The sequence below is a fragment of the Limnohabitans sp. WS1 genome (assembly GCF_003063265.1).
Lineage (GTDB): Bacteria > Pseudomonadota > Gammaproteobacteria > Burkholderiales > Burkholderiaceae_C > Limnohabitans_A.
In genome coordinates this window covers 169,087-278,525 of record NZ_NERU01000004.1, presented here as the reverse complement: position 1 = coordinate 278,525, position 109,439 = coordinate 169,087, and the positions used below count along the sequence as shown (strand labels likewise).

112 protein-coding genes, 2 tRNA genes and 1 pseudogene (1 of these 115 running past the window's edge) are annotated in these 109,439 nt (G+C 58.6%); 42 read left to right on the top strand and 73 right to left on the bottom strand.

All coding sequences use genetic code 11. From position 1 onward, the window contains the following. Positions 1-153: 153 nt before the first annotated feature. From fliD to B9Z48_RS08385, 13 genes are all read right to left on the bottom strand, one after another. Positions 154-1,551, bottom strand: a complete 1,398-nt coding sequence (gene fliD / locus B9Z48_RS08445; RefSeq protein ID WP_108377792.1) for a flagellar filament capping protein FliD — start codon at positions 1,549-1,551, stop codon at positions 154-156. Positions 1,552-1,628: 77 nt separating this feature from the next. Beyond that, positions 1,629-2,543, bottom strand: coding sequence for a flagellar hook-associated protein FlgL (gene flgL, locus B9Z48_RS08440; RefSeq protein WP_089960328.1), 915 nt, complete (start codon positions 2,541-2,543; stop codon positions 1,629-1,631). 13 nt (positions 2,544-2,556) lie between these two features. Beyond that, positions 2,557-5,046, bottom strand: coding sequence for a flagellar hook-associated protein FlgK (gene flgK, locus B9Z48_RS08435; protein WP_108377791.1), 2,490 nt, complete (start codon positions 5,044-5,046; stop codon positions 2,557-2,559). Then, on the bottom strand, positions 5,043-5,516 hold the full coding sequence (locus B9Z48_RS08430) for a rod-binding protein (RefSeq protein ID WP_089960322.1): 474 nt from the start codon (positions 5,514-5,516) through the stop codon (positions 5,043-5,045). The genes flgK and B9Z48_RS08430 overlap by 4 nt, the downstream gene beginning before the upstream one ends. Positions 5,517-5,542: 26 nt before the next feature. Beyond that, on the bottom strand, positions 5,543-6,667 hold the full coding sequence (locus tag B9Z48_RS08425) for a flagellar basal body P-ring protein FlgI (RefSeq protein WP_108377790.1): 1,125 nt from the start codon (positions 6,665-6,667) through the stop codon (positions 5,543-5,545). A gap of 26 nt (positions 6,668-6,693) precedes the next feature. After that, complete coding sequence (locus B9Z48_RS08420) at positions 6,694-7,422, bottom strand: flagellar basal body L-ring protein FlgH (protein WP_228769295.1); 729 nt, start codon at positions 7,420-7,422, stop codon at positions 6,694-6,696. Positions 7,423-7,429: 7 nt separating this feature from the next. Continuing rightward, complete coding sequence (flgG, locus tag B9Z48_RS08415) at positions 7,430-8,218, bottom strand: flagellar basal-body rod protein FlgG (protein WP_194944804.1); 789 nt, start codon at positions 8,216-8,218, stop codon at positions 7,430-7,432. Positions 8,219-8,236: 18 nt separating this feature from the next. Beyond that, on the bottom strand, positions 8,237-8,998 hold the full coding sequence (locus B9Z48_RS08410; protein ID WP_089960308.1) for a flagellar basal body rod protein FlgF: 762 nt from the start codon (positions 8,996-8,998) through the stop codon (positions 8,237-8,239). A gap of 41 nt (positions 8,999-9,039) precedes the next feature. Beyond that, complete coding sequence (locus tag B9Z48_RS08405) at positions 9,040-11,376, bottom strand: flagellar hook-basal body complex protein (RefSeq protein WP_108377789.1); 2,337 nt, start codon at positions 11,374-11,376, stop codon at positions 9,040-9,042. 57 nt (positions 11,377-11,433) lie between these two features. Further along, complete coding sequence (locus B9Z48_RS08400; protein ID WP_089960303.1) at positions 11,434-12,123, bottom strand: flagellar hook assembly protein FlgD; 690 nt, start codon at positions 12,121-12,123, stop codon at positions 11,434-11,436. 14 nt (positions 12,124-12,137) lie between these two features. Continuing rightward, positions 12,138-12,563 (bottom strand): flagellar basal body rod protein FlgC, encoded by a 426-nt coding sequence (gene flgC, locus B9Z48_RS08395; protein ID WP_108377788.1) that lies wholly within the window; start codon positions 12,561-12,563, stop codon positions 12,138-12,140. A gap of 2 nt (positions 12,564-12,565) precedes the next feature. Further along, positions 12,566-12,955: a flagellar basal body rod protein FlgB gene (flgB, locus tag B9Z48_RS08390; protein WP_089960292.1), complete on the bottom strand. Its 390-nt coding sequence runs from the start codon at positions 12,953-12,955 to the stop codon at positions 12,566-12,568. A gap of 206 nt (positions 12,956-13,161) precedes the next feature. Further along, entirely contained in the window at positions 13,162-14,304 is a 1,143-nt protein-coding gene (locus B9Z48_RS08385) for a hypothetical protein (RefSeq protein ID WP_108377787.1), read from the bottom strand. Positions 14,305-14,369: 65 nt separating this feature from the next. Here B9Z48_RS08385 and flgA point away from each other — a divergent pair, with 65 nt between their 5' ends. The 3 genes from flgA to B9Z48_RS08370 all read left to right on the top strand — a co-directional run bounded on the left by flgA (position 14,370) and on the right by B9Z48_RS08370 (position 16,039). Further along, a complete protein-coding gene (gene flgA / locus B9Z48_RS08380) occupies positions 14,370-15,176 on the top strand; it encodes a flagellar basal body P-ring formation chaperone FlgA (RefSeq protein ID WP_233261060.1) in 807 nt (268 codons plus the stop codon). A gap of 121 nt (positions 15,177-15,297) precedes the next feature. Beyond that, the gene (gene flgM, locus B9Z48_RS08375; protein WP_089960282.1) at positions 15,298-15,600 is read left to right on the top strand and encodes a flagellar biosynthesis anti-sigma factor FlgM; all 303 of its coding nucleotides are present in this window, start codon (positions 15,298-15,300) and stop codon (positions 15,598-15,600) included. A 7-nt stretch (positions 15,601-15,607) separates the two neighbouring features. Continuing rightward, positions 15,608-16,039: a flagellar protein FlgN gene (locus B9Z48_RS08370; RefSeq protein ID WP_158273236.1), complete on the top strand. Its 432-nt coding sequence runs from the start codon at positions 15,608-15,610 to the stop codon at positions 16,037-16,039. Between the two features lie 1,257 nt (positions 16,040-17,296). Here the strand turns inward: B9Z48_RS08370 and B9Z48_RS08365 are convergent. From B9Z48_RS08365 to B9Z48_RS08345, 5 genes are read right to left on the bottom strand one after another with little or no spacing between them, the layout of a single operon-like run. Next, entirely contained in the window at positions 17,297-17,590 is a 294-nt protein-coding gene (locus tag B9Z48_RS08365) for an EscU/YscU/HrcU family type III secretion system export apparatus switch protein (RefSeq protein ID WP_108377785.1), read from the bottom strand. Next, positions 17,587-18,720: a hypothetical protein gene (locus B9Z48_RS08360; protein WP_108377784.1), complete on the bottom strand. Its 1,134-nt coding sequence runs from the start codon at positions 18,718-18,720 to the stop codon at positions 17,587-17,589. The genes B9Z48_RS08365 and B9Z48_RS08360 overlap by 4 nt, the downstream gene beginning before the upstream one ends. Before the next feature lie 19 nt (positions 18,721-18,739). After that, complete coding sequence (locus tag B9Z48_RS08355; RefSeq protein WP_108377783.1) at positions 18,740-19,306, bottom strand: hypothetical protein; 567 nt, start codon at positions 19,304-19,306, stop codon at positions 18,740-18,742. A 30-nt stretch (positions 19,307-19,336) separates the two neighbouring features. Further along, positions 19,337-20,626, bottom strand: coding sequence for a hypothetical protein (locus tag B9Z48_RS08350; RefSeq protein ID WP_146186251.1), 1,290 nt, complete (start codon positions 20,624-20,626; stop codon positions 19,337-19,339). 45 nt (positions 20,627-20,671) lie between these two features. Beyond that, positions 20,672-21,085: an LPP20 family lipoprotein gene (locus B9Z48_RS08345; protein ID WP_228769293.1), complete on the bottom strand. Its 414-nt coding sequence runs from the start codon at positions 21,083-21,085 to the stop codon at positions 20,672-20,674. A 410-nt stretch (positions 21,086-21,495) separates the two neighbouring features. On the opposite strand from B9Z48_RS08345, the gene B9Z48_RS08340 reads away from it, so the two are divergent. Then, positions 21,496-22,770 (top strand): sigma-54-dependent Fis family transcriptional regulator, encoded by a 1,275-nt coding sequence (locus B9Z48_RS08340; protein WP_108377781.1) that lies wholly within the window; start codon positions 21,496-21,498, stop codon positions 22,768-22,770. A gap of 11 nt (positions 22,771-22,781) precedes the next feature. On the opposite strand, the gene B9Z48_RS08335 is transcribed toward B9Z48_RS08340, so the two are convergent. The 4 genes from B9Z48_RS08335 to B9Z48_RS08320 all read right to left on the bottom strand — a co-directional run bounded on the left by B9Z48_RS08335 (position 22,782) and on the right by B9Z48_RS08320 (position 25,398). Further along, a complete protein-coding gene (locus B9Z48_RS08335) occupies positions 22,782-23,279 on the bottom strand; it encodes a hypothetical protein (RefSeq protein WP_108377780.1) in 498 nt (165 codons plus the stop codon). 77 nt (positions 23,280-23,356) lie between these two features. After that, positions 23,357-24,322, bottom strand: coding sequence for a flagellar motor protein MotB (locus tag B9Z48_RS08330; RefSeq protein WP_108377779.1), 966 nt, complete (start codon positions 24,320-24,322; stop codon positions 23,357-23,359). Then, positions 24,322-25,185: a flagellar motor stator protein MotA gene (motA, locus tag B9Z48_RS08325; RefSeq protein ID WP_089960250.1), complete on the bottom strand. Its 864-nt coding sequence runs from the start codon at positions 25,183-25,185 to the stop codon at positions 24,322-24,324. Before motA ends, B9Z48_RS08330 begins: the two co-directional genes overlap by 1 nt. A 15-nt stretch (positions 25,186-25,200) precedes the next feature. Next, positions 25,201-25,398 carry a hypothetical protein gene (locus B9Z48_RS08320; protein WP_108377778.1) on the bottom strand — a complete coding sequence of 66 codons (198 nt, stop codon included), beginning with the start codon at positions 25,396-25,398 and terminating at the stop codon, positions 25,201-25,203. A 72-nt stretch (positions 25,399-25,470) separates the two neighbouring features. Between B9Z48_RS08320 and B9Z48_RS08315 the strand changes: the two genes are divergently transcribed. Next, positions 25,471-26,397, top strand: coding sequence for a GNAT family N-acetyltransferase (locus tag B9Z48_RS08315; RefSeq protein ID WP_108377777.1), 927 nt, complete (start codon positions 25,471-25,473; stop codon positions 26,395-26,397). Between the two features lie 8 nt (positions 26,398-26,405). Next, positions 26,406-26,816, top strand: coding sequence for a surface-adhesin E family protein (locus B9Z48_RS08310; protein ID WP_233261059.1), 411 nt, complete (start codon positions 26,406-26,408; stop codon positions 26,814-26,816). 251 nt (positions 26,817-27,067) lie between these two features. Here the strand turns inward: B9Z48_RS08310 and B9Z48_RS08305 are convergent, their stop codons facing one another. From B9Z48_RS08305 to B9Z48_RS08250, 12 genes are read right to left on the bottom strand one after another with little or no spacing between them, the layout of a single operon-like run. Then, the gene (locus tag B9Z48_RS08305; RefSeq protein ID WP_108377775.1) at positions 27,068-27,997 is read right to left on the bottom strand and encodes a hypothetical protein; all 930 of its coding nucleotides are present in this window, start codon (positions 27,995-27,997) and stop codon (positions 27,068-27,070) included. Between the two features lie 11 nt (positions 27,998-28,008). After that, a complete protein-coding gene (locus tag B9Z48_RS08300; RefSeq protein WP_146186250.1) occupies positions 28,009-28,431 on the bottom strand; it encodes a hypothetical protein in 423 nt (140 codons plus the stop codon). An 18-nt stretch (positions 28,432-28,449) separates the two neighbouring features. Continuing rightward, positions 28,450-29,445, bottom strand: coding sequence for a hypothetical protein (locus B9Z48_RS08295; protein ID WP_108377774.1), 996 nt, complete (start codon positions 29,443-29,445; stop codon positions 28,450-28,452). After that, complete coding sequence (flhB, locus tag B9Z48_RS08290; RefSeq protein WP_108377773.1) at positions 29,442-30,602, bottom strand: flagellar biosynthesis protein FlhB; 1,161 nt, start codon at positions 30,600-30,602, stop codon at positions 29,442-29,444. Before flhB ends, B9Z48_RS08295 begins: the two co-directional genes overlap by 4 nt. Further along, complete coding sequence (fliR, locus tag B9Z48_RS08285; protein WP_089960221.1) at positions 30,595-31,371, bottom strand: flagellar biosynthetic protein FliR; 777 nt, start codon at positions 31,369-31,371, stop codon at positions 30,595-30,597. The genes flhB and fliR overlap by 8 nt, the downstream gene beginning before the upstream one ends. Positions 31,372-31,390: 19 nt before the next feature. Continuing rightward, the gene (gene fliQ, locus B9Z48_RS08280) at positions 31,391-31,660 is read right to left on the bottom strand and encodes a flagellar biosynthesis protein FliQ (RefSeq protein WP_089960215.1); all 270 of its coding nucleotides are present in this window, start codon (positions 31,658-31,660) and stop codon (positions 31,391-31,393) included. A gap of 12 nt (positions 31,661-31,672) precedes the next feature. Further along, complete coding sequence (fliP, locus tag B9Z48_RS08275) at positions 31,673-32,425, bottom strand: flagellar type III secretion system pore protein FliP (protein WP_089960211.1); 753 nt, start codon at positions 32,423-32,425, stop codon at positions 31,673-31,675. Then, positions 32,422-32,733: a flagellar biosynthetic protein FliO gene (gene fliO / locus B9Z48_RS08270; RefSeq protein ID WP_089960209.1), complete on the bottom strand. Its 312-nt coding sequence runs from the start codon at positions 32,731-32,733 to the stop codon at positions 32,422-32,424. Before fliO ends, fliP begins: the two co-directional genes overlap by 4 nt. A gap of 9 nt (positions 32,734-32,742) precedes the next feature. Then, entirely contained in the window at positions 32,743-33,054 is a 312-nt protein-coding gene (fliN, locus tag B9Z48_RS08265) for a flagellar motor switch protein FliN (protein ID WP_089960206.1), read from the bottom strand. A 21-nt stretch (positions 33,055-33,075) separates the two neighbouring features. Further along, positions 33,076-34,074 carry a flagellar motor switch protein FliM gene (gene fliM / locus B9Z48_RS08260; RefSeq protein WP_233261058.1) on the bottom strand — a complete coding sequence of 333 codons (999 nt, stop codon included), beginning with the start codon at positions 34,072-34,074 and terminating at the stop codon, positions 33,076-33,078. 21 nt (positions 34,075-34,095) lie between these two features. Further along, positions 34,096-34,674 carry a flagellar basal body-associated protein FliL gene (gene fliL / locus B9Z48_RS08255; protein WP_089960202.1) on the bottom strand — a complete coding sequence of 193 codons (579 nt, stop codon included), beginning with the start codon at positions 34,672-34,674 and terminating at the stop codon, positions 34,096-34,098. A gap of 23 nt (positions 34,675-34,697) precedes the next feature. Further along, positions 34,698-36,410 carry a flagellar hook-length control protein FliK gene (locus B9Z48_RS08250; RefSeq protein WP_108377772.1) on the bottom strand — a complete coding sequence of 571 codons (1,713 nt, stop codon included), beginning with the start codon at positions 36,408-36,410 and terminating at the stop codon, positions 34,698-34,700. Between the two features lie 229 nt (positions 36,411-36,639). On the opposite strand from B9Z48_RS08250, the gene flhA reads away from it, so the two are divergent. The 7 genes from flhA (at position 36,640) to fliS (ending at position 43,521) form a co-directional block, all read left to right on the top strand. Further along, the gene (gene flhA, locus B9Z48_RS08245) at positions 36,640-38,760 is read left to right on the top strand and encodes a flagellar biosynthesis protein FlhA (RefSeq protein WP_108377811.1); all 2,121 of its coding nucleotides are present in this window, start codon (positions 36,640-36,642) and stop codon (positions 38,758-38,760) included. A gap of 6 nt (positions 38,761-38,766) precedes the next feature. After that, positions 38,767-40,308: a hypothetical protein gene (locus tag B9Z48_RS08240; RefSeq protein ID WP_108377771.1), complete on the top strand. Its 1,542-nt coding sequence runs from the start codon at positions 38,767-38,769 to the stop codon at positions 40,306-40,308. Then, positions 40,301-41,125 carry a MinD/ParA family protein gene (locus B9Z48_RS08235; RefSeq protein WP_089960189.1) on the top strand — a complete coding sequence of 275 codons (825 nt, stop codon included), beginning with the start codon at positions 40,301-40,303 and terminating at the stop codon, positions 41,123-41,125. Before B9Z48_RS08240 ends, B9Z48_RS08235 begins: the two co-directional genes overlap by 8 nt. Before the next feature lie 5 nt (positions 41,126-41,130). Beyond that, positions 41,131-41,844, top strand: a complete 714-nt coding sequence (gene fliA / locus B9Z48_RS08230; protein ID WP_233261057.1) for an RNA polymerase sigma factor FliA — start codon at positions 41,131-41,133, stop codon at positions 41,842-41,844. 20 nt (positions 41,845-41,864) lie between these two features. Beyond that, positions 41,865-42,377, top strand: a complete 513-nt coding sequence (locus B9Z48_RS08225; protein ID WP_146186249.1) for a hypothetical protein — start codon at positions 41,865-41,867, stop codon at positions 42,375-42,377. 32 nt (positions 42,378-42,409) lie between these two features. Next, on the top strand, positions 42,410-43,012 hold the full coding sequence (locus B9Z48_RS08220) for a hypothetical protein (RefSeq protein WP_089960177.1): 603 nt from the start codon (positions 42,410-42,412) through the stop codon (positions 43,010-43,012). Between the two features lie 86 nt (positions 43,013-43,098). After that, positions 43,099-43,521: a flagellar export chaperone FliS gene (gene fliS, locus B9Z48_RS08215; RefSeq protein ID WP_089960173.1), complete on the top strand. Its 423-nt coding sequence runs from the start codon at positions 43,099-43,101 to the stop codon at positions 43,519-43,521. A gap of 499 nt (positions 43,522-44,020) precedes the next feature. Here the strand turns inward: fliS and B9Z48_RS08210 are convergent, their stop codons facing one another. The 16 genes from B9Z48_RS08210 to B9Z48_RS08130 form a co-directional block, all read right to left on the bottom strand. After that, positions 44,021-45,214 carry an ABC transporter substrate-binding protein gene (locus B9Z48_RS08210; RefSeq protein ID WP_108377768.1) on the bottom strand — a complete coding sequence of 398 codons (1,194 nt, stop codon included), beginning with the start codon at positions 45,212-45,214 and terminating at the stop codon, positions 44,021-44,023. 262 nt (positions 45,215-45,476) lie between these two features. After that, positions 45,477-45,553, bottom strand: a tRNA-Arg gene (locus B9Z48_RS08205). Between the two features lie 107 nt (positions 45,554-45,660). After that, a tRNA-Pro gene (locus B9Z48_RS08200) sits at positions 45,661-45,737 on the bottom strand. 181 nt (positions 45,738-45,918) lie between these two features. Continuing rightward, positions 45,919-47,178, bottom strand: a complete 1,260-nt coding sequence (locus B9Z48_RS08195) for an acyl-CoA dehydrogenase family protein (protein WP_108377767.1) — start codon at positions 47,176-47,178, stop codon at positions 45,919-45,921. Positions 47,179-47,217: 39 nt separating this feature from the next. Beyond that, entirely contained in the window at positions 47,218-48,303 is a 1,086-nt protein-coding gene (locus tag B9Z48_RS08190; RefSeq protein WP_108377766.1) for a phosphotransferase, read from the bottom strand. Positions 48,304-48,367: 64 nt separating this feature from the next. Next, positions 48,368-49,087 carry a Crp/Fnr family transcriptional regulator gene (locus B9Z48_RS08185; RefSeq protein WP_089961128.1) on the bottom strand — a complete coding sequence of 240 codons (720 nt, stop codon included), beginning with the start codon at positions 49,085-49,087 and terminating at the stop codon, positions 48,368-48,370. Between the two features lie 57 nt (positions 49,088-49,144). Then, positions 49,145-49,924, bottom strand: a complete 780-nt coding sequence (locus B9Z48_RS08180; RefSeq protein ID WP_108377765.1) for an oxepin-CoA hydrolase, alternative type — start codon at positions 49,922-49,924, stop codon at positions 49,145-49,147. Between the two features lie 2 nt (positions 49,925-49,926). Further along, positions 49,927-51,447 carry a 3-hydroxyacyl-CoA dehydrogenase gene (locus B9Z48_RS08175; protein WP_108377764.1) on the bottom strand — a complete coding sequence of 507 codons (1,521 nt, stop codon included), beginning with the start codon at positions 51,445-51,447 and terminating at the stop codon, positions 49,927-49,929. Between the two features lie 190 nt (positions 51,448-51,637). Next, positions 51,638-52,645 (bottom strand): D-2-hydroxyacid dehydrogenase family protein, encoded by a 1,008-nt coding sequence (locus B9Z48_RS08170; protein WP_089961116.1) that lies wholly within the window; start codon positions 52,643-52,645, stop codon positions 51,638-51,640. Positions 52,646-53,208: 563 nt separating this feature from the next. Beyond that, positions 53,209-53,880 carry a transcriptional repressor LexA gene (gene lexA / locus B9Z48_RS08160; RefSeq protein ID WP_089961111.1) on the bottom strand — a complete coding sequence of 224 codons (672 nt, stop codon included), beginning with the start codon at positions 53,878-53,880 and terminating at the stop codon, positions 53,209-53,211. A 232-nt stretch (positions 53,881-54,112) separates the two neighbouring features. After that, positions 54,113-54,766: an adenylate kinase gene (gene adk, locus B9Z48_RS08155; protein WP_089961108.1), complete on the bottom strand. Its 654-nt coding sequence runs from the start codon at positions 54,764-54,766 to the stop codon at positions 54,113-54,115. 106 nt (positions 54,767-54,872) lie between these two features. Continuing rightward, complete coding sequence (gene kdsB, locus B9Z48_RS08150; RefSeq protein WP_194944822.1) at positions 54,873-55,652, bottom strand: 3-deoxy-manno-octulosonate cytidylyltransferase; 780 nt, start codon at positions 55,650-55,652, stop codon at positions 54,873-54,875. 10 nt (positions 55,653-55,662) lie between these two features. Beyond that, positions 55,663-55,869: a Trm112 family protein gene (locus B9Z48_RS08145; RefSeq protein ID WP_089961104.1), complete on the bottom strand. Its 207-nt coding sequence runs from the start codon at positions 55,867-55,869 to the stop codon at positions 55,663-55,665. A gap of 84 nt (positions 55,870-55,953) precedes the next feature. Next, positions 55,954-56,949: a tetraacyldisaccharide 4'-kinase gene (lpxK, locus tag B9Z48_RS08140; RefSeq protein WP_108377762.1), complete on the bottom strand. Its 996-nt coding sequence runs from the start codon at positions 56,947-56,949 to the stop codon at positions 55,954-55,956. 6 nt (positions 56,950-56,955) lie between these two features. Continuing rightward, complete coding sequence (locus tag B9Z48_RS08135; RefSeq protein WP_089961184.1) at positions 56,956-57,378, bottom strand: biopolymer transporter ExbD; 423 nt, start codon at positions 57,376-57,378, stop codon at positions 56,956-56,958. A gap of 13 nt (positions 57,379-57,391) precedes the next feature. Continuing rightward, the gene (locus tag B9Z48_RS08130) at positions 57,392-58,009 is read right to left on the bottom strand and encodes a MotA/TolQ/ExbB proton channel family protein (RefSeq protein WP_089961094.1); all 618 of its coding nucleotides are present in this window, start codon (positions 58,007-58,009) and stop codon (positions 57,392-57,394) included. Positions 58,010-58,374: 365 nt separating this feature from the next. Here B9Z48_RS08130 and xseA point away from each other — a divergent pair, with 365 nt between their 5' ends. Both xseA and B9Z48_RS08120 read left to right on the top strand, forming a co-directional pair. After that, on the top strand, positions 58,375-59,730 hold the full coding sequence (gene xseA / locus B9Z48_RS08125) for an exodeoxyribonuclease VII large subunit (protein WP_089961091.1): 1,356 nt from the start codon (positions 58,375-58,377) through the stop codon (positions 59,728-59,730). A gap of 160 nt (positions 59,731-59,890) precedes the next feature. Beyond that, the gene (locus B9Z48_RS08120) at positions 59,891-60,472 is read left to right on the top strand and encodes a superoxide dismutase (protein ID WP_089961087.1); all 582 of its coding nucleotides are present in this window, start codon (positions 59,891-59,893) and stop codon (positions 60,470-60,472) included. A 228-nt stretch (positions 60,473-60,700) separates the two neighbouring features. Here B9Z48_RS08120 and B9Z48_RS08115 read toward each other — a convergent pair whose 3' ends face one another. Continuing rightward, the gene (locus B9Z48_RS08115; protein ID WP_089961083.1) at positions 60,701-61,462 is read right to left on the bottom strand and encodes an SDR family NAD(P)-dependent oxidoreductase; all 762 of its coding nucleotides are present in this window, start codon (positions 61,460-61,462) and stop codon (positions 60,701-60,703) included. Positions 61,463-61,885: 423 nt separating this feature from the next. Between B9Z48_RS08115 and B9Z48_RS08110 the strand changes: the two genes are divergently transcribed. Further along, a complete protein-coding gene (locus B9Z48_RS08110; protein ID WP_089961181.1) occupies positions 61,886-62,992 on the top strand; it encodes an NAD(P)/FAD-dependent oxidoreductase in 1,107 nt (368 codons plus the stop codon). A 59-nt stretch (positions 62,993-63,051) separates the two neighbouring features. Here B9Z48_RS08110 and aqpZ read toward each other — a convergent pair whose 3' ends face one another. Then, complete coding sequence (aqpZ, locus tag B9Z48_RS08105) at positions 63,052-63,741, bottom strand: aquaporin Z (protein WP_089961078.1); 690 nt, start codon at positions 63,739-63,741, stop codon at positions 63,052-63,054. Between the two features lie 163 nt (positions 63,742-63,904). Between aqpZ and B9Z48_RS08100 the strand changes: the two genes are divergently transcribed. From B9Z48_RS08100 to B9Z48_RS08090, 3 genes are all read left to right on the top strand, one after another. Then, complete coding sequence (locus B9Z48_RS08100; RefSeq protein WP_089961178.1) at positions 63,905-64,747, top strand: acyl-CoA thioesterase II; 843 nt, start codon at positions 63,905-63,907, stop codon at positions 64,745-64,747. An 83-nt stretch (positions 64,748-64,830) separates the two neighbouring features. Further along, a complete protein-coding gene (locus B9Z48_RS08095; RefSeq protein ID WP_089961075.1) occupies positions 64,831-65,130 on the top strand; it encodes a BrnT family toxin in 300 nt (99 codons plus the stop codon). Continuing rightward, complete coding sequence (locus B9Z48_RS08090) at positions 65,120-65,410, top strand: BrnA antitoxin family protein (protein WP_089961071.1); 291 nt, start codon at positions 65,120-65,122, stop codon at positions 65,408-65,410. Before B9Z48_RS08095 ends, B9Z48_RS08090 begins: the two co-directional genes overlap by 11 nt. A 25-nt stretch (positions 65,411-65,435) precedes the next feature. Here B9Z48_RS08090 and B9Z48_RS08085 read toward each other — a convergent pair whose 3' ends face one another. Next, positions 65,436-66,479: a quinone-dependent dihydroorotate dehydrogenase gene (locus B9Z48_RS08085; protein ID WP_108377761.1), complete on the bottom strand. Its 1,044-nt coding sequence runs from the start codon at positions 66,477-66,479 to the stop codon at positions 65,436-65,438. A 102-nt stretch (positions 66,480-66,581) separates the two neighbouring features. Between B9Z48_RS08085 and rpiA the strand changes: the two genes are divergently transcribed. Then, complete coding sequence (gene rpiA, locus B9Z48_RS08080) at positions 66,582-67,253, top strand: ribose-5-phosphate isomerase RpiA (RefSeq protein ID WP_108377760.1); 672 nt, start codon at positions 66,582-66,584, stop codon at positions 67,251-67,253. 77 nt (positions 67,254-67,330) lie between these two features. Here the strand turns inward: rpiA and B9Z48_RS08075 are convergent, their stop codons facing one another. Next, positions 67,331-68,107, bottom strand: a complete 777-nt coding sequence (locus B9Z48_RS08075) for a ferritin-like domain-containing protein (RefSeq protein ID WP_108377810.1) — start codon at positions 68,105-68,107, stop codon at positions 67,331-67,333. An 86-nt stretch (positions 68,108-68,193) separates the two neighbouring features. On the opposite strand from B9Z48_RS08075, the gene B9Z48_RS08070 reads away from it, so the two are divergent. Further along, positions 68,194-68,718 carry a gamma carbonic anhydrase family protein gene (locus B9Z48_RS08070; protein ID WP_089961063.1) on the top strand — a complete coding sequence of 175 codons (525 nt, stop codon included), beginning with the start codon at positions 68,194-68,196 and terminating at the stop codon, positions 68,716-68,718. A 78-nt stretch (positions 68,719-68,796) separates the two neighbouring features. After that, the gene (locus B9Z48_RS08065; protein ID WP_089961060.1) at positions 68,797-69,783 is read left to right on the top strand and encodes an Hsp33 family molecular chaperone HslO; all 987 of its coding nucleotides are present in this window, start codon (positions 68,797-68,799) and stop codon (positions 69,781-69,783) included. Positions 69,784-69,994: 211 nt separating this feature from the next. Here the strand turns inward: B9Z48_RS08065 and B9Z48_RS08060 are convergent, their stop codons facing one another. Genes B9Z48_RS08060 through B9Z48_RS08030 form a run of 7 tightly spaced genes read right to left on the bottom strand, consistent with a single transcriptional unit; the run spans position 69,995 to position 75,657 of the window. Then, on the bottom strand, positions 69,995-70,660 hold the full coding sequence (locus B9Z48_RS08060) for an AAA family ATPase (RefSeq protein WP_089961057.1): 666 nt from the start codon (positions 70,658-70,660) through the stop codon (positions 69,995-69,997). Continuing rightward, entirely contained in the window at positions 70,657-71,229 is a 573-nt protein-coding gene (gene pnuC / locus B9Z48_RS08055; RefSeq protein ID WP_089961054.1) for a nicotinamide riboside transporter PnuC, read from the bottom strand. The genes B9Z48_RS08060 and pnuC overlap by 4 nt, the downstream gene beginning before the upstream one ends. Beyond that, positions 71,226-71,501, bottom strand: coding sequence for a cell division protein FtsB (ftsB, locus tag B9Z48_RS08050; RefSeq protein ID WP_089961051.1), 276 nt, complete (start codon positions 71,499-71,501; stop codon positions 71,226-71,228). The genes pnuC and ftsB overlap by 4 nt, the downstream gene beginning before the upstream one ends. Positions 71,502-71,511: 10 nt before the next feature. Continuing rightward, entirely contained in the window at positions 71,512-72,798 is a 1,287-nt protein-coding gene (eno, locus tag B9Z48_RS08045; RefSeq protein ID WP_089961048.1) for a phosphopyruvate hydratase, read from the bottom strand. A gap of 51 nt (positions 72,799-72,849) precedes the next feature. Continuing rightward, positions 72,850-73,137: a DUF1330 domain-containing protein gene (locus B9Z48_RS08040; RefSeq protein WP_089961045.1), complete on the bottom strand. Its 288-nt coding sequence runs from the start codon at positions 73,135-73,137 to the stop codon at positions 72,850-72,852. Further along, positions 73,134-73,988: a 3-deoxy-8-phosphooctulonate synthase gene (gene kdsA, locus B9Z48_RS08035; protein WP_089961041.1), complete on the bottom strand. Its 855-nt coding sequence runs from the start codon at positions 73,986-73,988 to the stop codon at positions 73,134-73,136. The genes B9Z48_RS08040 and kdsA overlap by 4 nt, the downstream gene beginning before the upstream one ends. A 22-nt stretch (positions 73,989-74,010) precedes the next feature. Beyond that, entirely contained in the window at positions 74,011-75,657 is a 1,647-nt protein-coding gene (locus B9Z48_RS08030; protein ID WP_108377809.1) for a CTP synthase, read from the bottom strand. Positions 75,658-75,828: 171 nt separating this feature from the next. On the opposite strand from B9Z48_RS08030, the gene B9Z48_RS08025 reads away from it, so the two are divergent. The 4 genes from B9Z48_RS08025 to dut all read left to right on the top strand — a co-directional run bounded on the left by B9Z48_RS08025 (position 75,829) and on the right by dut (position 79,647). Next, the gene (locus B9Z48_RS08025; protein ID WP_233261056.1) at positions 75,829-76,536 is read left to right on the top strand and encodes a DUF2239 family protein; all 708 of its coding nucleotides are present in this window, start codon (positions 75,829-75,831) and stop codon (positions 76,534-76,536) included. After that, entirely contained in the window at positions 76,529-77,755 is a 1,227-nt protein-coding gene (locus B9Z48_RS08020; protein WP_233261055.1) for an MFS transporter, read from the top strand. Before B9Z48_RS08025 ends, B9Z48_RS08020 begins: the two co-directional genes overlap by 8 nt. Before the next feature lie 130 nt (positions 77,756-77,885). Beyond that, a complete protein-coding gene (coaBC, locus tag B9Z48_RS08015) occupies positions 77,886-79,100 on the top strand; it encodes a bifunctional phosphopantothenoylcysteine decarboxylase/phosphopantothenate--cysteine ligase CoaBC (protein WP_108377759.1) in 1,215 nt (404 codons plus the stop codon). A gap of 97 nt (positions 79,101-79,197) precedes the next feature. Continuing rightward, a complete protein-coding gene (gene dut, locus B9Z48_RS08010) occupies positions 79,198-79,647 on the top strand; it encodes a dUTP diphosphatase (RefSeq protein ID WP_089961033.1) in 450 nt (149 codons plus the stop codon). Between the two features lie 95 nt (positions 79,648-79,742). Here dut and B9Z48_RS08005 read toward each other — a convergent pair whose 3' ends face one another. Further along, positions 79,743-80,276, bottom strand: a complete 534-nt coding sequence (locus B9Z48_RS08005) for a peptidylprolyl isomerase (protein ID WP_089961029.1) — start codon at positions 80,274-80,276, stop codon at positions 79,743-79,745. Positions 80,277-80,362: 86 nt separating this feature from the next. Between B9Z48_RS08005 and B9Z48_RS08000 the strand changes: the two genes are divergently transcribed. Both B9Z48_RS08000 and B9Z48_RS07995 read left to right on the top strand, forming a co-directional pair. Continuing rightward, entirely contained in the window at positions 80,363-81,499 is a 1,137-nt protein-coding gene (locus tag B9Z48_RS08000) for a cupin domain-containing protein (RefSeq protein WP_108377806.1), read from the top strand. 187 nt (positions 81,500-81,686) lie between these two features. Next, positions 81,687-81,887: a hypothetical protein gene (locus B9Z48_RS07995; protein WP_089961026.1), complete on the top strand. Its 201-nt coding sequence runs from the start codon at positions 81,687-81,689 to the stop codon at positions 81,885-81,887. Between the two features lie 91 nt (positions 81,888-81,978). On the opposite strand, the gene bamC is transcribed toward B9Z48_RS07995, so the two are convergent. From bamC to B9Z48_RS07975, 4 genes are all read right to left on the bottom strand, one after another. Then, complete coding sequence (bamC, locus tag B9Z48_RS07990; RefSeq protein WP_233261054.1) at positions 81,979-83,100, bottom strand: outer membrane protein assembly factor BamC; 1,122 nt, start codon at positions 83,098-83,100, stop codon at positions 81,979-81,981. Positions 83,101-83,120: 20 nt separating this feature from the next. Next, positions 83,121-84,017 (bottom strand): 4-hydroxy-tetrahydrodipicolinate synthase, encoded by an 897-nt coding sequence (gene dapA / locus B9Z48_RS07985; RefSeq protein ID WP_108377757.1) that lies wholly within the window; start codon positions 84,015-84,017, stop codon positions 83,121-83,123. Between the two features lie 113 nt (positions 84,018-84,130). After that, complete coding sequence (locus tag B9Z48_RS07980) at positions 84,131-84,676, bottom strand: bifunctional 2-polyprenyl-6-hydroxyphenol methylase/3-demethylubiquinol 3-O-methyltransferase UbiG (protein ID WP_089961014.1); 546 nt, start codon at positions 84,674-84,676, stop codon at positions 84,131-84,133. A 135-nt stretch (positions 84,677-84,811) separates the two neighbouring features. Continuing rightward, entirely contained in the window at positions 84,812-86,023 is a 1,212-nt protein-coding gene (locus B9Z48_RS07975; RefSeq protein ID WP_089961012.1) for an MFS transporter, read from the bottom strand. A 101-nt stretch (positions 86,024-86,124) separates the two neighbouring features. Here B9Z48_RS07975 and B9Z48_RS07970 point away from each other — a divergent pair, with 101 nt between their 5' ends. From B9Z48_RS07970 to parC, 6 genes are all read left to right on the top strand, one after another. Beyond that, on the top strand, positions 86,125-88,107 hold the full coding sequence (locus B9Z48_RS07970) for a DNA topoisomerase IV subunit B (RefSeq protein ID WP_108377756.1): 1,983 nt from the start codon (positions 86,125-86,127) through the stop codon (positions 88,105-88,107). Positions 88,108-88,183: 76 nt separating this feature from the next. Beyond that, positions 88,184-88,420 carry an AbrB/MazE/SpoVT family DNA-binding domain-containing protein gene (locus B9Z48_RS07965; protein ID WP_108377755.1) on the top strand — a complete coding sequence of 79 codons (237 nt, stop codon included), beginning with the start codon at positions 88,184-88,186 and terminating at the stop codon, positions 88,418-88,420. After that, positions 88,417-88,854 (top strand): type II toxin-antitoxin system VapC family toxin, encoded by a 438-nt coding sequence (locus tag B9Z48_RS07960; protein ID WP_108377754.1) that lies wholly within the window; start codon positions 88,417-88,419, stop codon positions 88,852-88,854. Before B9Z48_RS07965 ends, B9Z48_RS07960 begins: the two co-directional genes overlap by 4 nt. Positions 88,855-88,874: 20 nt before the next feature. Then, positions 88,875-89,468, top strand: a complete 594-nt coding sequence (locus tag B9Z48_RS07955; protein ID WP_108377753.1) for a plasmid pRiA4b ORF-3 family protein — start codon at positions 88,875-88,877, stop codon at positions 89,466-89,468. Next, on the top strand, positions 89,465-89,641 hold the full coding sequence (locus B9Z48_RS21545; RefSeq protein WP_158273235.1) for a hypothetical protein: 177 nt from the start codon (positions 89,465-89,467) through the stop codon (positions 89,639-89,641). Before B9Z48_RS07955 ends, B9Z48_RS21545 begins: the two co-directional genes overlap by 4 nt. An 89-nt stretch (positions 89,642-89,730) precedes the next feature. Next, the gene (gene parC / locus B9Z48_RS07950) at positions 89,731-92,112 is read left to right on the top strand and encodes a DNA topoisomerase IV subunit A (protein ID WP_108377805.1); all 2,382 of its coding nucleotides are present in this window, start codon (positions 89,731-89,733) and stop codon (positions 92,110-92,112) included. A 164-nt stretch (positions 92,113-92,276) separates the two neighbouring features. Here the strand turns inward: parC and B9Z48_RS07945 are convergent, their stop codons facing one another. Continuing rightward, positions 92,277-93,251, bottom strand: a complete 975-nt coding sequence (locus B9Z48_RS07945) for an NADPH:quinone oxidoreductase family protein (protein ID WP_108377752.1) — start codon at positions 93,249-93,251, stop codon at positions 92,277-92,279. A gap of 165 nt (positions 93,252-93,416) precedes the next feature. Between B9Z48_RS07945 and surE the strand changes: the two genes are divergently transcribed. The 4 genes from surE to rlmD all read left to right on the top strand — a co-directional run bounded on the left by surE (position 93,417) and on the right by rlmD (position 97,475). Then, entirely contained in the window at positions 93,417-94,187 is a 771-nt protein-coding gene (surE, locus tag B9Z48_RS07940; protein ID WP_108377804.1) for a 5'/3'-nucleotidase SurE, read from the top strand. Positions 94,188-94,342: 155 nt separating this feature from the next. Continuing rightward, positions 94,343-95,029, top strand: coding sequence for a protein-L-isoaspartate(D-aspartate) O-methyltransferase (locus B9Z48_RS07935; RefSeq protein WP_228769316.1), 687 nt, complete (start codon positions 94,343-94,345; stop codon positions 95,027-95,029). A 119-nt stretch (positions 95,030-95,148) separates the two neighbouring features. After that, on the top strand, positions 95,149-95,874 hold the full coding sequence (locus B9Z48_RS07930) for a peptidoglycan DD-metalloendopeptidase family protein (RefSeq protein WP_233261053.1): 726 nt from the start codon (positions 95,149-95,151) through the stop codon (positions 95,872-95,874). A 164-nt stretch (positions 95,875-96,038) separates the two neighbouring features. Beyond that, a complete protein-coding gene (gene rlmD / locus B9Z48_RS07925) occupies positions 96,039-97,475 on the top strand; it encodes a 23S rRNA (uracil(1939)-C(5))-methyltransferase RlmD (protein ID WP_108377750.1) in 1,437 nt (478 codons plus the stop codon). 125 nt (positions 97,476-97,600) lie between these two features. Here rlmD and ltrA read toward each other — a convergent pair. After that, positions 97,601-98,993, bottom strand: a pseudogene (gene ltrA, locus B9Z48_RS07915) (group II intron reverse transcriptase/maturase). Between the two features lie 453 nt (positions 98,994-99,446). After that, entirely contained in the window at positions 99,447-100,139 is a 693-nt protein-coding gene (locus B9Z48_RS07905) for a Bax inhibitor-1/YccA family protein (protein WP_089960990.1), read from the bottom strand. Positions 100,140-100,329: 190 nt separating this feature from the next. Here B9Z48_RS07905 and B9Z48_RS07900 point away from each other — a divergent pair, with 190 nt between their 5' ends. Beyond that, positions 100,330-100,737, top strand: coding sequence for a heme-binding protein (locus B9Z48_RS07900; RefSeq protein ID WP_089961151.1), 408 nt, complete (start codon positions 100,330-100,332; stop codon positions 100,735-100,737). Between the two features lie 105 nt (positions 100,738-100,842). On the opposite strand, the gene ilvD is transcribed toward B9Z48_RS07900, so the two are convergent. Further along, the gene (gene ilvD, locus B9Z48_RS07895) at positions 100,843-102,546 is read right to left on the bottom strand and encodes a dihydroxy-acid dehydratase (protein WP_108377749.1); all 1,704 of its coding nucleotides are present in this window, start codon (positions 102,544-102,546) and stop codon (positions 100,843-100,845) included. 103 nt (positions 102,547-102,649) lie between these two features. Here ilvD and lgt point away from each other — a divergent pair, with 103 nt between their 5' ends. The 3 genes from lgt (at position 102,650) to B9Z48_RS07880 (ending at position 105,963) form a co-directional block, all read left to right on the top strand. Further along, a complete protein-coding gene (gene lgt / locus B9Z48_RS07890; protein ID WP_108377803.1) occupies positions 102,650-103,447 on the top strand; it encodes a prolipoprotein diacylglyceryl transferase in 798 nt (265 codons plus the stop codon). A gap of 86 nt (positions 103,448-103,533) precedes the next feature. Then, positions 103,534-104,916, top strand: a complete 1,383-nt coding sequence (locus tag B9Z48_RS07885; protein ID WP_108377748.1) for an alpha/beta fold hydrolase — start codon at positions 103,534-103,536, stop codon at positions 104,914-104,916. 60 nt (positions 104,917-104,976) lie between these two features. Further along, positions 104,977-105,963: a tripartite tricarboxylate transporter substrate binding protein gene (locus B9Z48_RS07880; protein ID WP_089960975.1), complete on the top strand. Its 987-nt coding sequence runs from the start codon at positions 104,977-104,979 to the stop codon at positions 105,961-105,963. A 78-nt stretch (positions 105,964-106,041) separates the two neighbouring features. Here the strand turns inward: B9Z48_RS07880 and B9Z48_RS07875 are convergent, their stop codons facing one another. The 3 genes from B9Z48_RS07875 to B9Z48_RS07865 form a co-directional block, all read right to left on the bottom strand. Beyond that, positions 106,042-107,502, bottom strand: coding sequence for an amidase (locus tag B9Z48_RS07875; protein ID WP_089960972.1), 1,461 nt, complete (start codon positions 107,500-107,502; stop codon positions 106,042-106,044). 105 nt (positions 107,503-107,607) lie between these two features. Continuing rightward, the gene (locus B9Z48_RS07870; RefSeq protein ID WP_108377747.1) at positions 107,608-108,585 is read right to left on the bottom strand and encodes a tripartite tricarboxylate transporter substrate binding protein; all 978 of its coding nucleotides are present in this window, start codon (positions 108,583-108,585) and stop codon (positions 107,608-107,610) included. A gap of 146 nt (positions 108,586-108,731) precedes the next feature. Further along, positions 108,732-109,439, bottom strand: the 3' portion of a protein-coding gene (locus tag B9Z48_RS07865) for a M14 family metallopeptidase (RefSeq protein WP_108377746.1). 363 nt of this gene lie beyond the right edge of the window; only the last 708 of its 1,071 coding nucleotides appear in the window; the start codon falls outside the window, past its right edge — the gene reads right to left on this strand; it ends in the stop codon at positions 108,732-108,734.

Below are 109,439 nucleotides of genomic sequence, written 5' to 3'. Positions count from 1 at the left end.
CGGGGGGGGGCTATCGCGGCGGGGGCGCCGCTCCTACAAGGGAAGATGTTGTGCCGACTTCAGTGGGCCAGTTTATCGGGGCGGGGGCGCCGCTCCTACAAGGGATGGGGCAAGGAAGGGGTCGTGCCAGCTTTATTGGGCTGGCACGATAGATCAGTCGTAGGCCTTCATCATGGCTGTGAAGGTGTTTTTGAGGCCGTCGCGCGTGCTGTTGCTGTTGCCCACCATGCTTTCCATGATGCTGAACTGGCTCGTATAGCGGTTCAAGAGCTTGTCCATGCGGGTTTCCAGCTCGGTCAGTTCTTTTTTGTATTTGGCAATTTGTGTGGTGGCGCTTTTGCTTTGGGTGTCGATCAGACCGGTGGACAGCAGCATTTTTTCAATGCTGTTGACGGCGCTGCCGGCCAAGCCGGCTGGGGCAACGCTGTAAATGCTTTTGTTGTTGGTGCCTGCACTGAACATGGTGGACACCTCGCCAAAGTTGTTTTGCAAGGCAGTGTCGAGCTTGGTTTCGTCGAGTGTGAGTTTGCCATTTCGGTCAATGCTCAGGCCCACGTCGCGTGCCGCTTGGATGGTGGTGCCGGGGGTGCTGGAGGTGCTGATCACCAGATTGCGCACCTGGGTGCGCACCGTTTGCAGCAGGTTTTCGCCGGCCAGCACGCCGCCAAATTCTTCAACTTTGCTGTCGCGGTCGCCCAAAATTTTCAGGGCTGCTTCAAAGTCGTTGTAGGCCGTGACCAAGCCTTTGATGTTGTCTTTGATGCCCGAGGTGTCGCGGTTCAAGTCCAGGCGGGCAGCGCCCGTGCTGTTGGCGTACAGGTCGAGCGTGACGCCATCGATCACGTCGGTGATGGTGTTGCTGCTGCGGGTGACTTCGAGGCCGTTGACCTTAAAGCGGGCGTCGGTGGCCGTTTGCAAAGGCGTGGCAAAGCTCACGCCGCTCACGGCGGTGCCGGTGCCGTTGTTGCTGGTCAGGCTGAAGTTTTTCGCTGTGCCTGATTCGCCCGTGATGACCACGTTGTAGCCGTTGCTGGTGTTGATGAGTTGTGCCGTCACGCCCAGTTTGGCGCCGTTGATGGCGCTGACCATGCCTGCGGGGGTGGCGGTGACGACATTGATGGCCCCTTTGCTCACGCCGCCCACGCTCAGGTCGAGGGTGAAGGCGGCCCCGCCGTTGAGGGCGGTGCTGCGTTCGGCAAAGCTGCTGCTGGCGGTGCGCTGGGCCAGTGCGGTTTGCAGCACTTCGATGCTGTATTGGCCTGTATCGGCCGTGCTGCTGGCGGTGACGCCAAAGGCGGCAGGTTGGGTGTTGGCGGTTTTGATCGAGCTGAAATCGCTGGCGTCGTTGAGTTTGGCAAAGGCGTTTTTGAGGTCAGACAGGGCGAATTTGATGGCGCCGTAACCGGTGATGCGGGCTTCGGATTTGGTGATCTTGGCGTCAATGCGCTCTTTTTTGGGCGTTTTTTCGGCGTCCACCAGGCTTTGGGCCAGGCTCTTCACGTCGATGCCGGAGCCCGCGCCGAGGGTGTTGACAATGCTGCTGGTGGCCATGGCTTGGGGTTTCTATGGTGTTGAAATAATGACAGTGAATCGGCTTGGCTCAAAACAACTTGAGCCACAGCGCCCGATCAGCTCCGGATGTAGTCAAACAGGCTGGAGCCGGATATCTTGGCAAAGCTGCCCATGGCCGCTTCGAGGGACATCATTTCCTGGTTCATGCGGGTGATGGCTTCGGCGTAGTCCAGGTCTTCGATGTCGGACAGGGTGGTTTTGAGGCGCAGTGCAGTTTCGTCCAGCACATCGAGCTGGGACCGCAGCACCACTTGGTCGGAGCCATTTTGGGCTTGCGACAGCGTCAGGGTGTTGTGCATTTGGGTCAGGTCGGCAATGCCTTGCTGAATCTTGGGACTCTGGCTGGTGTTCACGCCCTCGATCATTTGGTCCAGCGCATCAAAAAAGCCCAGGGGCTGGCCGTCGTCGCGCACCACGCGGTTGAACACGTCGGTGCCCGCGCGGCTGAATTGCACGGTGCGCTCCACGCCTGCAGGAATGCGCGTTTGTGTCTGGTCGCCCTGATAGAGCACAGCGCCACTGGCGTCTTCGGCAAAAGCCGGTGTGTCAACCCGGGTGCCCGAAAACAAATAGTTGCCGCTGTCGTCGCGGGTGTTGCCCAGGCTCAGCAGTTGGTCACGCAGGGCTTGCATTTCGACCCCAATGGCTTTGCGGTCGTCGGGTGCCAGGGTGCCGTTGGCGGCTTGAATGCCCAGCTCTTTGAAGCGAATCAACACGTCGTTGGAGGCGGACAGGGCGGTTTCTTCGGTGGTGTAGCGGCGCATGGCCACGTCCAGGGTGCGCATGTGGCTTTCTTGGCGCTGCACCTCACCCTTGAGGCGCTGGATGGCCGCGGCCTGATCGGGGGCGGCGCTGGGCGAGAGGATTTGTTTGCCCAGGGCCATTTGGGCTTGGGTGGTGTTGAGCTTGTTTTGGATGGTGCTCATGCGCTCGGTGGCGCGTTCAAACATCATGGAGGTCGAGATTTTCATAGGGCGGTCTCAATCAGCGGATTTGCAAAATGGCGTCGAACATGGACATGGCGGTTTGCATGACCTTGGCGTTGGCCTGGTAGGCCTGTTGAAAACGCACAAGGGCCGAGGCTTCTTCGTCCAGGCTGACGCCTGAAATGCTGTCGCGGTCGTCTTGCGCCTGTTGGTAGACCACCTCCAGGGCTTGCTGCGAAATGGCGGCTTGACGGGCCACGTTGCCGACCAGGTTGACGCGCTCGATGTAGGCCTCGGTGATGGTCAGTCCACCGGGCATGAGGCGTTGGTCTTCGAGTGCCACCAGTTGCAGCAGGGTTTCGTTGTTGCCAATGCCGTCTTTGTTGCTGTCCATGGTGAAGACATCGCCCGCTTTGGGCGCGGTAGAAAACACCAGTTTCAGGCCACGGTAGCTCAGGCTCAGGTTGGATGAGCTGGGGTCCAGCGTCAGTTGGCGTTCGGCCAGCACGGTTTGGCTCGCCTTGTCCACCATTTGGTAGGCGCTGCTGGAGCTGAACTTGACGGTCATGGGGCTCTCGCGCAGGGCCTGCTTGGCATCGCCCTCGATGCCTGCAAACTGAGCGCTCACGAGTGCGGTGCCGGGCTGGCTGCTGCGGTCGGTCACAAAGACCAGCAGGTCGTCTGCTGCGCTGCCTGCGATGACGATGCGGGTGTCAAAGCCCAGCTTTTTCAGGTCTTGGGGTGTGCCTGTGCTGCCCAAGCCCAGGCGGATGTCGTCTGTGGTGTTGGTGCTTGGGCGGCTCAAGACCAGTTGGCCCGCCACCGCGCTGGCGTTGATGCCGGTCTGGGGGCTTTGGTCATTGAGCCAGGTGACGATGTCACCCAGTTGCAGGGGGCCTGTGGTGTTGAGCGCAGACAGGGCCTGGCCATTGAGCGTGAAGGTGTTGGCGGCAATGGGGCCTGCAAAACTCACAAAATCACCGCCCGTCAGCTCGGCTGAGCGCTGGATGGGGGCCAGCACTTCACCGGTTTCCAGGTTGAATTGTTGTTCGAGTCGCACCTCGGCTTTGGCCCCCATGAAGATGTCCATGTCGAGGTAGGTGGGGCTGTTGGCGCTGCTGTAGGTGGCGTTGAGCCCGTTGGCGCTGTAGGTGGCACCGGCTTCCAGGCCATTGCTTTTTTGGACCAACAAGGCTTGTTCTTTGGCGGTGAGCGTGGTGCCCAGCAAGTGACGGCCATCGCGTGTGAGGACTTGGAATGATTGGCCCTCGCCCGGGTTGTTGAGTGTCAGCGACAGGTCTTGGGTGCCCAGGGCCACCAAACCCAAACTGGCAAAGGGTTGGTTGACGCTCATGTTGACCCCCACCGTGGCGGTTTGGGGCGTTTGGGCCAAAGCCAGGTCGCCCAGCAGTGAGGTGGGGCCCTCAAATGTGGGAGCTTTGTAGCTGATGCGGGCTTGTGCGGTGCCGGTGTTGAGCGGGGCATCGATGACACGGAACTGGCCCGCAGCGGCGACCCGGTTGGCGTCTTGAATGAGCAGGTTCATGCCTGCTGCCTGGCCGGATTGACCGGCTGCAAAGGCAAACAAGTCGCCCCCCAGCTGCCCTTCGGCGTCGACACCGTCGCGGTGAACGGTGTTGATTTCTTGCGCCAGGGTCGTGGCCAGATCGTTCAAAGAGGCTTGGACGGTTTGGAGCACCTGGTCACGGAAGGTCATCGTGCCACCGATCTTGCCGCTGGTGATGCCGGGGATGGGCTCTGGGCTGCCATAAGGGTCAATGACAAATTCGAGCTGGCCTGCCTCAACGACAGAAGCTTGAACACTGAGGGCGCGGGCTGTGTTTTGGTTGACCAAAATGTTTTGGTCCAGGCTGACGACCACGGCACCGTTGGTTTCAAATTCGGTCTTGACCTCGACCAGGCCCGAGAGTTTGCGCAGCAACAAGTCACGCTGATCGAGCAGTTCAGAGGGTTGACTGGCCACCGTGGTGTGCCGGGTCATTTGTTTGTTCAAGGCGGCGAGTTGGCTGGTCAGGGCGTTGACTTGGCCGACGTCGGTTTCCACCGATTGGCGGGTTTCGTTGTCGAGCATGTCAAATTGACCTGCCAGTTGGCGAAACCGTGCCGCCAGGCCATCGGCATCGCGCAGAAAAATGCTGCGCGACACCACCGAAGCCGGGTCGCTGGACAGGTCGCGGGCCGATTCAAAAAAGCGGTTCATCGCAGTGGTCAGGCCGATGCTTTCGTCGCCCATGACGTCGATCAGGCGGTTCACATAAGACAGCAGGGGCTTTTGGCTTTCTAGGTCGCTGCTGCTTTTGCGCAGGTTGGCTTCGATGAAGGCGTCGTATTGGCGTTGCACCGCTTCAAAGCGTGTGCCGGTGCCCAAATAGCCGGTGCCAAATTGACGCGGCTGGTTGGCCGTGAGCGTGACATCTTGGCGGGTGTAGCCCTCGGTGTTGACGTTGGCGATGTTGTTGGACACGGTGGCCAGCGCCCGCTGGTACGCGGTGACGCCCGAGCTGGCAATGCTGAGTAGGTCGCTCATGGTTGATCTCCAAGTTTGAAGCCGCTGTTGCGCTCCAGTCGATAGGCCTCAATGGCGGAAGGTTTGAGTGACATGGGCTCGCGTGCAGGGTTCAGGGGCAGGGCGGGGGCCACGCCGTGGTGGTCTGGCTGACGCGAGCGCAGCGCATCTTGTGTGCTCAGGGCTTGGCTTTGGTTCATCTGGCGCTCCAGCATGTCGGCCAGGCCCATGCCGCCGCGTTTGGCCATGCTCAACGAGACTTCTTTGTCCATGAGGTCTTGGTACATCTCGATGTTGCCGCCTTCGACCAGGTCGCTTTTTTCGATGGACTCGCGCATGGTCTTCATCATTTGCTGAATGAAATAGGCCTCGAACTGTTCGGCGGTTTGGCGCACGGCCTTGCTGGGGTCGCGTGCGGCTTCGCCCTTCAATTGCGCCAAGGCGTTGAAGTCCAGATAGCTGCTGGAAGAGGTGCGGGCGATGTCGCTCATGGTGTCGCTTTAAAAGGTGTGGGGCGTTAGATGATGATGAGCTCGGCCCGCAAGCTGCCTGTGCTTTTGAGGGCCTCCAAAATGGCGATCAGCGCCGACGGGGTGGCCCCGACTTGGTTGACGGCATCGACCACCTGGCGCAAGTCCACGCCGGGCTGGAACAAGAACATGGGTTTGTTGGGTTCGCTCACCGAAATTTCGGCGTTTTGCACCGGGGTGGTCTGCCCTTGGCCCATGGGGTTGGGTTGCGAGACTTCGTTGGTGGCGGCAATGGCCACCGAAATCGTGCCGTGTGCCACGGCAGCGGCCGTCACGCGGACATTGCGGCTGATGACCACGGTGCCGGTGCGCGAGTTGACGACCACGCGTGCGGGCGGCTCACCGGGGATGACGTCGAGGTTTTCCACCAGGCTCATGAAGGCCACACGCTGCGACATGTCGGCGGGGGCCCGGATGGCCAGGGACATGCCGTCGATGGCGCGTGCCGTGCCTTCACCAAAGTTTTTGTTGACCGCGTTGACGATGGCCGTGGTGGTGGTGAAGTCCGATTCGCGCACGTTCATGACCACATGGTCGGCGGTTTCAAAAGGCGTTTCGACCATGCGCTCGACGGTGGCCCCGTTGGGAATGCGCGAAGAGGTGGGCACGCCAATGCTGACCTTGGAGCCAGCGGCGCCGCTGGCGATGCCGGTGGCGTTCAATGCGCCTTGGGCCAGGCCATAAACCTCGCCATCCACGCCGCGCATGCTGGTCAGCAACAGGTTGCCGCCGCGCAAATTGCTGGCCTTGCCGATGGCGGAGACGTTGATGTCAATTTTTTGACCCGGCTTGGCAAAGGGGGGCAATTCGGCCGTGACCATCACGGCGGCCACGTTTTTGATGTCGATCTTGCCTGCGTTGGCGCTTTGCTCAAAGTCCGACAGCGGTCCATCCAGGCTCACGCCCATGCGGCTGAGCATGGACTTCATGCTTTGCGCAGTGAAGGACACATCGGAGCCGTCGCCCGTGCCTTGCAAGCCGACCACCAGACCATAGCCAATGAGTTGGTTGGTGCGACCTGCCGCCACGCTGGCCAGGTCTTTGATGCGGTCAGCCCAGGCGGTGCCCGAGGTGGCCATCAGCAAGATGAGGGAGATGAGGGTGGTTTTCATGGCCTGTCCTTGGGGTGTTCAGGAAGTTAAAAGGGCCAGAGGCTGAACAAGGCACGGGTGCCCCAGCCAGCCTTGGTGGCATTGGCCATGTCACCCGAACCCCGGTAGGCGATTTGGGCGTTGGCCAGGCGGCGAGACTGCACCACGTTGTTGGGCGAGACATCGTCGGGGCGGATGATGCCGCTGACCTGAATGACCTCGGCCCCTTCGGTCAGGGCCAGTTGTTTTTCGCCGCGCACCATGAGGTTGCCATTGGGCAGCACTTCGGTCACCGTGACGGTGACCGAGCCGCTCAGGCTGGCGCGTTGGTCGGCGGTGCCTTTGCCCGCGCTTTCGATGGTGGCGGCGTTGAGGTTCAGGCCACCCAGAACCCCATCGAGTTTGGTGCCCAAAATTTTGGTGGGCAGGGCCGCACCGGCGAGTCGGCTGGTCAGACCCGAGGGCACCACATCGTTGGCGGCTTCGCGGCTGAGGTTGTTGATTTGTTGCCGACCGGCTTGGGTCGATTCGTTGAGGTCTACGGTGATGACATCGCCCACCCGGTAATTGCGTGTGCGGCCAAAAAAGTTGTCGCTCATGCGGCCGTTGTAGATGGCCCCCGTGGCCATTCGGGGTCTTTCGACGGCGGACGGCATGACCGGTGCAAATTCGGGTGAGTGGGCCATGGGCGGGGCGGGCGTGCTGCAAGCGCCCAGCGTCAGGACCGTGACCGCGAGGGTGGCGACTTTGAACATCAGGGGCAGGACGTGGTTCATGGCGTCATCACATGTTGTTGTTCAAGAAGCGCAGCATGCCGTCCACGGCAGAGATGGCTTTGGAGTTGATTTCGTAGGCGCGTTGGGTCTCGATCATGTTGACCATTTCTTCGACCACGTTCACGTTCGAAGCCTCGAGTGCGCCTTGCATCAGCTTGCCCGCACCCTCCAGGCCGGCCTGGGTCACGATGGGCGCACCACTGGCACTGGATTCTTTGAACAGGTTTTGGCCCATGGCTTGCAGGCCAGCGGGGTTGGCAAAACGGGCCAGCTGAATGACGCCCAGCTGCAACGGGGCACCGCCCGCAGCGGGTTCTGCAGAGACGGTTCCATCCTGTCCGATCGAGATGGTGGCCACGTTGGGTGGAATGGTGATGGGTTGTGGGCCCAACGGTGCGCCATTGGAGGTGACCAGCACACCCGTGGCCGAGAGTTTGAAGTTGCCATCACGCGAGTAAGCCGTGGTTCCGTCAGGCTGGGTGATCTGGAAAAAACCGTCACCTTGCACCGCCAAATCGAGTGCGTTTTTGGTGGTCACAAAGCTGCCCTGGGTGTGGGTTTTTTCGGTGGCCACAATGCGCACACCTGTGCCCAGCATCAGGCCTGTGGGGGCTTGTGCGTCGGCACTGACCTGAGCGCCGGGTTGACGCAAGTTTTGGTAGAGCATGTCCTCGAAGTTGGCGCGGTCACGCTTGAAGCCCGTGGTGTTCACGTTGGCCAGGTTGTTCGAAATGACCGACATGCGCGTTTGTTGCGCGTCGAGGCCGGTCTTGGCAATCCACATTGATGCATCCATCGTGTTCTCCTGTGAGGTTTAAGCGGTTTTCATCATGGAAGTGCCGGACTCGTCGAGTCCTTTCATTTCCTTGATAACGCGAATTTGTGTTTCAAAACTGCGCGACTGGTCGATCAAGCGGGTCATGGACTCGATGGCGCTGACATTGCTGCCCTCCAAAGCTCGCGGAATCATTTGTGGCAGTTGTTCGGTGATGGGCAGGTCTGTGCCGTCCGGTTGTTCGGAGATCTTGAACAGACCATCTTCGCGGCGGGCCAGGCTGACGCCTGTGGTGTCGCGCAGACGCAAACGGTCAATCAGCACATCCGGGGCCGGTCCGACTTGGGCCGGGTCTTTGGCAAAAATGCTGCCGTCGGGCGTGATGTTGACCAAAAAACCCGGCGGTATGGTGATGGGCCCGCCTTCACCCAAGACCAGGTGGCCCGAGCCATTTTCGAGTTGCCCCTGGATGTTCACCCTCAGGTCTCCACGGCGCGTGAAGGTCAAATCCCCATTGGGGGCCTGGACCGACATGATCGTTGTGCCACCCATGGCCACATCCAATGGGCGGCCTGTGGCCATGACGGGGCCGGGGTCCATGCGGATCAGATCGCGGGCAATGCTTTGAACTTGGAACCGGGACTCAAAACCAGGGCCCTCGACCTTGACCGATTGCAAGGCCACGTCGTAGCTGCTTTTGAAACCCACCGTGGACACGTTGGCCAAGTCGTTGACCAAGACCATGCGTGCGGTGGCCTGCTCTTTGATGGTGGCACTCGAGTTAAAGACAAGGCGGTCCATGGGGGTGTTCTCGTGGTTGCAGTCAGGGGAGATTCAGGGCTTCAAGAACGGATGTTGATGATGGCGCTGGTCATGGTGGAGCTGGTTTCAATGGCCTTGGCGTTGGCCTGGAAGTTGCGCTGCGCGGTGATCAGGTCCACCAGCTCTTGGGTCAGGTCCACGTTGGCGCGTTCGGTGGCACCGGCTCGCACGGAGCCGAAACCGGCTGAGCCGGCTTCGCCGATCTTGGCCGCCCCTGAAGAGGCATCGGCCAGATAGCTCGCATCACCGACTTGGCGCAGGCCCGAAGGGCTGGAGAAGTTGGCCAGCACAATCTTGCCCAACGACGCTTGTGATCCGTTGGAATAGGTGGCGTTGACCAAGCCGTCAGGGCCAATGTTCAAACCCATCAGCTCACCCTCAGGTGCGCCGTTTTGACTTTGTGACAAGACGGCAAATGGGCTGGAGTATTGGGTGGACTTGGTCAAGTCGATCGACATGGTCAATGCACCCTTGCCGCCTTGCAAGAAAGTGGTTTCAAAAGGCAGTGAAGTCAAAGGCGAGACCGCTCTGCCGGCCAGGTCAAAGGTCAGCTCGCCGCGATCGAGGTACACGGGCCACCATTCGGTGGTGTCCGACAACCCTGCGACATCCTCGGTTTGAATGCCGTTTTTGACGTACTGTGGCGCACCGTTTTGGGTGAATTGCGTCAACTTCTTCCAATCCGTGGTCGCGCCAAACTGCATTTCTGTGTTGGCCAAACCCCATTCGGCTGAACCGCTGACCTGAATGGCCGCGTTGTTGCCGGTGGTGGCTGTGCTGAAGCTGAGTTGTTTGGTTTGGGGGTCAAAGCTCACGGTGACGCCAGAAATCTTGCGGCCGGTATCGGGGTCCACGATCGCATTGATCCTGTCTTGCAAGGCCGTGGTGAAGGCGTCAATGTTGGTGTAGGTGGTGGGGAAGGGCAGCGAGATGGCGGCGGCAATGCCATCGACAGAGATCAAAAAGTCTTTGTTGGCCGAGGTGATCGCCACGCTTTTGGTCGAGTTGATGGTCAGGGCTTCACCGCGCAAGACTGCGGGCTCACTGGGCTTGCCGCGCAGGGCTTCCGTGGTGGATGCCACCACGGTCAGATTGTCCGAGGGGGCCAATCCCATCAGGTCGATGGCTTTGGCGTTGGCCCCCGTGATGGCGATGCTGGACGTGTCACCGGTGGTGCCCGAGGCGATGGAGAAGCTGGCTGTGGCGGGGTCAAAGTTGACCGTGACGCCATAGCGTGCGTTTTTCTTGAACTCGTTGACGTCGAGGGTGGCGGCGTTATCGGGCGTGTCGGCCGATGAAGCGAGCAGGTTGTTGATGGCCGTTTCAAGGCGGGTCGCCAGGACCTGCGGGTTGGCGTCAGTCGCTTGTAAATCCAGGGTGATGGTTCGTGCCAGAGCGTCACCGTCGACATTGATGTCGAAGGTCAAAGGGCCCGTGACGTTTTGCAGTGCCCCGCCCGTGAAGTTGGCCGCGGTCAAAGGACTGCCCAAGGCCGTGGCTGACTCAGAGGCGCGGACGTCGGTCAATTGGTCCAGCGAAAACATCTCGGTGGTGCCCGAGCTGGGCACCACACGCGGATCACCCTTGGGCAAGACGTCGCCGTATTTGTTGACAAACAACTGGCTGCCCAGGACATCGGTGGCTTGCTGCAGCGCCGGTTTGACTTCGGTGTCGCCCACAAAAAAGTAGGTTTGCCATTTGGCAAATGGGCTTTCGATCGAGGGGCTTTCGGTCTTGACGTAATACACCGATGCCAAGTAGCCGTTGCCGCCGCTGTCGTACACCGTCAGTGCGGTGCTTTTGTTGTAGGTGCTGGGCTTGGTGCGGTCAAAGTCAGCGTTGATCACGGCCGAGTCGGCGGGCAAGTTCAGGCCCAACTGGATTTTGGTGGTTTCCACCGCTTCGCCGATGGTTTTGGGCGGGATGGTCAGCACATTGAGGTTGGTCAGATCGGCTTTGCCCGACGAGTCCACCGAAGCGGCCATCAAGCGCTGGCCGGTGGCGTTGACCACGTTGTTTTGGTCATTGAGGGTGAAGGTGCCGTTGCGGGTGTAGACGTCTTGCAGACCTTCAGGCGTTTTGAGCGTGAAGAAACCGTCGCCTGTGATGGCCAGGTCCAGCGAGTTGCCCGATGTCGAGATGTTGCCTTGTGTGAATTCTTGGGTCACTTGCTTGAGCAAGACGCCCTGGCCAACGTTGCTGGACGACTTTTGCAGCGGGGAGGTCGAAAAAATGTCGCCAAAATCAGCCCTTGAGCGCTTGAAGCCCGAGGTGCCCACGTTGGCAATGTTGTTGGAGGTGACCGACAGCTGCGATGCGGCCGAATTCAGACCGGTGAGTGAGGTGTAGAAGGACATGGTGAAGGGCTCCTGAAATGCGCTGGGTGTGAAAGGGTTTGCAGGGGGCTGGCGGTGTTAACCGCCCACACGCTTGACGTCGGTCAGCAGCATGGTTTTGCCGCCATCGACTTCGACGCTGACACTGCCGTCTGCCGGGCTGGTGGAGATGGCCCGCACGGTGGACAAGGTGCTGACCGGGACTTTGACGGTTTGACCGTTCACGACGGCGGTGGCGCTCAATTGGTACAGGCCTGTGGGCACTGGGTTTTCTGCCGCGTCTTTGCCGTTCCACTGGAGGCTCATCGTGCCAGGCGTCTGGGGGCCTTCGATCATGTTTTTCACCAAGCGGCCTTGGGCGTCGTTCACCGTGATCTGTACGCCGCTGGCACCCATGGGCAGACTCAATGTGGCCTCCATCGATCCGCCAGCGGTGAGCTGGGTGGGGGTGTCGGTGATGGCCACTTTTTTGCCAATCAAGGCTGCACTGCCCAGCATGCGCTCGCTCGACATGGAGGTGACAAAACCGTCCAACGAGGTCTGCATATTGGTCAATGCTTCGAGTTGGGAGAACTGCGCCAGTTGGGCCACAAAGGCTTCGTTCTTGACGGGCTCCAGCGGGTTTTGGTTTTGCAACTGGGCCGTGAACAAGGTCAGGAATTCCTGCTTGCCCATTTCTTCTTTGGTTTTCTTGGCTTGGTCTTTGACGTCTTCGTAACGCGAAACGTTTTGGAGCAAGCTCGATGAGGTGACGGTGTTGGTGGCCATGGGGTGCTTTCTGTTCAGGCCTTGGTGATGTCCAGCGTGCGCATCATCAATTGGCGTGCTGTGTTGATCACTTCGACGTTGTTTTGGTAAGACCGTGCCGCAGCCATCATTTCCACCATTTCGGTGACTTCGCTCACGTTCGATTGGTAGACGTAGCCGTTTTCATCGGCCATGGGGTTTTTCGGGTCGGAGACGCGCCGGGGTGGTGCGGCATCGTCGGCCATGCGCAAGACCTTGACGCCGCCCACGTATTGCGCGCCGCTGTTGGTCATCTCCGAGTCCATCAGGGCCTTGAAGATGGGGCGCTTGGCGCGAAAAGCATCTTGTTCGGTGGTCGACACCGTGCCGACGTTGGCCAGGTTGGAGGCGGTGGAGTTCATGCGGGTCAGCTGCGCGTTCAGCGCTGTGCCTGCAATGCCAAAAATATTGTCCATGCTCATGTTCAGTCTCCTCGCAAGGCTTTGCGAATGCCGCTGACGCGGTTTTCCAGAAAATTCAGCGTCGCTTGGTAGTCGGCGGCGGCTTTACCGTAATTGGCTTGCTCCACGCTCATCTCGACGGTGTTGCCGTCAAATGAGGTGTTGAAGGGGATGCGGTAACGCATGCCATCGGGGTTGAGCTCCTGGCCCACTGCAAAGTGGCCTTTGTTCGTGACTTGCATGGCGGCACCCTGAAGTTGGGTCTCTTTCATCACGGCTTTGAAGTCGATGTCCCGCGATTTGTAGTTGGGGGTGTCGGCGTTGGCGATGTTTTGAGCCAACACTTCCAGGCGTTGACTTTTGACATTCAAGGCTTGTTCGTGCACGCCAAGTGCTTGGTTGAGCAAATTCATCTGAACTCCTGATGAGACGGTTCGAGGTTCTGGGTGGGCCAAACTTTTGACCCGATCGGCTCAAGTTGAGCCGCTTGACTTCGATATCAGCAAAATTGATGCCAACCTTGTTTGGTGGACTTTGCCTGCAGGGTGTGAGGCAAAAGCACACGGCAGCGGCAATTTGTGGTCACCGGCAAAGACCTGCGGCCATCCTTTGCCGCTGCTCAGCGCATGCCGGTGGGCGAGTTGCTGCCCACCTCGTTGTACAGACGCGCCACCTGGCTCTTGCCGGGCGCACCCAAGACAGCGGCAGCAGACGGCTTGGCGCTCATGGGCAGCAGCGCTTGAGTCAAGCTGTGCAGTCCAGCCAGGATCGAGTTGCGTGTGATCGGGGCCGCTGTGTCTTGGCCCACATGCAGGAAACGCGCTTGTGGCCCGGCAATGGGCAAGGGTGCATCGGGGCGGGTTTCCTGGCGTGCGGCGGGGGTCAACACCGTCAGGTACAAATCATCCAAACCCAGGGCTGGGCCTTGGCCGCGCAGACCGGCCTGCGAGAAATAACGGTCCACCAGGTCGAGCTGCTGCAGCAAACCCATGCCCAAAATATCGCGCGGGTTGTCTTTGAAACCCACCGAGGCCGCGCCCCGGTTGGGACCGTTGCAAAACTGGATGATGCCGTGGCAGTTGCCATTGCTCGCTTGCGGGTTCATGCCGCCACTCTCCATCAGGGTCAGGCGTGCAAAGTCATCGGGTTGAAAGTTGTAGCGTTTTGCCAGGGTCAGCACCTTGTCGCGCACCGCAGGCACTTCGGCTGCTGCAACAAAGCCTTTGGCCACGGCCCGCTCCAATGTGCGATCCAAAATCGGGTGGCCTGCGCTTCTGGCCGACGCTTGGGTCCAGGTGACCGGTCGGGCAGCCAAGGCGTTGCGGGTCAAAGTGGCGGCAGCGGGTGCGATGGAGGCATTCAGTTTGTTCAGTGCCTGGGTGCTGCGGGCATTCAAATCCAGCGGCCCAAAGGACTCTGCTCGGGCCAGGTCGGGCATCTGTAAGGATGAAAAATCAATTTTTTGACCCGTCTGGATCACATTGGGGTTCGCGATGTCATTGCGAGCGGCCACTTGGTGCGCCAGTCGCATGGCCTGGTTTTCTGAAATCGGCAGTTGGTTTTGCCGGTAATGGGCCTTGACCAGACCAATCAAGGTGTCGCCCGTTTGGACTTGCACGAACCCTGGACGCTGGGTCTCTTGGGACATCACCTGTCCAAACGCGAGCGTGGGTCTGGACGAGGGCTGTGACTCGTTCCTGCCGGTCTGGATGGCAGGGTTCAGCGCGGGCAGGGTGTTGGATGAGGGCGGCAGCTGGGTCATGTCAGAGTGTCTTGTTCTGTGGTGTGTTGAAGCCTGGTCTCGTTTTTGCTTGGCATCTGGAAATCATGAACAACGTCAAAACTTCCACACCCATGAACGCCTTCAAGCAAATGCTGTGCCGACTTCTGGATCAGTTGGCCCTTCGGTGTTGGTGTTGGGCTGCCTTGTTGTGTTGTTTCAATGTCAGTGTTTGGGCCAACCCCCGTGCACAGCCGGACACCCCGGCCGCCGTCCTGCAAAAAGCGGTGGTCGATTGGTCTGCACAAACCCAAGCGGTCGATCCAGACAAGGTGGTGATGGCCCCGCTTGACCCTCGCCTGCAGGTGCGAGCCTGCAGCAGCCCCTTGGCCATGGACCTGCCCTTTTCAAGTGCCGAAACAGTCCGCGTTCGCTGCGCCGACCCCGCCTGGCAGCTGTATGTGCGGGTGAGCTTGCCCACTCGTGTGCCCGCCCAGGCCCCGGTACAGGCCGCGGCCAAGCCCCCCGAAAAACGCCAAGTGCTGGTGGCCACCATGGCGCTGCATCGGGGCATGAGCTTGAGTGCTGAACATGTCCGGGTGGCCGAGCTGGATGCGCAAGGTCTGCCCGCCAAAGTGCTGGAGCAGGTGTCACAAGTGAAATACGTTGAGTTGCTCCGCGATGTGCGCCCTGGCGCCCCCTTGAGCAGCCAGGATCTGCGCCCCATGGTGTTGGTCAAAAGAGGCCAGATGGTCTTGATGTCGATCGGACAAGCCCAGGGTTTTCAAATCTCGGCCCGGGTCGAAGCCCAGCAAGACGGTCGCTATGGCGAACAGATCAAACTTAAAAACAGCGAATCAGGCCGAATACTGACCGGAATGGTCAAAGGCCCCAACTTGGTCCAAGGCCTGTGAGGCCGCGGCCTGTTTAATTTTTCAAAAACGATTTTCGAGCTCAAGATTTAGAATCTACCGTCGAATCTGATGGAGAGCGATGTCTAAGCTCACTGACCATAAAACAGAAAAGAGAACCTACATGACGGATCCCATCTCCAGTTTTCGCCGGGTTGCCCAAATGGACTCGTCCAACCGCCAAATGTCTGCCAAGGGCCAGGAAGGCGCTGTAGAAGCCACGCCCGAAGTCCGCGTCGCACCTTTGTCGCCTCAGACTGACGAAGTTCAACTGAGCGCCCTGGCACAAAAAGCCATGCAAGAGCCCGAATTTGACCGCGCCAAAGTCGAGGCCATCAAACTGGCGATCCAGCAAGGTCAGTACCACATGGACTCTCGCCGGATTGCTGAAAGCTTCATGGCTTTGGAAAAAATGATCAATGAGTGACGCCGGCATGAGCACCCAGCTGCCCGCGCACGAGTTGACCGACACCCCTTCGGGCCGTCTCAGCACTTCAGTGCCCGTGGATGCGGCTCGCCTGAGCGAGTTGCTGGCCCAAGAGTTCGAATTGCTCAAAATCCGAAACATTGCTGGATTTGAAGCCCTGCAAGAAGAAAGAATCACGCTGCTTGAGCGATTGGCTTGGGTGGCCGAGTGGGCCACAGCCCAATCCCCTGTTCCTCAGTTGTGGCAAGACCTTCAGCCTGGTTTGCAACAATGCAAGCAAGATCATTTGCGCAACATCCAGTTGCTGCAGCGCCAACTGCAAGGGGTCAAGGGTGCCTTGCAAGCCCTCCAAGGCGAATCCAGCGCCACGGTCGACCTTTACGACCGCATGGGCAAAGTGACACCCTCTCCGTTGGCCGGTCCCTTCCTCGACGCCTGAGCCCGCAGTGGCGCATTCCCTGTGTTGGACCTGAGGGTCAACATCCATACCACGACCCATCGCCCCGAGGGCGGGGCTCCCACAAAATGCAGGCAGCCCCCTGTAGGAGCGACGCCCCCGTCGCGAAAAGCCTCGCAGACCACCACCCATCGCCCCGAGGGCGGGGCTCCCACAAAATGCAGTGCACTGTCCCTGTAGGAGCGACGCCCTCGTCGCGATAGAGCCTCGCAGACCACCAAGAATCGCCCCGAGGGCGGGGCCCCCACAAAATGCAGGCATTCCCCCTGTAGGAGCGACGCCCCCGTCGCGAAAAGCCCCGCAGACCAGCACCCATCGCCCCGAGGGCGGGGCTCCCACAAAATGCAGGCATTCCCTTGTAGGAGCGACGCCCTCGTCGCGAAAAGCCTCGCAGACCAAGACCCATCGCCCCGAGGGCGGGGCTCCCACAAAATGCAGGCATTCCCCCTGTAGGCGCGACGCCCCCGTCGCGAAAAGCCTCGCAGACCACGACCCATCGCCCCGAGGGCGGGGCTCCCACAAAATGCAGGCATTCCCCCTGTAGGAGCGACGCCCCCGTCGCGAAAAGCCTCGCAGACCACCACCCATCGCCCCGAGGGCGGGGCTCCCACAAAATGCAGGGCACTGTCCTTGTAGGAGCGACGCCCTCGTCGCGATAGAGCCTCGCAGACCACCAAGAATCGCCCCGAGGGCGGGGCTCCCACAAAATGCAGAGCATTCCCCCTGTAGGAGCGACGCCCCCGTCGCAAAAAGCCTCGCAGACCACCAAGAATCGCCCCGAGGGCGGGGCTCCCACAAAATGCAGGGCACTGCCCCTGTAGGAGCGACGCCCCCGTCGCGAAAAGCCTCGCAGACCACGACCCATCGCCCCGAGGGCGGGGCTCCCACAAAATGCAGGCAGCCCCCTGTAGGAGCGACGCCCTCGTCGCGAAAAGCCTCGCAGACCACCAAGAATCGCCCCGAGGGCGGGGCCCCCGCAAAATGCAGTGCACTGTCCCTGTAGGAGCGACGCCCTCGTCGCGAAAAGCCTCGCAGACCACCACCCATCGCCCCGAGGGCGGGGCTCCCACAAAATGCAGTGCACTGTCCCTGTAGGAGCGACGCCCCCGTCGCGAAAAGCCTCGCAGACCACCAAGAATCGCCCCGAGGGCGGGGCTCCTACAAAATGCAGGGCACTGTCCCTGCAGGAGCGATGCCCTCTTCGCGATAGAGCCTCGCAGACCACTCCACCGTGCCGGATCAAGAGGGGTCAAGGTGTCTGTTTTTTTCGTCACCAGGGCGCATGCCTTTGAGCCAATAAACCCACGACAGGATCACGGCCACAGCGGTGTAGAGCTCAGGGGGGACTTCCTTGTCCAGGTCGATTCGGCTGAGCAAGGCCAGCAAATGGGGGTCTTCGGACACATAGACGCCATGGCGCAGTGCCTCATCGATGATTTTTTGGGCCAGGTCGTCGTCGCCCTTGGCGGTGACGACCGGGGTTTTGCGCAGGCCGTATTCCAAGGCAATGGCTTGCTTGAGCGGCGTTTTCATGTCTTGATGTCCAGCAAGCTGCCGGTTGCTGGAGGGTGCCAGGTCACGGGTTCGGTGGGGCCCGGTCCGTGAATGACCATCAGCCGAGTCATGTTCAATCCGGCACTGTCCAGCTCTTCTTGCAGATTGGGCGTGAGTTCCCGGGCGCGGTGCACCACATCTTCTCGCAGGGCCCACATGACCATGTCGACCTCGGTTTGTTGGTGGATGCGGGTTTGCAACCAGATCTCGCCCAAGTCCCGGTTGCGTGTGTGCAGGTGAATGACCAGCGGCGGCTTGTCTTTGCCCATTTGGCGGCTGCGTACAAAGCGCAAGGCCACCGGTTCTGCATCGGCAAAGGGCAGCATCATGGACAGCACCCATTCACGGCCATTCAGTGTTTCGGCGGCTGTGATTTGTCGCGATTCGATGTCGTCCAGCGCTTCCTGTACCCGTCCCATGGCCTCGCTTGAGGTGCTTTGCAGCAGGCGCAGCAGTTGGCGCAGTCCGGTTTTCAGGTCCACCAGACCCTGGGCCTGCCCTTGTGCGAGCAGGGCTTCGGTGGACAGGCCGCTGCGCTGCAAGAGTTGCTTGAGTTTTTCGGGTGTCAGCTGGGCCATGTGGGGGCGCATGCTTTGCCATTGCTGCAAGGCTGCCACTTCGGGGGCGGCGGGGTTGAGGCCTTGCAGCAAAGTGTCAAGTCCGCCAGGCCGCAGCAGTTGCGCCAGCGCAAGCATGTCTGGTGGCCGATAGCTCAGTTGTTGCAGGCGACTGGGCATCTGCGCATCGGGCGGGACGCTGCCTGTACCCATGTTCAAACCTGCGCGGTTGACGCCTTGGGCTGGCAGGGGGCGCAGCAAAATGGAGCCGTCGGCCTGCACCTGCACACGAAACAAGGCCGTGTCGCCCGCCGCCAGGCGCAGCCCTGTGGGCAGGTCTTTGGGCAAGTCAATGAAGCGTCCTGCTTGGGCGGGGTCTTGCAGCACCAAGCGCAGACGGTCTAGGCGCGACTCGATGACCGCCTGGATGATCTGACCGTCGCGCAAACCCAGTTCGGCAGCGACACGCTCGACCACCAGAGGCAGCCGGCCCTCCCAAATCACGGTTGGGGTTTTGGGGCTCAGGTGGGCGGTTTCAGCCCCGGTGATCATTGGCTTGCCCGATCTGTGATCAGGGAAAGCGCACCCAACGCTTGGGTTCCTTGCTGTCTTGTTGGGTGGTGGCTCGCTCTGCACTGGGTCCGCCAACGTTGTTCAGCAAAGCCACTGAGGCAGGGTACTGAGCGAGCAGCATTTGACGCAAAGCGGCCATGCTGGGCACCTGCAAAATGGTCCCGGTTCGCATCTGATGGGGTGCGCCAGACGGAAAGGCTTGGGGGTTCAGGGTGACGAAGGCTTTGCGCAAAAAGTCGGGGTGCAAGGGGACATCGGGCAAAGCCCGCCGGATCAGTCGGTCCAGGGTTTCGCCGCGTTGCACGGTGACTGTGCCACTCACGGCGCTGGTGGGGGCCGACGCGCCAGCCATTGCCGTGCTCGCTGCGGGGGACCCAACCGACGGCTCCGCTGTCTGGCGCAAGCCGCCTTCTTGCTGGAAGACCGCTTGTGGGCCCAGCAGCGCTGTCAGGGCCAGGCTTGCGGTGTTGTCGGTCGACCAGGCCGGGCTCGATGCGGTGGCCAGGAGGCTGGCCAGAGCCAGCCAGGCGGCTTGACGAATGGGCGGTGAAGCGGCGTGGGTCATGGTGTCATTTCCGTAGCAAGGTGAATGGGTTCACAAGGGAAGCGCCATCCAGGCACCTTGTGAGGCCAGGGCAGGGCCTGCCAGTTGCTGCAACTCGGTGCGGTTCCTGCCGACTTTGACCACTTGGGCCAAAGCCAGGTGCTGCGCCACACTGGACTCGAGCATGCGGCTGGGCACATGGCTGGGGTTCATCAACAAGACACGGTCACCGGGGCGAAGGCCACTGTCCAGGCCCGCTTGCAGCTCCAGGCCAAGGCTGGCGTTGCGTCGCACATGAAACTGTATGGGCTCGCATTCGGTGTGTTTGTCCAGCAAAGCCACCCATTGGCTCATGTGGTTTTGCAGCTCGGCTTGCAGACCTTGGGCCCAGCTTGTGGGGTTTTGTCCCAGTTGCAGGGGTGCCACCGAGATGGTTTGTGTCATTTGCCACTCAGGCTGCAGGCTTGAGCCAGGGTTGGTTTTTTGACCCAGTTTCAAGTGCAGTGTCCACCGCCACTCGGGCGCTTGGGTGCTTGAGTTCAAGCGTTCGGTCCACGAGCTGGGCGGTGTTGCTGCAGGGGCGTGCGGCTGCAGGGAAAATTCGGCCACCCATCCACTGCGTACATCGTTGGGGCCTGTCAACAAAGCGCGCATGTAATGGTTTTCCACCTCAGGGGCTGGGGTGGGGGCCAGCGCTTGGGGGCTCCAACGCTGCGAGCTTTGCAGTTGCTTCGTCCAGGTTTGCTGTGCCATGTTCAGCAGGGTTTGGCTGGCAAATTGTTGGGGGCCACTGAATCCGCTCAGATCAAGGGCCTGAACGCCCACAGGCAAACGCCAAGGATTGGGCGGGGCTTGGCAACTTTGAGTGGTGCCCACAGGCTTCCAGCCCCAGGGCAAGACTTCGGCGCTGACTTGGGGCTGGGGCTCATCGCCTTGCACATACTTGAGCACGCGTACACCCCGCACTTTGGCCTCGGAGTGGAAGTGGGATGCCTCGTGCAGCGCCCCCTTGTCGTCCACCCAGGCTGAGCTGATCACGCGGGTTGGGCGGTCCAAGGTCGCGTCCAAAATGGCCTGGCGGATGGCCGATAACTGGGTTTCGTGTTCTTTTTGCGGTTGCGTCAGCGCGGTTTGATTCGCATTGGCAACGGGCTGTGACGCCATGCGCACAGCGCTCATGGCCACGGCTTGGGTGGCCAACTCAGCCGGGCTGAGGCTTTCGGCAGCGGCCAGGGTCCCCAAGCAAGCCGTCAGCACGACAGCGCTGCGGCCAAGCCATGTCTTGGTCCAGCCAGCCTGGCCGGGCAGGGCAGGGCTTGGCAGTTCGGGGGTGCTCAGCATGGGGAATTCCAATCCAGGGTTGGCCTTTGGTGTGTGGCGCAAAGATCAGCGACGGCGTGAGGCCATTTGGCCCAGGTACAGGGCTCGCAGGTCACGCACCACGTTCTGGTCCAGCGACATGGTGGTCTCGTAAGTGTCCTCACCCACCGGGGTGATGCTCACCATGGTGGCCCCATAAATGACGCCTTCAACTTTGGCGCGGAAGGTGTCGCTCATCACGGTCATGTCGGCCACGGTGGTGGCGGCGTCGAGTTGTTGGCCATAAACCTGCTCGGTCAACGAGCGGTAAGCGTCCAGTTTGGACGCCCGGATGGCCAAGAGGCGTTGCTGCGCTGGATTTTTGTGGTTCTGCACGCTGATGACGGCATAGCCTGTGGCCACCAGGGTTTCGCGCTTTTCGACCAAGGGCGTGATCATCGAGGTCGGCGGCGTGGGCATGACCGTGGCTTCTTGGCTCACGGTGTTCAAGGGTATGAAATGGCATCCAGCCAAGGCTAAGGTGGTCAGCAAGGCGGCTGTCAGTGATCGGCTAGGGGTCATTGTCCTTCTCCATGAACAGACACCTACGCCTCACATCGTGGCGCTCAAAATGGTGTGTCTTGAAGGCTACATCGGCACGAAAACCCCCATCTTGAGCCGATGGGGCCAGTTTTTTCAGATGTTTTTTTATGAGTATTTTCAAATGATAAATTTATAGATTTATAAATTGAAAATCAAATTTCAAGGTTAAAAATTGCTAAATTTGCTCTTAACGTTTAAAAGTCAATCAATTTAAAAATAATGGCAATTTTTTTATTTACCTATAAGATTTGATCAACATCAATACAAGTCCTCATGGTCAATGGACTCCCACCCGTTACTTGAACACCATGAAAGTCACTCTAAAACCCCAAATTCTTGGACCCAGCCGTGCCACGCAATTTCTGCGAGAGCTGATCCAGACCTTGTCAACTTCTTCATCGACTGCCTTGGTCACCGGTGAGAGTGGGACGGGCAAAGAGCTGGTGGCGCAAGCGCTGCATGCACAAGGGCCGCGATCCGCAGGGCCCTTTGTGCCCATCAATTGCGGGGCCATTCCTCGTGACTTGATTGAAAGCGAACTCTTCGGTCATCGCAAAGGTGCCTTCACCGGGGCCGTGGCCGACCGTTTGGGGCGCTTTGAGTTGGCCCATGGTGGCACCTTGTTTCTGGACGAAATCGGCGACCTGCCCATGGACATGCAAGTCAAGCTGCTTCGTGTTTTGCAAGAACGCTGCATCTTGCCCGTGGGGGGCTCGCGTGAGGTGCCGATCGACGTGCGCGTGGTGGCCGCCACCCACAAAAATCTCGAAGCAGAAGTGGCTGCGGGGCGCTTTCGTGAAGACCTTTACTACCGCATCAACGTGCTGCCCATCACCACCACGGCCCTGCGCGAGCGGCCTGATGACGTTGCTTGCTTGCTGGCTTTTTATGCCGACAAGCATGTGTTGCCCGGTCAGCGTCCTTTGAAATTTGCGCCCGACATGCTGAAATTGCTCCAAGCCTACGCTTGGCCTGGCAATGTGCGTGAACTGTCCAATTTGGTGGACCGTTTTTCGACCTTGTTTCCATCGCAAACTATGCATGTGCACACGGTGCCCGCCTGCATGATGCCCTCGGGTCTGGCTGTTTTGCAGGCCCAACGGCTGAACCCGGTGTCGCCGGTTTTGCCTGCGCTGCCCACCCCCTTGGCGGCCCCCGTCGACGCACGACCGAGCAACCCGGTTGTGCAGGTTTTTGCTGTGGATGAAGCCAGCGGTGCACCTGCTGATCCAGCATCGGCCAGCCCTTGGGATGAGCGCGACCCGCTGATTCAGTTTCTGGGCGGTGGCGATGAGGTGCGCAGCCCCTCGGACATTTCCGCGATGCCCCCCATGGCCTTGTCGGCTTCGAACGACGAAATGAGCACGGTCGAAGAAGTCATATTGTTGGCCCAAGGCATTCAGATGCTGCCGCCCGATGGCATCTCGATCAAGCAGCACCTGATCGACATCGAGCGCACCTTGATCGAGCAAGCCTTGAACCGCACCCAAGGCAATGTGTCTCAAACGGCCAAACTTCTGCAATTGCAAAGAACCACCCTGATCGAAAAAATCAACAAGTACGAGTTGCGTGGATTTGCCTGAGCTCTCTTTTTTTAGAAGGGCGGTTTGATCACTTTGGCGCAAGTGCCTTTGATGAGGTTGACTTTGCGCCCGTCACTGATGCTCAGGGATTGAACAAAACTGCCTGTTTTGCGGTCCAATACAAACTCTTCGCCAGTGATCATGACGCCAAAGCGCTGGAACATCGCCGGGCGATAAATCTTCAGTCGCGTGCCCATCAGCTGCAGTGTGCCTGTGCGGCTTTCAGAGATGCTGATCTTGCCTTGGTACCAGCCTGATTTTTTCTCAAAATCAATCTGAGCCATGGTGATTCTGGAGGGCTCGTTTTCTTTGATGCCCAAAGCCAGTTGACCGTCCAGATCCAGATCCAGTTCACAAATCAGATCCATGACCCCTTTGCTGTCTCCAGGCATGCTTTGGGCTGTCAATTCGGGCTCTGGACGGCTGTCCCCCATGAGGTGCACCAGCCCCCAGATGCCGCCCATGATCAACAGACCCATGGCGATGCCGATTGCAATATTTTTGAACATGGGAAACCTTTAAAAGGTATGGGTTGATGGACCCAAGCGGTTTGTTATCTTGACATGGCTTTAACGCATCGACCAGATCATTGGTTCAGCACCGTGATGCTGACGCGGCGGTTGCGCGGGTCTGCAGGATTGCCCGGTACTTTGGGGTTGGTATCGGCGACGCCTTCGATGCGGGAAAACCGATTGGCGTTGATGCCCTGAGATTGCATGAACTGCCGCGTGGCATCGGCCCGCTCGGTCGACAAGCTCCAATTGTTGCGCATGCTGTCAGGTGCAAAACCCATGCTGTCGGTGTGTCCACGAATCGCCAATTTGTTGGGCAGTGGTTTGAGCGATTGGGTCACTTCGGCCATCAGGGCAGCGGCTTTGTTGCTCATCACTGCGCCGCCCGAGGCGTACATGGCGAAGTCGGCCTTGTCGATGACTTCAATGCGCAAGCCGTCCTTTTCGCGCGTGATGCTGACTTGGTCCTTGATTTTTTCAAACTGTTGACTTTCAGACAGTTTCTGCTTGAGGTCCTTTTCGACCTTGTCGAAATTTTCCTTGTCTTGTTTCTGGCTCGGTGTGCCGGTGCCGCTTTCTTTGCCGGGGTCTTGCTCGGAAGGGCCGTCTTTGTTGTTTTCTTCCTGAGACGAGCCAAAGCTCTCGCCTGGGCCACCTTGGGCCTTGGGCGTCAGGCGCTCCAGCATCGCTGTTTGTTTGGCGGAGAAAGGAAAACCATCGGGGTCGATGATGGACTTGCCGCCGAACAAGCCGTTGGAGCCTGCCATTTCGCCAAACACGATCTGGCTGTGGGAGGAGGGCCTGAAATAGTCGGCCACGCTTCTGCGCTTGTCTTCGTTGTTGGCGCCCAAAAGCCACATCAACAAGAAGAAAGCCATCATCGCCGTCATCATGTCGGCCAAGGCGATTTTCCAAGCGCCACCATGGGCACCTGCATGACCCTCTTCGACAATGATTTTGCGAATGATGGGCCGAACGACCGGTGAAGCTGCTGCCGCTGGATCGGTGGCAGCAGGGGCTGCATTTGTTGCTGTGGCCATCAGGAACCTCGCATGCCGTCAAAGACTTCGGAGAAGCTCGGTTGGCAGTGGTGAGAGATGCAGGCCCGGGCTGATTCGATCACCAAGGGTTGTGGATGCCCCTTGAGGTTGGCCACGATCATCTCTCGGATCACGTCGAACATTTGCGAGTCTTCGTTGATGATTTGGGTCAGCCGCCCGGCAAAGGGCTCAAACATGCCGTAGGCCAAAAACACGCCCATCAAGGTCCCCACCAGCGCGGCACCAATCAGCGCACCGAGGACAGGTGGGGGTTGGTCAATTGCACCCATGGTCTTGACCACACCCAACACGCAGGCCACGATGCCCAGTGCGGGCAAACCGCCCGCAATACTGGCCAGCGCACCGGGTGCCAACAAGGCTTCATGGTGGTGCACCTTGATGGCTTTTTTCATCAAGTCGTCCAAAGCATCGGCGTCCAGATTGCCCTGCGAGATCACCATCAATCGAAGGGGATCACAAATCATCTGAACAATGGATTTGTCTTTTGACAATTTGGGAAATTCCCCAAAAATCGGGCTGGAGTCGGGGTTCTCGACGTGCGATTCCAGGGCCACGACCCCCTCTTTTTTCATCACGTTTTGCAGTTTCCCAATCAAGAGCATCAGGGCCAGGTAATCCGCCTGATGCCACTTGGGTCCCTTGATGCACTGACCAATGCCCGCCATGGCGGCCTTGAAGACAGGAAAGCTGTTGGCCACCAAAGAAGCGCCAATGGCGGAACCTCCGATGATGAGAAATTCGAAAGGTGCGGCTTTGATGATGGGGGCCATTTTTCCGCCAGCAAGGACGTAACCGCCAAAAACGGCACCAAACACAACCGCTAAACCGACAAAGAAAAACATGGTGGCCCTTTAAGTCTAGACAATGCACCAAACACCGATGCACCAACCCAGCGTCCATTGAAAAAAGAAGTCCAACAAATTGCCCAGCAAAATGACAGGCAGACCCATATACAGGGCCCCCCAAGTCCAACCCAACACGGTCAAGCGGGCTTTGGGAATGTCATGCCCCAAGATGGCATGTTCTTGAGGGGATGACGCGCTCTTTTTTTCCATAGACACCTCCATTTATCGGACTCAAATGGGTTATCTTGAGTTGAATTTGATAAATTTGCCAAGAATTACGATATGGATGTGAAATGGGAGTCTCTGTCGCAGGCCGATTGGGAAGAATTTCACTCGTCCCAGCGCGGCGCTTTGCAGCAGGCGTGGATTTACGGTGAGGCCTTGACTTCATTGGGGGTGAGCATGGCGCGGGCCATGGTTTGGCAAGATGGCCAACTGGTGGCGATTGCCCAATTCATGAGCAAAAGGGTGCTTGGCTACATCTCTTTGGCCTCTTGCACACGGGGACCGATTTTTCATCCCGATCTCAGCCCCGCTGATCGTGCGGCCATCTACAAGCGCTTGCGCCAATCGGTTCCAGTGCCGCACTTGAAAGTGCCCTTGTTTTCGCCAAATTGCTCGGGCGAACAACTCGATCCAGTGGAAACCCGCGGCATGTCACGGGTGATGACCGGTTATTCCACCGTGCTGCTCGATTTGACCCAAGCACTGAGCACTTTGAAGGCTCAGCTTGAGGGCAAGTGGCGCAACCGCTTGAACAAAGTGTTGGCCAATGTGAAGCTGCAAGTGCATGTGCAAGCGAGCTTGAAGCGCTGTGACTGGCTGCTGGGCCAGGAGCTCGCCCAGCGCGAGGCCAAAAAATTTCATGGGCTGCCCACCGATTTTGTGAAGGCCTATATCGCCTGTGCTGCCGACCACCGTCAGGCTTTTGTGGTGGCCTATGCCGAGCTTGGCAAGAACACCGTGGGCGGCATGCTCTTTCTGATTCACGGCCGGGTTGCGAGTTACCATGTGGGTTGGTCTGACGAAGAAGGCCGACGGCTCAATGCCCACAATGCCTTGCTCTGGCAAGCCATGGCTTACCTCAAGGACATGGGCATTGAGGTGCTTGATCTGGGGGGCGTCAATACCCACGATTTACCCGGCATCTCACGCTTCAAATTGGGCGCAGGCGGTCAACCTATCACCCTCGCGGGAACTTATTTTTGAGAGCAAACATGACGATGCCAGTTTTTTCATTGCGTGGTGTGGTCCGGTGGGGGCTGTGCTGTGCAGGCTTGCTCAGTGGCTTGATTCCTCTGGCCGCGCAGGCGTGGACCCGCATGGGCGAAACCCCGGAAGTGGCGCTTTACGTCAACCGCAATGCCATCGAGCGGGAAGACAGCATTCGCAGGGTCTGGGAAATGCAGGACCTGAAAACACCCGACGCTGAAGGGGTGCGCTCCAGACACTATCTGAACGAATACGACTGCACCTACAAAATGCACCGTTTGGGCCAGATGACCAGCTACGCCGGTCCCAAAATGACAGGTGAAAAACTCGCCAATGTCAAAGAAATGGGCTACTGGCGAAAGATCCCGCCCAATGGTGTTTTTGTGCTGACTTACATTGCCGTGTGCATCGAGTAAGCTTTTTTGTGGCGCATGGGTGCCCGTGGCACTGGCAGCCTCGGTGCGCTTCGATCAATCACCCTGCGCTGCATCGCGCGTGGCCCGTCTTGGAAGCCCCCTGACCTGGGGGCTTCATCGCACAGGGCCAACAGCCGTCAGCGCCTCAACCGCAGCCCCTACCCACAGCCCACAGCCCACAGCGACGACGCTGCAGGGGTCGCGCTGCATGACAAACGGATGGGCAACAAGAGATCAGCACTGTGGCTGATTCATTTGGGTGCCGTGAGTTGCGGTGTGGCGTCGCCTGGGGCTTTGGCGGGGGTCACCCTTGGAAATTGGACCGCCTTGTCGCGGTTGCTGGCCGCGTTGTTTTTCTGAAGGTTTTCAAGGTAGCGTTCTTTTTGCAAGGTGACCAGGGCTTCGACGTCGCGGTTGAGTTTGTCCACGTTGCCCACAGCACCCTTGAGGGCTTTGACTTCGTTGCCCAGGGATTGAACGGCGCTGGCCTGGGTCTGCAATCGGCTGTTCATGGCTTGGACTTGCTTGAGCAAGTTGTCGCTGCTGGCGGCGACTTGTTTGGCGGTTTCACCGGGCACGCTTTGGACCATGGTTTCAGATTTTTTCATGGCTTCGTTGATGCGTTGCTCAATGAGGCCTTGCGATTTGGCTTGTTCAGCTTGCAGGGCATTGAGGCTTTCGATGCTGCGGTTGATGACGTCGAGCGATTCGAGTCCACCGTTGAGGTCGACGACGCGTTTGCCCACGGCCAACATCATGCTGTCGAGTTGGTTGATGCGGCTGTTCATGCGAACGCCCATGACCAAAAAGAAGACCAGGCAGATGATGAGCAGGCCGCTGGTGCCTCCGAGCAGCCAGAGGGCTTTTTTGTGGCCGACTTCGGTCAAGGTTTTGAATTCGCTGGTGACCTTATGCATGTTCCGGCTGGCCGCGGCGGCGGCCTCGGCGGACTTGCTGGCGATGTCGGCGGAGTCGAGCACGGCGTGGGCCAGTGCTTGGTATTGCTGGTAGGCCAGGTCGTCGAGGGGCACGTCCACTGGCGGCCTTGTCTCCGTCGGGGCCACGATGGGGGCCGCAGGTTTTGCAGCACTGGGCTTGTCTTCGGCCGGCGTGTCAGGGATGTCGGTGGCGGGTGCATCCATCAGGATGGGTTCTGTCGGGGTGAATTCTTTGTCGCTCATGGTGGGTTTCCTCAGGCTTTGGCCGATGACGGCAGTCGCTGCAGTTGTTCGGCCAACTGGGCGTTGCGGATTTTCAGTTGTTCAATGCGTTTTTTGACCGCGCTGTCATGACCCCAGATGGCCAGGCTGGGGACCGGGGTGGGGGCTGGTGCCGGTGCAGGTGCAGGGACTTGTGTGGGTGCCTGTCCTGCAGCCTTGCCAGGCTGCGCGAGGATGGCTTTCACGCGCAAGCTTTTGGCCAGTAAGGTGTTTGCCGCTTTGCGTTTGGCGGGGTTGTGTTGGGGGTGGGGCAGTTTCTGGATGTTGCTTGGTGCGACTGGCTGGGCGACCGGCTCGCTGAGTGTCTGTTTGGTTTGGGGCTCGGCCGCGTTGGAGCCTGTCGACATGTTGACGGCTTGTTTGGTGTCTCTGCGAAAGAGGGTATTGGGGGGCACGGTGTGTTCCTTTGCGGCTTAGCGCGGCTGATCTGGCGCAGTGGGGGAAGCGGGGGAAATGCTCTGGGCTGCGGTTTCTGTGTTAGCTTTTGCCGGGGCGTTGAGGGGTTCTGGCCATTCCATTGGCAGGGGCGTGTGGGCCTTGATCTTGGTGCCGACATAGATGCCAAATGCTTCGGGTTGGATCCACAGCATGGACAGGGTTGACAAGCCCAAGGCTGCGCCGATGGCCATGCCCACGAGGGTATTGTTTTTGCGCCACTTGCCTAGCCTGTGTGTGCTTTGGGTGATGGCTTGCTGGCCCTTGTCATGGAAGGCTTGAACCTGTTGTTTCACCTGTTGTGTTCGCAAACTGGAATTGGGGTCTTGCGGGTTGGGGTCGGCAAAGTTGGCGACATCCTGGGGGTTGATGTCGGCTTCGTTCTTCTGGCTTGGGTGTTGAATGCGTTTGAGCAGTTGTGTCACGGGCAGCAGATACCCTTCGGTGCGGGCAGTCTCGAGTGCGGCTTGGGCTTGCTCGGCGTTGGGGGCTTCGATGTCCCAGCGCAGGATTTTGCGCCCGAAGGTGCTGAGGTTGTTGCTGGCGTTGGCCCCGATCATGAGCAAGATGGCTCGGATGTTGGCACCGGGAAAGTTCTGGATGAGGCGGGCCAGGAGTTGTATTTCGGCTTCGGGCAGGTTTTGTGCGTCGTGCACGATCCAAATTTTGGCGCGGCTGGCGTTGGCGGGCGCACGGGTGGCTTGGTCGACCGATTGGCCTGCCAGGGCTTCGTTGAAGCGGTTCAGCAGGGAGTCGGTGTTGCTGGGAAAGTAGGACTCGATGGTGTTTTCGGGGGATTCCTGGCGCAAGTTGCTCAGCAGAATGCCCAAGTAGTGGTCAAGCAGGGCTTCGTGTTCGCATTGCAGCGACAAGCTCATGCCTTCGCGGGCGATGGCATGGGTGCAGCCGTCAATGCGCATGCGGTCGGCTGCGCGGAACACGAAGTCAGTGGGGGTGGCGAGGTGGGCGTTCATGCATGGACTCCTTGGTCGCTTGCTTTTTTGCCGTCAGGACTGAATTGCATGCTGATGGGGACTTTGACTTGGGGTTTGGGGCGCGGCGCGTTCATGGGGGAGGCCGCTTCAAGGCTGAAGACGTACGCGATGACTTGGGCCACAGCGTGGTAGAGGTCTTCGGGCACTTGTTGCTCGACTTCGGTGGTGAAGTAGATGGCTCGCGCCAGTGGGGCCGCTTGGAACAGGTGAATGCCATGGGCTTTGGCTTCCTCACGGATGCGAGCGGCCATGTGATCAGAGCCTTTGGCGACCATGATGGGTGCGCCGTCTCCGGTGGGGTCATATTCGAGGGCGACGGCGAAGTGTTCGGGGTTGGTGATCACCACGTCAGCGTCTTTGACGCGGCTCATCATGCGGGAGTTGGCCATTTCGCGTTGACGTCTGCGGATTTGCGCCTTGATTTCGGGGCTGCCCTCCATTTGCTTGTATTCGTCTTTGATTTCTTGCTTGCTCATGCGCATGCGTTTGTTGAAGGTGTATTTTTGCCAGGGCACATCGATCATGGCGATGACGGCCAGGCTCAGCGCGACCCAGAGTCCCGATTGCATGATCATTCGGCCCGCCGCGTTGAGGGCGGGCTCCAAGCTCATTTGGCCGATCTGGACGAGTGCGTCCATGTTGGAGACCAGGGACCACCACAGCACGGTGGCCACCAGCACGAATTTGAGGATGGCTTTGCCCAACTCGACCAAGGCGTGGGTGCCAAAGATGCGCTTGAGCCCGCTGATGGGATTGAGTTTGGAGCCCTTGGGCATGACGGCACTGAAGGACAACAGGTAGCCACCGGTGATGCCGGATGCCACGACTGCGGCAATCATGGTGAAGACGATGATGGGCATGACCAGTACAAATCCGGCGAGCAGGTGTTCCCCAAAGTGGGCGGGCAATAGCAGCGGTTTTTCGATCAGTTGACGGTCGAATACAAACCCTTGTGCAAACACGGCAGAAAGGCGGGTGATCAGCCAGCCACCGGTGAGCATCAGCACCAAAAAGGCACCAATGACGATGATGGCGGCGGGCAGCTCAGTCGAGCGTGCAACTTGACCGTCCTCGCGCGCTTTTTTGAGTTTTTGTGCCGTGGGTTCTTCGGTTTTGTCATCGGTACTTTCAGACACGCGGTACTCCCATGACGTCCCGGACGACTGAAAAGCCTTGCCCCCACAGCCATTCAATGCGTCCGCCGATGCTCTCGAGCGAGACGATCAAAATGATGAAGCCCGCCATGATCATGGCGGGAAAGCCGACAGCAAAAATGTTGAGACTGGGGGCGGCGCGGGTCACGATGCCCAGGCCCACGTTGATAAAGAGCAGCGAGACCATGACGGGCAATGCCATGAGCACAGCCCCCAGAAACATCATGGAGCTCCATTGCAGCACCCGGCCGTACACGGCTTGGTTCAGGATGTTGGTGCCGATGGGCAGGCTGTTGAAGGATTCGAGGATCAGGCCGAGCAAGATGGCATGGCCCCCAAAGCCCACAAAAATCAATGTGGACATGACCACGAGCAGCTGTGAGATGACCGGCACGTTGCCCATGTTGGGGTCGAGCATGTTGGCCATCGACAGGCCCATGGCGGCTGCAATGCTTTGGCCCGCCACGACCACGGCGGCGACCACGACTTGCAGGATCAGGCCCATGGTGGCGCCGATCATGATTTGGTTGAAGACTTCAACCAAACCTTGGGCACTGGTGGGGTCGATCACAGGCCAGTTGTACAAGGGGTAGACCAGCCAGGCCAGCACCAGCGCCACCAGGATGCGCATGCGGGTGTTGAAGGCGCTGAGTGAGAAGATGGGTGCGGTGATCATCAGGGCCGAGATGCGCAGCATGGGCCACAAAAAGGTGTAAAACCTTTCAACGACATCGGCGGCCAGGAAATTCATGGGGTGACCTGTGGGCGGTTCAGACGAACAGGGTCGGGATGCGCTCGAAGATGCTGCGCGTGAAGTCCACCAGGGTGACCAGCATCCAACTGCCAAACAGCAACAAGGCCAGGGCCATGGCGATGAGTTTGGGGATGAAACTGAGGGTCATCTCGTTGATCGAGGTGGCCGCCTGGATGATGCCAATGAGCAGGCCCACGGCCAGGGCTACGAGCAGCAGTGGCGCGCTGACGAGGGCGATGGTCCATAAGGCTTGTCGTCCCAGATCAATGACGGTGGCGGTGTCCATGGCAGTGTTCCTTTAGGGCATGGCAAAGCTGCCAGCCAGTGAGCCCATGATCAAACTCCAGCCGTCAACGAGCACGAACAGCATGAGTTTGAAGGGCATTGAGATCATCATGGGCGACAGCATCATCATGCCCATGGACATGAGCACACTGGCGACGATGAGGTCGATGACCACAAACGGGATGTAAATCAGAAAACCGATGGTGAAGGCGCTTTTGAGCTCAGACGTGAGGAAGGCCGGCACCAAGGTGGTAAAGGGCACGTCTTGTGGGCTGCTGAAGTTGGTGTTGCGTGCGATTTGCATGAACATGGCGATGTCGTCTTCGCGGGTTTGCAGCAACATGAAGGCGCGGATGGGCTTTTCAGCGGCGGCCAGGGCTTTGTCAAAAGCCATGCCTTGGTTCATGTAAGGCAGCAAGGCGTTTTGGTAGACCTCGGTGAGCACCGGGGACATGACGAACAGGGTCAAAAACAAGGACAGCCCGATGATGACCATGTTGGGCGGGGTCTGGCCTGTGCCCAGGGCCTGGCGCAGCAGCGACATGACGATCACGATGCGCACGAAGGCGGTCATCATGAGCAACAGCGAGGGCAGCACCGACAGCATGGTCATGAGCGCCAGCAGTTGCAAGGTCAGGCTGTACTGGGTGCCCTTGCCCGTGTTGGTGGCGGTGATGACCGGCATGTCAGGGGCCGCTTGCGCCAACAGGGGCAAGAGGCTCAAGGCAAGGATCAAGAACAAGCCAAAGCTGAGAGGACGCTTCATGGCGTAGGGGTTTCTGTGGGTTGGGCAGGCGCAGGCGTTTGCACGGGCCAGGGAGAAAGCGCGGTGATTTGGTGGGGGGTGACACCCACCAGCACGTCCTGGCCATCGAGCTGGATGAGGACAATTTTTTGCCGGGTGCCCACGGAAATGCTTTCGATGGTTTGAAGCCTTTGTGTGTTTTTGCGCATGAAGCTGGCACCGCTTTGCATTTTTCGCAGCCCCCAAAGCATGGCCAGCAGCAAGGCAATGACCAGTGCGAAGCTCAATGCATATTGCAGCCCGTCAACAAAGGACCATCCAGCTTTCATGATTTGGCTTTACAGGTTGTCCAGGCGCTCGGAAGCGGGCACCACTCGGGTCAGGCGGATACCGTAGCGGTCGTTGACCAGCACCACTTCGCCTTGGGCCACCACGGTGTTGTTGACCAACAGGTCCAGCGGTTCGCCTGCGATGCGATCGAGTTCGACCACACTGCCTTGGGTCAGGCGCATCAGGTCGCGGATCTTGATCTGGGCACGGCCCACTTCAATGGCCAGGGTGACCGGGATGTTTTGCAACACGTCCGTGTGGATTTGACCCTTGTCAGGGGTCTCGCTGGGCATGGCGTTGGGGATGGCTTGTTCGCTCATGGCTTTCCTTGGGGTAGATGTTCAGTGTGGGGCGTTGGGGCTGACGGCGTTGACGATCTTGATCGCCACCTGGCCGGCCATGGACCCAACTTCAACGTCATAGACGGGCATGTCTTGCACCATGACGCGGGCAAAGTCGGCTTTTTTGAAGGGCAGCACATCGCCTATTTGCATGTTCTTGAGCTGTTGCAAAGTCAGGTTGAGTTTGCCCAACAGGACTTGCATTTCGAGTTCGGCGTCCTGCACAGCGTGGCTGAGTTGGGCACGCCAAATTTTGTCGGAGTCTTCGTTGCCGTCACCGGTTTGCACGCGGTTTCGCAGCAGATCGCGCACGGGTTTGAGAGCCACGTAGGGGATGACCATGTCCAGGAATCCCGAGCCCTGCGAGGTGGCTTCGGATTCGAAGCGACAGAGAATCACCAGGTCGTTTTCATCAACGATTTGGGCAAATTGAGGGTTGATTTCTGAGCTGATGTGCTCGAAATCAACGGGTGTTATGGGGGACCAGGCTTCTTTGAGTGAGCGAAAGAAAACTTGCAGGATGATTTTGATGATGCGCGTTTCGGTGGGCGTGAACAGACGCCCGGGTGGCAACTGGCCGACACCCCGGCCAAAGCCGCCAAAAAAGCTGTCGAGGGAGCTGAAAACCACCGTGGGCTCAATGACCACCATGGCATAGCCACGCAGGGGGCTCATGCGCACGATGTTGACAGAAAGGGGCGCTTTAAGGTCTTTGAGGTAGTCCCCAAAGCGAACGATCTGCGTGCGTGTGGGGTTCATCCGTGGGCTGGTGCGCAACACTTCCAACATGCCCAGTCGGAACAGGCGAATGAAGCGTTCGTTGATCATGTCCAGCGACGCAAGGTTCACACCCAAGGTGCTGTCTTCGGCGGCCAAGTCATGCTTGCGGACCTGAACATCCAGGTTGTATCCGGAGGCGTTGTCCAGGTTGTCATCCACGAGGGTGGCCGACAGGGCGTCCAGTTCCTCGGTGTACAAAAGGGGTTGGGAATCAGCCATGGTCAATCTGTCCAACGGGTTTTACTGGACCACAAAGCTGGTGAAAAAAACTTCCTCGATTCCGCCAAAATCTTCGTATTTTTCCAACACAGCATTGAATTCAGAGCGGATTTTTTCGGCCATTTTTTTCCGGAAATCGGCTTGGTTCAAATCGGCATCTGTGGTCAGGCGCATCACGTCGAGTGCGGTGGCGCGCAGCGCAAACTCATGTTTCTTGACGTTTTTGAAGACGCGTTCGTCATAGTGGGTCATGATGGCCAGCTTCACCTGAATCACTTTTCGTGAGTTGGTGAGGTTGGCCACCATGTCTTTTTCGAGTTCCATGTATTGGTTTTCGAATCGGGTCAACTCGGGCGTGTCTTTGGTGACCTTTTTGGGAGGCAACTCGGCCACTGCATTTTTGGTTCCTGCCGCTTCTTGCTCAAGAGCCTTCAGCTGGGCTTCGGCCGCGGCCGTGTCTTTTTTGTCGAAGAAACCCGTGACAAAGAGGGTGCCTGCGACGGTTCCTGCCAGCAGCAAGAGGGTCACCACTGCGATCAAGATGATCTTGACGATGGGTGATTTCTTTTTGCCTTCAACTTCGGTGTCTATTTCAGCCATGGTGTGCTCTCTTTACTCGGGTGTCAGACTAAGACATCCAGACCCTCTGCAGGGTTCTTGATGCTGGGTGTTCGGGTTGTGGTTTCAATGGTGTTTTCCGCATGACCTGCCGGGATCGAAGCAGGTTGTCCCCGGAATGAACCGGGTGTCGGGTTTCCATCATTTTTGCCAGATTTACCATCCGCTACATCAATCTGAGCAAAATTCATGCCCATTTGGTTGAGCGTCTCTCTGAGTTTGCCCAGACCTTCTTGCAGCAACTCGCGGGTGACGGCATTGGGTGCGGTGAACAGCGCGTCAAATTCACCGCTGCGCATTTTCATTTCGACTTCGATGTGCCCCAAGGTGGCGGGGCGCAGTGAAAGTTTGAGATGCCATTGGCCTCTTTCCATCTCGGACAGGATGCGTTGTCCCACGGCTTGGCCCATCTTGTCGGCCAGGTTTTGGATGTTTTCGCTGCGGGCGTTGGTGTCGGGCAGCTCGGGTGCAGTGCCGAGCTTGTGGGGGGGCTCGTTTCGGTGGCTGGCCTGTGCGTCCATTCGGGGCACCAAGTTGCCGTAGGCCGTGCTCTGGGTTCCTGTGCTTGGGGCACCGCCTTCGGAGCCCAGCAGCTGCTCGAGTGTTTCGCCGCCCCAGTCCGCGCCCAGGTCCAACTCGCTGAGGCTGATGGGGGCTGTTTTGGGGGCGCGCTCGTTGTGCTGCAGCAAGTTGGGGTTGACGTTGCGTTGCATCCAAATGGCTGCTGGAGGTGCCATGCGCAGCATGTGCAGGGGGGGGATTTCTTCGGTGCTGTGGGTCACTGTGGTTTTGGGGGTTTGATCGGGGGCGTCAGCCATGGCCCAGAGGGCTTGCACTGCAGTCACCGCCTGGCCAAGTGATTGGGTGGCCAAGCCTGAGTTTTGCCCATGGGCTGTGGCAATGACTTGCGCTGCTGGAGTCGCGTCGCCAAGGGTGTGGGGGGCCAAGCCTGTGCTTTGAACACTGCTTGTTGCCGTGACTTGCGCTGCAGGTAGCGCCAAGCCAAGTGAGTGGGGGGCAAAACCTGGGGTTTGCTCATGGCTGGTCGCGGTGACTGGCGCAGCAGGTATCGCATGGCCAAATAACGGGGTGGCCAAGCCTGAGTTTTGCCCAGGGAGTGTGGCGGTGGCTTGCACGGCCGAGGCGCGGGTCTGAATGGCCAGGGGGGCTTGCGGGGGGCTGAATTGAACAGCCTTCGTTGTTTCGGCCAAACCGATGGCATGGCCCATGGCCACACCATTGGCGTTGCCAGGGTTGGCGATCAAGTGGGTGTTCGTGGTGCCCGCATGGCCGCCAAAGAGCCAATGGATGGCGGTTTCATCCAGGCCTTGGGCGCGTGCAAATGCCTGCAGACTTTGCGAGTCTGGAGGTGAGCTTGCAGGCGTGATGACACTCATGTGAGGGCCCAGGGTCACGGCTTTCAATGCCACGGTTTGCAAGGGCTGGTCTTGCAACGCTCCGGCTTGAGGGGCGACCGAGAACACCTGTCCGGCCATCGTGAATGGGACGGCAATTTCCTGCCCGGGCTTTTCAGCCAGCGACTTCTCCTTGAAATCGGTCTCGGCTGAACTTGCGGCCTGCGCGTGGAAAAGGTCGGACAAGTGGTGACCAAAATTTCGACCATCAGGTATTGCGTTGGTGTCTGGTTTGACTTCAAAGGTGTTCTTATTTGACTGAATGCTGGTCTGGCTGAAGTTGTCACTGAGGTTGATCGTCATGGATTGAGCTTCTCCAAAGGTGTTTGTTCTTGAACGGCTGGCGGCCAATCTTTGCCGCTCATCTTGCTTATGACTCTCTTGAGCAAGTTGCGCACCAGCTTGGGTCGTTCATGCGATCGTCATGGTTTTGAGTACGGCGCTGTCAGGTTTGCTGGCACGCGGCTTGCTTCATGGTGTTGAAAAACCGATAAACCCTGATTTTTCTTCTTCAAACAGCGGCCTTTTGCACATGAACACCTTGACCCTGTCAACGATCCGACAGAACTTGTCACGCTACGATCTGGCGGGTCTGGGTTTGCCTGCCTTGGTCTTGTTGATCATGGCGATGCTGGTGGTGCCGCTGCCCCCTTTGCTCTTGGACATTCTGTTCACGTTCAACATCATGATCGGCCTGGTGGTCATCATGATTGCCATTGGCACCCGCAAGCCTCTGGAGTTTTCGTCCTTTCCCTCGGTGTTGCTGTTTGCCACCATGTTGCGGCTGGCCTTGAACGTGGCGTCCACCCGTGTGGTCTTGGTCCATGGTCATGAGGGGCCCGAGGCGGCCGGTAAAGTGATTGCGGCGTTCGGCGAGTTCGTCATCGCAGGCAACTATTTGGTCGGTTTCATCATCTTCGTGATCTTGATGATCGTGAACTTTTTTGTGGTGACCAAGGGCGCGGGTCGCGTCTCTGAGGTCAATGCCCGATTCACCTTGGATGCGATGCCGGGCAAGCAAATGTCGATCGATGCCGACTTGAACGCTGGCGTCATTGATCAGGAAACCGCCAAAAAACGCCGCGAAGAATTGGCGCAAGAGTCTGACTTCTTTGGGTCAATGGACGGTGCCTCCAAATTCGTCAGTGGCGATGCGATTGCGGGTCTGTTGATTTTGATCATCAACATCGTCGGGGGTTTGGCCATTGGCATCGGTCAGCACAATTTGCCTGTCGGCGAGGCGACCCGTTTGTATGTCCTCTTGACCATTGGGGATGGTTTGGTCGCTCAGATTCCGTCACTGTTCCTGTCGCTGGCCACCGCCATCATTGTGACCCGGGTGACGACTTCCGAGTCCATGACAGAGCAGGCCTCCAGCCAATTGTCGAATGTGCCCGCTTTGTTCATTTCGGCGGGTATTTTGACCATTTTGGGCTTGGTCCCCGGTATGCCCCATTTGGTCTTCCTGACATTGGCGGGTGCCACAGCCGGGATCGCCGTGATGGTGATGCGGCGACAGATGCAACTCGAGCAAAGTTTGGACAAGCCCACTTTGCCAGTCAATGAAGGGCCCAAAGAGCTGGACTGGGACGATGTGGAGCAGGTGGATTTGATTGGCCTGGAAATTGGTTACGGCTTGATTCCCCTGGTCAATCAGGAATCGGGCGGTCAGTTGATGGCCCGTGTCAAAGGGGTGCGTAAAAAATTGTCGGCTGAATTGGGGTTTTTGGTTCAACCCGTGCGCATTCGCGATGCCCTGAATCTGGAGCCGGATGCGTATCACATCGTCCTCAATGGCGTGGTGCGTGGCCGAGGCGAGGTCAAGGTGGGCCGGGAGTTGGCCATCAATCCCGGCAAGGTTTATGGCACTGTGGAAGGCCAACCCACCAAGGAGCCTGCTTTTGGTTTGGATGCTGTCTGGATTGAGCCGGCTTGGCGTGATCAAGCCCGCGCCTTGGGCTATACCGTTGTCGACCCCAGCACGGCCATTGCCACCCACATGAACAAGGTTTTGCGTGAAAGCGCTCACGAGCTTTTGAGCCATGACGAGGTCCAGAAATTGCTGGACAAATTGGCGGCCAAGTCACCCAAATTGGTCGAAGAACTGGTGCCTGGCAAATTGTCTTTGGGGGTGGTGACCCGCACGCTGCAAAATTTGCTGCAAGAGTCTGTGCCGATTCGAGACATGCGCACGGTGGTTGAAGCTTTGACCGAGGTCAGCAGTCGCACGCAAGATCCCGACCAATTGGCGCAACTGGTTCGCCCCAAGCTCGGTCGCATGATTGTTCAGGGTTTGCTGGACAACCGCGACACCTTGATGGTGCTGACTTTGGATCCCCATTTGGAGCAGTTGCTGCACAACGTGTTGCAACAAAACAATGGCTTGTCTGGCATGGTGCTGGAGCCGAGCCTGGCCGAAAGCCTCTTTGCTGCTTTGCGCGAAAGTGCCCGCAACACCGAAGAGCAGGGCTTTCCGGCCGTGTTGGTGGTGTCTCCCGCCATTCGCCCATGGATGTCCAAGGCCGTTCGTTTTCGCGTGAGCGAATTGACCGTGATGTCTTACAGCGAAATTCCAGATGACCAGCCTGTCAAGGTGATCAACACCGTGCAAGCCGAGCCCCGCAACAACAACCCCTCCGTGACAAAGGCCTGATAAATTATGGAACTCAAACGCATCCTCGCCCGAGACAGCCGCTCTGCCAATGAAAAAGCCATTCAGATGTATGGCAAAGAGGTGCTGATCATCTCCAGCCAGCGCCTGGACAACCAGATTGAGTTGATCGTGGCGGTGGACCTCGATTCGAATGCCGCAGCCCCTGCCGTGTCAGCAGCGCCCCCCCCGTTGCAGGGTTCTGTGCGCGAAAACGCCCCTGACGATTTTGTGCCTTTTGCCAAGCTGTTTCATGATGCAAGCGCCTTTGGTCCCCTGGGGGCTGATGGGCGGCCTGTGGCAACTCACAGAACGGTTCCTCTGGTGGCTGTGCCCACAGCCGCTGTGTCTCCAAATTCGGACCGATCCCCTCAACAGGCTTTGCCTGTTCAGGCGGGGCAAACCGACGCCCAGCAATTGCGCCACGAAAGTCAGCGCAGTCAGGAAATCGTGGAGTTGCTGCGTTTGGAAATTGCGGCCATGCGCAAGGAGTTCAGCTTGTCGCGTCAGATGATGCCTTGGCAAGATGGTTTGCGCTTGTCCCCAGCGATCCAGCAAGTCTCAATGGCCATGATCGAAGCGGGCGTGCCGGTCGGCTTGCGTGCTTTGTTGACCGACAGCATTCAAGAGTTAGACAGTTTCGAGCAGGCTTTTCCTGTGATGCAAAGTTTGCTGATCAATGCTTTGAGTGGCGCGATCATGCCGACTCCCGAAGTCGGGGTGCACGCACTGTGCGGTCCATCGGGTTCGGGCAAAACTTTGATGGTGGGCCGATTGGCCCATGCAGGGGCTCAGGCACGCGGGGTTGAAAGCCAAGTGATGGTGAGCTTTGCCGACCAGCGCCCAGGGGCATGGGCTCAGATGCAGTTGTTGGCGGCACAGTCGGGTGTGAATTGTTTTCGCGCCACCAGTTGCGAAATGCTGCGCACTTTGCTGCAGGACATGGAGGGCAAGACCGTGTGGATCGATACCAGCGGAACCGACTACGTGGCGCAGGCCCAATTGCTTTTGTCACAACACCCACAGGTCTTGCGACATGCCGTTTTGCCGCTTGATGCTACAGTCACAAGTGTGCAAAAAACCCTTCAAAATTCGTCCTTGAATTGGTCATCCCTGATGCTGACCAAGGTGGACGAGGCCGCTTACCCTTGGGCTTTGATCACAGGTTTGTCCGAGAAGAGCTGCGCGGTTTCTTGTACCTCAGGCAGCGACCGAATTGATCAACCTGCCGAGCCCTTTGATGCGGCCCGCTTGGTTCAATTGGCATTGAATCCTTTGTTGAGTCTCATGCATGGGGCTGTTGATGCGGGACAAAGGACGACAGCTGTTGCGTCCACATCTCGAATCAACAGGCACTCTGCCTTCAAACCAAAGCTGGTCAGTTCTGTGGAAGTCGAAGACGAAAAAAGTACTTTGATGTCATCAAAGATCACCAAAATATTGGTTTCCGACGCCATTGAAATTCCCACTTTGAAGGGTTATTTGGAGGCGTCTGCTGTGCGGGAAAAAGCACCCAACATTCCATCTGGAAAGAAAATTTTGAATGGATAAGAAACCTTTTCCTCAGGTGATTGGTGTGGCCAGTGGCAAAGGCGGCGCTGGCAAAACCACGGTTTCTGTCAACCTGGCCGTTGCATTGACCTTGCGTGGTCACAAGGTCATGTTGTTTGATGCCGATTTGGGCATGGCCAATGCGCAAATCACTTTGGGTGCCCATGCACCCTACAACATCAGCCATGTGCTCAGCGGTGAAAAAACGCTGGAGGAGGTCATGGTGACCACCAAGCAGGGCGTTCGTCTGGTGCCCGGTGCTTCGGGTGTGCGTGACATTGCGGCGCTGAACGTCCAGCAAATTGCCAGCATCGTGAGGGCTTTTGACGCTCTGACGGAGCCTGTGGACTACTTGGTGGTCGATGTGGCCGCTGGTATTGCTCCAGCTGTGCTCGATTTCATGGCCGCTTGTCAGCGCCGTTTTGTGGTGGTGTGTGACCAACCTTCGTCCATTGCTGATGCTTATGGGCTGATCAAGGTCATGGCCACCGAGCAATCGCTGAACGAGATTTACCTGATCCCCAACATGGTCGGCAGTGCCCATGATGGTCGTCAGTTGCACCGCCGTTTGAACGATGTGTGCAATCGATTCCTCGGGATTTCGGTGAAGTTATTGCAGTCCATTGAGGCCGATGATTTGGTCTTGCAGTCCCTGCGCAAATACCAGTCTGTTCTTGAATTTGCACAAGGCAGTGCAGCTGCAAGAGATTTCCGGTGGCTGGCCGATGCGATTGACTTACTGCCGCCAGTTGAGGGCTCATCCGGTCGTGTGCAGTTCTTTTCTGAGCGCATGCTGCGCGCGGCTACTCTTGGGTAATCAGAGTGGTCAGCACCATTTCACTTTATGAGCAAGTGGACAATCGCCACGAGTCGTTGATCATCGCGCACATGCCGATGGTCAAGCGGGTGGCGATTCATTTGAAAGCACGTGTGCCGCCTTTCATGGAGCTCGATGAGTTGATTCAGGTGGGCATGGTCGGGCTGATTGAGGCCGCACGTTCTTTTGATCCGACCAAGGGTTTCGAGTTCGAGAATTTTGCGCTGAGCCGTGTCCGTGGGGCCATTTTGGATGAGGTGCGCAGACAGTCTTTTTTGCCCAGGTCTGCTGTTGCCTTTAACAGGAGTGAGAATGAGGCCGTCCACGTATTGGCTGCTGAGTTAGGTCGTGCGCCCACTCAGTCGGAGCTGGCCTTGTTCATGGGCAAAGACATTGAAGATTTTCAAAAAGAACGCGGCTTGGCCAAGCGTTTTGAAACATTTTCCATGGAAGTGGTCAACGACGAGGTCATGAGCATGCCCGGCGATCGCGCCATGCAGCCCGAGGTGATGGTGGAGGAGGCTGAGTTCATGGATGCGGTTGTACAGGCCATAGACGATTTGCCCGATCGGGAAAAAATGGTCATGAACCTCTACTATGTCGAGGAATTGAACCTCAAGGAAATTGGCGAGGTACTGGGTGTGAGCGAATCCCGGATCAGTCAGATCCTTTCGACAGTCGTCAAAAAGTTACGGCTGACACTCCGCGTAGGTCCCTAAATTAATGAAATTGTTGATCAATGTTTTCGATTTTTTCTTCTAAATCACCCGACGATGAGATGCAAAAAGCGCAAGCGCTTTTTGAAAAAGTGACGTCTTCCAAGTCAGATTCTCGGGAAGCGAGAAACTTGAGGCTGCGAATGGCATTGCTTTGCAAGGCCCACATGGACAAGTCTTTTGTCGCAGGTGCCGAGCAAATGGCGACATGGCAGGCGTCGATTGAATGGGCCATCGCCAACGGGAAAAAAAAGCCGCCACAGCCTGAACCTTCGCTTTTCCAAAAAATCAAGGCAGGTGACAACGAGGTTTATGTTTACTTGCCAGAGGAGTACGCACATGAGGCCTATTTCCTCGGGGCACGTTACCAGCGTGCCGAAATCCCTGCGTTAACGGCAATTGAAACGATGCAGGGTTTGGCTGATCAACTGTGTTTGTATGAATTGAGACTGTCAGAGCCGTTTCAGGTTTTGCAATTTCTTCGGGATGAATTGAGCCAATCACCAGTCATTTCAAGCACTGGTGAATTGCCTTGAGTTCCTTGTCAACTTGATCCTGGGAGAGCCTCATGGAACCCTTTGTTTTGGCTTTCATTGCCATTGGTTTGTTGGTGATATTGGTCTTTATCATTTATTTGGTGGACCGGGTGAACGCCATCGAAAAAGAAACACGCCAGTTTTCTCGTTCTTTGCGTGCACCTGACGAAGCGCGAGCGCAGGGACCATTTGCGGGCTTTACGTCTAAAAAACTCTGGGATGCCATGACTGGGCGTATCCCAGAGGGCACCCACCCTTCTGTGGTAGCTGAGGTGCGTGAGCGTTACGAGTCGGTTTTGCAAAAACACATTGAGGCGATTTTTCAAGAGGGTGTGAAGGATGGGCAGCGTGGCATGTCCGGGGAACCCAAAAACACCAAGGTGGTGGCTTCATTACACGGTCCGATTGAGTCGTGGTTGCCATCGGCCCAAGTCAACACCATTTACAAATGCGGTTTGGGCAGTTCGGAGTTGCCTGCAGACCAATGGGATGGTTTACGCACTGATCTCGATGAAGCGGGTCAAACCCTTTACACCATGGCCCTGCTGACTTTGCGGCAACCACTGTCCCATAGTTTGATGCCTCAGCCTGTTGTGGATGCACCCGAGATGGCCGTAGCCTCTCCTGTGCATTAAATCCTGCTGGCTCGCATCCAGGGGCTCAAGTTTTTACCCGCCTGGTCGATACCCTTCATACAAGCAGTTGATAAAGGGTTTCTAACATGCGTGCCTATTCAAGAGCGGCTCAAAGTTACGGTTCGGTGCAAGTGGTCACCGGTGTGGCGATGGCGGACAACATCCAGCTGATTCAGATGTTATTTGATGGCTTGACTGAAAGTCTTGCATCGGCCAAAGGTCACATCATGAACAACTCGATTGAGGAAAAGTCAAAGTCTATTTCGCGTGCAGGCCGCATTGTGGTGGGTTTGCAAGGCGCTTTGGATTTCGAGCGTGGTGGCGAGTTGGCGCAAAATCTCAACGAGTTGTATGTCTATGTGACGCGGCGACTGTTCCATGTCAATGCCTACAATGATTTGGCAGCGCTTGAAGAAGTGCAAAGCCTGATCAAGGACATCGCTGATGCTTGGAAGTCTCTGCCCAGTTTGTTGGGCCAGGCCAAACCGACCTCGCTCATGATGAATTGATGGATTGTTTTCCCTGGAGCAGCCTCATCAAGGGTGTTTTACCTCGATGATTTATTTTTCCGGTGCAATGCCTTCGAAACTCGTTTGCGAACGTGGTTCCTCTGCTTGAGGGTTCTGCCGATTGGCTTGGCGCGTGAGTTGGATACGACATGCCGTCAATGTTTGATCTCATGCGAAACCCCTGATAGGTTTCATTGAGCATCTGGCAGAGGCTTGATGGTGCTCATGGCTGGCATCCATCGGCCAGTTCAGGGTGAATGCTGGAGATGTTTGTGACTGGTACCCTCTGGTTTATGCACACGTGCATGCGCTTTTTTCTCTGTTGCACATAGCCAGTCTCGGGCAAGATGCACAGGATCCATCATTCCGCTGCCCCCAACAAGAAAACCCATTTGATGGGTGATGCGCATCGCTGCAGATCACGGTCAATTGGGGTGACGCACGTGGGTGTTTCAAGCCAGCAGTGCCTTGGGATAACCCAAAGGCACTGCCGACCCCATCACATGCGGCAACCTGCGCCAGAATCGGCCAAGGCTTTGGCAGCGATGCCGATCACTTTGTTTTCTTTGTTAGAGACTTCGCGCAGGTAAATGTCTTGCACGGGGTTGTGCGACTTGCTCATCGTCCACTTGCCGCGTGGGCTGTCGATCACCGCAGTTTCCATGGCCTTGATCATGGCGGCTTTTTTGCTGACATCGCCTTGAACTGCATTGGCCCCTTGCACCAGCAACAAACCCGTGTCGTAACCTTGCACGGCGTACACATCGGGTTGCATTTTGAAGGTTTTGGCGTAGTTGAGTCGGAACTCCTTGTTGCGCTTGGTCTCGATGCCGTCACCGTAGTGCAGGGCAGTGAGCACGCCGTCGGCAGCAGGCCCTGCGGCTTCGAGCACGCCCTCGGTCAAAAAGCCCGAGCCGTACAGCGGAATCTTGCCCTTGAGGCCCGCTGCGGCGTAGTCGCGCAAGAATTTGGCTGCACCGCCGCCGGCAAAAAAGCAGGCCACAGCGTCCGGTTTGAGCGCGGCAATTTCGGTGAGCAGCGCCTGGAATTCGACATTGGGGAAAGGCAGGCCCAATTCCTTGATGATGGTGCCACCCGCTTTGGTGTAGCTTTCTTTAAAACCTTCAAAGGCTTCGTCACCAGCGGCGTATTTCCAGGTGATCCACACGGCCTTTTTGTGGCCGCGCTTGACCATGGCTTCGCCCAGCGCCATGGTGGGCTGGCTGTTGGAAAAGCTGGTGCGGAACACATTGGGGGCGCACTGGGCGCGGGTGGCAATGTGCACGCCCGCGTTGGGGATCAAACTGATCACGCCGCTTTCGCGAGCCACGCGGTGAATGCCCATTTGCACGCCCGAGTGCACGGTGCCGATCAGCACATCGACCTTGTCGCGTTGCACCAGCTTGTTGGCGTTTTCGATGGCTTTGGAGGGCTCGGATTCGTCGTCCACCTTGAACCATTCAATCTCACGGCCGCCGAGCTTGCCACCTTGCTCGTTGATGGCCATGCGCACGCCGTTTTCAATGGCCACGCCCAGTTGGGCAAAGGTGCCGGTGTAGGGTAGCATGAAGCCCACACGGATCTTGCCGCTTTGGGCCAGGGCATTTTGGGGGAGCAGCAAACCAGTTGTTGATGCACCCAACAGGCTTGCGCCGTGGGTCAAGATTTGCCGACGTGAAGAAGAGAGGGTCATGGGTTTTCCAAGTGGAGGACAATTTTGCACACGCTACAAAAAGGCTTGTGGCGAGAATGACAGATCCATTATGGAACTTTTTATGGGCTTAAATTGCAGACTCCCATCCGAGAAAACCCGAAGAGGTGCCGCGGAAATGGCTTCTGATTTGGGGCAGGTTTTTGATTGCCAAGTCCTTGCTGGATGAGGTTAAACCAGCATGCCGACCCGTCAACACATGAATCTCTGAATGAGATTCATGTGTTGGAATGGAGGGTCAAAATGGTCTGCCCGACAGGGATCGAACCTGTGACCCACAGCTTAGAAGGCTGTTGCTCTATCCAACTGAGCTACGGGCAGAAACTTCAGATGAGACAGAAACACGAAAGGCCCTGACGGGCCTTTGGGAACTGTGCGTCTTGAAAAAGACTTTTGAGGGTATTTTCTTAAATTTGAGTTTAAGAAAATGGTCGGAGCGGCGGGATTCGAACTCGCGACCCTCTGCTCCCAAAGCAGATGCGCTACCAGGCTGCGCTACGCTCCGACAAGCGATATTCTAACCCTCAAATCATCACTTTTTGGTCGGACGGTTGAAAAAGTCATGGTTAATGTTCGAAAGTCAGAAGGCTCAATGACAAAGAGTTTGGCGGGTGATTCGAGACTTGTTTCTTCTGACATGAAAAAGGCCTGCAAGAGCAGGCCTTTCGTGAGTGGGTGGTGTCCTTTTAACTGCCGCGTGTCACGGGCATGCGAACGTCACCGGGCAAGGCCAGTTGCTTGGCCAGTTCCAGCTTGGCCAGCGAGTTGCGGTGCACCTCATCCGGACCATCGGCCAGGCGCAGGGTGCGCTGGTGGGCGTAGGCATAGGCCAGAGGGAAGTCTTGCGACACACCGCCACCGCCGTGGGCCTGAATGGCCCAGTCGATGATCTGGCAGGCCATGTTGGGGGCTACGATCTTGATCATCGCGATTTCGGCCTTGGCCACTTTGTTGCCCACGGTGTCCATCATGGATGCGGCCTTGAGGGTGAGCAGGCGGGCCTGCTCGATCATGCAACGCGACTCGGCGATGCGCTCTTGCCAAACGGTCTGACGGGCCACTTCACGGCCAAAGGCCACACGCTCGTTCAGGCGCTTGCACATCAGCTCCAGCGCGCGCTCGGCAATGCCGATGGTGCGCATGCAGTGGTGGATGCGGCCAGGGCCCAAGCGGCCTTGGGCAATTTCAAAGCCACGGCCTTCGCCCAGCAAAATGTTTTCGGCTGGCACGCGTACGTTCTTGAGCACCACCTCCATGTGGCCGTGCGGGGCGTCATCGTAACCAAATACCGACAGGGCGCGCACCACGGTGATGCCGGGTGTGTTGGCAGGCACCACGATCATGGATTGTTGCTCGTGCCGACCCGCGTCAGGGTTGGTTTTGCCCATGACGATGTAGACCGCGCAGCGTGGGTCACCTGCGCCGGACGACCACCACTTGCGGCCGTTGATGACGTACTCGTCACCATCGCGGCGAATCTCGCACTCGATGTTGGTGGCATCCGATGAGGCCACATCGGGTTCTGTCATCAAAAACGCTGAGCGGATTTCGCCGCGCAACAATGGCTCAAGCCATGTGTCTTTCAGCTCTTCGCTGGCGTAGCGTTCGAGCGTCTCCATGTTGCCGGTGTCGGGGGCTGAGCAGTTGAAGATTTCTGCGGCAAAGGGCACGCGTCCCATGATTTCGCACAGGGGTGCGTATTCCAGATTGGACAGGCCTTGGGGGGCGCGAGTGGACTTGGGTAAAAACAGGTTCCACAATCCTGCGGCCAAGGCCTTGGGCTTGAGTTCCTCGACGATTTTGGTGGGGACCCAAGCGTTGCCTTTGGCACGGTTTTCGGCGATCTCTTCAAAGAACCGCGCCTCGTTGGGGTAAATGTGCTCGTCCATGAAGGCCAACAAACGGGCCTGCATGTCTTTGACCTTGGGGGTGTATTCAAAATCCATGGTCTCTCTCCTGGGGTTGTGGTTCGGGGGGTAAAAGGGTCAGGCCTGACGGGCAAAACGCCAGGCGAGCTCGGCCATGGGTCGGGCGCCAGCGCCCGAGGTTTTGGCTTGTTCACTGGACGCGGTGCCGTCTTCGACGCGTTTGGCAATGCCTTGCAAAATGGCCGCGATGCGGAACATGTTGTAGGCGAGGTAAAAATTCCAGTCCTGGGCCAAAGCTTCGGGCGTGGTGAAACCCGTGCGCTCGCAATAGCGGCGGATGTATTCGGCTTCAGACGGGATGCCCAAGGCAGCGAAATCAAGCCCACCGATGCCACGGAAGGTGCCTGGCGTGATGTGCCAAGCCATGCAGTGGTAACTGAAGTCGGCCAGCGGGTGGCCTAGGGTGGACAGCTCCCAGTCCAGCACGGCCAGCACGCGCGCTTCGGTGGGGTGGAACATCAGGTTGTCCAGGCGGTAGTCGCCGTGCACGATGCCGACCAGCGACTCGTCCTTGGCGCTGGCCGGGATGTTTTTGGGCAGCCACTCGATCAGCTGGTCCATCTCGGGAATGGGCTGAGTGATGGAGGCGGCGTATTGCTTGCTCCAGCGGCCAATTTGGCGCTCGATGTAGTTGCCCGGTTTGCCGTAGCTGGTCAGGCCTTGCTTGGCCACATCGACCTTGTGCAGCGCCGCCAGCACCCGGTTCATCTCGTCGTAAATCGCGCCGCGCTCGGCAGGCGTCATGCCGGGCAGGGACTGGTCCCAGAGCACACGACCTTGCACGAACTCCATCACATAGAAGGCGCGGCCAATCACCGATTCGTCGTCGCACAGCACATGCATTTCGGCCACGGGCACATCGGTGCCGTGAAGGCCTTGCATGACGGCAAATTCGCGCTCGATGGCATGCGCTGAGGGCAGCAGCTTGGCCACCGGTCCCGGCTTGGCACGCATCACGTATTGGCGCGAGGGGGTGATGAGCTTGTAGGTGGGGTTCGATTGCCCGCCCTTGAACATTTCCACGCTCAAGGGACCCACAAAACCGGGCAGCCGGGCGCTGAGCCAGGCCTCCAAGGCAGGGATGTCGAAGGCGTGGGTGCCGGTGACAGGCCGGGTCCCCACAAAATGATCAAAAGCACTCATGGGTGGACCCGTCGGAAATTGGTTTTCGCCGCAGACAGCGGCGAGAGGGTGGAAATGGGGTGTGTCAGTGGTCCGCGTTGACGATCAGCAGCAGCGCGTCGCGGTCCAGCACCACCAGGCCACCGGGCTCGATGCGGATGATTTGCTCGCGCTCCATTTGCTTGAGTTCCTGGTTGACCCGCTGGCGCGATGCACCCAGCAGCTGAGCCAGTTCTTCCTGGGCCAATTGCAAGCTGATGCGAATCGCCTTGGCGTCCGACAAACTGGGCACGCCGTAGCTGCGCAACAAGTGGTTGAGTTGCTTGGCCAGCCGGGCCCGCAAGGGCAGGGTGTTGAGGTCTTCCACCAAGCCATAAAGCTGGCGAATGCGCCGCGCATGCAGGCGCAGCATGGCGTCGTAAAACTCGACGTGCTGCGTGAGGATTTTCTTGAAGTCGGCCTTGGCTACGTTGAGGGTGGTCGTGTCGCCGTGTGCATAGCAGTCGTGCGTGCGACGGTCCCCGTCGAAGATCGACACATCGCCAAACCAAATGCCCGGCTCCACATAGGTCAAGGTGATCTGCTTGCCCGACACCGAGGTCGAGCTCACGCGCACCGCGCCCTTGGCGCAGGCGATCCACTGCTCGGGCGGGTCTCCCCGCGCAGCGAGCATATCGCCGTCTTTGTGACGTTTGACGTAAGCGCATCGAAGTATGTCGTGTCGAAGTGAAGGTGAAAGGCTTGAGAACCAGCGACCACTGTTGATCGCCTCTCGTTCCTCCATTGTCAGAATCGGTTCGTCCATGCTCTGTCCTTTGAGTGACTGATGATTGGGTTTTTGTCGCCTGGGGGACCAGTCGGTTTACTCGTATTCAGGTTTGTGCTTGTTCAAGAACGAAGCAATGCCGATGCCTGCGTTCACATGATGCAAGTTTTTGACGAAGTGATCACGTTCGCGTGCCAATTGCGCATTGAGGCTGCTGCCATCGGCATCGCTGAGTAAATCCTTGATGCTGGTCAAAGCGTTGGGGGCGCGGCTGTTGAGCAGTTCACCCAGTTGCAGTGCTTGCGCAAGGGCTTGGCCTGCATCGGCCAGGCGGTTGACCACACCCAGTTGCTGCAAACGCTCTGCGCCAATGCGCTCACCACACATGAGCAGTTCGGTGGCCAACTGGCGCGGTAATGCGCGCGACAGACTCCAGCTGCCGCCGCCATCGGGCGATAAGGCAATCGAGCTGTAGGCCATCACAAACACGCTGTTGCGCGCCGCCACGATCATGTCGCAAGCCAGTGCCAACGAAAAACCGGCACCGGCCGCAGGCCCTTCGACGGCGGCAATCACCGGCTTGGGAAAGGTGCGGATGGCTTCGATCCAGTTGTGCAGGCCTTCGATGCTTTGCGCCTGGTGCTCGGGCGGCAGCTGGCGGTTGTTTTGCAAGCGCTGCAAATTGCCGCCTGCGCTGAAAATGCCATTGGCACCGGTGATGACCACGCTGCGCACGTCCGGGTTGGACTCGGCCACGCTCAGGGCTTCCACACCTGCGGCGTACATCTCGGGCCCGAGTGCGTTGCGAAACTCCGGGTTGCTGAGGGTCAGGACCAGTGTCCGGCCTTCGCTGGTGCTGAGCAGTTGGGCGGTCATGCTCAGTCTTCCGTGTGCATGAGGGACAAGCCAATGGCACCCCGGCGGCGCAACCAGGGGCTGGGGCGATAGCGTGTGTCGCCATAGACCGTTTGCAGATTGAACAACACTTCCAAAATACTGTCGGGTCCCAGCTTGTTGCCCATGGCCAGTGGCCCCATGGGGTAGGCCAGGCCCAAGGTGACCGCGGTTTCCAGGTCTTGTGGGCTGCAGATGCGCTGCTGGCACATGTCAGACGCGATGTTCACGATGGTGGCCACCACGCGCTGCGTGACAAAACCGCCGCTGTCGCGGATGACCGAGACGGCCTTGCCGTCGCGGGCAAACAGGGCATGGGCCGCATCGCGCATGTCGGCGCGTGTGGCCGGGTTGGTGGCCAAGACGCGGCGTTTGGTGGAGGCATCCACAAACAGCATGTCGATGCCCACAGTGCGGGCCGGGTCCAGGCGCTCGACCACGGCCACGGTGGTGATGTCAAAGCCCAATGGGGCGACGAGGGTCAGTGCTTCAGGCGAGGGCGACGCGCCGGTTTCGATTTTGGCGCCCAGGTCTTTGAGCAGCTGCAGCAGCTCCATGCGGCGGGTGGCGCGGGGCGAAACCCAGACAGGGGGCATGTTGTCCACCACGGGAACAGGTGGCTCGGCGGGCACTTGCGCTGCGCCATCGATGTATTTGTAAAAGCCTTCTCCGACCTTTTTGCCCACCACGCCACCGGCCAAGCGTTGGGCCGTGATCACGTTGGGGCGGTAGCGCGGCTCTTCGTAATACTGGTGGTAAATCGATTCGATCACATGGTGAGACACATCGAGCGCCGTCAAGTCAAACAACTCGAAGGGGCCGAGTTTGAAGCCGACTTGGTCGCGCAGGATGCGGTCAATGGTGGCGAAATCGGCAATGCCTTCGCTCACAATGCGCAGCGCTTCGGTGCCATAACCGCGCCCAGCGTGGTTGACGATGAAGCCGGGCGTGTCTTGTGCCTGGACCGGGGTGTGGCCCATTTGGCGTGCAAAGTCAGACAGGCGCTGGCACACAGCCGGATCGGTTTTGAGGCCCGCGATCACCTCGACCACCTTCATGAGGGGCACGGGGTTGAAGAAGTGGTAGCCCGCAAACTGCGCCGGGCGCTGCAAGGCAGCGGCAATGGCGGTCACGGACAGGGACGAGGTGTTGGTCACCAGCACCGCCGTGGGTGCCAGCACTTTTTCGAGTTCGGTGAACAGGCTTTTCTTGATGTCGAGCTTTTCAACGATGGCTTCGACCACCAGCTCGCATTCGGCCAGGTCTTGCAGGCTGGTGGCACCCAACAGACGGCTTTTGTGACCGGTCACGGCTTCGGCTGTCAGGCGGCCTTTTTCCTGCAATTTGTCCCATTGCTGGAAAACGGCATCGCGCGCTTTTTGAATGGCTTCGGCTTGTGTGTCGTACAGCCAAACTTGGCTGCCTGCTTGTGCGGCGATTTGGGCGATGCCTCGGCCCATGGCGCCAGCGCCGATGACGGCGACTTTGGAAAATGCGAGTGTCATGTTGGTTGTTGAAGAAGCTGAAAGCGTTTAAGCGCAAAACTGCTCAAGGAGAGTCAATTTGAGACATTCAGTGAGACATGGCCCGAGGGATTATCGCCTCACTCTTGCAGGACCCAGCGAGTCCTTGGGGCATCTCGTCTTGGACGAGTGTTGGGGCCGACGGCATGGAATTCGGTTTTTTGAGATGGCTTTAGCGCCTGACTTGCAAGGCACCGGGGTTGACAATGTTGGTGGGGGTGCCCTTGATGTAGTTGACCACGTTGTCAAATGCCACACCGAAGTAAAGTTCGTAGCTGTCTTTTTCGACATAGCCAATGTGTGGCGTGCAAATGCAGTTTTCCAGTCGAAGCAGGGCCGATCCCTGCAAGATGGGTTCAGATTCAAATACATCGACTGCGGCCATCCCAGGGCGGCCGCGGTTCAATGCGCCGATCAAGGCGTTGGCTTCCAACAGTTCAGCGCGTGAGGTGTTGACCAGCAAAGAGCTGGGTTTCATGCGGCACAGGTCTTCTGTGGTCACAATGCCTTGGGTTGATTCATTCAAGCGCAGATGCAAAGACAAAACGTCTGAGTTTTCAAAAAATGCCTCTCTGCTCGTGGACGCAGCGTAGCCGTCCTTGACCGCTCTGACGCGTGATTCATCGCTGCCCCAGATCTGAACTTGCATGCCAAAAGCTTTGCCGTAACCGGCCACCAGTTGTCCAATTTTTCCGTAACCCCAAATGCCCAAGGTTTTGCCTTTGAGGACAGTGCCCAAGCCAAAGTTGACGGGCATGGAGCTGGATTTCAGGCCGGACTGTTGCCAAGCGCCATGCTTGAGGCTGCTGATGTATTGCGGCAATCTTCGAGAGGCGGCCATGACCAGAGCCCAAGTCAATTCCGCAGGAGCGGTGGGCGAACCAACACCCTCGGCAACTGCAATGCCACGTTCGGTGCAGGCTGCCAAGTCAATGTGACTGCCAACACGTCCAGTTTGTGCAATCAATTTCAATCTTGGCAGTTTTTCAATCAAGGCCCGATTGAGTGCCGTGCGTTCACGGATCAGGACAATCACGTCAGCATCTTTGAGGCGAACAGAGAGTTGACCAATGCCTTTGACTGTGTTGGTGTATACCTTGGCGGGAAAATTCTCGAGCTTGGAAGCGCAACTGAGTTTGCGGACGACGTCTTGATAGTCGTCGAGGATCACGATGTTCATCCCGACATTGTGCCTTGACACTGGGCGCTTACGGCGGGGATGCGTAGATTCCTTTTGAGTGACTTCGCTTTCATGGGCTTGCGTTGCGAAAGCGTGGTGTCGAGCCAATGGATTGGGCGGGTTTGTACCCGCCGTGTTTTTACCGATGTGCTTGCCTTGACTCGAGTGCCACCAAGCGGTCCAGCTCGGCGCAAACATCCGCCATGCGCCCCGAAATCACCATTCGTCCGGCACAGTCTGCCTGTTGACCGTTTTCCTGGATGCGCAAGACACGAAGGAGGGGCGGATTGTCTGGCACTTGCGTGCGCTGCGCGGCTGTACAAGCATTTGGGGGGCGAACGGCCCAGCTGGGGTGTGGGCGCGATGTTCGAGATTTTGTCAAAACCGATGCGTTGACAGGATTAAGGTTCAGTTTTTTTAAAAAAACTGACAAAGTTAGCAGAGCGATTCCCATGTGAAACCTTTCAAATCATGGAGGTTGGACACAGGCAGGATTGCTGAAGAAAACCGCTGGGCTCAGGGCTGAATAACAGCGCCCGCCACCTGAGCCAGGATTTAAAGCATCAAATGATGAATGTGTTGCGTATCAGGCCCACCGCCAAGCCTTCAATGTCAAAAGGTTCGCCAGGACGCACCAAAATGACCGGGTAGTCTGGATTTTCAGGCAGAAGTTCAATGCCAGAGGCTGTTTTGTTCAAACGTTTGACCGTGACATCGTCCCCCAAACGGGCCACCACAATTTGTCCATTGCGAACGTCTTTGGTTGATTTCACGGCCAACAAATCTCCATCCATGATGCCCGCGTCCCGCATGGACATGCCTCTGACACGCAACAAGTAATCAGGCTGTTGTGCGAACAAAGTGCTTTCGACTTGGTAAGAGCGGTCAACATGTTCTTGCGCAAGGATGGGAGAGCCAGCGGCAACCCGCCCCACCAAGGGCAAACAAAGTTGCGCCAGTCCGGGCAGGTTCAGGCTGAACGAATCCGCAGGCACACGGGTCGTGCTGCGGGCGCTGCCTTTGAGACGAATTCCGCGGGAAGTGCCGCTGACCAGTTCGATGACGCCTTTGCGGGCCAGTGCTTTTAGGTGCTCTTCGGCCGCGTTTGCCGACTTGAAACCCAATGCCGTCGCGATCTCTGCGCGTGTGGGTGGGGAACCCGTGTTGGCCATGGTGTTCTGAATCAGGTTCAGAATTTCTTGTTGCCTGGCCGTGAGTTTCGGATCGTCGGTCATCGGTGCTCCTAGGGCTGTTGTTTCATCCAGTGACTGTATTTTTAACCAGTTTTTGCGGTTTTGCAAGGAGTGTATGTAAAAACCATCAACCATGGGCCTTGGATGCAAAGCGCCTTGGTGTGGAGCCGCAGGGCATTTGCAACAAAAGCGATGGCCAGGCATCCCCAAAACAAAAAAGCCCCTTAACGGGGCTTTGTGGGGCTGTGCAGCGCATGCTGCGCTCAAGAATTCATCAGCTGAGTGCAGCGAAGGCGCGAGCCGTGATGTCTTCCACACTGCCGGAGCCACTGATGGCGCGGTAGCGGGGGGCTGACGCCGCATCTGCTTTGGCCCAGTTGGAGTAGTAGTCAACCAAGGGGCGTGTTTGCGCACTGTAAACATCCAGGCGTTTTTTGACGGTTTCTTCTTGATCGTCAGCGCGTTGAACCAAGGGCTCTCCGGTCATATCGTCCATTCCGTCCACCTTGGGCGGGTTGAATTTGACGTGGTAGGTCCGACCCGAGGCAGGGTGCGAGCGACGACCGCTCATGCGTTCAATGATGGCATCGAAAGGCACATCGATTTCGAGCACGTAATCCAACTTGACGCCTGCAGCCTTCATGGCATCTGCTTGAGGAATGGTTCGTGGAAAACCATCGAACAGGAAGCCATTGGCACAATCTGCTTGGGCAATCCGCTCTTTGACCAGGTTGATGATCAGGTCATCGCTGACCAGACCGCCAGATTCCATCACCGCTTTGGCTTGAAGTCCAAGCGGTGTTCCTGCTTTCACGGCAGCACGCAGCATGTCACCTGTGGATATTTGTGGGATGTTGTATTTCTGGCAAATGAAGGTGGCTTGTGTGCCTTTGCCGGCGCCAGGTGCGCCCAACAGAATCAGTCTCATGGAAGTTCCTTATAGCTTGTCATGGGTGTCTGTCAGATGGATCTCATACGGACCCACGTCTCCTGACAACGTAGGTCGAGAATATCACGCGATGCTCAAGCCAGGCTTACGCCATCAGCAGGGCGCGGACCCGATCCAAATCTTCAGGCGTGTCTACACCAGGCCCAGGGGCTTTGTCAGTGATGTGCACCGCAATGGCGTGTCCATGCCAAAGTGCGCGCAGTTGCTCCAGTGATTCCACAGCTTCAATGGGGGCTACAGGCAATTGTGGGAAAAGTGACAAAAATCCTGCCCGGTAAGCGTAAATGCCCACATGGCGCAGGGGTGCAGGGTCTGGCAGTTGCATCAAAAGCGGGTCAGCAGGGCCATCTCGCCACCAAGGGATGGGCGCTCTGCTGAAATAAAGCGCGATGCCACGGGCATCGGTGACCACTTTGACCACATTGGGATTGGTGAAGTCGGCGCAGGATGTGATGGCATGGGCAGCGGTGCTCATGCTCGCTTGCGGACACTGCGTCAAAGCAAGGGCGACTTGGTTGATCAATTCTGGCTCGATCAGGGGTTCGTCGCCCTGGACATTGACCACCACCCGGTCGGAGGGCAATCCCAGTTGCTGACAAGCTTCAGCCAAACGGTCACTGCCGCTGGGGTGGTCTTGTCGTGTGAGCAAGGCCTGTATGCCGTGCTCGGCACAAGCATTCACAATGCGGACGTCATCTGCGGCGACCACCACTTGTTGGGCCCGCGAGCGTTGCGCTTGCCTGGCCACTCGCACGATCATGGGCAATCCCACGACATCGGCCAAAGGCTTGTTGGGCAGTCGCGTTGAAGCCAGGCGTGCTGGAATCAGGACCGTAAAGTCCAGTTGAGAGGTGGTTTCGCTCATGACCGTGGGCTCACAAGGGGGGACGCAACGCGGCCAATTTGTCGAGCTCATCATCGCTCAAGGGGCGGGCTTCATTCTCAAGCAAGATGGGAATGCCCTGGCGCACTGGATAGGCCAGCCGGGCGCTTCGTGAGAGCAACTCTTGCGCCTCACGGTCAAAGTTCAAAGGGCCTTTGGTCACGGGGCAGACCAGCAGTTCAAGCAGTTTGGTGTCCATCAAGGAATGATAACTGCGACAAGGTGGCCCTCGTGCTGGGTTGCCGCGAAATCGTGTTCCGATGTCACGCAAGAACCGTTTTGCTCAAGGGTGTGGGTCTGTTTTTGCCAACAGTGCGTCCAGGGCATGCCAAAAAGCAGGTTCAGGCGTGAGCACCAGGGGCACCGCCAGCGCGGTCGGTTGTCGTTGCCAGAGCTTGGCGGCGTCTTTTTCGGTGCACAGCAAGGGTCTTGGACCTTCGCTTCTTGGCCAAGTTGCAAAGTCGAAATGATCGGGCAAGGCTTGAGTGGTTGCCAGTTCAAGGCCGTTTTCTCGGAGCATGTTGAAGAAGGATGCCGGACGCGCCAGTCCAGCAACTGCATCAACGGGGCTGCTTTTCAAATCGTTCAAGGTGCTTGTGCGACCTTGTGCATCCTGCGCCATTTGACCCAGTTGCCGCTTCGCCTGGAAACCACCAGACAGGTTGTTGATGCCCGTGTGGAGAAGCAAGTCAACGGATCTGGGCCATTTTTCTCGCAAAGGCCCAGCAGGAAGCAGCCAGCCATTCCCAACGCCGCGTTCGTCCATCACACAAATTTCAATGTCTCGGGCCAAGGCCCAATGCTGCAAGCCATCGTCACAGACCACGGTGTCCACTTGAGGATGGGCGGCCAACAAGGCCTGACCTGCTTGAACGCGGGATGAACCCACCCAAACAGGAACCCCTGTTTTTTGGCGAATGAGCAAAGGCTCGTCTCCCACGGTTTCGGGACGATCGGCCGGAAGAACTTCACGGGTGTCACGGGTCTGACGGCCATGACCCCTGGAGATCACGCCGACCGTGTGCCCTTTGTGTTGCAGGTGTTCAACCAAGGCCATCGTCACGGGCGTTTTTCCTGCGCCTCCAGCCACAACGTTGCCAACCACAATGACCCGAACGGGCAGTCGATGTCTGCTTTTGAGGCCGGTCAGGTAAAGGCCTGTTCGAGCCATCAAAGCAAGCTGATAAAGCCAGGCCACGGGCATGAGCAAGTGGGCAGCCCAGCCACGCGACAGCCAAACGCGCGGCAGTCGTTGGTGAAGCCAGGTGCCAAGCGCCATGGAGAGTCAAGACCCCGATGAATCAGCCGATTGGGTCGCAAAGGTGATTTGCGACAAGCCTGTGCGGCGGGCCGCTTCCATCGCATTGACCACCGACTGGTGGCTTGCTTGGGCATCCGCACTGATCACCAAAGTCATTTCTTTGGAGGCCAAATTGGCCAAAACAGCTGAAAGTGCACTGACTGAGCTGCCATTGACCGGTGTTTTGTTCAAGGCATATTGGCCTTGTGCGCTGATGGTCAAGATGATTTGCTGAGGCCGGTCTTTTTGTTTTTGCGCATCGGCCACAGGCAAAGTCAAGCTGATTTCTGTCAAACGCGACCATGTGGTGGTGAGCATCAAAAAGATCATCACCACCAACAAAATGTCGATGAAGGGGATCAAGTTGATTTCGGGCTCTGAGGAGGGGCGGTTTTTACTGAAATTCACAATCAATACACAGTCAGTCGCGCAAATGGTTCAGGTGCCGGCAAAATTGTTCGCTGGCTATTTCCATGTTCAGCAGGTGATTGTCCACCACGGATCGGAAGTAACGCCAAAACATCAAGGCAGGGATCGCCACAATCAGGCCGAAAGCGGTGTTGTACAAGGCGATTGAAATGCCCTGAGCCAATTGGGCCGGTTGGTTGTTGGCCGCAGTGTGAGCGCCAAAAATCTCGATCATGCCCACCACGGTGCCCAGAAGACCCAACAACGGGGCGGCCGAAGCAATGGTGGCCAAAGCGGTCAGGTAACGCTCTAAGTCTCGTGCTGCCTTGCGCCCGGCCATTTCCATCCCGGATTGGACATCTTTGTGGGTGGCTTGGGGGTTTTGTTGCAAATTTCTGATGCCGCTGGCCAGAACGGGCCCTAAAACGCCCATGTTTTCCAATTGGCGCACCACTTCTTCTGACGGCAAGTTTGAGCGAGTGACCTCCATGGCTTTTTCCAAAGTGTTCGATGGGGCAACTTTGCGGGTCTGCAATTGAAACAATCGTTCAATGATCAAGGCCAAGGCCAGGACAGAGCACAGAATCAGGGGCCAAATGGGCCAACCTGCGGCTTGTATGATCGATAACAAAACTTTTCCTTCTTGAGAGTTCGGTGTGACAAAAGATTGTCATTATGAACGATGTCTCAAGCGCACGAGGGCCTCTTTAGAGCCCGTCTTTGAGGGTTTCCAACGGGGGAGGCTGTCCTGTGGATAACTTTGTGAAGAACTTTTGAATGAATTTTTTTGAATACTTCTATATTCGATCAATTTTCAGAATTTGGTGATGCTGTTTTGGGAAAAATTGAATGAAATCAATTGCTTAAGATGAACAAAGAGCGTGTGTGCTTTTTGATGGCCCTTGGTGTATGTCGTCCTTCATCTGTGGAGTACTTCACATCAAGCCTCAGCCCGAAGCGGATGGCTCGCCCCCCATTTGAATAACAATCCCCACAATGAACATGCTCGAATCAAGCCAAGAAAGTGCCTGGACAGTCTCCGCTTTGTGCCGTGCTGTGGCCGATACCTTGGACCTGCGCTTCAACCCCGTGATCGTTCGAGGTGAAATTTCCGGCTTTTCACGCGCGGCCAGTGGCCATTGCTATTTTTCCATCAAAGATGACGCGGGTCAGATCCGATGCGCCATGTTTCGCCGTGCGGCCAGTTTGGTTGACTTTTCCCCGCGCGATGGCGAGCTGGTCGAGGTACGAGGCCGTTTGGGGGTGTATGAGGCCCGGGGAGACTTGCAATTGATTGTCGAGTCCATGCAGCGGGCAGGGCAGGGCGCACTTTTTGAGCAGTTTTTGAGACTCAAAATCAAACTGGAAAGCGAAGGGCTGTTTGATGCTGTGCACAAGCGCCCATTGCCAACACAACCCCGCGCCATTGGTGTGGTGACTTCTTTGGGGGCTGCCGCTTGGCACGACGTGATGACCGCCTTACAGCGGCGTGTGCCGCACATTCCGGTGTTGCTGGTGCCTGCGCTGGTGCAAGGTTCAGCTGCGCCCGCTACCTTGGTGCAGGCACTGAACAATCTGTACGCCCTTACCGCAGAAGACAATCCATGGTGTCCGCCTGTGGATGTGATTTTGCTGGTGCGCGGAGGCGGCTCTATCGACGATTTGTGGTCGTTCAACGATGAAAACCTTGCCCGTGTGATCGCCCAAAGTCCAGTGCCAGTCATCAGTGGCGTGGGCCATGAAACCGACTTCACCATTGCCGACTTTGTGGCCGATGTGCGTGCCCCCACACCCACGGCTGCCGCCGAGCTGGCGGCGATGGATCGCGGTGCAGGTTTGCAGGCCCTGTCGGTGTTGGAGCAAAGGCTGAGCCGGGGCTTGATGCGACAGCAAGACCGACAAGCCCAGCGGCTGGACAGCGTTGCTGCCCGTTTCGGTGTGGGCCTGGTTCGTCAGCAAGAGCGGCAGACGCAACGCCTGAGTGCGCTTGCATCTCGTTTGAGTCGCCCGCAGGGCCTGCTGGGCCAGCACAGCCAGTGGCTTGATCGATTGGACAGTCGTCTGCAAAGCGGCGTGCAAACCCAGTCAACTTTGCAGTCTCACCATTTGGACCGCTTGACCGACCGCCTGGCTTTCAACCGAAGCCAGCAGGTGCACCAACGTGCACAACGTTTGGAACACGCTGCATTGCGCTTGTCATCGGTTGACCCGCGTCTGGTTTTGGAGCGTGGCTACGCATGGTTGAGCGATGAGCAAGGCCATGCTTTGAGCCATGCCACTCAATTCAGGTCCGGACAAGGGGTTCGGGCGACCTTGGCCGATGGGGACGTGTCCTTGGTGGTCACACCCTGAACGAAAGTTCTGAACGGGTGGCTCTGTTTGGTGATGGCGGTGAAGGTGATGAACCTGCTCCTTGGATCGTTATTTTTCAGTGACCTGTCACCCTCAAGGGCGATCAAGCTGCCCCTAAAATGCAACAGTTATCTTTTTCACACCACCAAAGGACGCCTTCATGGAACACACCTTGCCCGCATTGCCTTACGCGATTGATGCTTTGGCCCCTCATTACAGCCAGGAAACTTTGGAGTTTCACCACGGCAAGCACCACAACGCTTATGTTGTGAACCTGAACAACCTGCAAAAAGGCACTGAATTCGAGAGCATGTCCCTCGAAGAGATCATCAAGAAGTCCAGCGGCGGCATCTACAACAACTCCGCTCAGATCTGGAACCACACCTTCTTCTGGAACTGCATGAAGCCCCAAGGCGGCGGTGAGCCCACTGGCGCATTGGCTGATGCCATCAACGCCAAGTTCGGCAGCTACGCCGCTTTCAAGGAAGCCTTCGTCAAGAGCGCCGTGGGCAACTTTGGCTCCGGCTGGACATGGTTGGTGAAGAAAGCCGACGGTTCGGTGGACATCGTCAACATGGGCGCTGCTGGCACCCCCTTGACGACTGGCGACACCGCCTTGTTGACTGTGGACGTTTGGGAACACGCTTATTACATCGACTACCGCAACATGCGCCCCAAGTTCGTTGAGACTTTCCTCAGCAACTTGGTGAACTGGTCATTCGCAGAGAAAAACTTCGCCTGATCGAAGTTCTCTCCAAGTCAAAAAGCCCGCAGATGCGGGTTTTTTGCTTTCTGGCCCTAAGGTAAATGGGGCTCTTGGGCAAATCTCCGGTTTCGAAATGCACTTTGACTGTATTGCGATCAACCACTGAGCTGAGAGCGGGGAGGGGCCGGGTGCCGATTTCTGGTACCCCAGCATGAGGCGCCCGGCCCCTCCCCGTTCTCAGCGGACTTCGCACAAACAAGCAGATCAGCGAATCATCATCCCCCCATCTGCCACGATGGTCTGCCCCGTCACGTACTGCCCAGCCGGGCTGGCCAGGAACACCGCCACACCGCCAATGTCGTCGGGCTCGCCCATGCGTCGAAGTGGCGTTTCGTTGTTGTACTTGGCGCTCAGCACCGGGTCCTCGTGCAGAGCCTTGGCAAAGTCGGTCTTGATCAGGCCCGGCGCGATGCAGTTCACGCGGATATTGTCAGGACCCCATTCCACCGCCAAATTGCGCGCCAGCTGCATGTCGGCCGCCTTGGAAATGTTGTAAGCCCCGATGATGGCCGAGCCGTGCAGGCCGCCGATCGACGACACGATGACGATGGAACCGTCCTTCTTGGCTCTCATGTCCGGGTAGACCATGGTGCACAGCCAGGTGTTGGACAACACGTTGTTGCGCATGACCTTGTCGAACACCTCGTCGCTCATGCCGGTGGTCGGGCCGTAATAGGGGTTGGTGGCCGCATTGCAGACCAAGATGTCGATCGGGCCCCAAGCTTGGCGGGTTTGATCAATCAGGTTTTGCAATTGCTCTTTGCTGGAGATGCTCGCGGCAATCGCCATCGCCTCGCCCCCTGCGGCCTGAATTTCCTTGACCACCACTTCGCAGGCGTCTTGCTTGCGGCTGGACACCACTACTTTGGCGCCTTGCTTGGCCAGCTGGTGTGCAATCGAGCGACCAATGCCCCGGCTAGAGCCCGTGACGACGGCGACTTTGCCTGTGAGATTGAACAGTGACATGAAACGGTCTCCTTGTGTGAATTGCTGGCAGTCTGCCTGCGTGTGGTGCTGGTGTCTGTCTTGCGGGTGTCAGCTTGGAGGGTTATCCACCCTGTGTGCTCGCCTCGCCTTGTGTGGGCACCCCACCTTCAGGGCGATGGCTTGTGGTCTGCGAGGCTTATCGCGACGAGGGCGTCGCTCCTACAAGGGGAATGTCTGCATTTTGTAGGAGCCCCGCCCCCGGGGCGATGGGGGTGGTGGTCTGCGAGGCTTATCGCGACGAGGGTGTCGCTCCTACAAGGGGAATGTCTGCATTGTGTGGGAGCCCCGCCCTCGGGGCGATGGCTTGTGGTCTGCGAGCGGCCTATCGTGGCGAGGGCGCCGTTCCCACAAAGCCCCCAATCCTGGCCTCAAGGCTTGTCAGACTGAGCCACAATGCTGCCCATGGAACAAGTTGATGCTGTTGTGATTGGGGCCGGCGTGGTCGGCCTGGCTGTGGGGCGGGCGCTCGCGCTCTCGGGCCGCGAGGTGCTGGTGCTCGAATCGGAAAACGCCATCGGCACGGGCACCAGCTCGCGCAACAGCGAGGTCATCCATGCGGGCATTTATTACCCGGCGGGCTCGCTCAAGGCGCGGCTGTGTGTGCAAGGTAAGGAAATGCTTTACGCCTATTGCGCTGAGCGCGGTGTGGCTCATCGGCGGTTGGGCAAGCTGATCGTGGCGACAAGCTCCGAGCAAGTGCTGGCGCTGGACGGCATCATGGCCAAGGCCGCCGCCAACGGTGTGCACGATTTGCAAAAACTCACGGCTGCGCAGGCCCAGGCGCTGGAGCCTGCGCTGTCTTGTGAAGCGGCGCTGCTCTCGCCCAGTACAGGGGTGATTGACAGTCACGGCTACATGCTTGCCTTGCAAGGCGACATGGAAAACGCAGGTGGTTTGCTGGCGCTGGTCTCGCCTGTGCAGCACATTGGCGTGCGGCAGGGCACCGCCACACATCCGATTCGTGTGACCACACAAGACGGCACCGAGCTGGCGTGCAAAGTGCTGGTCAATGCTGCAGGATTGAGCGCCGTGGCGCTGGCCGAGCGCATGGACGGGCTGGACAAAAGTCTGTTGCCCCAAGCCCATTACGCCAAAGGCAACTATTTCACGCTCTCTGGCAAGGCCCCGTTCTCCCGCCTGATTTACCCCGTGCCCGAAAAAGCTGGTTTGGGCGTGCACCTCACGCTTGACCTGGGTGGCCAGGCCAAGTTCGGCCCAGACGTGCAATGGGTAGAAGACCCCGCCGATCTGCAAGTCGATCCGCACCGAGGCGATGCCTTTTATGCCGAGGTGCGCAAATATTGGCCGGGTTTGGCCGATGGCGCTTTACAGGCGGGTTATGCGGGCATTCGCCCCAAGATCAACGCACCGCACGACGCAGCAGCCGACTTCATGATCCAAGGCCCCGCCGAGCATGGAGTGCCGGGTCTGGTGAACCTGCTGGGCATCGAGTCGCCCGGCCTGACCAGTTCTTTGGCAATCGCAGCGCAAGTGACCGCTTTGCTTTGAATGAAAAAGGCCATGCATGGGCATGGCCTTGTGTGTGATCTTGCGCAAATGCGCGAAGATCAGTTTTCCTCTGAGCCAATCAGGCGGTACACCAGCGCACCCAAAACGGCACCTGCAATGGGTGCCAGCCAGAACAGCCACAGTTGTGATACAGCCCAGTCACCCACAAACACGGCCACACCGGTGCTGCGGGCAGGGTTGACGGATGTGTTGGTGACCGGAATGCTGATCAGGTGGATCAGGGTCAAGCACAAACCGATGGCGATCGGTGCCAGGCCTTGCGGTGCGCGCTTGTCGGTCGAACCCAGAATCACCAAGAGGAACATCATGGTCATGACCACTTCGGTCAACAGGGCCGCCACCATGCTGTAGCCGCCGGGTGAATGCTCTCCAAACCCGTTGGAGGCAAAGCCGCCAGCAACGTCGAAGCCCGCCTTGCCGCTCGCGATCAGGTACAGCACGCCACCTGCGGCAATGCCGCCGAGCACTTGGGACACGATGTAAGGTGCCAGGTCTTTTGCAGGGAAGCGACCACCGGCCCACAGGCCAATCGAGACCGCCGGGTTCAGGTGACAGCCCGAAATGTGACCGATGGCAAAGGCCATGGTCAGGACCGTGAGGCCAAAGGCCAGCGAAACGCCTAAAAAGCCGATTCCCAATTGAGGGAATGCAGCCGCAAGCACGGCGCTGCCGCAGCCGCCCAAGACCAGCCAGAATGTTCCGAAAAATTCGGCACCGTATTTTTTCATGATGAGCTCCGATAGAGTTGTTTGCCAACGGATGTTGGCTGTATTCAGTCTAAGCCGAATAAGAGCTATTTATGACTCTATAAACACTCGGTAACACCTTTGCGTGCAGGTCAGCCTGGTCAAGGCTTTGCACTGGTGCCTCAAGCGAGACAGCGCGGCTCGCATGGCAGCCTCTAACATCTTGTCCATGCACCCATTTGACGAAGCCATTGACCTGAGCCCCACCGCGCCCCACCAATTCACGGGCGTGACCCATCCGGCCTACGCCAACATGATTGGGCCTTTTGGCGGCACCACCTCGGCGCAGTTGTTGCAATCGGCCCTGCTGCACCCCGAGCGCTTGGGCGAACCCGTGGCCCTGACGGTCAACTTTGCGGCCCCGGTGGCCGATGGCGAGATCCGTTTTGTGGCGCGTCCCGTGCGCACCAACCGATCGACCCAGCACTGGATCATCGAAGCCCATCAGACCCAAAATGACACAGAAGGCGTGGTGGCCACCGCCACAGCAGTGTTTGCTGTGCGTCGCGAAACCTGGTCGGATGTGGAGGCCGTGATGCCTGTCAACGTGCCCCCACCCGATGCTGTGCCCCGCATGCCCGTGAAAGGCATGCCGGCCTGGCCACAGCGCTACGACATGCGCTTTGTCGAAGGCGCTTTCCCCTCGGCCTTTGACGAGCAGGAACAAGCCCATTCGCGCTCGACCCTGTGGGTACGCGACGAGCCCGAACGGGCGCTGGACTTTGCTTCTTTGGCGGCCTTGAGCGACAGCTTTTTCCCGCGCATCTATGTCCGTCGCCGCCGCCGCGCCCTGATTGGCACGGTGTCCCTCACCACCTATTTCCATGCCGACAGCGCCTTGCTGGCGCAAGTCGGCACGCGCCATGTGTTGGGCGTGGCCAAGGCACTCAACTACCGCCACGGCTACTTTGACCAGACCGGCGAACTCTGGAGTCCCGAAGGCCAGCTGCTGGCGAGCACGCACCAGCTGGTGTACTTCAAGGACTGAAGGCGCTCAGCTGCCGCACCCCCGTTTATTTCTGTCAGGCAGTGGGTCTTGACGGTTTTATTATTTGCATCTACATTAATTCAATGGATGCCAAGCTGAGTTGGGATGAAGCTAAGAGGCAAATCAACCTGCGCAAGCATGGGCTGGACTTTGCCCTGGCTGGGGCTGTTCTGGATTCCCGTTACCGGCTGGACATACCAGTGGTCCGCGGCGCAGAGCCGCGAACCTTGTCCATGTCGTATGCCATGGGATTTTTGGCTGTTTTGACGGTGGTACACATGGCTCGTGATGGGTCTTTCCGAATCATCAGTTTCCGCCGTGCCAGCCGTGAAGAAAGAGAGGCTTACCTTGTCTGGATCGAAAACGAATGCGATGAGCCGTAAAGACGTGATCAAGGCTTTGAAGGTCAGCGAGCGTGAGGCCCCTTATGTGTGGGATGGCCAGGATGAGGACGAACGGCCCGCAACGACTGAAGAGTTGGCGCACGGTCTGGCGTTGGCCCGCAAACGCGGCAGGCCAGCGGGCAGTGGCGTCAAGGAGCAGGTGGCCATTCGCTTAGACAAGGACATCCTGGAGGCGTTTCGCGCTCAAGGACAAGGCTGGCAAACGCGCATCAACCAGGCCTTGAGGTGTTATCTGGCTGAGCATCCGGCGCAGTCGTGACAACTCGCGAAGGGATCGTTAGGGCTCAGCGCTTCATCTGCTGCAGCGCACTCGCCACTTCAGTGACCAGTGCCGGGCCTTTGTAAATGAGCCCGGTGTAAATCTGCACCACGTCGGCCCCTGCTTCTATTTTGGAGATCGCATCGTGCCCACTCAGGATGCCGCCCACGCCGATGATGGGGAAGTCTTTGCCCAAGGCGGCGCGCAGCCCGCGAATGACTCGGTTGCTGCCTTCCAGCACGGGCGAGCCCGACAGGCCACCCATTTCTTCGGCGTGCGCCAAGCCGCTCACGGCGTCACGCGCCAGCGTGGTGTTGGTGGCAATCACGCCGTCCATGCCGTGCTTTTGCAAGGTGGCGGCGATGACGCCCACTTGGGTTTCGTCCAGATCGGGCGCGATTTTGAGGAACATGGGCACGCGGCGGCCGTGCTCGGCGGCCAGTTCTTTGCGCCGCGCCACCAGTGCGCCCAGCAAGCCATCCAGAGCTTCATCGCTTTGCAGGGCACGCAGGTTCTTGGTGTTGGGGCTGGAGATGTTCACCGTCACGTAGTCGGCATGCGGGTACACACCTGCCAAGGCGACGAGGTAATCGTCGGTGGCGTTTTCAATGGGGGTGGCAGCGTTCTTGCCGATGTTCAGGCCCAAGAGGCGACCTTGCTGGCGGAACTTGGAGCGCTTGACGTTGGCGATGAAGGCGTCGAGCCCGTCGTTGTTAAAGCCTAGGCGGTTGATCAGCGCGTTGGCTTCGGGCAGGCGAAACATGCGGGGCTTGGGGTTGCCCGGCTGCGCCTTGGGCGTGACGGTGCCCACTTCGACAAAGCCAAAACCCATGGCACCCAGACCGTCGATGCAGCGGGCGTTTTTGTCCAGACCTGCGGCCAAGCCCACGCGGTTCGGGAAATGCAGACCCGCCAGCGTGATGGGCTGCGCCACAAAAGGTTGGCGGTAAAGGTGGTCAAGCGGGGTGTTTTGGGTGCGGGCCAGGCCTTCGATGGTCAGCTCGTGGGCCTCTTCGGGGTCCATCCTGAACAAAACAGGGCGGGTCAGGCAATAAGGGATCAGGGACATTGGATAATTCCGGGCTGGTGCAGGAGCGCTGCGTGGGGATCGGTTGCTCCGATTGTCGCAAACCCCGGCCTGCCTTTTTGACTTTCCAACCGAGCCCCTTTCATGACCCAAGACGAACTCAAAGCCCTGGTGGGCCAAGCTGCCCTGAAATACGTTGTTCCCGGCGAGATCGTCGGCGTGGGCACGGGCTCTACGGTGAACAAATTCATCGACGCGTTGGCCACCATGAAAGACCAAATCAAGGGCGCGGTGTCCAGTTCCGAAGCCTCCACCCTGCGCCTGAAGGCCTTGGGCATCCCGGTGTTTGACTGCAACGAGGTCGAGCGCCTGTCGGTCTACATTGACGGTGCCGACGAGATCGACCACCAAGGCCACATGGTCAAGGGTGGCGGCGCGGCGCTCACCCGCGAAAAAATCGTGGCGGCCCAGAGCCAACAGTTTGTCTGCATTGCCGACGAGAGCAAGTTGGTGGATGCGCTGGGCGCTTTTCCATTGCCCGTTGAAGTGATCCCCATGGCCACCGCCCGGGTCATGCGCCAGTTCGCGGCCATGGGCGGCAGTGCGGCGGTTCGCCAGAAAGATGGCCAGCCGCTCGTGACCGACAACGGCCAGCACATTGTGGACGTGAAGGGCTTGAAGATCACCGACCCGGTGGCGTTTGAGAACACCGTCAGCCAGTGGCCGGGTGTGGTGACGGTGGGGGTGTTTGCGGTGCAAAAAGCGCAAGTGTGTTTGCTGGGCACCTCAGCTGGCGTGAAGACATTGGCTTTTTAAAGGCCCCATCTTTGGCGTTGGCAGGTCTTGGACCTGTGGTTCAAGACCCTCGGTCAGATGTTTGCCATGCAAAGGTGTCAGCTCAGTGCCGCCAATTCAGCCTCTTCAAACCCCGCCAGTCGCCTGGCCGCCAGGTTGAAGGGGGGGCGCAGTTTGGGCGCGTCGTATTGGGCGATCAGCTCGGCATAGGTGCTGACCGGGTCCAGACCGCGTTGCGAACACAAATACCGGTACCAACGGTTGCCTGCGGCCACATGGCCGATTTCTTCTTCCAAAATGATGTCCAGGATCTCGCCCGCGCGGTGGTCGCCCACACTGACCAGCTTGTTTTTCACGCCCGGTGAGGCGTCCAGGCCCCGCGCCTCCATGGTGCGCGGCACGATGCCGATGCGGGCCAGGATGTCACCCTGGGTGCGCTCGGCCATGTCCCACAAGGTGTTGTGGGCGGGAAAGTCGCCGTAGTCAAAACCCATGTCCAGCAAATGCTGGCGCAGCAAGCTGAAGTGTTTGGCCTCTTCCTGGGCGATGCGCACCCAGTCGGTGTAAAAAGCCTCTGGCATGCCTGCAAAGCGCCAGACCACGTCGAGCGCCAGGTCGATGGCGTTGAGCTCGATGTGCGCAATCGAGTGCACCAGCATGGCCCGACCTTCGGGCGTGGCCATGGATTTGGCTTTGAGCTGGGTGTGTGGCACCAGCAGCGGGCGGGCGGCGCGGCCGGGGCCAGCAGTGGGGGCGCTCAGGCTGTCGAGCTCGCCCACTGGCAGGCTCAGGTCCAGTGCCAAAGTGGCTTGGGCCTTCAGGTTCGGGTCGGTTTGTGCCCAAGGGATCAGGGCGGCGGAGCGCAGGGTGTGCATGGTGATCGCTGGCAGCGCCCACGGCAGGGTGTGGGCTTCCCTACAATTGTAGGTTTTCAAGAAAACCCAACCGACAGGAGACCGCCATGGCCATTTACCAACTGGATGATCAAACCCCCGAACTCGCCGAGACCGCCTGGGTGGCCGATAACGCGCAGGTCATGGGCGCGGTCAAAATCGCGGCCGACGCCAGTGTCTGGTTTGGCGTGACCGTGCGCGGTGACACCGAGACGATTGAGATTGGCGAGGGCAGCAACATCCAGGACGGTAGCGTCATGCACGCCGACCACGGCAAGCCGATCAAGGTCGGCAAGCACGTCACGGTGGGCCACATGGTCATGCTGCACGGCTGCACGATTGGCGACGAGTCGCTGATCGGCATTGGCGCGGTGGTGCTCAACGGTGCCAAGATTGGCAAGAACTGCCTGGTGGGAGCCGGCTCTCTGGTGACCGAGGGCAAGGAATTTCCCGATGGCTCCATGATCATGGGCACGCCCGCCAAGGTGGTGCGCGAACTCAGCCCCGAGCAGATCGAAGGCCTGCGCCAAAGCGCCAAACATTACGTTGAGAACGCTCGCCGCTTCAAGGCGGGCCTGAAAAAAATCAGCTGACACTTTGGCTGATTTTTTGGCCAGTCCAAACGCTTTTTAACTTTTGAGGATCGGCCCCACGGGGCTGTTGAATGCACTTTGTCCGAACTCCATAAATTCATTTTCGAAGGCCTGCCGGTGCGCGGCATGCTGGTGCGCCTGACCGACGCTTGGCAAGACATCCTGGCGCGCCGCGCCGCCAACTCCGAAACCGGTGCCTACCCCGCGCCCGTGCGCCAGTTGCTGGGCGAAATGGCCGCAGCAGGCGTGCTGATGCAGGGCAACATCAAGTTCAACGGCGCGTTGGTGCTGCAGATTTTTGGCGACGGCCCGGTCAAGATCGGCGTTGTGGAGGTTCAACCGGATTTGAGCCTGCGCGCCACCTGCACCCAAGTGGGCAAGGTGGCCGACAACGCCACCCTGAGCCAGATGGTGAACGTGAACAATGAAGGCCGCTGCGCGATCACGCTCGACCCGCAAGACCGTTTACCGGGCCAGCAGCCTTACCAAGGCGTGGTGCCCTTGTTTGGTGACCGGGGTGAAAAGCTCGAAAACATCAGCGAGGTTCTGGAGCACTACATGCTGCAGTCCGAGCAACTGGACACCGTGCTGGTGCTGGCGGCCGACGATAGGGTGGCGGCGGGTTTGTTGATCCAACGCCTGCCCATCGAAGGTGAGGGCAACTTGGCGGGCAAGACCGACTCCCTCCTGCGCGAGTCGGTGCTCGGTCAAAGTGAAGACTTCAGCCGCATTTCGATCCTGACCAAAAGCCTCAAGCGCGAAGAGCTGCTGGGGCTGGACGCCGAAACCATTCTGCACCGCCTGTATTGGGAGGAACCCCTAGCCCGTTTTGAGCCCTTCATCGGCGAGACGGGTCCGCGCTTTGCCTGCCGCTGCAACCGCGAGCGCGTGGGCAACATGATCCGCAGCTTGGGCACCGAAGAGGTCGAAGGCATCATCGCCGAACAGGGTCAAGTGGAAGTGGGCTGCGACTTTTGTGGTGCGCAGTACCGGTTTGATCCGGTCGATGCGGCTGGCTTGTTTACAGGCTTGCCTGCCGATGTGCCGGGCGGCTCGGTGCACTGATAGTTTCGCAGGTTGGCAGCTCCTGCGCCCACAAAGCTCTCTTCTGCGCAGCGCTCATGTCGGGGCTGAAGCCGCCGACCTACCAATACAGGGTTTTGTAGATTGGTAGTTTCAGCTTCGACATTGATCTCTTGGGTGCAGGTCTCATGTCGGGGCTGAAGCCGCCGACCTACAGGGGATCGGTCGAGGCCGATGGCGCCGACCTGTAGGGTCAAGTTGACCGCTTGGCCAGCAGCCCGGTGAACAGCTTGTGCTCGCACTCGGGGTCGCTGCATTCATTGCACTGCCACACCGTGCGGCCCTGGTTGATGGCAAATTGCGCGTTTTCACGGGCCAAGCGGGCGGCTTCGTCTTCGCCTGGCAGGTCCAGGGCCAGTAGAGCGTTGCTGAGGCGTTGGTGGCCTTGTCCGTAAACCACGCGGTAGCCGATGCCTGCCCGCTCCAGTGCCTGGCGCACCAGGGTGTCCACCGGGCCGCGCACATGCGGGCCATCGCGCTGCAGGCCATCGGCCACCCACGGCAAATCCAGGCCGGTGATCAGGGTGTGGTCGTACAGGGCCTGATGCGCCAAAGCCATGGGGTAGAGGCTCTCGTCTGCAAACAACATGTGGCTGTAGACGGCGGTCATCAGGGGCGTGGTGTCTGAAATGACCCAGCCCGGCGGTGCCTGGTCCACGGCCTGGGCTTGTGTGTGCGCAATGCCCGCTTGCTCATGGGGCTGGGGTGTGCGGCCTTCACGGGCGCACCAGCTGCGCAAGACTTCATCCACGGTGTGCACTGTTTGTCCTCGCATGCGCAACACTTCGGTCAATGCTTGCGTCAGCCAGGATTTGCCGGTGCTTTCGGCACCGACAATGGCAATGCGCCTGGCATTCATGGATGCGCTGCCTTGAGCCGGGCTTGCCAAACGCGCCAACCCCACACGCTCATGAGTGTGAACAGCGCATACAACACGCAAGTCAGCCACAGACCTTTGTGAGCAAACAGCGCCACACTGATGATGTTGACGACCATCCAGACCAGCCAGTTTTCGATGTATTTGCGCCCCAGCAGGGCTTGGCCCACCAGGCTCAGGGCTGTGGACAAGGCGTCCCACCAGGCCACATCGCTGTCGGTGAAGTGTTGCAGCAGCAGGGCCAGTGTGGGCCAAAGTAATCCGCTCACCAGCACCAACCACAGCCAGCCTCGCGTCGACAGCCGCTGGATCACAAGGGCCGGTTGCGTATCCGCACCTTTGCGCAGCCACTGCCACCAGCCCCAGAGCGCGAGAGCTGCAAAAACGATTTGCAGGCCAGCTTCGCCATACAGCAGGCTGTCCTTGAACACAAAAAAGTAGATCAGCGAGCTGAGGATGGCCAGTGGCCAGCTCCAATGCAGTTCACGGATGCTGCACAGGACCATCATCAAACCCAAGACGAAACCGATGAGCTCGGTGGCAGACATCATTTGGCCAGCTGGACCAGAATTTCGTTGGGCTTGACCATGCCCAGTTCACTTCGGGCCCGCTCTTCGACCATGTTCAAACCCTCTTTCAGATCATTCACTTCGGCGCTGAGTTGTTCGATTTTGCGGCGAGCGTCTTCGTTGGATTGCTTTTGTTGTTCCAACTCCTCACGCAGTTCCGAGACATGGGTCAAACTACCGCGCCCGAACCACAGCTGTACTTGCATGATCAACAACAAGGCGATCAGCACAACGGGTAACAGGCGCTTGCCCATGCTCGATCGTTCAGCGCAAGTTGTAGAAGGCGCTGCGGCCAGGGTACACGGCCACTTCGCCCAGGTCTTCTTCGATGCGCAGCAGCTGGTTGTACTTGGCCATGCGGTCCGAGCGGCTCATCGATCCGGTCTTGATCTGGCCGGCGTTCAGGCCCACGGCGATGTCGGCAATGGTGCTGTCTTCGGTTTCACCCGAACGATGCGAGATGACAGCGGTGTAACCGGCGCGTTTGGCCATCTCGATGGCTTCAAAGGTTTCGGTCAGTGTGCCGATCTGGTTGATCTTGATCAGGATCGAGTTGGCGATGCCCTTGTCGATGCCTTCTTTGAAGATCTTGGTGTTGGTCACGAACAGGTCGTCACCCACGATCTGCACGTTTTTGGCCAAGCGGTCGGTCAGCACTTTCCAGCCATCCCAGTCGCTTTCGGCCATGCCGTCTTCGATGCTGATGATCGGGTACTTGTCACACCAGGTGGCCAGCATGTCGGTCCACTGCTCGGATGTCAGGCTGATGCCGCCTTCACCTTCGAGCACGTACTTGCCGTCCTTGTAAAACTCGCTGGCCGCGCAGTCCAGGCCAATGGCGATTTGCTCGCCAGCGGTGTAACCCGCTGCAGCAATCGCGTCGAGCACCATCTGGATGGCCGCTTCGTGGCTGTCCACGTTGGGGGCAAAGCCGCCTTCGTCGCCCACGGCAATGCTCATGCCTTTGTCGTGGATGATTTTCTTCAGGGCATGGAACACTTCAGCGCCCCAGCGAACGGCTTCGCGAAAAGACGGCGCACCCACGGGGATGATCATGAACTCTTGCAGGTCCAGGTTGTTGTTGGCGTGAGCGCCGCCGTTGATGACGTTCATCATGGGCACAGGCAGCTGGTTGCAGTTCATGCCGCCAAAGTAGCGGTACAGGGGCAAGCCAGACTCTTCGGCCGCAGCACGGGCCACGGCCATGGACACGGCCAGCATGGCGTTGGCACCCAGGCGGCTCTTGTTATCGGTGCCGTCCAGGTCGATCAGGGTGCGGTCCAAAAAGGCCTGCTCGGAGGCATCGAGGCCCAACACGGCTTCGGAGATTTCGGTGTTGATGTGCTCGACGGCTTTGAGCACGCCTTTGCCCAGATACCGGCTCTTGTCACCGTCACGCAATTCGATGGCTTCGCGGCTGCCGGTCGATGCGCCGGACGGCACAGCGGCGCGGCCCATGACGCCCGATTCCAGCAGCACGTCGCATTCGACGGTGGGGTTGCCACGGCTGTCCAAAATTTCACGGCCGACGATATCAACGATTGCACTCATTGGGGGACTCTCTCAAAAAGTAAAAATAAAACGGATAAACCAGGCAAAAATTCAAACGCCTTCCACAGCCACCATGCGCATGATGGCAGCACCTTCACGGGCTTCACGGGCTTTGAGGTATTCGGGCAGTTCGTAAAAGGCCTTGGCAGCGTCAAAAGACGGAAATTTCAGGATGACGATGCGCTCTGGTGCCCAGTCACCTTCGAGCACTTGCACCTGGCCGCCGCGCACGCAGACTTCAGCGCCTGCGGTTTTCATGGCAGCGGTTGACCATTTTTTGTACTCTTCGTATTGGGTGGGGTTGGTCACCTGAACGTGGGCGATGATATAGCCGCTCATGCGAAATCTTCCTCTAAAAACGGGTTCTTTTTGGTCACGGAATCGAGCTGTACCAGCGTCTCCAGCAATGCCTTCATTTTGCCCAGCGGCACAGCGTTGGGGCCGTCGGACCAGGCCTCGACGGGCTTGGGATGGGTTTCCATGAAGAGACCCGCCACGCCTGCAGCCACGCCTGCACGGGCCAGTACCGGCACCATCTCGCGTGCGCCACCGCTGCTGGTGCCTTGACCGCCCGGCTTTTGCACCGAGTGGGTCACGTCAAACACCACCGGGGCGCCGGTTTTGCGCATTTCAGCCAGGCTGGTCATGTCGGCCACCAGGTTGTTGTAGCCAAAGCTCACACCACGCTCGCAGGCCAGGAAGTTGTCTTCGGGCAGACCGACTTCACGTGCTGCGCTGCGGGCTTTGTCGATGACGTTTTTCATGTCCCAAGGGGCCAAGAACTGCCCCTTTTTGATGTTCACCGGCTTGCCCGACTGGGCCACGGCTCGGATGAAATCGGTCTGGCGGCACAAAAAGGCGGGGGTCTGCAGCACGTCGACCACGCTGGCCACGGTTTTGACCTGCGACTCGTCGTGCACATCGGTGAGGATCGGCACGCCGATTTGGCGGCGCACTTCATCCAGAATTTTCAGACCTGCATCCATGCCAACGCCGCGTTGGGTGCTGCCCGAGGAGCGGTTGGCTTTGTCGAACGAACCTTTGTAGATGAGGGGAATGCCCAGCGCCGAGCAGGCCTCTTTCAGACGGCCCGCCACCTCGATGGACATCTCCAGGCCTTCGATGGAGCAGGTGCCTGCGATCAAAAAGAAGGGCTGGTTCAGGCCAACGTCAAATCCGCAAAGTTTCATGGGGCTGTCCTCAGGGGGTGTTTCAAGCGGCAGACTTGTGTTCAACGGCCGCTTTCACGAAGGCGTTGAACAAAGGGTGACCATCCCAGGGGGTGGACTTGAATTCGGGGTGGAATTGCACGCCCACATACCAGGGGTGCACGTTTTGCGGCAGCTCGACGATTTCGGTCAGTTGTTCGCGCTGGGTGAGGGCGGAGATGACCAAGCCCGCTTGGCGCAGCTCGTCCAGGTAATTCACGTTGGCCTCATACCGATGGCGGTGGCGTTCGGTGACCACGTCGCCATAAATTTGGTGCGCCAGCGTGCCCTTGGCCACGTCGGAGCTTTGCGCGCCTAGGCGCATGGTGCCGCCCAAGTCGGAGTTTTCATCGCGCTTTTGGATCGAACCATCGGCGTCTTTCCACTCGTTGATCAGGGCGATCACGGGGAAGGGTGTCTCGGGCTCGAATTCGGTGCTGTTGGCGTCCTGCATGCCGGCCACATGACGAGCGTATTCAATGGTCGCCACTTGCATGCCCAGGCAGATGCCGAGATATGGTACTTTGTGGGTGCGTGCGTATTGCGCGGTTTCGATCTTGCCTTCTACACCGCGCTTGCCAAAGCCGCCAGGCACCAGCACACCGTCAAAGTGGGCCAGGCTGGCCACGGTCTCGGGGGTGATGGTTTCAGAGTCGATGTGCTCGATTTTCACGCGCACATGGTTGCGCATGCCCGCATGGCGTAATGCTTCGTTGACCGATTTGTAGCTGTCGGTCAGTTCCACATATTTGCCGACCATGGCAATGGTCACTTCGCCCTTGGGGTTGGCGGTTTCATAAACCAAATCGTCCCAACGCTTGAGGTTGGCAGGTGGGGTGTTCAGGCGCAACTTGTCGCAGATCAAGCCGTCCAGGCCTTGTTCGTGCAGCACGCGGGGCACTTTGTAGATGGTGTCCACATCGGGCATGGAGATCACGCCCCAGCTCTGCACGTTGGTGAACAGCGAAATTTTGTCGCGTTCGTCGTCAGGGATGTAGCGGTCCGCGCGGCAGAGCAGGGCATCGGGCTGGATGCCGATTTCGCGCAGTTTTTGTACCGTGTGCTGCGTGGGTTTGGTTTTGAGCTCGCCTGCGGTGGCAATCCAGGGCAGGTAAGTCAGGTGCACAAAAGCGGTGTTGTTGGGCCCCAGGCGCAAGCTGAGTTGGCGCACGGCTTCCAGAAACGGCAGGGACTCGATGTCGCCTACGGTGCCGCCAATTTCGACGATGGCCACATCGACCGCTTCGGGCGCGCCAAAACCAGCGCCACGCTTGACAAAGTCCTGGATTTCGTTGGTGACGTGGGGAATGACCTGAACGGTTTTGCCCAGGTAGTCGCCACGGCGCTCTTTTTCAAGCACGCTTTTGTAAATTTGGCCGGTGGTGAAGTTGTTGGCCTTCTTCATCCGGGTGTTGATGAAGCGCTCGTAGTGGCCCAAGTCCAAATCGGTTTCAGCGCCGTCGTCGGTGACAAACACCTCGCCGTGTTGAATGGGCGACATGGTACCGGGGTCGACGTTGAGGTAGGGGTCGAGCTTGATGAGGGTGACGGAGAGGCCGCGCGATTCAAGGAGGGCGGCGAGCGATGCGGAGGCGATTCCCTTGCCCAGGGAAGACACCACACCGCCGGTGACGAAGACAAATTTGGTCATGTCCAAGACGGGAGCCATGAGCTCCCGGAAGGTGGAAATCGTGATTATAGACAGTCGCTCCCGGTATTCCCCCGTTTCTGTTCTGTTTCCACGCGGAGCTGTCATGTTTTTTTACCCGGGTAATTTAATTTAATCCGGGCATAATTAGATTTTTTGAACAGGACCCATCGTTTGAGCCCGCTGAACCTTGACGCATCCCCCTCAGAATTCATCGCATTTGAAGGCAGCCGTTTCTTGGCACAAGGGGGACTGGCCCAGGTGGCATTGCAGGTCAAGATTGCGAGCGAAGCGAGGCCTTTGGCACGCTTCTTGGTATTCGATGTGTGCAGCAGTGAGGTTTTGGATTTTGACTTGCGGGGCACGCCACAAGAGGTGCTCGATCGGTTGGCGCTGTCTCACCCCGCAGTGATGGCGGGCATTGCAAAGCCTGTTGACGGGATACATGCCACAGACCCATCTGGCACTGACACCAACAGTGAAGACACGGCATCAACCAAGTCAGGCCCGGGTCGCCCCAAGCTGGGCGTGGTGGCGCGTGAGGTGACTTTGTTGCCGCGCCATTGGGCCTGGCTGAGCAGCCAGCCCGGCGGGGCTTCGGTGGCTTTGCGCAAGTTGGTCGAGCAAGCCCGCAAAGACAGCCAGTCACAAGACCAGCGCCGCCTGTCGCAAGAGGCCACTTACCGCTTCATGTCGGCCATGGCGGGCTGCTTGGAAGGCTTTGAAGAAGCCGCCCGCGCCCTGTTTGCCGCCGATCGCCCCAGGTTTGAGGCCTTGACGGCACCTTGGCCGCAAGACATCCAAATCCATTTGCAGCACCTGGCCCAAGCGGCCTGGATGCCTTCCGACGTTCCCCATTCCCCGGAGTTGCCCCATGCGTGAAAAGTTTCGTTCCCGAGAGGCAGCCATGCCTTTCATCATGTTGGCCGTGTTGCTCGACATGGCGGCCATTGGCGTGATCATTCCGGTGCTGCCTGCACTGGTGGGCAGTTTTTCCGGCAGCCAGGCCGATCAGGCCTATTGGTATGGCGTGACGGCGGTGGCGTTTGGGCTGTCAAACTTTTTGGCAGCGCCGGTGCTGGGCGCTTTGTCCGACCGATATGGGCGCAGGCCGGTGTTGCTGCTGGGCTTCATGGGCCTGGGCGTGAGCTTTTTTGGCACGGCCATGAGCACCACGCTGTGGGGCTTGATCGCGGTGCGCACGCTGGGCGGCGCCATGCAGGCCAACGCGGCCATTGCCAACGCCTATGTGGCCGACATTTCTGCGCCAGAGCAACGCGCCAAGCGCTTTGGCTTGCTGGGCGCCATGATGGGGCTGGGCTTCATCGTGGGGCCGGTGATGGGCGGTTTGTTGGGCGCGATTGACTTGCATTTGCCCTTTTATGTGGCCGGTGGCCTCACTTTGCTGAATGGTTTGTATGGCTACTTTGTGTTGCCTGAGTCGCTGCCCGCCGCGCAGCGCAAAGCCTTCAGCTGGCGCTCGGCCAATCCGGCCAGCTCATTGCGCAAGCTGGGGCAGCTCAAGGGCGTGGGGCCGCTGGTGGGCGTGGTGGCGTTCAGCGCTTTGGCGCAGTTTGTGCTCTACACGGTTTGGGTGCTTTACAACAGCTTCAAGTTTGGCTGGGGGCCCAGTGAAAACGGCTGGTCACTGGCCGTGGTGGGCATTGTGGCCGTGCTGGTGCAAGGCGTCTTGATGGGCCGTTTGCTCAAGCGCTATGCGCCGCCCAAGCTGGCCATCATGGGCCTGGTGTCGTCGGTCATCGCCTACACGCTGTGGGGCGCGGCCACCGAGGGCTGGATGATGTACGCGGTGATTGCCTTCAACTTGCTGGGTGGCACGGTGAATGCCTCGGTGCAAAGCATGATTTCGTCGGCCGCCGACAGCAAGAGCCAGGGCCAGACCATGGGCGCGGTCAGTGCGCTGAGCAGTTTGATGGCCGTGGTGGCCCCCATGCTGGGCGCGCCCTTGTTGGCCATGGTGTCGCACTTGCCGCAAGGTGACTGGCGCATTGGCGCACCGTTCTTCTTTTGCGCGGTCTTGCAGGTGGCGTCGCTGGCGCTGGCGGTGATGCATTTGCGCAGGCATCGACGCCTTCACTGAGTTTTTTGCGGTCGGTCCGCAGGCTTTGGGCAAGTCATTGTGGGGGTGGGCAGGCACCTTGCTGTGCAGCGAGGCTTTTGTGCCTTGTCCGTGAACAATGTCGAGTGACCGCTCTGATACATTTCCCCTCATGAGTACATTGAGTGGAAAACACATCGTTCTGGGCTTGTCGGGTGGCATCGCGGCCTTCAAGTCGGCTGAACTCTGCCGGGCTTTGATCAAGGCGGGCGTCACCGTGCAAGTGGTGATGACCGAGGCGGCCGAGCAATTCATGACGGCCGTCACCATGCAGGCCTTGTCAGGTCGGCCGGTCTACACCTCGCAGTGGGACCCGCGCGAGGCCAACAACATGGCCCACATCAACCTGAGTCGCGAGGCCGATGCGATTGTGGTAGCCCCGGCCAGTGCCGACTTCATGTCCAAGCTGCTGCATGGGGGTGCCGACGAATTGCTCAGCCTCATGTGTTTGGCTCGGCCGCTGGACAAGGTGCCGCTGATCGTGGCCCCGGCCATGAACCGCGAAATGTGGTCCAACCCCGCCACGCAGCGCAATGTGGCTCAGCTCAAGGCCGACGGCATCCATGTGCTGGACGTGGGGCAGGGCGACCAGGCCTGTGGCGAAACAGGCGACGGGCGCATGCTTGAAGCCGATGAAATTCTGGAAGAACTCGAGGCGTTTTTCACGCTTAAGGTGCTGGCGGGCAAGCAAGTGCTGGTCACGGCCGGGCCGACCTACGAAGCCATTGACCCGGTGCGCGGCATTACCAATTTGTCGAGTGGCAAGATGGGTTTTGCGATTGCCCGTGCAGCGAACATGGCCGGTGCCCAGGTCACGCTGGTGGCAGGGCCTGTGCATTTGCCAACGCCCAGGGGCGTTGAGCGTGTGAATGTCCAGTCAGCCCGCCAGATGCTGGACGCGGTGGCGCTGCATGTGGATAAGGCCGACGTGTTCATTTCTACAGCGGCTGTGGCCGATTGGCGTCCCGCGAATTCGGCCGACCAAAAAATCAAGAAAGACGGATCGGGACAGACCCCTCAGCTGAGTTTTGTGGAAAACCCGGATATTTTGGCCACGGTAGCGCACTCGCCCCGTGCCGAGTCGGGTGAATTGTTTTGTGTGGGTTTCGCTGCCGAAAGTCACGATTTGCTGGCCCATGCCACGGCCAAGCGCATCCGAAAGGGCGTGCCGCTGTTGGTGGGTAATATTGGCCCGGCCACCTTCGGTCAAGACGACAATGCCTTGCTGCTGGTGGATGAAACTGGTGCCCGCGAAATGCCGCACGCCAGCAAGCAGACGCTGGCTGTGGGCTTGATTGCTGACATCGCCACCCGTTTGAACCGCTAAGTCTTTTCAGGGCGCGGCGTTCAGTGTTCAGCGAAAAAACTGAAGCCAACGTCCAGCCCTGTACGCCCAACGCCCAACCCCATACGCTCAACCCCACATGAACATCGACCTCAAAATCATCGACGCCCGCATGGCCGATCAGCTGCCCGCCTATGCCACGCCTGGCAGTGCCGGGCTGGATTTGCGTGCATGTCTTGACGCTCCTTTGACCCTGCAACCCAACGCTTGGCAATTGGTGCCCACGGGCATTGCGGTGCACCTGAAAGACCCCGGTTATGCGGCCATGCTGTTGCCGCGCTCCGGTTTGGGCCACAAGCACGGCATCGTGCTGGGCAATTTGGTGGGCTTGATTGACAGCGATTACCAAGGCCAGCTCATGGTCAGCGCCTGGAACCGCAGCGATGTGGCCTTCACCATTGAGCCGATGGAGCGCATCGCGCAGATGGTCATCGTGCCGGTGGTGCAGGCCACGTTCAACCTGGTGAGTGAATTTGATGCGCCCAGCGAGCGCGGTGAGGGCGGTTACGGCTCTACCGGCAAACAATAAGGTCGGGGTGAAGAGTCCGACAACGGCTTTTGATGGACCGGTGTATGTCTTAGCGGAAACCGCCGACATGCCTCTGTCGGAATTGTCCTGATGGATCAGTGCAAAGTAGGCCCGGTGGGCAGGCCTTCATCACCAACTTCGATTTTGAAGAACCCGGTGCCGCAGCTGCCGCTGCCCACTTCGGCTTCGGTGGGCTCGCGCACCGATTCCACCTTGAGGCTCAGGCGCAGGGCAATGCCCGACAGCGGGTGGTTACCGTCCAGCACCACATGCTCGGGATAGATTTCGGTCACGGTGTACAGCACATTGCGCGGCGCGTCGGGATGGCATCCTGCGGGCAAGGCGGTTCCTTCAATGGTCAGACCTTCTTCCAAGCCTTCAGGAAACAGCGCAAGCGGTTCCAGAAACAGCAGGTTTTCATCAAAGTCGCCAAAGGCGTCTTCGGGCTCCAGGTGCAGGTCGACCTTGGCGCCTTTTTCGTGGCCTTGCAGGGCTTCTTCGATCTTGGGCAGCAAATCTTTGCCGCCAATGAAAAATTCAACGGGCTCGTCCAGGGTGTCCAGAACTTCGCCCAGCGTGTCTTTGAGTGTCCAGGTCAGTGCGACCACAGAAGGTGTCTTGATTTCCATAGGACAATTGTCGCAGTTTGGCGGCCGGTTTTGGCCGCTTGTGCTTTGAAGAGGCCGCGCATTGTTGGCCTCAAAGGAACCAACCCATGAACACAGAACAACCCTTGGCCCTTTTAGGCGGCCTGACACCCAGCCAATTCATGAAGCGCTATTGGCAGAAAAAGCCTTTGCTGGTGCGCAATGCCATCCCGGGTTTTTCGCCCTGTGTGGGCCGCGCCGAACTGGTGGCTTTGGCGGGCGAGGAGGGGGTTGAGTCGCGCCTGATCATCGACTCGGACAAAGGCTGGAAGATGAAGCATGGCCCTTTGCTCAAGCGCAGCTTGCCGCCTTTCAGTCAGAAAAAATGGACATTTCTGGTGCAAGGCGTGGACTTGCACCACGATGGCGTGCACGCGCTGATGCAGCAGTTTCGCTTTGTGCCCGATGCACGGCTCGATGATGTGATGATCAGTTACGCCACCGACGGTGGTGGCGTGGGGCCGCACTTTGACAGTTACGACGTGTTTTTGCTGCAAGCCCACGGCCAGCGCAAATGGCGCATCGGGCGTCAAAAAGACTTGAGCCTGCAGCCGGGCGTGCCGCTCAAGATTTTGCAAAATTTTGAAGCTGAAGAAGAGTTTGTGCTCAACCCCGGCGACATGCTGTATCTGCCGCCCAAATATGCGCACGACGGCATCGCGCAAGGCGAATGCATGACCTGGTCGATTGGTTTTCGATCACCGCAAGAAGGCGAGTTGGCCCGTGAGTTGCTGCTCGGCTTGGCCGATGAGGCCTTTGATGGTGTGGGCGATGCGCTGTACCGTGACCCGAAGCAGCCTGCTGCCATTGCCCCTGCAGCCATGCCGCCTCAATTGGGTGATTTTGCACGGCAGGCCATCGCCAAGGCTTTGAATAACCCTCATTTGATCGACAGCTTGCTGGGCGAATACCTGACCGAACCCAAGGCACAGGTATGGTTTGACCCTGTAGAGGACGAACCCGACTTGTCGGTTGGCGTGCAATTGGATCGCCGCACCAAAATGATGTACGACGAGCGTCATATTTTCATCAATGGGGAGAGCTTTCGGGTGGCCGGAAAAGATGCGATGAATTTGCGTGCGTTGGCTGATTTGCGAGAACTTTCAGGGCCTGCATGGAGAAGTTTAAGTAAAAATGCCAAAGAGGCTTTGGTCGATTGGGCGCTCGCTGGATGGCTTTACCCGCGACAGAATCATCCACTTTGAGCTTTTTTACGCTTGCTTTGTCAGTTTGGTGAAGGCAAAGGGAAAACAATTAAGGGAAAACGCTATAATCGTAGGCTGAGTACAAAAGAGCTCGAGTGCTTTTGTCTCGGTCCGACATCCCTCAAAAGTTGTTGTGACAATTTCCGGAAATTGTTTTCTCATCCATCCTTACATCAGGAAAATCAAAATGAACAAGTCTCTCGTTCTGGCCGCCATCATCGCCGCTGCAGCTTTGTCCGCTTGCGGCAAAAAAGAAGAAGCTGCTGCTCCTGCAGCCGCACCTGCTGCTGCTGCACCAGCTGCCGCTCCTGCCGCCCCAGCGGCTGATGCCTCTGCTGCTGCTGCACCCGCTGCCGCTCCTGCTGCTGACGCATCTGCAGCCAAGTAATCTGGCTCAGTTTGAGCGCCTGATGTTGAGTCAGGTTGCCCATCAAAAAACCCCGCATTGCGGGGTTTTTTTTGGCTGATTGAATCTTGGCTTATCGCAATTGCGGAGCAATCAAATTCAAAATGCGCTCGGCATCTTCCTTGCTGGCAGGTTTGCCCTCAGAGGTCAGAATGCGAATCACGCTTTGATCTGCTGACAAGCCCGTCACACTGATGCGGTAACGAGCCAAAGTCGAGAGTTCAGTTTTGCTGCTGAAGATCCGACTGAAGAAGCCAGGTTGCTCGGCGGTTTTACCTGCTGCAACGTAGCGAACAAAATACAAGCCATTGGCACGATCGCGGTCTTCCACGGTGAAACCGCTGCGATCAAGCGCAACACCTGTACGACGCCATGCACGGTCAAGGGTGTCAATCAAGGTGATGGACGCTTGGCCCTGGGTCACGCCGATGGTGGCACTTTGGCTGACGGGGTTGGCTGCCGTTGCAGCGGCTTTGGCTGCTTCTGGCGAAGTCCCCAGTTTGACCATCAGTCGACGCAAGAACTCAATCTCCAACTCAGGATCGGAAGCGCGAGGTTGCCAAACTGTCTGGTCTTTTTGGGCGTTGGTGTAATTTTCGGCCATGCCTCGGTGTGTGATGTAAATCTCGACGCCACCTTGCGCGTTGCGCTCGATACGGGTTCTAAACTTGTCACGCTCGCCTGAGGAATACAGTGATTCCAACACTTTCCCCAAGGTTCTTCGGATGAAGTCTTGTGGAATTTTGGCGCGATTTTCAGCCCAATCTGTTTCCATGATGCCCAGTTCAGGCGAGTCAGTGACCAAAGTGAAGCCATTGCTCGACCAAAATTCGCGCAAAGGCTCCCAAAGCTTGTCTGCGGGCATGGCTGCTACCAACCAGCGTTGATTGCCTTGGCGCTCCAGGCGGACATTGCCCAAGGTGTTGGTTGCGGTACCTGAGTCAACGACCCGCGAACCTGCATTTTGGAAACCAGAGGCCGTGGCCGATGTGCTTTCGATGGCGTAACGCGATTCCTTGCGCAATTGCGTCAAATCGGGGGGGACTTCAAGGGTCGGGGCTTTGGCCGCGCTTTTGTAGTTGATCTTGTCCTCTTCGAGTGCCGCACATGCGCTCAGCAAGGCCGCCAAGGACAGGATGCTGGCTGTCCGCTTAAAGGGGATGGAGGAAAGGGTAAGGAAAGGGGTGGTGTTCACAAACATCCTTGAGGTGCTCATCAAATCAGGCCGGCGGCGTGGAGTGCTGCTTCAACCACTGGGTGTTGGGCCGCAGACAGTTCCGTCATGGGCAGGCGCAAAGTCGGGCCGCTCAGCCCCATGCGTTGCATGGCCCATTTGACAGGGATGGGGTTGGCTTCAACAAACAAGTTTTTGTGCACAGGCAGCAGTTGGAACTGGATGCGCATGGCTTCTTTCACATCACCACGGGTTGCGGCCATGCACAGTTTATGCATGAGCTGAGGCGCGACGTTGGCGGTCACGCTGATGTTGCCGGCACCGCCGCACAGCATCAGAGCCACAGCGGTGGCGTCGTCGCCAGAAAACACAGCAAATTCTTTGGGCACTTCACGAATGAGCCACTGGGCACGCTCAATGTTGCTGGTCGCTTCCTTGATGCCGATGATGCCGGGCACCTGGGCCAGTCGCAGCACGGTTTCGTGCTGGAGATCGGCCACGGTGCGGCCTGGCACGTTGTACAAAATCACGGGCAACTCGGGCACAGCCTCGGCGATGGCTTTGAAGTGCTGGTAGAGGCCTTCTTGGGTGGGCTTGTTGTAATAGGGCACCACTTGCAGCTGTGCGTCAGCGCCAACTTTGTGTGCAAATTTGGCCAGATTGATCGCTTCAGCAGTGGAGTTGGCTCCACAACCGGCAATGATCGGGATGCGTTTGGCCGCTTGTTCGACGGAGACACGGATGATTTCACAGTGCTCGTCCACGGTCACAGTGGGCGATTCGCCTGATGTGCCGACCACCACGATGGCGTCTGTGCCTTCGGCAACATGCCAGTCGATCAGTTTTCGCAAAGTGGGGTAGTCCACATTGCCATTGGCAAGCATCGGTGTGATCAGGGCAGGAATGCTGCCACGGATAGGGCGAAATTCGGTGGTCATGTCAGGTGTTTCTGAGCAGGAAAAAAGATCATTCTAACGAGTGCCAGTCACTTGCAGCTTTGCAAACCCTGCACAGGTGCCAAGACATGCCAAGGCGCGAGGCGGGCAGGGTTTCAAGCAGCTTGTAAGGGCCAGCGTTCGATGGCACCGGATGCCCCGGCTCGCACGGCCACAATGCGCTGCACAAAACGGTCTGGCGAAGACTCGAAACCGTCTTCGTAAGCCACTGTGCGCAAGCCAACAGTGGCTTGTAGAAGTTCGCCGGGCTGCAGCAAAAAGTCAGGCCGCGACGGTTTGCCCACGCTTTCGTTGCCTGCCGCAAAGGTTTCGTAAATCAGAACCCCCCCGGGGGCCACAGTGCTCACGAGGGTGGGCAGCAGCGCACGCCACAGGTAATGGGTCACCACCACGCAGCCAAATGTTTGCCCGGCAAAGGGCCATGGGCCGTTTTCAATGTCGGCGCAAATGACCGAGCCACTGGCTTGGGCTATTGCCACCGCTTCGGGGTTGCGGTCCACCCCGGTAACGCGGTGTCCCAGGGCGGACAGATGGCGCATGTGACGACCCGCGCCGCAGGCCACATCGAGCACGGTGCTGCCCGGGGCAATGAGGTGGGACCAGCGTTGGACCCAGGCAGAGGGGTTTTCGGTACCGTGCATGTTCAGTCAAAGGGTAAAGTTAAAAACACGACCACAATTGGTCGGCCAGCATCAGCACCACATCGGGTTGGGCGTACAGCCCGAAGGTGATGGCCAACATCAAGGCTGCGAGCAGCCAAAGGGTGCTTCGGGTGCTCATGCGGTTTGGGGGGATGCACGCACGATGGGGCTCTCACGCACCGGCAAGTTCACCAGCGCAGCCAACACGCCCAGCGCAATGGCCAAGTACCAAACGATGTCGTAGCTGCCGGTCTTGTCGTACAAATAACCACCCAGCCACACGCCCATGAAGGAGCCGATCTGGTGGCCGAAAAAGATGAAACCGCTGAGCATGGACAAATGCGCCACGCCAAAAATGTGCGCCACTGCTGCGTTGGTGGGCGGTACGGTGGACAGCCACAGCAATCCCATCACGGCCGAAAAGATGTAAACGCTGGTGGGCGACAGTGGCACCAGCAAAAACAGCGTGATCGCCACCGAGCGCGAGATGTAAATGGTGGCCAGGATGTGCTTTTTGGGAATTTGTGGGCCCATGGTGCCCGCAATGTAGGTGCCCACCACGTTGAACAGACCAATCAGGGCCAGCGCATAACTGGCCACTTGGGGTGCCATGCCGTGGTCTTTCAGGTAGCTGGGCATGTGCACCCCAATGAACACCACCTGAAAGCCGCACACAAAGTAGCCCGCCATCAGCAGCTGAAAACTTGGGTACTTGAAGGCTTCTTTCAGCGACTGGAGGATGGTCTGCTCACGTTTGACCTGGCCCGCAGCATGCAAAGCCGGCTCGCGCAGCCCCCATGCCAGTGGAATGATCAGCACGGTGGCGGCGGCCAAAATCATCAGGGCGTTTTGCCAACCCGCTTGGCTGATCAGCATGCCTTCCACCGGCACCATCAAAAACTGCCCGAAGCTGCCGGCCGCTGCCGCAATGCCCATGGCCCATGAACGACGCTCGGCCGGCACATTGCGCCCGATCACGCCATAAATCACGGCGTAGGTGGTGCCCGCCTGCGCAGTGCCGATGATGACGCCTGTGAAGAGCGCAAACATCCAGGGCGTTTGGGCCTGGGCCATGCCCATGAGCCCCAATCCATAGAGCAAGGCCCCGGCCGTGATGACGCGGAATGCGCCAAACTTGTCGGCCAGCATCCCTGCAAAAATACCCATAAAACCCCAGGCCAAATTCTGGATGGCCATGGCAAAGCCAAATTCTTGGCGGCCCCAGCCTTGAGTTTGGGTGATGGGCTGAAGCCACAGGCCAAAGCCGTGGCGAATGCCCATGGAGAGGGTGACGATGGCCGCGCCGCAAATCAGCACCTGGGTCAGTGAAAGGGGTTTGTGTTGCATCCCCCGACTTTAACCAATCTCCTTGGCGTTCCCGGTAGCAAGTCAAAACCACTGTCTATGCATCCAGTAAGCTTGCACAAATCCCACTACAATCCGCCACCATGGCCACCCAAACAACTGTCAAAACCTCCAGCGAATACTCCGAAGGCTCGATTCGAGTTCTCAAAGGTCTGGAGCCCGTCAAGCAACGCCCGGGCATGTACACCCGCACCGACAACCCCCTGCACATCATTCAAGAGGTGCTGGACAACGCCGCCGACGAGGCGCTGGCGGGTTACGGCAAAAAGATCAAGGTCATCCTGCACTTGGATGGCTCTGTCAGCATCGAAGACGATGGTCGGGGCATCCCCTTTGGCATGCACCCCGAAGAAAAAGCCCCCGTGATCGAACTGGTCTTCACCCGCTTGCATGCGGGCGGCAAGTTCGACAAGGGCAAGGGCGGCGCCTACAGCTTCTCGGGCGGCCTGCACGGCGTGGGTGTGTCGGTGACCAACGCGCTGTCCAAACGGCTAGAAGCCACCAGTTACCGCGAAGGTCAAGTGGCCACCTTGGTGTTTTCGGGCGGCGACGTGACCGAGCCGCTGGTGAGCCGAGCCACAGGCGCGGGTGACCGCAAACAAGGCACGACCGTTCGTGCGTGGCCCGACGCCAAATACTTTGAGTCCAGCAACCTGCCCATGAACGAGCTGACGCACCTGCTGCGCAGCAAAGCCGTGCTCATGCCGGGCGTAACGGTGACCTTGGTCAACGAGAAAACCAAAGAAACCCAGCAATGGCAATTCAAGGCGGGCTTGCGCGACTACCTGACGCAAACGCTCAACGGTGAGCCCGTCATCCCGCTGTTTGAAGGCGAAGGCTTTGCCGACGGCAACAACGACAGCTTTGCCGAAGGCGAGGGCGCCTCGTGGGCCGTGGCCTTTACGGAAGACGGTGCGCCGGTGCGTGAAAGCTACGTCAACCTGATACCCACCAGCGCAGGCGGCACGCACGACAGCGGCTTGCGCGACGGCCTGTTCACCGCCGTCAAAAGCTTCATCGAGCTGCATGGCTTGTTGCCCAAGGGCGTCAAGCTCATGCCCGAAGACGTGTTTGCCCGCGCCAGCTACGTGCTGAGCGCCAAAGTGCTGGACCCCCAGTTTCAGGGCCAGATCAAGGAACGCCTGAACTCGCGCGACGCGGTGCGTTTGGTGTCGAGCTTTGTGCGCCCGGCTTTGGAGTTATGGCTGAACGAGCATGTGGACTACGGCAAAAAACTGGCCGAGCTGGCCATCAAGGCCGCACAAACCCGCCAAAAAGCGGGCCAAAAAGTTGAAAAGCGCAAGAGTTCGGGTGTGGCCGTGCTGCCCGGCAAGCTGACCGACTGCGAAAGCAAGGACATCCTGCACAACGAGGTGTTTTTGGTCGAGGGCGACTCGGCCGGAGGCAGCGCCAAAATGGGCCGCAACAAAGAAAGCCAGGCCATCTTGCCCCTGCGCGGCAAGGTGCTCAACACCTGGGAAGTCGACCGCGACCGCTTGTTTGCCAACAACGAAATCCATGACATCTCGGTGGCCATTGGCGTGGACCCGCACGGTCCGAACGACAACCCCGACATGAGCAACCTGCGCTACGGCAAGGTCTGCATCTTGTCCGACGCGGACGTGGACGGCTCGCACATTCAGGTGCTGCTGCTCACGCTGTTCTTCCGCCATTTCCCCAAGCTCATCGAAACCGGTCATTTGTATGTGGCCAGGCCCCCGTTGTTCCGGGTGGATGCACCTGCACGCGGCAAAAAGCCGGCGTCCAAAGCCTATGCGCTGGACGAGGGCGAGCTCACCGCCATCATCGACAAGCTGCGCAAAGACGGCGTGAAAGAAGGCGGCTGGAGCATCAGCCGATTCAAGGGCTTGGGCGAGATGAGCGCCGAGCAGCTGTGGGACACCACGCTCAACCCCGACACGCGCCGCCTGCTGCCCATCGAGTTGGGCCCGCTGGACAACGCCGGCACCGAAAACCTCATGACCCAACTCATGGGCAAAGGCGAAGCCGCCGCCCGCCGCGAGCTGATGGAGCTGCATGGTGACTCGATTGAGATCGATGTGTAAATCGGTGTTAATTCTTACCAGGTAATACAATGCAATGGTGCTTTCACCCGCACCCAGATCAACCCGGAGGTCCACCATGCTTTCCACACTGACAAGCAAAGGCCAAGTCACCATTCCGCAAGCTCTGCGCCAGCAACTGGGCTTGATGCCGGGGCAAGCGGTGACGTTTGACCTCAGCGCCGACGCCACTTGTATCACCTTGCGCCCCGCAGTCCCTGCCAAAAAGTCGCCCCAACCCGGTTTTGGCATGGTCAAAGTCAAGGGGCCGCACGTGGCAGCCGATTGGGATGCTGCCCAAGCGCTCAAGCCATGAAGCAACGCACCTCGCAGCTGACGGCGTTGGACACCAATGTGTTGGCGCGTTACTACGTGCAGGCCGAGCAAACCGATGCCGCCACGGCGCTCCAATGTGAGCATGCCCGTGCCTTGCTCGAGAGTGGCAAACCCCTCTTCGTGGCCACCACCGTGGCCTTGGCGTTGGAGTGGGTTTTGCGTGGGTTCTACAAACTGGAGGCACGCACGGTGGCCAAGGTGTTCAACCACTTGCTCAGCATGCCCCAGGTGCAAATGCAAGACCGCCAAGCCTTGCAAAGTGCCTGCAATGCCTTGAGCCAAGGTTTCGACTTTGCCGATGCCTTGCACCACGCCAGCAGCCGACATTGCGATGTGCTGGTCACCTTTGATGCCAAAGGCTTTGCCAAGCGGGCCACTGCAAAAGGTTGGGTGCCCAAGGTGCTCGTTCCCTAAACCCTGAGCTTCAATCGCCCATGACTTTGGCATACCAACTGCGCATTGAATTGCGCGATTTCAAACCTGCTATTTACCGCGATGTGCTGGTCGATCCGGCCACGCCTTTGCCCAAGTTTCACAAACTGATCCAGGCCGCCATGGGCTGGGAAGATGTGCACATGCATGGTTTTGCTGTGCCTCTGAAAAGCGAACGCTATTACAGGGTGCAGGCCAACCGCCGCTTTGAAAAGCCCTATGCCGACAACTGGGGCGAACCGTCCAACAACGAATCACGTTTCAAACTTCAAGACGTGATGGCCGCACCCAAAGACAAACTGCTTTATTTGTATGACTTTGGCGACGACTGGGAGCACGTCATCACCCTCAAGGCAGTGGTGGAGACCGACACCCCGCTGCCGCACTTGCTCAAAGCGCAAAACGGTTGCCCACCCGAAGACTGCGGTGGCCCTGGTGGGGCAGAGTACTGGGCCGGTGTCTGGTACGACAAAGCCCACGCAGAGCACGCTGTGGCGCTGGACATGTTTGGTGAGCATGAACCCGGCTGGCTGGACTTTGAGGCACTGCAAAAAGCGGTGACCAAGTTGCAGCCCAAATCGCGCCGAGTCAAATGAATTTGCACACTCAGGCATCCCAAGCTGTCAAACTGTTTGAGTCCACCTGCGTGCGCTCGCATGGGGATGCCGCGCAAGAGAAGTGGTATTGCTCTGTGGTGGATGTGGTGCAGGTGCTGACCCACAACATTCACCAAGAGTGGACGGGTTTGAGCGTGCAGGCGCACAAGTGATGGGCAGTCACTTTTTACCACCCGGCAAATCAAAGCCCGCACAACCCCCCGCCACACCCCAACGCAAAACCAATAATTCGCAGAAAAAAATGACCGATTTGCTGACCCCTGAAGCTTCACTTCAACCCGCCGCCCCCGAAGGTGACCACCTGGGCGCCTACGCCCAGCGGGCCTATTTGGAATACGCATTGAGCGTCGTTAAAGGCCGTGCCTTGCCCGATGTGTGTGACGGCCAAAAGCCGGTGCAGCGCCGCATTTTGTACTCGATGGACCGCATGGGTTTGTCGTACAGCGGCCCGAACAACAACACCGCCGCCAAGCCCGTTAAAAGCGCCCGTGTGGTGGGCGATGTGCTAGGTCGTTACCACCCGCACGGCGACACGGCGGCGTATGACGCCCTGGTGCGCATGGCGCAGGACTTTTCGCAGCGCTACCCGCTGATCGACGGCCAGGGCAATTTTGGCTCGCGCGACGGCGACGGCGCGGCCGCCATGCGTTACACCGAAGCGCGGCTGTCGCGCATCACCAGCTTGCTGCTCGACGAGATCGACATGGGCACGGTGGACTTCATCCCCAACTACGACGGCTCCACCGAAGAGCCGCGCCAGCTGCCCGCCCGCTTGCCGTTCAGTTTGCTGAATGGCGCCAGCGGCATTGCCGTGGGCCTGGCCACCGAGATTCCCAGCCACAATCTGCGCGAAGTGGCCGACGCCTGCGTGGCCTTGATCAAAAACGACAAGCTGAGCGACAGCGAGTTGATGGCCATCATCCCTGGCCCCGACTACCCCGGTGGCGGCCAGATCATCAGCCCGGCCAGCGACATCGCCGACGCCTACCGGACGGGACGCGGCAGCCTCAAAGTGCGCGCCCGCTGGAAGATCGAAGAACTCGCCCGTGGCCAATGGCAGCTGGTGGTGACCGAGTTGCCGCAAGGCGTCAGCTCGCAGCGCGTGCTCGAAGAGATCGAAGAACTCACCAACCCCAAAGTCAAAGCCGGTAAAAAAGCGCTCAGCACCGACCAGATGCAGCTCAAGGCCAGCATGCTGGCTGTGCTGGATGTGGTGCGTGACGAATCGAGCAAAGACGCCGCCGTGCGCCTGGTGTTCGAGCCCAAGACCAGCCGCATCGAACAGAGCGAACTCATCACCGCCTTGCTGGCCCACACCAGCCTCGAAACGTCTGCGCCCATCAACATGACTTCGGTGGGCATTGACGGCAAGCCGATTCAAAAGTCGCTGCGCCAGATGCTGGTCGAGTGGATCAGCTTCCGCCAGACCACCATCACCCGGCGCAGCCAGCACCGCTTGAACAAAGTGCTGGACCGCATCCATATCTTGGAAGGCCGCCAGCTGGTGCTGCTGAACATCGACGAGGTGATCCGCATCATTCGCCACAGCGACGAGCCCAAGCCCGCGCTGATCGAAGCCTTCAAGCTCAGCGACCGCCAAGCCGAAGACATCCTGGAGATTCGCCTGCGCCAACTGGCCCGACTCGAAGCCATCAAGATCGAGCAAGAACTGACCGAGCTGCGGGGTGAGCAAGGCAAGCTCGAAGAAATTTTGGGCAGCCCCGCCGCACTGCGCCGCCTGATGATCAAGGAGATCGAAGCCGACGCCAAAACCTTTGCCGACCCACGCCGCACCCTGATCCAGGAAGAGAAAAAAGCCGTGGCCGAAGTCAAGGTTGTGGACGAGCCGGTGACGGTGGTCGTGTCGGAAAAAGGCTGGGTGCGTGCCCGCACGGGCCATGGCCACGACGCCACCAGCTTCGCCTTCAAGGCGGGCGACGGCCTGTATGGCACCTTTGAGTGCCGCACGGTGGACACGCTGCTGATCTTTGGCACGGCCAAAAATGGGACAGGCCGCATCTACAGCGTGCCCGTGGCCACCTTGCCCGGCGCACGCGGCGATGGCCAGCCGATCACCACCCTCATCGATCTGGAAACCAGCACGCAACCCGCCCACTACTTTGCAGGCCCGGCCCACGCCACGCTGCTGCTCAGCGGCTCTGGCGGCTATGGCTTCATGGCCTCGGTCGAGAACATGATTTCGCGCAACAAAGCGGGCAAGGCCTTCATCAGCCTGGGCGAGGGCGAAACCGTCTGCGCCCCCAGCCATGTGAGCGGCTCCAGCGCCACCGTGCCTGCCGACAAACAAGCCATGCCAGCCGCCACCAGCGTCTGCTGCGCCAGCACAGGCGGTCGCGTGCTGACCTTTGAGATCAGCGAACTCAAGACCATGGAAAAAGGGGGCCGTGGCCTGATGCTCATCGACCTGGAAGCCAAAGACACCCTCGCGGGCGCAGCGGCTTACACCCGCAGCGTCAAGATCGCCGGCATTGGCCGAGGCGGCAAAGAGCGCGAAGAAACGCTGGAAATCCGTAGCCTGAACAACGCCAAAACCGCTCGCGCCAAAAAAGGCAAAGTGGCGGACTTGGGCTTCAAGCCGAACCGGGTGACGCGGGTGGAGTGATCCGGGCGCAGTGATGCTTTTTTAAGCACACCCCGCCAGCCCTTGCGGGGCGGGGCTTTGGCGGCTTGTCCCTGCACTTGTCCACAGCTTTGGGCACGGTGTTTGGGGACAGTTCTTTGCAGGGGGGCATCTTTCGGGTGCCAACCTTGACCAGCGCAAAAATGTCAATTGACCATGACCAATTTGCCTTTGACACTGCGCGATCCCATCAGGGTGTAAGCTGCCTTGAGTTCGCTCATGGGCAAGGTCCGATCCAAGACAGGTTTGATTTTTCCTTGGGCGTACCATTGACTCAACTCGGCCATCATTGCCACATTGGCTTGGGGTTCGCGTCGGGCGAAATCACCCCAAAAAACACCAACCAGTGATGCGCCTTTGAGCAAAGGCAGATTCAAGGGCAATGATGGGATGGGCCCCCCCGCAAACCCTACAACCAGATAACGACCACGCCACGCAATTGAGCGAAAAGCGGGTTCTGCCAGTTCTCCCCCGACAGGGTCGTAAATCACATCTGGCCCGCGTCCTTGAGTGAGTTCTTTCAAGGCTTCACGCAAGTTTTGTTGGCTGTAATTGATGGTCTCGTCTGCCCCTAATGAGGTGCACAAAGCGCATTTTTCGTCGGTGGACGCCGCCGCAATGACTTTGGCCCCCATGGCTTTTGCAATCTGAATGGCCGCAGTGCCAACGCCACCTGCGGCACCCAAAATCAAAACGGTTTCGCCTGCTTTCAGCTGCGCACGGTCGACCAAGGCGTGGTGCGAGGTGGCATAGGTCATGATGAATGCAGCCCCATCCGTGGCCGAAAACCCATCCGGTAAGGGCAGGCATAACTTTGCCGGTGCCAATGTGTGTGTGGCAAAGCCTCCGGTGCCTGATAAACAGGCAACCGACTGACCTACAACAAGATGCTTGACCCCTTCGCCTACAGCCTCAATGGTGCCCGCATACTCCGAACCCGGTACAAACGGAAGTTCGGGCTTCATTTGGTATTTGTTCTGCACAATCAAGAGGTCTGGAAAATTCAGGCTTGCTGCTTGAATTTGAATCAGCACCTGGCCTGGGCCCGGTTGCGGTGTGGGCAGCTCTTTCCAGTTCAGGGCATCGACTCCCACAGGGTTTTCACAAAGCCATGCTTGCATTCAATCTCTCCAGATCATCAAGTTCAACAAAGCATTTGATCTTAGGGAATGGAGCGTATCGTTTCGTGTCCCCCGAGCGACCCCGAGGTGAAGCACCCTGTCAAACGCCAATTGGCGACCGATGGCTGCAGCAGGCCTACAATGGTTCAACCTCAAAAAATTCACATGAAAATTCTGATTTCAAACGACGATGGTTTCCGAGCCGAAGGCATTGTGGCTTTGTACGAATCCTTGAAAAAAATAGCAGATGTTGAGGTTGTTGCGCCTGAACACAACAACAGTGCCAAATCAAATGCTTTGACTTTGCACACCCCTCTTTACGTGAACCGCGCTGAAAATGGCTTCAGATACGTCAATGGCACACCTGCAGACTGTGTGCACATTGCTTTGACGGGCCTGTTGGGTTACAAGCCTGATCTGGTGATCTCGGGCATCAACAATGGTGCAAATATGGGGGACGACACGATTTATTCAGGAACGGTGGGCGCAGCCATGGAGGCTTACCTATTTGGTATTCCGGCGATGGCTGTTTCGCAAATCAACAAAGGCTGGGAGCATTTGAGTGCGGCCGCCCAGACTGTTCAAAACATGGTCCAGAAAATGATGATGGGGGCGCTGCTTGACCAGCAGCCTTGGCTCTTGAATGTGAACATTCCCAACTTGCCATTTGAACAAATCAAGCCCCCCATTGTTTGCCGATTGGGGCGAAGGCATGCTGCCGAGCCCGTGATCACACAAGTCGATCCTCGTGGTCAAACAATGTACTGGATTGGCAATGCCGGTCCGGCCATGGATGACAGTGAAGGAACAGATTTTCATTCCGCTCAATTGGGCCATGTGGTCGTCACGCCCCTGAAAGTGGACCTGAGTGACCATGACAACTTGTCTTCTTGGTCGCAATCGTGCAAAGACATTTTTCACCGGACATCCGCATGAAAGAGCGCCCGGGTTTCCCCGCCAAGTGGCGATCTTCGGGCGGCGCAGAGCCAGATCATGGGCGTGCAGTGCAGTCCAAGTTGGGTGCAGGCCAGCCGGAGCGCAATCTGAGTTTAAGGACGGGGGCAATGACCCCGAATGTTCGCACTCAGTCGATGACTTACGCCCCCCATGGACTGCCCGTGACGACCGGTTTAGGGCTGGATTCAAGCGCAGTGCGCGCGCGGATGGTGAGTAAATTGGCAGAGCAGGGCCTGCAAGACCCTTGGGTATTGCAGGCCCTGGGGCGGGTTGATCGCCATCTATTTGTGGCGTCAGCATTGGCCAACCAAGCCTACGAGGACACCAGTTTGCCCATTGGTTTTGGGCAAACGATTTCCAAGCCCAATGTGGTTGCTCGCATGATCGAGTTGTTGCGTCATGGTGCAAACGGACGTCTGGGTCGTGTGCTGGAAATTGGAACGGGTTGTGGTTATCAGGCCGCAGTCCTGAGCCACATGGCCAGCGAGGTTTACAGCATCGAGCGTGTCCGAGGTTTGCATGAACAAGCCAAAGAGCATTTACGGCCCTTTCGTCTGCCCAATGTTCACTTGATCTTCGGTGATGGCATGCAAGGCTATCCCAAGGGGGCACCCTATGCGGGGATTATTTCTGCGGCAGGTGGTGACCAAGTGCCTGCGGCATGGCTGGATCAGTTGGCTGTTGGTGCTCGATTGGTGGCCCCAACCATGACGCCCGCGGGTCACCAGGCATTGCTGGTCGTTGAGAAAACGGCTTCAGGCTACGAACGGCAGGTTTTGGAAGCTGTTCACTTTGTTCCTCTAAAATCAGGGGTCGAATAAATGATTGAGCTCGGATGATATTCAACGCCTTACCCCGTCGATTTTGGACTTGTCTGACCGCTTTGATTTTGGTCGGATGCTCTGCTTCACCACGCGCACCTGCGCCAGTGGAAGACCGCATGCAGGGCGTCACTGTCAGGAGTGCCCCCGTTCCTGCGCTTATTGCGTCGACTTTGCCCGGTGCTGAAAATGCGGGCAAACCGGGGTACTACACCGTACAAAAAGGGGACACCCTGACACGGGTTGCCTTGGACCATGGTCAGTCATGGCGCGATTTGGTGCGTTGGAACAGTTTGTCCAATGCCCACCTGATCGAGGTGGGCCAGGTTTTGCGTGTCCTGCCGCCAGGGGCTTCTGTGGAAGCCAAAGGTGTTGTTGTCCAACCGATTGGCGGCAGTGCCGAGGTGGTGGCCAGCAAACCTGCTGCTTCCCCGCCTTTGCCAGTTGCAGGCACCTCTACAACAACGGGCAATGACGATGGGCTGGGGTTCATCTGGCCCGCCAGTGGAAATTTACTCGCTGGTTTTGATGATGTGAAAAACAAGGGTCTTGACATTGGCGGCAAAGCGGGCGATCCGGTTTTGGCCGCCGCAGACGGCCATGTTGTGTATGCAGGTGCGGGTTTGCGAGGTTACGGCAACTTGATCATCTTGAAGCACAACAACATTTTTTTGAGTGCATACGCTCACAATCAAATTTTGTTGGTCAAGGAAGATCAAAAGGTCAATAAAGGGCAAAAAATCGCCGAAATGGGCAAAACCGATGCTGACCGCGTCAAACTCCATTTCGAGATTCGCCGCCAAGGAAAACCTGTCGATCCAGCCAAGTATTTGCCCAGTCGCTGAAGCGTCCATGCATTGACCCGCCAACAGAAGAAAGTCTTCGCCCCGGTAGCGGCATTGATGTGGCCTCACCAGTGCTTTTCCCTTTCTTGTTGGATTGGCTGTATCCCATCAAAAGTATGACGCAGCCCCATCAAGGGTGCTTCACATCCTGAGACAATCAGGGGATGAGCGATCCAGACATTTCCCTATCCCAAGCCCACGCCGACGAACCCAGCCACTCCAGCGCCGACCTGCCCGAGGGTTGGCTGCGTGTGGGCTCCCTGGACATGGATGCCCAAGGCATCGCCCGTCGCCCTGACGGCAAAGTCGTGTTCATTGAAGGCGCTTTGCCTTTTGAGCTGGTCTCGGTCAACGTGCACCGCAAAAAGAACAACTGGGAGCAGGGCACCGTCACCCAGATCCACCACGAGTCCTCCCAGCGCGTGCGGCCTGGTTGCCCGCATTTCGGCCTGCATGCGGGGGCCTGCGGCGGTTGCAAGATGCAGCACCTGGAGGCATCGGCCCAAGTGGCCATCAAGCAACGCGTGCTCGAAGACAACCTGTGGCACCTGGGCAAAGTCAAAGCCGAAACCATGCTGCGCCCCATCGAGGGGCCGACTTGGGGCTACCGCTACCGCGCCCGCCTGTCGGTGCGCTACGTGATCAAAAAAGGCGAAGTGCTGATTGGTTTCCACGAGCGCAAAAGCCGCTACATCGCCGACATGAAAGTGTGCCATGTGCTGCCGCCGCATGTCAGTCGGATGCTGCTGCCTTTGCGTGCCTTGATTGGGCAGATGGAGGCCCGCGAAACACTGCCCCAGCTGGAGTTGGCCTGTGGCGACGAGGTCACGGCCTTGGTCCTGCGCCACCTGGAACCCTTGGGCGAGGGCGACAAAGCCCTGCTGCGTGCATTTGCCGCCGAGCACCAGGTGCAATGGTGGCTGCAGCCAAAAGGCCCGGACACGGTGCATTTGCTGGATGAGGGTGGGGCACAGCTCAGTTATGGTTTGCCCGACTTTGGCATCACCATGCCATTTCGACCCACCGATTTCACCCAAGTCAACCCCTTCATCAACCGCGTGCTGGTGGCCCGTGCCTTGCGCCTGCTGCAAGCGCAAAAGACCGAGCGGGTCATTGACTGGTTCTGCGGCCTGGGCAACTTCACCTTGCCGCTCGCCACGCAAGCGGGCGAGGTGTTGGGCATTGAAGGGGCCGAGACCCTGGTGGCACGTTCACGCGACAACTACGCCTGCAACCAAGCTACTCGGCCCGAAGGTCAGACCTTGGCCCCAACGCAGTTTGTGGCGCGCAATTTGTTCGAGATGACGCCCGAGATGCTGGTGGCCGACGGCACCGCCGACAAGTGGCTGGTGGACCCGCCGCGCGAAGGTGCCTTTGCCCTGAGCAAAGCGCTGGCCGAGCTGCACGAAAACCAGGACCTGCGCCAAGGCTGGACACCACCCCAGCGCATTGTGTATGTGAGCTGCAACCCCGCCACACTGGCCCGGGATGCGGGCATTTTGGTGCACCGCGCCGGTTACCGCTGCGTGGCTGCAGGGGTCATCAACATGTTTGCGCACACGGCCCATGTGGAGAGCATGGCGGTGTTTGAGTTGGCCTGAAGACTCTTTGACGGGCAGTGACCCACTTGCCTGCCGATCGGCATAGGGGGGCCGCGATTTTCGCAGCCGCCCCTGCCACACCACCCGGCATGCGGGTCCGCACCGGGCGGTTCGAGAGCTTGAGGTCATGACAGCCTTGGCACTCCCAACCTATCAAAGTACGCAATCGTCAGCACCGTCTTGAGCAGCCGGTCACTGTTGCGCCACCAGCGACGGCTATTCACCGCCACTTGCCGCGCCACGTTCTCCTTTGCTCCCAATGCCTTCAGTTCTCGATAGATCGCCCGGGGCCTCTTCCAGTGCTTGAGCTGGATGGCCCTCAACCGATGACGCAGCCACTCGTCCAACTCTCGCCAGACCCTGGGCGTTTGCGACATCCCGAAGTACGCCTTCCAGCCCAGCACGTAGGGCCGCAGCTTTTCCACCACTTGCGCCATGCTGCGCCCACCCGAGCGGCGCGTGAGTTGCCGGATGCGGGCCTTGAAGTTGTCCAGTGCCTTGTAGGCCACCGCACATTTGACTTCTTTGCCCTTGGCCACCCACAGCTCGTAGCCCAGAAACTTGCGCCCGAAGGCACTGGCCACCGCGCTCTTGGCTTCGTTGATCTGAAGTTTCAAGCCCGTGTACAGTTTTCTGAGGTACCCCATTACCCGCTCGCCAGCCTTGATGCTGCCCACGTAGACGTTACAGTCGTCGGCGTAGCGCGCGAAGCAGTAGCCCCGCGCCTCCAACGCCTTGTCCACTTCGTCGAGCAACACATTGGCCAGCAGCGGACTGAGTGGCCCGCCTTGCGGCGTGCCCAGATGGCGATCGACCACCACCCCGCCATCCATGATCCCGGCGTTCAAGTAAGCCCGAATCAACCGGATGACTCCAGCGTCGTCGATGCGTCTTTTGAGCCTGTCGATCAGGATGTCGTGGTTGACCCGGTCAAAGAACTTGGCCAGGTCAACGTCCACCACCACGCGCTTGCCCGATTGGACGTACGCCCGTGCAGCCTTGACCGCATCGTGCGCACGCCTGCCCGGTCGAAACCCGTGGCTGTGCTCGCTGAAGGTGGGGTCGATCAACGGTTGCAGCACTTGCAAAAGGGCTTGCTGGATCAGTCGATCTGTCACCGTCGGGATGCCCAGCTCGCGCTGGCTGCCGTCCGGTTTGGGAATCAATACCTTGCGTACCGGACTGGGCCGGTAGCTTCCTGCCAGCAGCGCTTGGCGAATGTCCGGCCAGCTCGTTTGCAGCAAACGGGCGGTTTGCTCGATATTGAGCCCGTCAACCCCGGCTGCACCTTTGTTGGCCTTGACCCGCTTCCATGCCGCCTGCAGGTTCTGCCCTTGTCAGCGCCGCCTCCAGCAGGCCACCTGTGCCTGCCAGTTGCTTTGCCGACCCTGTATCCGGGTGCTCATGCAACGTACCTCGGGTTTCGTCGCTGGCAGTGTCTGGCCCGGCTTCACCGTGCCGCCTTCCTGCCCGCCCGGATCGCTCCGGCATCTGACGCATGACCTTGTGGCTTTGCATGTCCTCGGTTACTCACTCTCGTTCGGTCCTTCGCTCTTGCCTTGTGGCCTCAGCGGCCCCGGCTCCAACTACTACGACCTCTGCTGACTTCTCGCTCCGGCAAAGCCGTCTTCCTTTCAGAAACAAGGCGAGATCTCCCCAGGTAAGGGTCGCACACCTTCATCGCACAACCGCCGCATCTACGCCACCTCGCCTTGGTCACAAGAGCTTCGCGGTTTCGTGCCCGCTCGCCCTGCTTGGCAACGCCTTCTATGCGGTTCTTGTTCATCGGCTCACGATTAACGCTCCACGCTTCCTTCCCACGCTCGGTCGCCCTCACGCAGTTGCGCAACACTCAAGCTCACTGTGACCAGCTCGCAGCGGGACTTGCACCCGCAGGTGTGCGCCCATGCTGGGCGCACACGTCAAAAAGGCTCCCGAGGGAGCCTTTTTGATGGAACCACAGGACCGTTATCAGTCGCGTTCGCCGCCCATGATGCCCAGCAGAGCCAGAAGGCTTTGGAAAACGTTGAAGATGTCCATGTACAAAGCCAAGGTGGCACTGATGTAGTTGGTTTCACCGCCATCGATGATCTGTTTGAGGTCATACAACATGTAAGCGCTGAAAATGCCAATGGCCATGACCGAGATGACCATCATGCCCACAGTAGAGCCCACAAACACGTTGATGATGCCGCCGATCATGATGGCCAAAGCACCGACAAACAGCCACTTGGACATGCCTGACAGATCACGTTTGATGGTACTGGCCAAACTGGCCATCACGAAAAACACACCTGCTGTGCCTGCAAAGGCGGTCATGATCAGTTCGGAGCCGTTTTTGAAGCCCAGCACCATGGCGATCATGCGGGACAGCATCAAACCCATGAAGAAGGTGAAGGCCAACAAGACGGGCACGCCAGCCGCAGAGTTTTTGGTTTTTTCGATGGCAAACATGAAACCGAAGGCTCCGGCCATGAACACAATCAGGCCCACGCCGCCGGACAGTGAACGGGTGATGCCAGTGGCCACGCCAAGCCAAGCGCCCAAAACAGTGGGCAATAGACTCAAGGCCAGCAGCCAATAAGTGTTGCGCAGAACGCGGTTGCGAGCCGCTGTGTCCACATGGCCCCAGCCATTGGAATTGAGAGTTTGAAGGTCGCTCATGGTGTATCTCCTGTCATGCCTGATTAAAGGTGGTCTCATTGTAGGGTGACCCTCATCGCTTTGGCTTGACTCCTGGGATTCCCGGCAGTTGATGGGGTTATACGGGTGCATCAGTTTTGCGTTGAAGTGAGCAATCGAGGGCGCGGGCCCGTGTATGCTTGTGGTTTTCATTTTTCAGACCCTCACGCCCATGAAAACCCAATCCTCTCTCGAACTGTCCGATGTCAAAGCCATTGCCGCTGCGGCCGAAGCCGAAGCCCTCCAGAACAATTGGGCAGTCAGCATCGCCATTGTGGATGCGGGTGGCCATTTGCTGCACTTTGCCCGTCTGGACGGTGCGCCTCCCGTGTCTTCGCACATCGCCCCAGCCAAAGCGCACACCGCAGCTTTGGGTCGCCGCGAGAGCAAGGTGTACGAAGACGTGATCAATGGTGGACGCACTTCCTTTTTGTCGGCTCCGACCATCCACGGCATGCTCGAAGGCGGTGTGCCGATCATGAAAGACGGTTTTTGCCTGGGCGCAGTCGGTGTGAGTGGCGTCAAGTCGAACGAAGACGCTCAGATCGCCAAAGCCGGTATCGCCGCCATCGGTCTGTGATGGTCTGATCAGGGCAGCCTGGGGCTGTCCTGACCGTTTTGCCAAAACCATTGACCCACAAAAAAGCCGCTGAAAAGCGGCTTTTTTGTGGGCGTCAAGAACGCATCAATACAGGTCGAGCACAGCGCCTTTGCTCGCGCTTGATGCATTAAAAGCGAACTTGGCCTGAACGCCACGGGTGTAACGGGGCTCGGGGGCTTTCCAGCCTTCGCGGCGCTTGGCCAGTTCGGCTTCGGGCACGTTCAACTCCAGAATCAGCTTGTGTGCGTCAATGGTGATGCTGTCGCCTTCATTCACAAAAGCGATGGTGCCGCCTGCTGCGGCTTCCGGGGCAACGTGACCGACCACCATGCCCCAGGTGCCACCGGAGAAGCGACCGTCGGTGATCAGGCCCACGCTTTCACCCAGACCGGCACCGATCAGCGCGCCCGTGGGGGCCAGCATTTCGGGCATGCCGGGGCCGCCTTTGGGGCCGAGGTAACGCAAAACCATCACGTCGCCGGCTTGAATCTTGCCTGCTAAGATGGCTTGCAGGGCCGATTGTTCGTCGTCGAACACGCGGGCTGGGCCAGTGATGACGGGGTTTTTAAGACCAGTGATCTTGGCCACGGCGCCTTCGGGCGACAGGTTGCCCTTGAGGATGGCCAAGTGGCCTTCGGCGTACATGGGCTTGTCAATCGGGCGGATCACATCTTGGTCAGCGCGAGGAACGTCGGGCACGTCCTTCAGGTTTTCGGCAATGGTTTTGCCAGTGATGGTCATGCAGTCGCCGTGCAGCAAACCAGCTGCAAGCAAGGTTTTCATGACTTGGGGAATGCCGCCCGCTTGGTGCAGGTCAACCGCCAGGTACTTGCCGCTGGGCTTCAAATCACAGATCACGGGGATTTTCTTGCGCATGCGCTCGAAGTCGTCAATCGTCCAGTCCACGCCTGCGGTGTGGGCGATGGCCAAGAAATGCAACACCGCGTTGGTCGAGCCACCTGTGGCCATGATCACGGCCACGGCGTTTTCAATGGCTTCTTTGGTGACGATGTCGCGGGGCTTCAAGTCGTTCTTGATGGCTTCGATCAGCACTTTGGCCGATTCTTTGGCCGAGTTCTGCTTTTCGTCGTGCGGGTTGGCCATGGTCGACGAGTAGGGCAGGGACATGCCCAGCGCCTCGAAAGCCGAGGACATGGTGTTGGCCGTGTACATGCCGCCGCAAGAACCCGTGCCGGGAATGGCGCGTTTTTCGATTTCTTTCAGGTCGAAGTCGCTCAATTTGCCCGCAGCGTTTTCGCCCACGGCTTCAAAAACGCTCACGATGTTCAGGTCTTTGCCTTGGTAGCGGCCGGGCAAGATGGTGCCGCCGTAGACATAAATGGCCGGCACGTTGGCGCGCAGCATGCCCATCATGCCGCCGGGCATGTTTTTGTCGCAGCCGCCGACCACCAGCACGCCGTCCATCCACTGGCCTTGCACGCAGGTTTCGATGCAGTCCGAAATGACTTCTCGGCTGACCAGCGAGAACTTCATGCCCTCGGTGCCCATGGCCATGCCGTCCGAGATGGTCGGGGTGCCAAAGACCTGGGCGTTGCCACCGGCTTCTTCAATGCCTTGGATGGCCGCGTCAGCCAACTTTTGCAGGCCGCTGTTGCACGGGGTGATGGTGCTGTGGCCGTTGGCCACGCCCACCATGGGTTTGACGAAATCCCCCTCTTCATAGCCCATGGCGTAGTACATCGAGCGGTTCGGGGCGCGGGATTTGCCCTGGGTGATGTTGGCGCTGCGGCGGTTGATGGGGGTGATCGGGATGATTTTGTCGCTCATGGTGGTGTCTCTATAGAAGCCCAAAAGAAGGTCGCCACATTCTAACGGGCGCTTATCGGGTCTTGGTGTCGAGTGCGAGGCATCTCCGGTGCACAATCCGGGCATGCTGATCCATCCTCAAATTGACCCCGTCGCCCTGCAATTGGGCCCCTTGGCCATCCATTGGTATGGCCTGACCTATTTGGCCGCCTTTGGCCTGTTTTTCTGGTTGGGCGTGCGTCGTCTGGGCCATGCGCCCTTCAAACACCTGCCGCAATGGCAAAAACGCGATGTGGAAGACATCCTGTTTTTGGGCGTGCTCGGTGTCATTTTGGGCGGGCGCGTGGGTTATTGCCTGTTTTACAAACCCGCTTATTACCTGTCGAATCCCCTGGAAATCCTGGCTGTCTGGCAAGGTGGCATGAGTTTTCATGGGGGCTTGCTGGGCGTGATCTTGGCCATGGTGTGGTTTGCACGCAGCCGACAGCGGTCGTTTTTGCAGGTCATGGATTTTGTCGCGCCGTGTGTGCCCACGGGACTTGCCGCTGGTCGGGTGGGCAATTTCCTCAATGGCGAGCTTTGGGGCCGAGTGGCCGACCCCTCGCTGCCTTGGGGCATGGTGTTCCGGGGGGCGGGCGATTTGCCGCGCCACCCCTCGCAGCTCTACCAAATTGCCCTGGAAGGCTTGCTGTTGTTTGTGTTGCTGTGGTGGTTTGCCCGCAAAGACCGTCCCACCGGCCAAGTGTCGGCAGCCTTTTTGCTCGGCTACGGTTTTTTCCGCTTTGTGGCCGAATTTTTCCGCGAACCCGATGCGCATCTGGGCCTTTTGAGTCTGGGCATGAGCATGGGGCAGTGGTTGTGTGTGCCGATGATGTTGGGCGGCGTGGCTTTGTGGGCCTTCTCAGCCCGAAAACCCAATTGAAAGGGTGAGGGCTGACACCTTCGGGTCAGCACCCGTGAACGGAATCCTTCACCATGAAGCACTTTTGACATGGAAGGACGGGTCCCATGAATTTGCTGCGCAGAAACCTTTGGCTTGCTGCTTTGTCCACGCTGTTGCTGGGGGCCTGCTCGGGTACCTTGCGCACTGCGGGGGCTGACAAACCGCCCGTGGTGTTTGTCCACGGCAATGGGGACACGGCCGCCCTGTGGCAAAGCACGATGTGGCGCTTTGAATCCAACGGCTGGCCGCGCGAACGCCTGCATGCCATCGATGTGCCCTATCCCCTGGCGCGAGACGCCGACAACAGGCCCCAAGCGGGCCGCACCTCCACCGCCGAGCACATGGCCTTTTTGCGCGAAGAAGTGCAAGCGGTCTTGAAGCGAACCGGTGCCGCGCAGGTGGTGTTGGTCGGCAACTCGCGGGGTGGCAATGCGATTCGCAACTTCATCTGCAATGGTGGGGGGCAAAACCTCGTCAGCCATGCGGTGCTGGGCGGCACACCCAATCACGGTGTTCAGGCTATTCCCGGCGTCAACGAAGCCAATGAATTTTCCGGCACTGGACCCTTTCTGAGTCAGCTCAATGCGCCCAAAAATGCACAGGGCGACGAGGTCTGTGGCCTAGCCAAATGGATGACCATCCGTTCGGACAACAACGACAAGTTTGCGCAGCCCGATGGCCTGTGGATTGGCATGAAAGGCAAAGCGACCAACGTGACTTTTGCCGGCCCGGAGCTCAAAGGGGCGACCAACGTGGTGATCCCCCGCATTGACCACCGCGAAACCTCTTATTCGGCAGCGGCTTTTGAAGCCACTTACCGTTTCATCACGGGTCGCACGCCTGCTTTGGGCATCCAAACCGAGGCTTCGGTGCTTTTGAACGGCAAAGTGGTGGGTCTGGGCTTGAATCCACAAGACGCGCAGAGTGGCAACTTTGTGAACAATTTGCCACTGGCTGGTGCAGGCCTAGAGGTTTATGAAATTGACCCCGTGACAGGGCAGCGCAAAGGCGCTGCGGTTCATCAAAAAACGGTGGGAGTAGACGGGCTTTGGGGGCCTTTCAAAGGCACATCACAAGCAACTTATGAGTTTGTCATCACGGCCAAGGGCTATGCCACGACACACATTTACCGCAGCCCATTCCCGCGCTCGAGCGACATTGTTCACATGAAGCCCGAGCGCGTGGCCGAGGCCGACCGGTCGGCTTCTGCATTGGTCAGTTTTGTGCGGCCCCGTGGCTACTTTGACCCGCCGCGTGACAGCATGCGCCTGGACGGCAAAACGAGCTTGCCGGGTGTGCCCCCGGGAGCGGGTGTGGCCAGTTCCAAACTGCGGCTGGATGACAAAACCCAGCGAACTGTGGCCGCAGAATTCAACGGTGAGCGCCTGGTCGGCTTGACCTGGCCCATGGCCGAGGGTCGCACCACAGTGCTGGAGTTGACCTATTGAAGTGCCCCGGCGCTTGCAAGTTCGTTTTCAGCCAAATTACAACCACAGGAGACATGCACCATGAAAAAAAGCTTTTCACTGGCCTTTGGCGTCATCGCCGTGTTAGCGGGTTTGCAGGCGCAGGCCCAGACATCCGCCTCTGGCCCGACCGTTTACCCCAGCAAACCGATCCGGATCGTGGTGCCTTTTCCGGCAGGCGGCACATCCGATGTGCTGGCCCGTTTGGTCGGCCAAAAGCTGACCGAGTCTTGGGGTCAGCCCGTGGTGGTGGACAACAAACCGGGCTCCAACGGCAATTTGGGCGCTGATTGGGTCGCCAAGTCGGCCCCCGACGGTCACACCTTGGTGCTCATGGATGTGGGCAACCTGGTCATCAGCCCGGCTTTGTACAAATTGCCGTTCAATGTGCTCAATGACTTCGCTCCCGTCGGCATGGTGGCCTATTCACCCCACCTGTTGGCCGTCAGCACCAAGGTGCCCGCCAACACACCCGCTGAATTGGTGGCATACGCCAAAGCACAAAAGGGCAAACTCAATTACGCAGCGGCGGCGGGCATGGGCAGCGCCACGCACCTGGCCGGTGTCATGTTTGCCCAGCGGCAGGGTATCGAGTGGGGTTATGTGCCTTACAAAGGTGGGGCACAGGCCATCACCGATCTGATCGGTGGCCAGGTGGATGTGATGTTCAATGGCATGGTGGCCACCTACCCACATGTCAAAGCCGGAAAAATCAAACTCATTGCGGTGTCCAGCACCAAGCGCAATGGCCAGTTGCCCGATGTACCCGCCATCAGTGAGAGCCTGCCGGGTTTCTTGACCGGCAGTTTTCAGGGTCTTTTGGCACCTGCTGGAACGCCCAAAGCGATTGTGGACAAGCTCAATGCAGAGGTCCAAAAGATCGCCGCCATGCCCGACATCAAAGAGCGCTTGGTCACATTGGGGGCCGAGCCCTCGAACATGTCACCTGAGCAGTTTGGCCAATGGATCAAGTCAGAAATTCCGGCCATGGCCAAAATCGTGAAGGATGAAAAAATCACGGTGGATTGACCTTGCGACCTTGTGCTGTGACCTTGCTCAGACCATCCAGTGGGTGGCCAGTCAGGGGCACGGTGTGATTTGGGGGGTTCAAGCCAGGTGCGGTGGCTGCACAAAGCCGCACCACTCGGTTTCGAGCCAGCGGGCCATGTTCAGGCACAGCGGGTCGGCCAAACTGTTGCCGATGATTTGCGCGCCAACGGGTAAGCCGTCCGGGCTTTGACCGATCGGGATGGCGGTGGCGGGCAGGCCCACCAAGCCGGGATAGCCCGCCCAGAACAGACTGTCGGTGTGCGGCTGGTTCTGGCCGTTGACCTGCAGCATGCGCTCCCAACGTTCGCCTTGCTGGTTGTGCAAAAAGGCGGGCGAGGTGGCCACTGGCGTGATGAGCAGGTCCACAGTCTCGAAGTAGCTTTGCCACTGAGTCCGCAGCACGGCGCGTTGCTGGTCAAACTCGACCCAGTCGCGGTGCGTCAGGGTGCTGCCGCGCCAGACGCGCTCGCGCATGGTGTCCAGTGCCGGGTCGGCTTGCTGGCCCAGCGCCTGAAAGCGGGCAAAGGTCGCGTCGTCCAGCCAGGCGCCAGTGGCCGAGCGCAGCAGGTAGGAGTACACACGGTGCGACTGCGCGCTGTCCACCGGGCGGTGGTCGTCCAGCACGGTCACGCCTTGCGACCGTAAAAAGTCGGCCAACGCGTGCAGCCGGTCTTGGATGCTCTGGTCCACCCGAGCCTCGGGGTCGTCGTAGACGATGGCCACGCGGCATTGCCAGGGGGCTTTGTCGGTCTGCCGCCATTGGGCGGGCGTCCAACCCATGGGGCCAAACTGTTGCAAGGGGGTGGTCAGCACCTGCATGGCCAGTTGCAGGTCCTGGGCGCTGCGCGCCAGCGGCCCTGCCACGGCAATGTCCAGGCTGTCAATGCAGCGCACACCGGGCAATTGGTGGCCCTCCATGGGCACCACACCCCAGGTGGGTTTGTGGCCATAAACGCCGCAGTAATGCGCCGGGTTGCGGATGGAGGCACCAATGTCGCTGCCCAGCTCCAGCGGCGTCATGCCTGCGGCCAGCGCCGCGCTGGCCCCGCCCGACGATCCGCCCGGCGTGCGACTCAGGTCCCAGGGGTTATGGGTCGTGCCATAGACCGGGTTGAACGATTGCCAATCGCCCAAAGCCACCGGCACATTGGTCTTGCCAAACACCACCGCCCCGGCGTTCAGCAAGCGCTGCACGGCCACGGCTGGTTGTTGTGCGATGTTGTCTTTGTACTGAGGAAAGCCCCAGCAGGTGGGCGTGCCCGGCAGGTCAAACGACTCTTTGACGGTCATGGGCAGGCCGTGCAGCAGCCCCCAGTCTTCGCCATGGGCACGCGCCGCGTCGGCTTGGGCGGCGCGTTCGCGGGCGGCCTCAAAGGTGCGCACCACCACGGCGTTGATCGGGCCATCGCGCTGCTCGACGCGGGCGATGTGCTGTGCGAGTAATTGGCTGCTGGTCACTTCGCCTGCGCGCAGGCGGGCCATCATTTCGGTGGCGGTGCTGTAAGTGAAATCGGTCATGCTGAACAAGTTAGGCTGGAATGAAAAAACCCGGGCATGTCACGAGGGGTGAGCATGTCCCGGGTGGCGCGAGCGTCAGCACGGGTGCGCTGCGCACTCAGTGTTTCACTGCGGTTCGACCTTGGCGGCCTTGAACAAGGCGCGGTAGCGTTCCACTTCGCCATAGTAAAACTTGTCCAGCTCGGCCATGCTCATGGGCGCAGGTATCTGGCTGCCCGTGGTGGACATGCCTTTGACATAAGCCTCGCTCTTGATGGCTTCGTTCATGGCCTGGTTGATTTTCTGAACGGCGGCCTCGGGCGTGCCTTTGGGAACTTGCAGACCGATCCAGATGTCAAAGTTGAAACCCGGGAAGGTTTTGTGGGCGCTGATCGGCGCCACGTTGGGGAAAAGCGTGTGAGGCTGGGGCGAGGACACGCCGATCAACTTGAAGCGGCCGTCCTTGATCATGCCCGGGGCCGGTCCTGCCAGAGGGGTAAAGCTCATGTCCACCGCGCCGCCACCCAGGTCGGTGAAGATTTGCACAGCTGCTTTGTAGGGCACGTGCAGCATGTCGAGTTTGCTTTGCGCTTTGAATTGCTCGCCCATGATGTGGTACAGCGAGCCTTGGCCCACGCTGGCATAGCTGACCTGTTTGCCTTTGGCCCAAGCCAGAAATTCATCGATGTTGTTGGCCGGGATGTCCTTGCGGATCGCCAGACCAATGGATGTGCGGCCCATCAGGCTGGCCAGGCGAAGTTCTTCGGGCTTGAACTTCACCGCCGAAAGCGCCAGGGGGGCCATGACCAACTCCATGGGCGTGCCCAGAATTTGATAGTAGCCATCGGCCGGTGCAGCCAGAACCTTTTGAATGCCCAGAGCGCCGCTCACGCCACCGAGGTTTTCGACCATGATTTTTTGGCCCAGGCTTTTTTCGTACTCGATCTGAACCATGCGGGCCACAGCATCAGAGGCCCCCCCTGCCGGATAGGGAACCATGAAAGTGACCATCTTGTTGGGAAAGCTTTGTGCAGAGGCGCTGAGCACCATCAAGCTGCCCAGCAGGCCTGCGAGCAGGCTGGAAATCGTTCGGCGTGAAATCATGGGTGTCGTCCTTGTGTGTCTTTTTGGAGTGGGGCGCTTGACACCCCGCAGCAGAACCAAAGTCTGAACAAGATACGGGTTTCAAGCTATCGAAAACTTGCAAACCCTGGGCGGGGTTTTCCCGAAAAAGCGGAGGGTGACCCGGTTCAGTCTGTTGTAACCAAGCCCTGGATGGCCTGCTGTGCCGCAAGTAATCCCTGCTGCCAGACCTGTTCTTGCCAAGCGGGCGAGGGCGGGTTGAAGGCCTGGAGCATGTCGGCACGGATGGCGTGTTGCTGCTCGGACGGGGCTTCAGGATGCAGGGCCAGCCAGTGATCGGCCCGCATGGCCTGGATCATCTGTGCCAGGGGCAAGGTGCCGAACTCCAAGCAAATGCCGGTGTACTGCGCTTGCGGGCACTCTTCATAAATGGCCATCTGGATCGGGCCCGAGAGCGGGACGCTTTGGGACGTGCCCGTATCTACCGAAGTGATGTCTGGCCCCCACCACTGGCGGGCGCGTTGCAGGGACTGGCCGTTGTCGGTGCAAGCAAAAATGCGCTCGCCATGGCCGTGCGGCCCCAAGCCCGTGTGCAGGTCGATCCAGGCGATCTGGTGCGCTTGCCTGAGGTGCTTTTGCAGCACCTGCCTGAACGTGCGGTGGCTCCAAGTGGGGGCCAAGCCCCCAAACCAGACGCCCAGGTCAAACTGGTATTGCCCACTGGTGATGGCACGCTGCATGCGGCGCTCGCCCCAGGCATCGGCCTGAGCCTGCAAAGCAGCGCTGGCCTCTGGGCTGGGCGGCCAGTGGGTGGGCAGCAGCAGTTCATTAACCTGCGCGTAGTCAGAGTTGACCGGCAGGGGCTGGGAAAAGTC

Bases quoted from the DNA above. Each gene is read 5' to 3' on its own strand.
- surE (WP_108377804.1), top strand. From the start codon at position 93,417: ATGAAAATTCTGATTTCAAACGACGATGGTTTCCGAGCCGAAGGCATT.
- flgC (WP_108377788.1), bottom strand. From the start codon at position 12,563: ATGAGCATGGACAATATTTTTGGCATTGCAGGCACAGCGCTGAACGCG.
- B9Z48_RS21545 (WP_158273235.1), top strand. From the start codon at position 89,465: ATGAATTTGCACACTCAGGCATCCCAAGCTGTCAAACTGTTTGAGTCC.
- B9Z48_RS08145 (WP_089961104.1), bottom strand. From the start codon at position 55,869: ATGGACACCAAACTGCTTGAACTGCTGGTCTGCCCCGTGACCAAAGGC.
- B9Z48_RS07995 (WP_089961026.1), top strand. From the start codon at position 81,687: ATGAACAAGTCTCTCGTTCTGGCCGCCATCATCGCCGCTGCAGCTTTG.
- B9Z48_RS08100 (WP_089961178.1), top strand. From the start codon at position 63,905: ATGGCAGCCTCTAACATCTTGTCCATGCACCCATTTGACGAAGCCATT.
- B9Z48_RS08365 (WP_108377785.1), bottom strand. From the start codon at position 17,590: ATGAAAACGCCGCTCAAGCAAGCCATTGCCTTGGAATACGGCCTGCGC.
- pnuC (WP_089961054.1), bottom strand. From the start codon at position 71,229: ATGATGTCTGCCACCGAGCTCATCGGTTTCGTCTTGGGTTTGATGATG.
- B9Z48_RS08030 (WP_108377809.1), bottom strand. From the start codon at position 75,657: ATGACCAAATTTGTCTTCGTCACCGGCGGTGTGGTGTCTTCCCTGGGC.
- kdsA (WP_089961041.1), bottom strand. From the start codon at position 73,988: ATGAAACTTTGCGGATTTGACGTTGGCCTGAACCAGCCCTTCTTTTTG.
- flhA (WP_108377811.1), top strand. From the start codon at position 36,640: ATGAACACCTTGACCCTGTCAACGATCCGACAGAACTTGTCACGCTAC.
- B9Z48_RS07900 (WP_089961151.1), top strand. From the start codon at position 100,330: ATGAAAACCCAATCCTCTCTCGAACTGTCCGATGTCAAAGCCATTGCC.
- ilvD (WP_108377749.1), bottom strand. From the start codon at position 102,546: ATGAGCGACAAAATCATCCCGATCACCCCCATCAACCGCCGCAGCGCC.
- dapA (WP_108377757.1), bottom strand. From the start codon at position 84,017: ATGACCACCGAATTTCGCCCTATCCGTGGCAGCATTCCTGCCCTGATC.
- B9Z48_RS08320 (WP_108377778.1), bottom strand. From the start codon at position 25,398: ATGGAAAAAAAGAGCGCGTCATCCCCTCAAGAACATGCCATCTTGGGG.
- fliD (WP_108377792.1), bottom strand. From the start codon at position 1,551: ATGGCCACCAGCAGCATTGTCAACACCCTCGGCGCGGGCTCCGGCATC.
- B9Z48_RS08195 (WP_108377767.1), bottom strand. From the start codon at position 47,178: ATGGATTTTGAATACACCCCCAAGGTCAAAGACATGCAGGCCCGTTTG.
- dut (WP_089961033.1), top strand. From the start codon at position 79,198: ATGAACATCGACCTCAAAATCATCGACGCCCGCATGGCCGATCAGCTG.
- B9Z48_RS07945 (WP_108377752.1), bottom strand. From the start codon at position 93,251: ATGCAAGCATGGCTTTGTGAAAACCCTGTGGGAGTCGATGCCCTGAAC.
- B9Z48_RS08040 (WP_089961045.1), bottom strand. From the start codon at position 73,137: ATGAGCGGCTATATCATCGCCCACGTTCAGGTGACCAACCCCACCCAA.
- B9Z48_RS07970 (WP_108377756.1), top strand. From the start codon at position 86,125: ATGGCCACCCAAACAACTGTCAAAACCTCCAGCGAATACTCCGAAGGC.
- B9Z48_RS08115 (WP_089961083.1), bottom strand. From the start codon at position 61,462: ATGTCACTGTTCAATCTCACAGGCAAAGTCGCCGTCGTCACGGGCTCT.
- B9Z48_RS08420 (WP_228769295.1), bottom strand. From the start codon at position 7,422: ATGAACCACGTCCTGCCCCTGATGTTCAAAGTCGCCACCCTCGCGGTC.
- ftsB (WP_089961051.1), bottom strand. From the start codon at position 71,501: ATGGGCAAGCGCCTGTTACCCGTTGTGCTGATCGCCTTGTTGTTGATC.
- B9Z48_RS07955 (WP_108377753.1), top strand. From the start codon at position 88,875: ATGACTTTGGCATACCAACTGCGCATTGAATTGCGCGATTTCAAACCT.
- xseA (WP_089961091.1), top strand. From the start codon at position 58,375: ATGAACATGCTCGAATCAAGCCAAGAAAGTGCCTGGACAGTCTCCGCT.
- B9Z48_RS08355 (WP_108377783.1), bottom strand. From the start codon at position 19,306: ATGACCCACGCCGCTTCACCGCCCATTCGTCAAGCCGCCTGGCTGGCT.
- B9Z48_RS08020 (WP_233261055.1), top strand. From the start codon at position 76,529: ATGCGTGAAAAGTTTCGTTCCCGAGAGGCAGCCATGCCTTTCATCATG.
- fliR (WP_089960221.1), bottom strand. From the start codon at position 31,371: ATGAATTTCCTGGCCGCCGATGTCGTTGAAAGGTTTTACACCTTTTTG.
- B9Z48_RS08060 (WP_089961057.1), bottom strand. From the start codon at position 70,660: ATGAATGCCAGGCGCATTGCCATTGTCGGTGCCGAAAGCACCGGCAAA.
- B9Z48_RS07975 (WP_089961012.1), bottom strand. From the start codon at position 86,023: ATGCAACACAAACCCCTTTCACTGACCCAGGTGCTGATTTGCGGCGCG.
- B9Z48_RS08385 (WP_108377787.1), bottom strand. From the start codon at position 14,304: ATGACCCAGCTGCCGCCCTCATCCAACACCCTGCCCGCGCTGAACCCT.
- fliO (WP_089960209.1), bottom strand. From the start codon at position 32,733: ATGAAAGCTGGATGGTCCTTTGTTGACGGGCTGCAATATGCATTGAGC.
- B9Z48_RS08075 (WP_108377810.1), bottom strand. From the start codon at position 68,107: ATGCACACCCTGCGCTCCGCCGCCCTGATCCCTTGGGCACAAACCGAC.
- B9Z48_RS08430 (WP_089960322.1), bottom strand. From the start codon at position 5,516: ATGAGCGACATCGCCCGCACCTCTTCCAGCAGCTATCTGGACTTCAAC.
- B9Z48_RS08400 (WP_089960303.1), bottom strand. From the start codon at position 12,123: ATGGCCACCAACACCGTCACCTCATCGAGCTTGCTCCAAAACGTTTCG.
- B9Z48_RS08295 (WP_108377774.1), bottom strand. From the start codon at position 29,445: ATGAACGCCCACCTCGCCACCCCCACTGACTTCGTGTTCCGCGCAGCC.
- B9Z48_RS07960 (WP_108377754.1), top strand. From the start codon at position 88,417: ATGAAGCAACGCACCTCGCAGCTGACGGCGTTGGACACCAATGTGTTG.
- B9Z48_RS08095 (WP_089961075.1), top strand. From the start codon at position 64,831: ATGGATGCCAAGCTGAGTTGGGATGAAGCTAAGAGGCAAATCAACCTG.
- B9Z48_RS08370 (WP_158273236.1), top strand. From the start codon at position 15,608: ATGAGCACCCAGCTGCCCGCGCACGAGTTGACCGACACCCCTTCGGGC.
- parC (WP_108377805.1), top strand. From the start codon at position 89,731: ATGACCGATTTGCTGACCCCTGAAGCTTCACTTCAACCCGCCGCCCCC.
- B9Z48_RS08315 (WP_108377777.1), top strand. From the start codon at position 25,471: ATGGATGTGAAATGGGAGTCTCTGTCGCAGGCCGATTGGGAAGAATTT.
- B9Z48_RS08120 (WP_089961087.1), top strand. From the start codon at position 59,891: ATGGAACACACCTTGCCCGCATTGCCTTACGCGATTGATGCTTTGGCC.
- B9Z48_RS08410 (WP_089960308.1), bottom strand. From the start codon at position 8,998: ATGGACCGCCTTGTCTTTAACTCGAGTGCCACCATCAAAGAGCAGGCC.
- B9Z48_RS08090 (WP_089961071.1), top strand. From the start codon at position 65,120: ATGAGCCGTAAAGACGTGATCAAGGCTTTGAAGGTCAGCGAGCGTGAG.
- fliS (WP_089960173.1), top strand. From the start codon at position 43,099: ATGCGTGCCTATTCAAGAGCGGCTCAAAGTTACGGTTCGGTGCAAGTG.
- fliN (WP_089960206.1), bottom strand. From the start codon at position 33,054: ATGAGCGAACAAGCCATCCCCAACGCCATGCCCAGCGAGACCCCTGAC.
- B9Z48_RS08175 (WP_108377764.1), bottom strand. From the start codon at position 51,447: ATGACACTCGCATTTTCCAAAGTCGCCGTCATCGGCGCTGGCGCCATG.
- aqpZ (WP_089961078.1), bottom strand. From the start codon at position 63,741: ATGAAAAAATACGGTGCCGAATTTTTCGGAACATTCTGGCTGGTCTTG.
- B9Z48_RS08210 (WP_108377768.1), bottom strand. From the start codon at position 45,214: ATGACCCTCTCTTCTTCACGTCGGCAAATCTTGACCCACGGCGCAAGC.
- kdsB (WP_194944822.1), bottom strand. From the start codon at position 55,652: ATGAGCGAAACCACCTCTCAACTGGACTTTACGGTCCTGATTCCAGCA.
- B9Z48_RS08250 (WP_108377772.1), bottom strand. From the start codon at position 36,410: ATGACGATCAACCTCAGTGACAACTTCAGCCAGACCAGCATTCAGTCA.
- flgM (WP_089960282.1), top strand. From the start codon at position 15,298: ATGACGGATCCCATCTCCAGTTTTCGCCGGGTTGCCCAAATGGACTCG.
- fliL (WP_089960202.1), bottom strand. From the start codon at position 34,674: ATGGCTGAAATAGACACCGAAGTTGAAGGCAAAAAGAAATCACCCATC.
- B9Z48_RS07885 (WP_108377748.1), top strand. From the start codon at position 103,534: ATGAATTTGCTGCGCAGAAACCTTTGGCTTGCTGCTTTGTCCACGCTG.
- flgB (WP_089960292.1), bottom strand. From the start codon at position 12,955: ATGAATTTGCTCAACCAAGCACTTGGCGTGCACGAACAAGCCTTGAAT.
- fliQ (WP_089960215.1), bottom strand. From the start codon at position 31,660: ATGGACACCGCCACCGTCATTGATCTGGGACGACAAGCCTTATGGACC.
- B9Z48_RS08405 (WP_108377789.1), bottom strand. From the start codon at position 11,376: ATGTCCTTCTACACCTCACTCACCGGTCTGAATTCGGCCGCATCGCAG.
- coaBC (WP_108377759.1), top strand. From the start codon at position 77,886: ATGAGTACATTGAGTGGAAAACACATCGTTCTGGGCTTGTCGGGTGGC.
- B9Z48_RS08225 (WP_146186249.1), top strand. From the start codon at position 41,865: ATGTTTTCGATTTTTTCTTCTAAATCACCCGACGATGAGATGCAAAAA.
- B9Z48_RS08235 (WP_089960189.1), top strand. From the start codon at position 40,301: ATGGATAAGAAACCTTTTCCTCAGGTGATTGGTGTGGCCAGTGGCAAA.
- B9Z48_RS07980 (WP_089961014.1), bottom strand. From the start codon at position 84,676: ATGCACGGTACCGAAAACCCCTCTGCCTGGGTCCAACGCTGGTCCCAC.
- B9Z48_RS08425 (WP_108377790.1), bottom strand. From the start codon at position 6,667: ATGAAAACCACCCTCATCTCCCTCATCTTGCTGATGGCCACCTCGGGC.
- motA (WP_089960250.1), bottom strand. From the start codon at position 25,185: ATGTTTTTCTTTGTCGGTTTAGCGGTTGTGTTTGGTGCCGTTTTTGGC.
- B9Z48_RS07935 (WP_228769316.1), top strand. From the start codon at position 94,343: ATGACTTACGCCCCCCATGGACTGCCCGTGACGACCGGTTTAGGGCTG.
- B9Z48_RS07875 (WP_089960972.1), bottom strand. From the start codon at position 107,502: ATGACCGATTTCACTTACAGCACCGCCACCGAAATGATGGCCCGCCTG.
- flgL (WP_089960328.1), bottom strand. From the start codon at position 2,543: ATGAAAATCTCGACCTCCATGATGTTTGAACGCGCCACCGAGCGCATG.
- B9Z48_RS07870 (WP_108377747.1), bottom strand. From the start codon at position 108,585: ATGATTTCACGCCGAACGATTTCCAGCCTGCTCGCAGGCCTGCTGGGC.
- rpiA (WP_108377760.1), top strand. From the start codon at position 66,582: ATGACCCAAGACGAACTCAAAGCCCTGGTGGGCCAAGCTGCCCTGAAA.
- B9Z48_RS07930 (WP_233261053.1), top strand. From the start codon at position 95,149: ATGCAGGGCGTCACTGTCAGGAGTGCCCCCGTTCCTGCGCTTATTGCG.
- B9Z48_RS07965 (WP_108377755.1), top strand. From the start codon at position 88,184: ATGCTTTCCACACTGACAAGCAAAGGCCAAGTCACCATTCCGCAAGCT.
- fliM (WP_233261058.1), bottom strand. From the start codon at position 34,074: ATGGCTGATTCCCAACCCCTTTTGTACACCGAGGAACTGGACGCCCTG.
- B9Z48_RS08220 (WP_089960177.1), top strand. From the start codon at position 42,410: ATGGAACCCTTTGTTTTGGCTTTCATTGCCATTGGTTTGTTGGTGATA.
- lgt (WP_108377803.1), top strand. From the start codon at position 102,650: ATGCTGATCCATCCTCAAATTGACCCCGTCGCCCTGCAATTGGGCCCC.
- B9Z48_RS08180 (WP_108377765.1), bottom strand. From the start codon at position 49,924: ATGACCGCCCAACTGCTCAGCACCAGCGAAGGCCGGACACTGGTCCTG.
- B9Z48_RS08005 (WP_089961029.1), bottom strand. From the start codon at position 80,276: ATGGAAATCAAGACACCTTCTGTGGTCGCACTGACCTGGACACTCAAA.
- B9Z48_RS08310 (WP_233261059.1), top strand. From the start codon at position 26,406: ATGACGATGCCAGTTTTTTCATTGCGTGGTGTGGTCCGGTGGGGGCTG.
- rlmD (WP_108377750.1), top strand. From the start codon at position 96,039: ATGAGCGATCCAGACATTTCCCTATCCCAAGCCCACGCCGACGAACCC.
- flgK (WP_108377791.1), bottom strand. From the start codon at position 5,046: ATGAGCGACCTACTCAGCATTGCCAGCTCGGGCGTCACCGCGTACCAG.
- lexA (WP_089961111.1), bottom strand. From the start codon at position 53,880: ATGACCGACGATCCGAAACTCACGGCCAGGCAACAAGAAATTCTGAAC.
- fliP (WP_089960211.1), bottom strand. From the start codon at position 32,425: ATGAAGCGTCCTCTCAGCTTTGGCTTGTTCTTGATCCTTGCCTTGAGC.
- B9Z48_RS08340 (WP_108377781.1), top strand. From the start codon at position 21,496: ATGAAAGTCACTCTAAAACCCCAAATTCTTGGACCCAGCCGTGCCACG.
- B9Z48_RS07880 (WP_089960975.1), top strand. From the start codon at position 104,977: ATGAAAAAAAGCTTTTCACTGGCCTTTGGCGTCATCGCCGTGTTAGCG.
- B9Z48_RS08185 (WP_089961128.1), bottom strand. From the start codon at position 49,087: ATGGACGAACCGATTCTGACAATGGAGGAACGAGAGGCGATCAACAGT.
- B9Z48_RS08070 (WP_089961063.1), top strand. From the start codon at position 68,194: ATGGCCATTTACCAACTGGATGATCAAACCCCCGAACTCGCCGAGACC.
- B9Z48_RS08350 (WP_146186251.1), bottom strand. From the start codon at position 20,626: ATGCTGAGCACCCCCGAACTGCCAAGCCCTGCCCTGCCCGGCCAGGCT.
- B9Z48_RS08000 (WP_108377806.1), top strand. From the start codon at position 80,363: ATGAACACAGAACAACCCTTGGCCCTTTTAGGCGGCCTGACACCCAGC.
- lpxK (WP_108377762.1), bottom strand. From the start codon at position 56,949: ATGGCGCTTGGCACCTGGCTTCACCAACGACTGCCGCGCGTTTGGCTG.
- B9Z48_RS08085 (WP_108377761.1), bottom strand. From the start codon at position 66,479: ATGTCCCTGATCCCTTATTGCCTGACCCGCCCTGTTTTGTTCAGGATG.
- adk (WP_089961108.1), bottom strand. From the start codon at position 54,766: ATGAGACTGATTCTGTTGGGCGCACCTGGCGCCGGCAAAGGCACACAA.
- B9Z48_RS08110 (WP_089961181.1), top strand. From the start codon at position 61,886: ATGGAACAAGTTGATGCTGTTGTGATTGGGGCCGGCGTGGTCGGCCTG.
- flgA (WP_233261060.1), top strand. From the start codon at position 14,370: ATGAACAACGTCAAAACTTCCACACCCATGAACGCCTTCAAGCAAATG.
- B9Z48_RS08190 (WP_108377766.1), bottom strand. From the start codon at position 48,303: ATGAGTGCTTTTGATCATTTTGTGGGGACCCGGCCTGTCACCGGCACC.
- B9Z48_RS08330 (WP_108377779.1), bottom strand. From the start codon at position 24,322: ATGGCCACAGCAACAAATGCAGCCCCTGCTGCCACCGATCCAGCGGCA.
- flgG (WP_194944804.1), bottom strand. From the start codon at position 8,218: ATGGATGCATCAATGTGGATTGCCAAGACCGGCCTCGACGCGCAACAA.
- eno (WP_089961048.1), bottom strand. From the start codon at position 72,798: ATGAGTGCAATCGTTGATATCGTCGGCCGTGAAATTTTGGACAGCCGT.
- B9Z48_RS08305 (WP_108377775.1), bottom strand. From the start codon at position 27,997: ATGAGCGACAAAGAATTCACCCCGACAGAACCCATCCTGATGGATGCA.
- B9Z48_RS08335 (WP_108377780.1), bottom strand. From the start codon at position 23,279: ATGTTCAAAAATATTGCAATCGGCATCGCCATGGGTCTGTTGATCATG.
- B9Z48_RS07905 (WP_089960990.1), bottom strand. From the start codon at position 100,139: ATGAGCGACCTTCAAACTCTCAATTCCAATGGCTGGGGCCATGTGGAC.
- B9Z48_RS08170 (WP_089961116.1), bottom strand. From the start codon at position 52,645: ATGAACATCGTGATCCTCGACGACTATCAAGACGTCGTCCGCAAACTC.
- B9Z48_RS08240 (WP_108377771.1), top strand. From the start codon at position 38,767: ATGGAACTCAAACGCATCCTCGCCCGAGACAGCCGCTCTGCCAATGAA.
- B9Z48_RS08360 (WP_108377784.1), bottom strand. From the start codon at position 18,720: ATGATCACCGGGGCTGAAACCGCCCACCTGAGCCCCAAAACCCCAACC.